Source organism: Mesorhizobium sp. M4B.F.Ca.ET.143.01.1.1 (genome assembly GCF_004792275.1).
Lineage (GTDB): Bacteria > Pseudomonadota > Alphaproteobacteria > Rhizobiales > Rhizobiaceae > Mesorhizobium > Mesorhizobium abyssinicae.
This window is the reverse complement of record NZ_SRSR01000003.1, coordinates 385218-497962: the sequence shown is the minus strand read 5'-3', so window position 1 is coordinate 497962 and position 112745 is coordinate 385218. Positions and strand designations below refer to the sequence as shown.

104 protein-coding genes, 2 other RNA genes and 1 pseudogene (1 of these 107 only partly in view) are annotated in these 112745 nt (G+C 65.2%); 35 read left to right on the top strand and 72 right to left on the bottom strand.

The window, feature by feature from the left end:
- Nucleotides 1–117: 117 nt before the first annotated feature.
- The 3 genes from ilvN to EN786_RS09715 form a co-directional block, all read right to left on the bottom strand.
- Entirely contained in the window at nt 118–690 is a 573-nt protein-coding gene (gene ilvN / locus EN786_RS09725) for an acetolactate synthase small subunit (RefSeq protein WP_006204962.1), read from the bottom strand.
- Between the two features lie 84 nt (nt 691–774).
- Nucleotides 775–2556, bottom strand: a complete 1782-nt coding sequence (locus EN786_RS09720; RefSeq protein ID WP_127309600.1) for an acetolactate synthase 3 large subunit — start codon at nt 2554–2556, stop codon at nt 775–777.
- A 258-nt stretch (nt 2557–2814) separates the two neighbouring features.
- Entirely contained in the window at nt 2815–3966 is a 1152-nt protein-coding gene (locus EN786_RS09715; protein ID WP_127309599.1) for a DUF6600 domain-containing protein, read from the bottom strand.
- On the opposite strand from EN786_RS09715, the gene EN786_RS37655 reads away from it, so the two are divergent.
- Both EN786_RS37655 and EN786_RS09710 read left to right on the top strand, forming a co-directional pair.
- Complete coding sequence (locus EN786_RS37655; RefSeq protein WP_189340355.1) at nt 3965–4138, top strand: hypothetical protein; 174 nt, start codon at nt 3965–3967, stop codon at nt 4136–4138. The genes EN786_RS09715 and EN786_RS37655 overlap by 2 nt on opposite strands.
- A gap of 96 nt (nt 4139–4234) precedes the next feature.
- Nucleotides 4235–6037 (top strand): NAD(P)/FAD-dependent oxidoreductase, encoded by a 1803-nt coding sequence (locus EN786_RS09710; protein ID WP_127309598.1) that lies wholly within the window; start codon nt 4235–4237, stop codon nt 6035–6037.
- 69 nt (nt 6038–6106) lie between these two features.
- Here EN786_RS09710 and EN786_RS09705 read toward each other — a convergent pair whose 3' ends face one another.
- From EN786_RS09705 to EN786_RS09695, 3 genes are all read right to left on the bottom strand, one after another.
- Nucleotides 6107–7252 (bottom strand): PcfJ domain-containing protein, encoded by a 1146-nt coding sequence (locus tag EN786_RS09705; protein WP_127309597.1) that lies wholly within the window; start codon nt 7250–7252, stop codon nt 6107–6109.
- Between the two features lie 294 nt (nt 7253–7546).
- The gene (locus tag EN786_RS09700; protein WP_127309596.1) at nt 7547–8137 is read right to left on the bottom strand and encodes an HD domain-containing protein; all 591 of its coding nucleotides are present in this window, start codon (nt 8135–8137) and stop codon (nt 7547–7549) included.
- A complete protein-coding gene (locus tag EN786_RS09695) occupies nt 8134–9300 on the bottom strand; it encodes a gamma-butyrobetaine dioxygenase (protein WP_245478194.1) in 1167 nt (388 codons plus the stop codon). The genes EN786_RS09700 and EN786_RS09695 overlap by 4 nt, the downstream gene beginning before the upstream one ends.
- Nucleotides 9301–9397: 97 nt before the next feature.
- On the opposite strand from EN786_RS09695, the gene EN786_RS09690 reads away from it, so the two are divergent.
- On the top strand, nt 9398–10285 hold the full coding sequence (locus EN786_RS09690; RefSeq protein WP_127309595.1) for a LysR family transcriptional regulator: 888 nt from the start codon (nt 9398–9400) through the stop codon (nt 10283–10285).
- Here EN786_RS09690 and EN786_RS09685 read toward each other — a convergent pair.
- From EN786_RS09685 to EN786_RS09675, 3 genes are read right to left on the bottom strand one after another with little or no spacing between them, the layout of a single operon-like run.
- Nucleotides 10256–10807: a GNAT family N-acetyltransferase gene (locus EN786_RS09685; protein ID WP_127309594.1), complete on the bottom strand. Its 552-nt coding sequence runs from the start codon at nt 10805–10807 to the stop codon at nt 10256–10258. The genes EN786_RS09690 and EN786_RS09685 overlap by 30 nt on opposite strands.
- 58 nt (nt 10808–10865) lie before the next feature.
- Nucleotides 10866–11174 (bottom strand): hypothetical protein, encoded by a 309-nt coding sequence (locus tag EN786_RS09680; protein WP_127285082.1) that lies wholly within the window; start codon nt 11172–11174, stop codon nt 10866–10868.
- A 4-nt stretch (nt 11175–11178) separates the two neighbouring features.
- Nucleotides 11179–11745, bottom strand: coding sequence for an XRE family transcriptional regulator (locus EN786_RS09675; protein ID WP_127285081.1), 567 nt, complete (start codon nt 11743–11745; stop codon nt 11179–11181).
- 152 nt (nt 11746–11897) lie between these two features.
- Between EN786_RS09675 and EN786_RS09670 the strand changes: the two genes are divergently transcribed.
- Entirely contained in the window at nt 11898–13727 is a 1830-nt protein-coding gene (locus EN786_RS09670; RefSeq protein WP_127392109.1) for an ATP-binding protein, read from the top strand.
- Nucleotides 13728–13892: 165 nt separating this feature from the next.
- Here EN786_RS09670 and EN786_RS09665 read toward each other — a convergent pair whose 3' ends face one another.
- Nucleotides 13893–14684 carry a GGDEF domain-containing protein gene (locus tag EN786_RS09665; protein WP_127283659.1) on the bottom strand — a complete coding sequence of 264 codons (792 nt, stop codon included), beginning with the start codon at nt 14682–14684 and terminating at the stop codon, nt 13893–13895.
- A gap of 127 nt (nt 14685–14811) precedes the next feature.
- On the bottom strand, nt 14812–15777 hold the full coding sequence (gene miaA / locus EN786_RS09660) for a tRNA (adenosine(37)-N6)-dimethylallyltransferase MiaA (RefSeq protein ID WP_127310998.1): 966 nt from the start codon (nt 15775–15777) through the stop codon (nt 14812–14814).
- Here miaA and serB point away from each other — a divergent pair.
- Together serB and EN786_RS09650 are read left to right on the top strand one after the other, a co-directional pair.
- Nucleotides 15767–16654, top strand: a complete 888-nt coding sequence (gene serB / locus EN786_RS09655; RefSeq protein WP_127310995.1) for a phosphoserine phosphatase SerB — start codon at nt 15767–15769, stop codon at nt 16652–16654. The genes miaA and serB overlap by 11 nt on opposite strands.
- Complete coding sequence (locus tag EN786_RS09650; RefSeq protein ID WP_127310996.1) at nt 16651–17223, top strand: GNAT family N-acetyltransferase; 573 nt, start codon at nt 16651–16653, stop codon at nt 17221–17223. The genes serB and EN786_RS09650 overlap by 4 nt, the downstream gene beginning before the upstream one ends.
- 45 nt (nt 17224–17268) lie before the next feature.
- Here EN786_RS09650 and EN786_RS09645 read toward each other — a convergent pair whose 3' ends face one another.
- The 6 genes from EN786_RS09645 to EN786_RS09620 all read right to left on the bottom strand — a co-directional run bounded on the left by EN786_RS09645 (nt 17269) and on the right by EN786_RS09620 (nt 22885).
- The gene (locus EN786_RS09645; protein WP_127283656.1) at nt 17269–18786 is read right to left on the bottom strand and encodes a DegQ family serine endoprotease; all 1518 of its coding nucleotides are present in this window, start codon (nt 18784–18786) and stop codon (nt 17269–17271) included.
- A 144-nt stretch (nt 18787–18930) separates the two neighbouring features.
- On the bottom strand, nt 18931–19116 hold the full coding sequence (locus EN786_RS09640; RefSeq protein ID WP_127283655.1) for a DUF2065 domain-containing protein: 186 nt from the start codon (nt 19114–19116) through the stop codon (nt 18931–18933).
- A 6-nt stretch (nt 19117–19122) separates the two neighbouring features.
- Nucleotides 19123–20076: a protease modulator HflC gene (locus EN786_RS09635; protein WP_127283654.1), complete on the bottom strand. Its 954-nt coding sequence runs from the start codon at nt 20074–20076 to the stop codon at nt 19123–19125.
- Nucleotides 20076–21191, bottom strand: a complete 1116-nt coding sequence (gene hflK, locus EN786_RS09630; protein WP_127283653.1) for an FtsH protease activity modulator HflK — start codon at nt 21189–21191, stop codon at nt 20076–20078. Before hflK ends, EN786_RS09635 begins: the two co-directional genes overlap by 1 nt.
- A gap of 147 nt (nt 21192–21338) precedes the next feature.
- A complete protein-coding gene (locus tag EN786_RS09625; protein ID WP_127311835.1) occupies nt 21339–21857 on the bottom strand; it encodes a dihydrofolate reductase in 519 nt (172 codons plus the stop codon).
- Nucleotides 21857–22885, bottom strand: a complete 1029-nt coding sequence (locus tag EN786_RS09620; protein WP_127311834.1) for a DUF4424 domain-containing protein — start codon at nt 22883–22885, stop codon at nt 21857–21859. The genes EN786_RS09625 and EN786_RS09620 overlap by 1 nt, the downstream gene beginning before the upstream one ends.
- Nucleotides 22886–23106: 221 nt before the next feature.
- On the opposite strand from EN786_RS09620, the gene cobF reads away from it, so the two are divergent.
- The gene (cobF, locus tag EN786_RS09615) at nt 23107–23880 is read left to right on the top strand and encodes a precorrin-6A synthase (deacetylating) (protein ID WP_127311833.1); all 774 of its coding nucleotides are present in this window, start codon (nt 23107–23109) and stop codon (nt 23878–23880) included.
- 24 nt (nt 23881–23904) lie between these two features.
- Here the strand turns inward: cobF and EN786_RS09610 are convergent, their stop codons facing one another.
- The 4 genes from EN786_RS09610 to modA form a co-directional block, all read right to left on the bottom strand.
- On the bottom strand, nt 23905–24246 hold the full coding sequence (locus tag EN786_RS09610; RefSeq protein WP_127311832.1) for a winged helix-turn-helix domain-containing protein: 342 nt from the start codon (nt 24244–24246) through the stop codon (nt 23905–23907).
- A gap of 79 nt (nt 24247–24325) precedes the next feature.
- Nucleotides 24326–25438 carry a molybdenum ABC transporter ATP-binding protein gene (gene modC, locus EN786_RS09605; RefSeq protein ID WP_135908268.1) on the bottom strand — a complete coding sequence of 371 codons (1113 nt, stop codon included), beginning with the start codon at nt 25436–25438 and terminating at the stop codon, nt 24326–24328.
- Nucleotides 25435–26139 carry a molybdate ABC transporter permease subunit gene (modB, locus tag EN786_RS09600; RefSeq protein ID WP_135908266.1) on the bottom strand — a complete coding sequence of 235 codons (705 nt, stop codon included), beginning with the start codon at nt 26137–26139 and terminating at the stop codon, nt 25435–25437. The genes modC and modB overlap by 4 nt, the downstream gene beginning before the upstream one ends.
- Nucleotides 26140–26154: 15 nt before the next feature.
- Nucleotides 26155–26949 (bottom strand): molybdate ABC transporter substrate-binding protein, encoded by a 795-nt coding sequence (gene modA, locus EN786_RS09595; RefSeq protein ID WP_127311558.1) that lies wholly within the window; start codon nt 26947–26949, stop codon nt 26155–26157.
- Nucleotides 26950–27115: 166 nt separating this feature from the next.
- On the opposite strand from modA, the gene EN786_RS09590 reads away from it, so the two are divergent.
- On the top strand, nt 27116–27322 hold the full coding sequence (locus EN786_RS09590) for a molybdopterin-binding protein (RefSeq protein ID WP_127311556.1): 207 nt from the start codon (nt 27116–27118) through the stop codon (nt 27320–27322).
- Nucleotides 27323–27508: 186 nt separating this feature from the next.
- Here EN786_RS09590 and EN786_RS09585 read toward each other — a convergent pair whose 3' ends face one another.
- Nucleotides 27509–28303, bottom strand: coding sequence for a thymidylate synthase (locus EN786_RS09585; protein ID WP_127311555.1), 795 nt, complete (start codon nt 28301–28303; stop codon nt 27509–27511).
- 365 nt (nt 28304–28668) lie between these two features.
- Nucleotides 28669–28980 (bottom strand): DUF2853 family protein, encoded by a 312-nt coding sequence (locus tag EN786_RS09575; RefSeq protein ID WP_127283645.1) that lies wholly within the window; start codon nt 28978–28980, stop codon nt 28669–28671.
- A gap of 157 nt (nt 28981–29137) precedes the next feature.
- On the opposite strand from EN786_RS09575, the gene ssrA reads away from it, so the two are divergent.
- Nucleotides 29138–29498: a transfer-messenger RNA gene (gene ssrA, locus EN786_RS09570) on the top strand.
- Between the two features lie 180 nt (nt 29499–29678).
- Here the strand turns inward: ssrA and EN786_RS09565 are convergent.
- Nucleotides 29679–30884 (bottom strand): multidrug effflux MFS transporter, encoded by a 1206-nt coding sequence (locus tag EN786_RS09565; protein WP_127283644.1) that lies wholly within the window; start codon nt 30882–30884, stop codon nt 29679–29681.
- Between the two features lie 207 nt (nt 30885–31091).
- Here EN786_RS09565 and EN786_RS09560 point away from each other — a divergent pair, with 207 nt between their 5' ends.
- From EN786_RS09560 to EN786_RS09545, 4 genes are all read left to right on the top strand, one after another.
- Nucleotides 31092–31781, top strand: a complete 690-nt coding sequence (locus EN786_RS09560; RefSeq protein WP_127392573.1) for a TetR/AcrR family transcriptional regulator — start codon at nt 31092–31094, stop codon at nt 31779–31781.
- A 118-nt stretch (nt 31782–31899) separates the two neighbouring features.
- Complete coding sequence (locus EN786_RS09555) at nt 31900–32433, top strand: SspB family protein (RefSeq protein ID WP_127283642.1); 534 nt, start codon at nt 31900–31902, stop codon at nt 32431–32433.
- Nucleotides 32434–32451: 18 nt separating this feature from the next.
- Nucleotides 32452–32649, top strand: a complete 198-nt coding sequence (locus EN786_RS09550; RefSeq protein WP_127312106.1) for a DUF4169 family protein — start codon at nt 32452–32454, stop codon at nt 32647–32649.
- Nucleotides 32650–32658: 9 nt separating this feature from the next.
- Nucleotides 32659–32886, top strand: a complete 228-nt coding sequence (locus EN786_RS09545; RefSeq protein WP_127283640.1) for a ribbon-helix-helix domain-containing protein — start codon at nt 32659–32661, stop codon at nt 32884–32886.
- Here the strand turns inward: EN786_RS09545 and EN786_RS09540 are convergent.
- Nucleotides 32883–34685 carry a chloride channel protein gene (locus EN786_RS09540; RefSeq protein WP_135908264.1) on the bottom strand — a complete coding sequence of 601 codons (1803 nt, stop codon included), beginning with the start codon at nt 34683–34685 and terminating at the stop codon, nt 32883–32885. The two genes, EN786_RS09545 and EN786_RS09540, sit on opposite strands and share 4 nt — an antisense overlap.
- A 123-nt stretch (nt 34686–34808) precedes the next feature.
- Between EN786_RS09540 and EN786_RS09535 the strand changes: the two genes are divergently transcribed.
- Nucleotides 34809–35234 carry a helix-turn-helix domain-containing protein gene (locus EN786_RS09535; protein ID WP_127311784.1) on the top strand — a complete coding sequence of 142 codons (426 nt, stop codon included), beginning with the start codon at nt 34809–34811 and terminating at the stop codon, nt 35232–35234.
- 52 nt (nt 35235–35286) lie between these two features.
- Here the strand turns inward: EN786_RS09535 and EN786_RS09530 are convergent, their stop codons facing one another.
- The 3 genes from EN786_RS09530 to EN786_RS09520 form a co-directional block, all read right to left on the bottom strand.
- Nucleotides 35287–39306, bottom strand: coding sequence for an AsmA-like C-terminal region-containing protein (locus tag EN786_RS09530; RefSeq protein ID WP_135908306.1), 4020 nt, complete (start codon nt 39304–39306; stop codon nt 35287–35289).
- 125 nt (nt 39307–39431) lie between these two features.
- A complete protein-coding gene (locus EN786_RS09525) occupies nt 39432–39929 on the bottom strand; it encodes a hypothetical protein (RefSeq protein ID WP_127286080.1) in 498 nt (165 codons plus the stop codon).
- A 2-nt stretch (nt 39930–39931) separates the two neighbouring features.
- A complete protein-coding gene (locus EN786_RS09520; RefSeq protein ID WP_127311319.1) occupies nt 39932–41350 on the bottom strand; it encodes an FAD-linked oxidase C-terminal domain-containing protein in 1419 nt (472 codons plus the stop codon).
- Nucleotides 41351–41452: 102 nt separating this feature from the next.
- On the opposite strand from EN786_RS09520, the gene EN786_RS09515 reads away from it, so the two are divergent.
- Nucleotides 41453–41938, top strand: a complete 486-nt coding sequence (locus tag EN786_RS09515) for a thioesterase family protein (protein ID WP_127286082.1) — start codon at nt 41453–41455, stop codon at nt 41936–41938.
- Between the two features lie 146 nt (nt 41939–42084).
- Nucleotides 42085–42282, top strand: coding sequence for a hypothetical protein (locus EN786_RS09510; protein ID WP_126053941.1), 198 nt, complete (start codon nt 42085–42087; stop codon nt 42280–42282).
- A gap of 100 nt (nt 42283–42382) precedes the next feature.
- Here EN786_RS09510 and EN786_RS09505 read toward each other — a convergent pair whose 3' ends face one another.
- The gene (locus tag EN786_RS09505; protein WP_127286083.1) at nt 42383–42868 is read right to left on the bottom strand and encodes an Lrp/AsnC family transcriptional regulator; all 486 of its coding nucleotides are present in this window, start codon (nt 42866–42868) and stop codon (nt 42383–42385) included.
- A 90-nt stretch (nt 42869–42958) separates the two neighbouring features.
- On the opposite strand from EN786_RS09505, the pseudogene EN786_RS09500 reads away from it, so the two are divergent.
- Nucleotides 42959–43898: pseudogene (locus EN786_RS09500) on the top strand (DMT family transporter).
- A 2-nt stretch (nt 43899–43900) separates the two neighbouring features.
- Here the strand turns inward: EN786_RS09500 and EN786_RS09495 are convergent.
- Complete coding sequence (locus EN786_RS09495) at nt 43901–44788, bottom strand: dienelactone hydrolase family protein (protein WP_127311318.1); 888 nt, start codon at nt 44786–44788, stop codon at nt 43901–43903.
- Between the two features lie 51 nt (nt 44789–44839).
- Here EN786_RS09495 and EN786_RS09490 point away from each other — a divergent pair, with 51 nt between their 5' ends.
- From EN786_RS09490 to EN786_RS09485, 3 genes are all read left to right on the top strand, one after another.
- Nucleotides 44840–45070: a hypothetical protein gene (locus EN786_RS09490; protein WP_187331273.1), complete on the top strand. Its 231-nt coding sequence runs from the start codon at nt 44840–44842 to the stop codon at nt 45068–45070.
- 135 nt (nt 45071–45205) lie between these two features.
- Nucleotides 45206–45352, top strand: coding sequence for a hypothetical protein (locus EN786_RS37650; RefSeq protein WP_189340627.1), 147 nt, complete (start codon nt 45206–45208; stop codon nt 45350–45352).
- Nucleotides 45353–45375: 23 nt separating this feature from the next.
- Nucleotides 45376–45813 carry a hypothetical protein gene (locus EN786_RS09485; RefSeq protein WP_135908262.1) on the top strand — a complete coding sequence of 146 codons (438 nt, stop codon included), beginning with the start codon at nt 45376–45378 and terminating at the stop codon, nt 45811–45813.
- An 8-nt stretch (nt 45814–45821) separates the two neighbouring features.
- On the opposite strand, the gene EN786_RS09480 is transcribed toward EN786_RS09485, so the two are convergent.
- Nucleotides 45822–48134: a glucose/quinate/shikimate family membrane-bound PQQ-dependent dehydrogenase gene (locus EN786_RS09480; RefSeq protein ID WP_135908260.1), complete on the bottom strand. Its 2313-nt coding sequence runs from the start codon at nt 48132–48134 to the stop codon at nt 45822–45824.
- Nucleotides 48135–48384: 250 nt separating this feature from the next.
- Between EN786_RS09480 and EN786_RS39265 the strand changes: the two genes are divergently transcribed.
- From EN786_RS39265 to EN786_RS09460, 3 genes are all read left to right on the top strand, one after another.
- Complete coding sequence (locus EN786_RS39265; RefSeq protein ID WP_127311892.1) at nt 48385–50025, top strand: helix-turn-helix transcriptional regulator; 1641 nt, start codon at nt 48385–48387, stop codon at nt 50023–50025.
- Nucleotides 50026–50263: 238 nt separating this feature from the next.
- Nucleotides 50264–51550 (top strand): FAD-dependent oxidoreductase, encoded by a 1287-nt coding sequence (locus EN786_RS09465; RefSeq protein WP_245478472.1) that lies wholly within the window; start codon nt 50264–50266, stop codon nt 51548–51550.
- 121 nt (nt 51551–51671) lie between these two features.
- Nucleotides 51672–54359: a UvrD-helicase domain-containing protein gene (locus EN786_RS09460; RefSeq protein WP_135908258.1), complete on the top strand. Its 2688-nt coding sequence runs from the start codon at nt 51672–51674 to the stop codon at nt 54357–54359.
- Nucleotides 54360–54368: 9 nt separating this feature from the next.
- Here the strand turns inward: EN786_RS09460 and EN786_RS09455 are convergent, their stop codons facing one another.
- From EN786_RS09455 to EN786_RS09435, 5 genes are all read right to left on the bottom strand, one after another.
- Entirely contained in the window at nt 54369–55415 is a 1047-nt protein-coding gene (locus EN786_RS09455) for an ABC transporter permease (RefSeq protein ID WP_127286430.1), read from the bottom strand.
- Nucleotides 55412–56209, bottom strand: coding sequence for an ATP-binding cassette domain-containing protein (locus tag EN786_RS09450; protein WP_127286431.1), 798 nt, complete (start codon nt 56207–56209; stop codon nt 55412–55414). Before EN786_RS09450 ends, EN786_RS09455 begins: the two co-directional genes overlap by 4 nt.
- 88 nt (nt 56210–56297) lie before the next feature.
- Nucleotides 56298–57311: a substrate-binding domain-containing protein gene (locus EN786_RS09445; protein WP_127286432.1), complete on the bottom strand. Its 1014-nt coding sequence runs from the start codon at nt 57309–57311 to the stop codon at nt 56298–56300.
- A gap of 119 nt (nt 57312–57430) precedes the next feature.
- Nucleotides 57431–58339 (bottom strand): sugar phosphate isomerase/epimerase, encoded by a 909-nt coding sequence (locus EN786_RS09440; protein ID WP_127286433.1) that lies wholly within the window; start codon nt 58337–58339, stop codon nt 57431–57433.
- Nucleotides 58336–59364, bottom strand: coding sequence for a Gfo/Idh/MocA family oxidoreductase (locus EN786_RS09435; protein WP_127310369.1), 1029 nt, complete (start codon nt 59362–59364; stop codon nt 58336–58338). Before EN786_RS09435 ends, EN786_RS09440 begins: the two co-directional genes overlap by 4 nt.
- 196 nt (nt 59365–59560) lie before the next feature.
- Here EN786_RS09435 and EN786_RS09430 point away from each other — a divergent pair, with 196 nt between their 5' ends.
- A complete protein-coding gene (locus EN786_RS09430; RefSeq protein WP_127286182.1) occupies nt 59561–60586 on the top strand; it encodes a LacI family DNA-binding transcriptional regulator in 1026 nt (341 codons plus the stop codon).
- A 27-nt stretch (nt 60587–60613) separates the two neighbouring features.
- Here EN786_RS09430 and EN786_RS09425 read toward each other — a convergent pair whose 3' ends face one another.
- Nucleotides 60614–60928, bottom strand: coding sequence for a hypothetical protein (locus tag EN786_RS09425; protein WP_127286181.1), 315 nt, complete (start codon nt 60926–60928; stop codon nt 60614–60616).
- 211 nt (nt 60929–61139) lie between these two features.
- Here EN786_RS09425 and EN786_RS09420 point away from each other — a divergent pair, with 211 nt between their 5' ends.
- Nucleotides 61140–62606 carry an esterase-like activity of phytase family protein gene (locus EN786_RS09420; RefSeq protein ID WP_127310370.1) on the top strand — a complete coding sequence of 489 codons (1467 nt, stop codon included), beginning with the start codon at nt 61140–61142 and terminating at the stop codon, nt 62604–62606.
- Between the two features lie 59 nt (nt 62607–62665).
- On the opposite strand, the gene EN786_RS09415 is transcribed toward EN786_RS09420, so the two are convergent.
- Entirely contained in the window at nt 62666–63457 is a 792-nt protein-coding gene (locus tag EN786_RS09415; RefSeq protein WP_135908256.1) for a L,D-transpeptidase, read from the bottom strand.
- A gap of 232 nt (nt 63458–63689) precedes the next feature.
- Between EN786_RS09415 and EN786_RS09410 the strand changes: the two genes are divergently transcribed.
- A complete protein-coding gene (locus EN786_RS09410) occupies nt 63690–65162 on the top strand; it encodes an MATE family efflux transporter (RefSeq protein ID WP_127286178.1) in 1473 nt (490 codons plus the stop codon).
- A 3-nt stretch (nt 65163–65165) separates the two neighbouring features.
- On the opposite strand, the gene EN786_RS09405 is transcribed toward EN786_RS09410, so the two are convergent.
- Entirely contained in the window at nt 65166–66374 is a 1209-nt protein-coding gene (locus EN786_RS09405) for an MFS transporter (RefSeq protein ID WP_135908253.1), read from the bottom strand.
- 146 nt (nt 66375–66520) lie between these two features.
- On the opposite strand from EN786_RS09405, the gene EN786_RS09400 reads away from it, so the two are divergent.
- Nucleotides 66521–67096: a TMEM175 family protein gene (locus EN786_RS09400; protein WP_127286176.1), complete on the top strand. Its 576-nt coding sequence runs from the start codon at nt 66521–66523 to the stop codon at nt 67094–67096.
- Nucleotides 67097–67102: 6 nt separating this feature from the next.
- Here the strand turns inward: EN786_RS09400 and EN786_RS09395 are convergent, their stop codons facing one another.
- Nucleotides 67103–67384 carry a hypothetical protein gene (locus EN786_RS09395; protein WP_126053918.1) on the bottom strand — a complete coding sequence of 94 codons (282 nt, stop codon included), beginning with the start codon at nt 67382–67384 and terminating at the stop codon, nt 67103–67105.
- A 132-nt stretch (nt 67385–67516) separates the two neighbouring features.
- Here EN786_RS09395 and EN786_RS09390 point away from each other — a divergent pair, with 132 nt between their 5' ends.
- Entirely contained in the window at nt 67517–68377 is an 861-nt protein-coding gene (locus EN786_RS09390) for an SDR family NAD(P)-dependent oxidoreductase (protein WP_135908251.1), read from the top strand.
- A gap of 9 nt (nt 68378–68386) precedes the next feature.
- On the opposite strand, the gene EN786_RS09385 is transcribed toward EN786_RS09390, so the two are convergent.
- From EN786_RS09385 to EN786_RS09370, 4 genes are all read right to left on the bottom strand, one after another.
- Nucleotides 68387–68818 (bottom strand): low affinity iron permease family protein, encoded by a 432-nt coding sequence (locus EN786_RS09385; RefSeq protein WP_187331272.1) that lies wholly within the window; start codon nt 68816–68818, stop codon nt 68387–68389.
- A 253-nt stretch (nt 68819–69071) separates the two neighbouring features.
- Complete coding sequence (locus EN786_RS09380; protein WP_127311564.1) at nt 69072–69713, bottom strand: DapH/DapD/GlmU-related protein; 642 nt, start codon at nt 69711–69713, stop codon at nt 69072–69074.
- Between the two features lie 84 nt (nt 69714–69797).
- Nucleotides 69798–70280 carry a CreA family protein gene (locus EN786_RS09375; protein WP_127311565.1) on the bottom strand — a complete coding sequence of 161 codons (483 nt, stop codon included), beginning with the start codon at nt 70278–70280 and terminating at the stop codon, nt 69798–69800.
- Nucleotides 70281–70340: 60 nt separating this feature from the next.
- Nucleotides 70341–70838 carry a cytochrome b/b6 domain-containing protein gene (locus EN786_RS09370; RefSeq protein WP_127311566.1) on the bottom strand — a complete coding sequence of 166 codons (498 nt, stop codon included), beginning with the start codon at nt 70836–70838 and terminating at the stop codon, nt 70341–70343.
- Between the two features lie 189 nt (nt 70839–71027).
- Between EN786_RS09370 and EN786_RS09365 the strand changes: the two genes are divergently transcribed.
- From EN786_RS09365 to EN786_RS09355, 3 genes are all read left to right on the top strand, one after another.
- Nucleotides 71028–71606 carry an SCO family protein gene (locus tag EN786_RS09365; RefSeq protein WP_127286920.1) on the top strand — a complete coding sequence of 193 codons (579 nt, stop codon included), beginning with the start codon at nt 71028–71030 and terminating at the stop codon, nt 71604–71606.
- A gap of 9 nt (nt 71607–71615) precedes the next feature.
- Nucleotides 71616–72488 carry a 50S ribosomal protein L11 methyltransferase gene (locus EN786_RS09360; RefSeq protein ID WP_127311567.1) on the top strand — a complete coding sequence of 291 codons (873 nt, stop codon included), beginning with the start codon at nt 71616–71618 and terminating at the stop codon, nt 72486–72488.
- 83 nt (nt 72489–72571) lie between these two features.
- Nucleotides 72572–74416 (top strand): aminopeptidase P family protein, encoded by a 1845-nt coding sequence (locus EN786_RS09355; RefSeq protein WP_135908249.1) that lies wholly within the window; start codon nt 72572–72574, stop codon nt 74414–74416.
- 246 nt (nt 74417–74662) lie between these two features.
- Here the strand turns inward: EN786_RS09355 and EN786_RS09345 are convergent, their stop codons facing one another.
- The 23 genes from EN786_RS09345 to mraZ all read right to left on the bottom strand — a co-directional run bounded on the left by EN786_RS09345 (nt 74663) and on the right by mraZ (nt 101987).
- Nucleotides 74663–74959 carry an AzlD family protein gene (locus EN786_RS09345; protein WP_127310966.1) on the bottom strand — a complete coding sequence of 99 codons (297 nt, stop codon included), beginning with the start codon at nt 74957–74959 and terminating at the stop codon, nt 74663–74665.
- Complete coding sequence (locus tag EN786_RS09340) at nt 74956–75684, bottom strand: AzlC family ABC transporter permease (protein WP_127310967.1); 729 nt, start codon at nt 75682–75684, stop codon at nt 74956–74958. Before EN786_RS09340 ends, EN786_RS09345 begins: the two co-directional genes overlap by 4 nt.
- Nucleotides 75685–75799: 115 nt before the next feature.
- The gene (locus EN786_RS09335) at nt 75800–76486 is read right to left on the bottom strand and encodes a TIGR02453 family protein (RefSeq protein WP_127310970.1); all 687 of its coding nucleotides are present in this window, start codon (nt 76484–76486) and stop codon (nt 75800–75802) included.
- Nucleotides 76486–78690 (bottom strand): NAD-dependent DNA ligase LigA, encoded by a 2205-nt coding sequence (gene ligA, locus EN786_RS09330; RefSeq protein ID WP_127310968.1) that lies wholly within the window; start codon nt 78688–78690, stop codon nt 76486–76488. The genes EN786_RS09335 and ligA overlap by 1 nt, the downstream gene beginning before the upstream one ends.
- Nucleotides 78691–78975: 285 nt before the next feature.
- A complete protein-coding gene (gene recN / locus EN786_RS09325; protein ID WP_127286450.1) occupies nt 78976–80649 on the bottom strand; it encodes a DNA repair protein RecN in 1674 nt (557 codons plus the stop codon).
- 8 nt (nt 80650–80657) lie between these two features.
- On the bottom strand, nt 80658–81527 hold the full coding sequence (locus EN786_RS09320) for an outer membrane protein assembly factor BamD (RefSeq protein WP_127286449.1): 870 nt from the start codon (nt 81525–81527) through the stop codon (nt 80658–80660).
- Nucleotides 81528–81743: 216 nt separating this feature from the next.
- Nucleotides 81744–82718, bottom strand: coding sequence for a UDP-3-O-acyl-N-acetylglucosamine deacetylase (gene lpxC / locus EN786_RS09315; protein WP_127310969.1), 975 nt, complete (start codon nt 82716–82718; stop codon nt 81744–81746).
- A 311-nt stretch (nt 82719–83029) separates the two neighbouring features.
- The gene (gene ftsZ / locus EN786_RS09310) at nt 83030–84691 is read right to left on the bottom strand and encodes a cell division protein FtsZ (RefSeq protein WP_127286447.1); all 1662 of its coding nucleotides are present in this window, start codon (nt 84689–84691) and stop codon (nt 83030–83032) included.
- Between the two features lie 68 nt (nt 84692–84759).
- Nucleotides 84760–86067, bottom strand: coding sequence for a cell division protein FtsA (ftsA, locus tag EN786_RS09305; protein WP_127312041.1), 1308 nt, complete (start codon nt 86065–86067; stop codon nt 84760–84762).
- A complete protein-coding gene (locus EN786_RS09300) occupies nt 86064–87005 on the bottom strand; it encodes a cell division protein FtsQ/DivIB (protein WP_135908247.1) in 942 nt (313 codons plus the stop codon). The genes ftsA and EN786_RS09300 overlap by 4 nt, the downstream gene beginning before the upstream one ends.
- Nucleotides 86993–87919: a D-alanine--D-alanine ligase gene (locus EN786_RS09295; protein WP_127287350.1), complete on the bottom strand. Its 927-nt coding sequence runs from the start codon at nt 87917–87919 to the stop codon at nt 86993–86995. Before EN786_RS09295 ends, EN786_RS09300 begins: the two co-directional genes overlap by 13 nt.
- 370 nt (nt 87920–88289) lie before the next feature.
- A complete protein-coding gene (gene murB, locus EN786_RS09290) occupies nt 88290–89255 on the bottom strand; it encodes a UDP-N-acetylmuramate dehydrogenase (protein WP_127309910.1) in 966 nt (321 codons plus the stop codon).
- Nucleotides 89252–90658, bottom strand: a complete 1407-nt coding sequence (gene murC / locus EN786_RS09285; protein ID WP_127286009.1) for a UDP-N-acetylmuramate--L-alanine ligase — start codon at nt 90656–90658, stop codon at nt 89252–89254. The genes murB and murC overlap by 4 nt, the downstream gene beginning before the upstream one ends.
- Nucleotides 90655–91782, bottom strand: a complete 1128-nt coding sequence (murG, locus tag EN786_RS09280; RefSeq protein ID WP_128275444.1) for an undecaprenyldiphospho-muramoylpentapeptide beta-N-acetylglucosaminyltransferase — start codon at nt 91780–91782, stop codon at nt 90655–90657. Before murG ends, murC begins: the two co-directional genes overlap by 4 nt.
- 1 nt (nt 91783) lies before the next feature.
- Nucleotides 91784–92935: a putative lipid II flippase FtsW gene (ftsW, locus tag EN786_RS09275; RefSeq protein ID WP_127286007.1), complete on the bottom strand. Its 1152-nt coding sequence runs from the start codon at nt 92933–92935 to the stop codon at nt 91784–91786.
- Nucleotides 92935–94335 carry a UDP-N-acetylmuramoyl-L-alanine--D-glutamate ligase gene (murD, locus tag EN786_RS09270; protein ID WP_127309912.1) on the bottom strand — a complete coding sequence of 467 codons (1401 nt, stop codon included), beginning with the start codon at nt 94333–94335 and terminating at the stop codon, nt 92935–92937. Before murD ends, ftsW begins: the two co-directional genes overlap by 1 nt.
- A gap of 8 nt (nt 94336–94343) precedes the next feature.
- Nucleotides 94344–95426: a phospho-N-acetylmuramoyl-pentapeptide-transferase gene (gene mraY / locus EN786_RS09265; RefSeq protein WP_127286005.1), complete on the bottom strand. Its 1083-nt coding sequence runs from the start codon at nt 95424–95426 to the stop codon at nt 94344–94346.
- Nucleotides 95427–95452: 26 nt separating this feature from the next.
- Nucleotides 95453–96886: a UDP-N-acetylmuramoylalanyl-D-glutamyl-2,6-diaminopimelate--D-alanyl-D-alanine ligase gene (locus EN786_RS09260; protein WP_127309913.1), complete on the bottom strand. Its 1434-nt coding sequence runs from the start codon at nt 96884–96886 to the stop codon at nt 95453–95455.
- Nucleotides 96883–98337, bottom strand: a complete 1455-nt coding sequence (locus tag EN786_RS09255) for a UDP-N-acetylmuramoyl-L-alanyl-D-glutamate--2,6-diaminopimelate ligase (RefSeq protein ID WP_127309914.1) — start codon at nt 98335–98337, stop codon at nt 96883–96885. The genes EN786_RS09260 and EN786_RS09255 overlap by 4 nt, the downstream gene beginning before the upstream one ends.
- Nucleotides 98338–98391: 54 nt before the next feature.
- Entirely contained in the window at nt 98392–100119 is a 1728-nt protein-coding gene (locus EN786_RS09250) for a penicillin-binding protein 2 (RefSeq protein ID WP_127309915.1), read from the bottom strand.
- Nucleotides 100116–100511 carry a hypothetical protein gene (locus EN786_RS09245; protein ID WP_127286716.1) on the bottom strand — a complete coding sequence of 132 codons (396 nt, stop codon included), beginning with the start codon at nt 100509–100511 and terminating at the stop codon, nt 100116–100118. The genes EN786_RS09250 and EN786_RS09245 overlap by 4 nt, the downstream gene beginning before the upstream one ends.
- 4 nt (nt 100512–100515) lie before the next feature.
- Nucleotides 100516–101532, bottom strand: a complete 1017-nt coding sequence (gene rsmH / locus EN786_RS09240) for a 16S rRNA (cytosine(1402)-N(4))-methyltransferase RsmH (RefSeq protein WP_127286717.1) — start codon at nt 101530–101532, stop codon at nt 100516–100518.
- Nucleotides 101529–101987 (bottom strand): division/cell wall cluster transcriptional repressor MraZ, encoded by a 459-nt coding sequence (mraZ, locus tag EN786_RS09235; protein ID WP_127309917.1) that lies wholly within the window; start codon nt 101985–101987, stop codon nt 101529–101531. The genes rsmH and mraZ overlap by 4 nt, the downstream gene beginning before the upstream one ends.
- Nucleotides 101988–102403: 416 nt before the next feature.
- On the opposite strand from mraZ, the gene EN786_RS09230 reads away from it, so the two are divergent.
- Complete coding sequence (locus EN786_RS09230; protein WP_127309916.1) at nt 102404–103519, top strand: cystathionine gamma-lyase; 1116 nt, start codon at nt 102404–102406, stop codon at nt 103517–103519.
- 68 nt (nt 103520–103587) lie between these two features.
- Here EN786_RS09230 and rnpB read toward each other — a convergent pair.
- From rnpB to EN786_RS09205, 5 genes are all read right to left on the bottom strand, one after another.
- Nucleotides 103588–103997: RNase P RNA component class A (gene rnpB, locus EN786_RS09225), an RNA gene on the bottom strand.
- 64 nt (nt 103998–104061) lie between these two features.
- The gene (locus tag EN786_RS09220) at nt 104062–104775 is read right to left on the bottom strand and encodes a transglycosylase SLT domain-containing protein (protein ID WP_127311416.1); all 714 of its coding nucleotides are present in this window, start codon (nt 104773–104775) and stop codon (nt 104062–104064) included.
- A 186-nt stretch (nt 104776–104961) separates the two neighbouring features.
- A complete protein-coding gene (locus tag EN786_RS09215; RefSeq protein ID WP_127311415.1) occupies nt 104962–105729 on the bottom strand; it encodes an N-acetylmuramoyl-L-alanine amidase in 768 nt (255 codons plus the stop codon).
- Nucleotides 105726–106445 (bottom strand): DnaJ family molecular chaperone, encoded by a 720-nt coding sequence (locus EN786_RS09210; protein ID WP_127311414.1) that lies wholly within the window; start codon nt 106443–106445, stop codon nt 105726–105728. Before EN786_RS09210 ends, EN786_RS09215 begins: the two co-directional genes overlap by 4 nt.
- 145 nt (nt 106446–106590) lie before the next feature.
- Nucleotides 106591–106791: a hypothetical protein gene (locus EN786_RS09205; RefSeq protein ID WP_127285031.1), complete on the bottom strand. Its 201-nt coding sequence runs from the start codon at nt 106789–106791 to the stop codon at nt 106591–106593.
- A gap of 189 nt (nt 106792–106980) precedes the next feature.
- On the opposite strand from EN786_RS09205, the gene EN786_RS09200 reads away from it, so the two are divergent.
- The 3 genes from EN786_RS09200 to EN786_RS09190 all read left to right on the top strand — a co-directional run.
- Complete coding sequence (locus EN786_RS09200; RefSeq protein ID WP_135908245.1) at nt 106981–110592, top strand: hydantoinase B/oxoprolinase family protein; 3612 nt, start codon at nt 106981–106983, stop codon at nt 110590–110592.
- A 308-nt stretch (nt 110593–110900) separates the two neighbouring features.
- A complete protein-coding gene (locus EN786_RS09195; RefSeq protein ID WP_245478198.1) occupies nt 110901–112142 on the top strand; it encodes a DUF3419 family protein in 1242 nt (413 codons plus the stop codon).
- On the top strand, nt 112142–112745 hold the 5' portion of the coding sequence (locus EN786_RS09190) for a class I SAM-dependent methyltransferase (protein ID WP_127309668.1). Its footprint extends 62 nt past the window's final position; the window shows 604 of its 666 coding nt (coding positions 1–604); the start codon lies at nt 112142–112144; its stop codon lies off the right edge, out of view. The genes EN786_RS09195 and EN786_RS09190 overlap by 1 nt, the downstream gene beginning before the upstream one ends.

Below are 112745 nucleotides of genomic sequence, written 5' to 3'. Positions count from 1 at the left end.
AATAGGTCAGTATAATTGTCCTTTTATACCGGGCGCGCAAAGGCCACCCTGGAGCATCAACCGGGCCAGACGGTCAGGACGGAAATGACGACCTGCCGGCGCTTCGGCGCCGGCCCTTTACATCCCCTGCGGGCCGCGGTTCATCGCCGCCACGCCGGTGCGGCAGATCTCTACCAGGCCGAGCGGCTTCATGATGGCGATGAACTGATCGAGCTTGGAGCCCTTGCCGGTGATCTCGAAGATGAAATGCTCGGTGTTGGCGTCGATGACGCTGGCGCGGAAGGCATCGGCAAGACGCAACGCCTCGACGCGGCTGTCGCCGGTGCCGGCGACCTTGACCAGCGCCAGCTCGCGCTCCAGCGGCCGCTCCTGGCCAAGCTCGTGCGAGCGCACGGTGAGGTCGACCACGCGGTGCACCGGCACGATGCGCTCGAGCTGGTGCTTGATCTGCTCCAGCACATGCGGCGTGCCGCGCGTCACGATTGTGATGCGCGACAGATGCTTCTCGTGCTCGGTCTCCGAGACGGTCAGGCTCTCGATGTTGTAGCCGCGGCCGGAGAACAGGCCGATGACCCGGGCAAGCACGCCCGGCTCGTTGTCGACCAGCACGGAGAGTGTGTGGTTCTCCGGCTTTTCCGTTTCCTTGGCGATGAAATAGGCAGAGCCGGTCGGTTGTAGCTGTGCGTTCATTGGGTGAATCTCGATTTCAACTCTTGGATCTAATTCTCTGTTTGCGCACGGCTTCCTTCGACCAGCCCTGCCTTGGCTCGTCGCCTACACCAGTTCCCTGCCCTTGGCGTCGATGGCATTGGCCACCGCCTCGTCGGTCGCCTCGTCGGGGAGCAGCATCTCGTTATGCGCCTTGCCCGACGGGATCATCGGGAAGCAGTTGGCCAAAGTCGCCACGCGGCAGTCGAACAGCACCGGCTTCTTCACCGCGATCATTTCCCTGATCGCGTCGTCGAGCTCGTCCGGCTTGTCGCAGCGAATGCCGTGGCCGCCATAGGCCTCGGCCAGCTTGACGAAGTCCGGCATCGCCTCGGTGTAGGAATGCGACAGCCGGTTGCCGTGTAACAGCTGCTGCCACTGCCTGACCATGCCCATATACTGGTTGTTGAGGATGAAGATCTTGATCGGCGCTTCGTACTGCACCGCCGTGCTCATCTCCTGCATCGTCATCTGCACCGAGGCATCACCGGCGATGTCGATGACCAGTGCATTGGGATGCGCGATCTGCACGCCGAGCGCCGCCGGCAGGCCGTAGCCCATCGTGCCCAGCCCGCCCGACGTCATCCAGCGGTTCGGCTTCTCGAAATGATAGTGCTGCGCCGCCCACATCTGGTGCTGGCCGACCTCGGTGGTGATGTAGGTGTCCATGTCCTTGGTCAGCGCATAGAGCCGCTGGATGGCGTATTGCGGCATGATCACGTCGGCGTTCGGCTTGTAGGCCAGCGAGTCGCGCGCCCGCCATTTGGCGATCTGCTCCCACCACGGGTAGAGCGCCTTCTTGTCGGCCTTGGCGGTCGCCCGCCACAGCCGCACCAGATCCTCCAGCACCCGGCCGACATCGCCGAGGATCGGCACGTCGGTATGGACGTTCTTGTTGATCGACGACGGATCGATGTCGATGTGGATCTTCTTCGAGTTCGGCGAGAACGCGTTGAGCCGCCCGGTGATGCGGTCGTCGAAACGGGCGCCGATGCAGATCATCACGTCGCAATCGTGCATCGCCATGTTGGCCTCGTAGGTGCCGTGCATGCCGAGCATGCCCACCCAGTTCTTGCCGGAAGCCGGATAGGCGCCGAGCCCCATCAGCGTCGAGGTGATCGGGAAGCCGGTGAGATCGACCAGTTCGCGCAGCAGATGGCTCGCCTCCGGACCGGAATTGATGACGCCGCCTCCCGAATAGATGATCGGCTTCTTTGCGCTGGCCATCAGCTCGACCGCTGCCTTGACCTTCTCCAGGTCGCCCTGGACCTTCGGCTGGTAGCTGGTGCGCGGCGCCGTCTGCGGCGGCACATAGGTGCCCTTGGCGAACTGCACGTCCTTCGGAATGTCGACCACCACCGGGCCGGGGCGCCCGGTGGTCGCGACATGGAAGGCTTCGTGGATCGTGGCCGCGAGCTCGTTGACGTCCTTCACCAGCCAGTTGTGCTTGGTGCAGGGGCGCGTGATACCGACCGTGTCGCATTCCTGGAAAGCGTCGGAACCGATCAGCGAGGTCGGCACCTGGCCGGTCAGGCAGACCAGCGGAATGGAATCCATCAGCGCGTCCTGCAGCGGCGTCACCGCGTTGGTGGCGCCGGGGCCGGACGTCACCAGCAGGACGCCGGCCTTGCCGGTCGAGCGCGCGTAGCCTTCCGCCGCATGGCCGGCGCCCTGCTCGTGCCTGACCAGAATGTGCTCGACCTCGTCCTGTTGGAAAATTTCATCGTAGATCGGGAGAACCGCGCCGCCCGGATAGCCGAAGACATGCTTGACGCCATTGTCCTTCAGCGCCTGCACCACCATTTCAGCGCCCGTCAGTTCGCGCCGCTCGTTCCGCTCGTTGCTCATCGGTCTGGTCCCGTACTGTCGCCATTTGGGCGTTGCTGGTCGTTTAGTCGTGTTTCGGGCAATAAAAAAGGCCCCCGAGGGAGCCTGTGTGATGCGCATGGGAGGTTTTCGCCCGGCGGTTACACCGCCTTGCCCACGCGCCTGCCTACGAGAATGAGTGCCGTTTTCATGGTGGCGGACAGTAGAGGCGGGAAAGCCGGCCTGTCAACCGGGAAAATGCTCCGCCTCGCCACCGTTCGCGTGCCATCCCAAATGGCTTCACCGCGGCGGCTTGCAGTGCGCGACAAGCGGATCGCATTTGGCTCCCTTCCTCGCCTGCACCAGGGAAGGGCAATGCGGCTCGGCCTTCGCCGGCCCATGATGCGGTGTGCGCATCGCCAGCATCTGCTGATGGTTGAGCCTCCTGCGCGGCGCATGTTTGCCATCGGATGTCTCGCCGATCTCCACCTGCCCGGCGCCGGCGATCACCCTCTTGTGCTTTCGGTCGGCGGCGTTCGGTTCCCCTTCGGCGATCGCCGCTGCGGGCCGGATCGTCCTGACGCCCGCGGGCTTCTTCGGCCCATGGCCGGCGGCCTCGGGCGTACCTGCGATAACCGGAGCAGCACCTTGCGCCGGCAGGGAAGCGTTGCCGGCCAGCATCTTCACCGCCTCGCCCTTCGACGGATCGAGCCGGGCTTCGGAGAAGTCGCCCTTGCGCGGCGGGACGATCTTCGCCGCTTTGATCGACGTCACGACCGCCCTGGGAAGCTCAGGCAGGCGCGGCCCGGCATCGATCGCGACGACCTGGTTGCCAAGCCGTACGCGCGGCGCGTTGTGGACGATCACAGTCTGGTTGATGATCGTCGTGTTGCGGATGATGGTCACGTTTTCACGCACCGGCCGCACGACGCTGACGACGTCGGCCACGCCGATCGCCGCCACCGGTGCGAAGCACCACCAGCCCTCGTCGAACGCGACATCGGCAATACGCGGCGGCGCCGGAGCCCAGCCGATGTTGTCGCCGCCTTGGCGCCACACCACCCAGGCCGGCGCCCATTCGTAGCCGGCGATCCAGACCCAGCCGAATTCGGGATCGTACGCCCAGCGCCCGTAGTGGAAGACGATGCCGCCGAACGGCTCGGCCGACTCCCAGTACCAGCCCTCGTCGGTCCAGACCCATCTGCCTTCCGTATAGGGCCGCCATTCAGGCCGGACGGAGGGAACCCACACCTCGCCGAACCGGCTGGAAGTCCGCCAGCCGCCGTAAGTCGCGAGCCGCTCGCGGACGGTCACGGAAACCACGGCCGCATGCGCCGCCTGATAGGACGGAACCGCCAATGGACCGGCCAAAGTCACGCCCAAAGCCAAGGTGACGGCTGCGGAAGCTGCCAGCCCGCGCCGGGCGAATGGATGGATGGAGGACAATTGCATGACGCTCTCCTGGTTCCTTGCATCGCCATTCGCGCCCGTTGCTCTTGTCTTGAGACGCCATGGCCGCAATGCGGCAAAAGCCGATCACGATTGCGCGACCAATGGAGCGTCGCGCCACCTCCTCCTCGCCGGGCAAACCATTGAAAACACGCCAAACTATTGGAGGGCATGACGCGAGAACAGTTTTGCCGAAATACTTGCGCATGCCGGACGGGGCGATCCGGCTCCAGCGCTCGATCAAGAAGCGATCCCAAGACCGGAGGAACTGATGCTCGACAAGACCCCGAACAAGAAGCTTTCCGACCTGCTCGACCAATTCGGCGCGGCACTTGCCGCCGGCGATATCGACAAGGCCGTCGCCTGCTTTCAGGACGACTGCTACTGGCGCGATCTCGTCGCCTTCACCTGGAACATCAAGACCATGGAAGGCCGCGACCAGGTGCGCGACATGCTTGTGAGCCAGTTGGCCAAGACGAAGCCTTCGAACTGGGCGATCGCCGACGGCGAGGATGCCAGCGAGAACGGCGGGGTGCTGGAAGGTTGGATCCGCTTCGAGACGGCGGTGGCGCGCGGCTTTGGCCACATCAGGCTGAAGGACGGCAAGATCTGGACGTTGCTTACCACCATGGCGGAGCTGAAGGGCCATGAAGAGCCGGCCGGCTTCGCCCGGCCGCTGGGCGCCAGGCACGGCCATGGCAAGAACCGGCCGACCTGGAAGGAGGAGCGCGAGAAGGAAGCGGCCGAACTCGGTTTCAAGACGCAGCCGCATACGCTCATCATCGGCGGCGGCCAGGGCGGCATCGCGCTGGGCGCCCGGCTGCGCCAGCTCGGCGTGCCCACCATCATCGTCGAGAAGAACGAACGTGCAGGCGACAGCTGGCGCAAGCGCTACAAGTCGCTCTGCCTGCACGATCCGGTCTGGTACGACCATCTGCCGTACATCGACTTCCCCAGGAACTGGCCGGTCTTCTCGCCCAAGGACAAGATCGGCGACTGGCTGGAAATGTACACCAAGGTGATGGAGCTGAATTACTGGTCCTCGACCGAGGCCAAGAGCGCCGCCTATGACGACAAGACGAAGGAATGGACCGTCGTCGTCCACCGCGACGGCAAGGACATCACGCTGAAGCCGAAGCAGTTGGTGCTGGCGACCGGCATGTCCAGCAAGGCCAACATGCCAAGCTTCAAGGGCATGGACAGCTTCAAGGGTGATCAGCATCATTCCTCGAAGCATCCCGGCCCCGACGCCTATGCCGGCAAGAAGGCCGTCGTCATCGGTTCGAACAATTCCGCCCACGATATCGCCGCCGCACTCTGGGAGGCCGGCGCCGACGTAACCATGGTGCAGCGCTCGACCACCCACATCTCCAGATCCGACACGCTGATGGAGATCGGGCTGGGTTCGCTCTACTCGGAAAAGGCCGTGCAAAGCGGCATGACGACGGCCAAGGCGGATCTCATCTTCGCCTCCTTGCCCTACAAGATCCTGCACGAATTCCAGATCCCCGCCTACGCCGAGATGAAGAAACGCGATGCCGCGTTCTACAAGGGCCTGGAAGAGGCCGGCTTCATGCTGGACTGGGGTGACGACGAGTCCGGCCTGTTCATGAAATATCTCAGGCGCGGCTCCGGTTATTATATCGACGTCGGCGCGTCCGACCTCATCATCGACGGCTCGATCAAGTTGAAGAGCGGCGTCGAGGTGAAGGAAATCAGGGAGCATTCGCTGCTTTTCTCCGACGGCTCGGAATTGCCGGCGGACCTGATCGTCTACGCCACCGGCTACGGCTCGATGAATGGCTGGGCGGCCGACCTGATCTCCCGCGAGGTGGCCGACAAGGTCGGCAAATGCTGGGGTCTCGGCTCCAATACCACCAAGGATCCCGGCCCCTGGGAAGGCGAGCTGCGCAACATGTGGAAGCCGACGCAACAGGAGGCGCTCTGGTTCCATGGCGGCAACCTGCATCAGTCACGCCACTACTCGCAATTCCTGTCGCTGCAGTTGAAGGCGCGGCACGAAGGCATCGCGACACCGGTCTACGGGCTGCAGCAGGTTCACCACAAGGGATAGGCCGCTCTGCCGCTTGTGCGAACAACAACGCGTAGCCCGCGCGGCCTCTCGGCCGCGCGGGCTTTTATTTCAGGCCCGGAGCACCACGCCCCTCGCCTTGGCCCAGCGCTCGACGATCTTGCGCTCCTCCAGCGTTGCGAGGCGGTTGCCGAAACCGCGCACCTGCACGGCGCGGTTTTGCGGGTCGAGCTCGATCGTCAGCAAGCGCTCGATCTTGCCAAACGCCTTGCGCCGCAGCACCCAGATCGAGGCGTTGCCGGCGATGCACTTGGCGGCATACAGCGAGACGCAGTGATGCATCGCGCGGCTTTCGGCAACCAGGTCCTCGGCCGTCTTCAGCTGGCGAACGAAGAACCGCTCGCCATGCGCCTTCGCCTCCTTGGCCGACGGCTCCCAGTCCCAGTCCTCGAGCCGCGAGCCATCCCAAGCAGGGCCTTGCGCCTGCTGCCCTTTCCCGGCGGCGCGGCGGCGCATCGCCTCGATGCGCTCGATCGCGGCAATGTCGCGGTGCCATTCCACCATCTGCCTGCGCAGCGAGACAAGCGTGCGCCCCTTCAGGCTGTAGGCTCGATCGCGCCGGTGCATGGCGCCGAGATAGTCGCACAGGTCGTCGATCTCCTCCCGCGAGGTGGGATGTCCGCAGAAGAACCGCGCCACCTCGCGCCAGAAGGCAATCTCGCCACGTGGCGTGCGCGCGATCTTCGTCCGGGCGAGCCGGGCCGCCAGGCCGGGATCGTCCGTGCAGGACCGGACGATCGCCAACCAGATCGCCTCCTCGAAGGTGAAATCGCCGACGACGTTCACGAAGCAATGCACTTCCTTGCGCGACAGCCAGGCATTGGCGCCCGCCTTGTAGAGGGAGTCGCCACGCGCGGCCGCGACGTACCAGGCCTTGCGAAGCGCGACCTCGTCGGCGTTCAGCCCCGAGCTATCCAGCCAGATCGCCTCGAGCGGCGTCGAAACCGGATAGCGCGCATAAAGAAAACGGGCAGCCGCCAGCCGCAGCCGCGCGGGGTCGCGCGTCTTCAGCTTCGGGCGCCACAAGGCGCCGTCGCGGATGGCCATGCGGGCAAAGCCCCGGCATGCTTCCTCGATCGCCCGCTCGAAATCCGGAGCGGGACGCTGAACGGCGGAAACCCGCCGCAGCGTTACCTGATATGCTTCAATGCGTTGGCGCTCGGCGTCCTGCCTGAGCTGGATCATGGATTTGGCCATGGCCGTTCTTCCTAATTGGACCCCTGTCAGCCGCACGCAATTCCAGCGTCGGCACGGAATGTGTCGATCTGGATTGCCGGGACATTGACAGGTCTCCTTCGGAAGACGGATTAGGAATGGGCGGCTTCTCTAGGCTCGCGGCAGATTTGACGCAAGAGGCGTTCTTTGAAGACTTGCAATCGCCGGCCAGAGTGTTGCACGGAAGCATTTCTAGTCTTTCAGGTAACCACTATTGTCGGCAAGGACTCTCAGCTTTGAAATGCATCGCGATTTAATGGCCTCTATCGCCAAGCATCACGCGGCCTTTTCCGCCGCGAACTTCCTCACCACCCGCTCCAGCAGCGGCGCGTAGTCGCGAAAGGCGCGCGTCTTCATGTTGGCGACCTTGCCGCCCTCGTCCCAGATGCGGACGCGCACCGCCTCCTCATGGAACGGGTTCCTGCGGAACTCGGCCACCTCCTCGGCGCTCATCGGCCCGCCCTGCAGCGACAGCGTGTGGACAGAGGCCGGCGAGAGCTTGCCGAAATAGGTCGGGTCGGTGGCGCAGAGATAGCGCTTGGCCGAGACATGCAGCCGCACGCATTCGACGATGACCGGCGGGAAGAACGGCGCCAGCACCTCGCCGCCCGCCTCGTCATGATGCTTGTCCTCGACATCGTCGGGCGAATAGGTGCCGAACTCGCTGGTGTAGTGTCCGATGTCGTGCAGCAGCGCCGCCGCCACCAGCTCGTCCGGCGCGCCGTCCTGCTCGGCCAGCCACGCGCCCTGCAGCATGTGCTCCGACATGGTGACGGGCTCGCCGAGATAGGATTCGGCACCACGTCGCACAAAAATGTCGGCGATGAATTCGACGATGTTGCCGCTGTTCAGCGCCTGCCCGTTCATTCCGCCGCCTCCCTGAAATCGTGCTCGATCGCCGCAAGCGTCGACAACAGCCCGTCCTTGTCGGCGTAGCAGCCCTGCAGCCAGCGTTTGCCCGAGCCGGAAAACGCCTTGCGCGCATGCATGACGCGGGTGTTGTCGACGATGAAGGCCTGCCCAGCCTCCAGCTTGAAGGTCACCTCGAAGCCGGGATCCTCGATCAGCTCGGCGAACCGGCGATAAGCGGCGTAGTATTTGTCCATCTCGGCGAACGGCACGTCGACCGTCGGCGCCAGCGAGCGGTTGTTGAAGCGGATGCAGAGCAGTTCGCCATCCGGGCCGAGCTCGATCATCGGGCGCTTGGCTTGCAGACGCACGCCCGACGAGCCGGCATATTCGAAGCGTGCCGGATAGGAGCTCAGCAGACGGAACCCGTGCGGATCTTCGGCCTGCAGCGCGGCCGCCACCGCGAAACCGTCGACTACGGTGGATTCGCCGCCCTCGACCGTGTTCTCGATGCAGGCAAGGATCTGCAGCGTCGGCACCGGATCGCGGTAGGGATTGTCGGTATGCGCCTGCAGGCCGAGATTGGTGTAGGCGAGATTGTTCGGATTGACCTCGGCGCGCACCTCGAACCAGCGCCCGTAATTGGTCTCCCTGATGTAACCGAACAGGTCGGACACCTTGCACAGCGCCCCCGACTCCGCCGGCAGGCCATCCATCACCGCAAAGCCGTAAGTCCTCACTGCCGAAAGCCATTCCCTGAGCACGCTGCGATCGTGGCTGGCGGCCGCATATGCCGCGCGCGGCACCGAATTCTGCATCGTCGCCCTTGTCCAGCATTGAACCACGTCGGCCGTCCAGCCTCCCTTGCGCAGTTCGACACGGTCATAGGCATGCGCGTACAACCAGCCTGCCGGGAAACTGACGGTCTTTTGCTCGGGGACGAAGCTGATCTCCAGTGCGCCGCCCTTGACCGAAGCCGCCGCGATCCGCGTCCCGGCCGGAATGTCGAGAATGGTGATCAGGCGCTGACCGTTGCCGGCGCTGCGCGTCTTGTCGTCCAACGCATTGTCGCGCAGCCACATGGCGTGAAAGCGGGTGCGCATCCCGTTGTCCCAGCTCAGTTCGACCGTTCGTCCGTCGTCGCCGATCAGCGCCTTGGTCAGCATGTCCAGCAGCTCCATCTTTCCCACGGCATCCGCAGGGTTTCGGGTTGCATGATGCTGGCTTCGTAGTCATAACTCAAATTATCATTTTGCAGACTATGGCTATAGAATTCTAATGGCTGGAAGAATTGCCGGCGCCTTACCTCCGCTCGACTGGTTGCGCAGCTTCGAGGCGGCGGCGCGGCTTTCGAACTTCACCGCCGCGGCGGCCGAACTCGGCCTGACGCAGGCGGCCGTCAGCCAGCACATTCGCTCCCTCGAGCAGCGGCTGAAGACCAGGCTGTTCGTGCGTCTTGCCCGCGGTGTGGCGCTGTCGCCGGAGGGCGCCGCCTATCTTCCCCACATCCAGTCGGCCTTCGCCACCATCGGCAACAGCACCACGGAATTGTTCGAGCCGCGCGCCGTCCAGACCGTGACGGTGCGGGTGCCGATCTCCTTTGCCTTGCTGGTGCTCGTGCCTGCGCTCCCCGACCTGGCGAGAGCCCTGCCGCGGATCCAGCTCGACGTGGTGACCATTCATCGTCCCGCCGACTACGACCAGCCGGGCTCGACGCTCGACATCCGCTTCGGCAACGGGAACTTCCCCGGGCGCGAGGCCAACAGGCTGACTGTCGAGCGGCTGGTGCCGGTCGCCTCGCCGGCCCTGGCCGGCAATGCGGACTGGACGTCCCTGCCCTTGCTTCTGGTCGCCGGCGCGCGCGAGATGTGGGCCGAATGGTTTAGCGCTGCCGGCGTGCCGGGACATACCGGACGTTCGCACCGCTTCGACAGTTTCGTTGCCGCCATGGAAGCGGCCAAGACCGGCGCCGGCGCGCTGCTGGGCTCCAGGCCGCTGATCGATACGGCGCTTGGCAGCAAGGCGCTTGTGGCGCTTTCCGGCTTCGAGCTTTCCAGCAGCTCGGGCCATTTCCTGACCCGCGCTTCGGCCACTGGGCTGACCCAGGCCGAGCAGGATTTTCGTCTGTGGCTGCTGTCACGCCTTGCCGGAATCGGCGCTCTGTAGGCTTGCGCCGATCCGTTTCCAGTAGATCAGCGTGCCGGTCAATCCGCCATGCGGCTTCAGCGCGAAGTCGGGGATTTCGCCGGTCAGCGTGAAGCCGAGCTTCTCGTAGAGACCGGAGGCTCCCTCCTCGCTTGCCGTGTCCAGAACCAGCAAGGTGCGGCCGCGCTCCCCGGCGATGTCTTCCGCGGCCCGCATCAGTCGGGTCGCCACGCCTTGGCGACGACGATCGACGCGGGTCATCAGCTTGGCGATCTCGGCCCGGTGCGGCTGGTTGGGAGGAAAGTCGAGCAGCAAGGTGACCGTGCCGGCAAGGACATCGCCATCCCATGCGCCCAGCACCACCCGTTCGCCTAGCGCGGCGGCGGCAAGCGACTTCCGCCAGAAGGCCTCCGCTGCATCCTGCGCCAGCGGGTGCATAAAGCTCACCGACCCGCCGGCAGCCACCGTCTCGACCAGAAGCGCGGCCAGCAGTTTTTCCGTCTCGGCGTCCTGACTGAGGACGGTGATTTCTGTGGAAGTCATGTTCGCGGAGTGTCCCTTCGGATAAACGTGGATGACGCGGGGCGACCTGTTTCCAGCGTCACGAGAGATGGCTGAACCGCCTTCGCTTCCTTGCGCGGCGGATTTCGGCGATCCGCTCGGTGTCGCCTTCGCCGAGATGGCGACCGCGCTCGAGGATCTCGAGCGTGTATTCCTCATAGGTCAGGCCAAGCCGCTCGGCCCTGTCCAGCCGCATCAGCATGACGTCGCGGCTCGGCGCCTTCCATGCCTTTGCATGGGCCGCCTGCCAGGCGAAGAAGATGTAGGCGCCGCCCTTGCCCCAGGGCGGACCGTCATAGTCGTCGAGCGGCGGCCCGCCATTGTGCGAGCGTCGGGAACGTCGAGCCATGCCGTCAGCCTCTGACCAGCGCGACGAGATAGTCGGCGGCGTCCGGTCCCGGCGCATGGAAGGTGCAGTCGGACGGCGCGCCGAGCGCCAGGCAGTCGCCGGGCCGCAGACTGTGCACGACTTCGCCTTCCGTGAAATCGAGCCTCCCGCCGATCAGCCAGATCTGCTGCTTGATGAAGGCGTAGGACGCCGCCGGAAAGCTGACGCTCTGCCCCGCCGGCAAGCGCACCTTGATCAGTTCGAGCGGCATGTCGGAAGCCGGCGAGAGGTGCCGCCTGAGATAGCCGGTGGCCGGATCGCGCCAGACCGGCTGCTCGCCTTCGCGCAGCAGGCCGCCGCCCTTGAGTTCCGCCCTGGCAATGAGCGTCGACAGCGTCATGCCGAAGGCCGCGGCGATGCGCACCAGCAGCGCCGCGGTCGGGCTGGTCTTGCCCTGCTCTATGGTGCTGAGCATCGCCTTCGACACATCGGAGCGTTCCGCGAGCTCCGCCAGCGACCAGCCCCGCAAGGCCCGTTCCGAGCGTATCCTGCTGCCAAGGCTGGATGAAATGTCGTTCGCTATATCATTCATTCGTTCAATATAGAGAACTCGACACGGAATGAAAGTCGGCGTTCGATCGAATTTTCGCGGTCGGCTTAACGGCGCCTACACCATCCGACCTCACCCCGGCTTAACCTCATCTGTGTAGGTTGCATCCCGAGGGAATGGGGATCATGCCATCTATGTTTGTCGAACGCGAAGTCTCCGTTGGAGAAGCGACCTCGCAGGAGCGTCGCAACAGGGAGCAGAGCGACAAGCGCATTCTCGGCAATGTCGTGCAATGCGATGGCGCGCGCGCCACCATTGGCGCCTATGCCGACGATATCGAAGGCGCGATCACCGGCCTGTGGACCGTCGGCAAGATGATCTCGATCAACCTCGGCTCGACCCGAACGGTCGGCCTCGTTTACGCGATCGGCAAGTCGGACCGCGCCTGGAGCAATGAGGGGCAGAACCCGATCGAGGTCAGCATCGAGTTGATCGGCGAGGTGCGCGACGGCGCCGAGCCAGGCGCCAAGCCCGTCTTCGACCGCGGCATCACCACCTATCCGCATATCGGCGCCATTGCGCACCGCATCCGCAGCCGCGACCTGCAGGCGGTCTACGATCTCGCCGGCCGGCATTCGATCACCATCGGCACGCTGTCGCAGGACGAGGCGATCGACGCCAACATCGCCATCGACGATGTCCTGGCGCGTCACTTCGCCATCGTCGGCACGACCGGCGTCGGCAAGTCCACAGCCGTGTCGCTACTGTTGCGCAAGTCGATCGAGGCCCGGCCGGACCTTCGCATCCTCATCCTCGACCCGCACAACGAGTTCGCTGCCTCGCTGCCCGAATATTGCGTCAGGGTCGATTCCAAGACGCTGGACCTGCCCTTCTGGATGTTCAGGCTGGAAGAGTTCGCCGAGGTGCTGTTTCGCGGGCGCGAGACGGAGCCCGAGGAAGTCGATGTGCTGCGCGATCTCATCCCCGCCGCCAAGAACCTCTATCGCAACCCGGGCTCCGGAACCTATCTGCGGCGCGGCAGCGACGCGCTGACCGCCGATACGCCGGTACCCTACCGCATCGCCGATCTCATCAAGCAGATCGACGAGCGCATGGGCATGCTTGAAAGCAAGAACGACCGCCCGACGCTGAAATCGCTCAAGACGCGCATCGAATCGGCGGCGTCCGATCCCCGCTATCGCTTCATGTTCAACTCGCGCCTGATCGAGGACACCATCCACGAGACGATCGGCAACATCTTCCGCGTGCCGAACCACGGCCGTCCGGTGACCTGCTTCGAGATGGCCGGCATGCCGTCCGAGGTGGTCAATTCCGTCTGCTCGGTGCTGGCGCGCCTGGCGTTCGACCTCGCTCTGTGGAGCGAGGGGCGGCTGCGGCTGCTGCTGCTGTGCGAGGAAGCGCATCGCTATATGCCGGCCGATCCCCGCCTCGGTTTCGCGCCGACAAGGCACGCGCTGTCGCGCATCGCCAAGGAGGGGCGCAAATACGGCTGCTATCTCGGCGTCGTCACCCAGCGTCCGGGCGAGCTCGACCCGACCATCCTGTCGCAGTGCTCGACCTTTTTCGCCATGCGGCTGGCCAACGAGCAGGACCAGGCGATCATCCGTTCGGCGATCGCCGATTCGTCCGCCTCGACGCTGGCCTTCCTGTCCTCGATGGGCCAGCGGGAAGCCATCGCCTTCGGCGAAGGCGTGGCGACGACGATGCGGCTGAAGTTCGAGAAACTGGCGCAGGAACTCATCCCCGGCACCGGCACGCGCGAGCAGGCGGTGCCCTCCGAAACCGGCGAAGACGTCGATCTCGCCGCGATCGTCGAACGGCTGCGCAACGTGCCGAAGCCGCAGCAGCAGATGGCCTTCGCCGAGGTCGTCGACACCGCTCGCCAGGCGGGCGACCCGGACTACCGCAAGCCCGCCGCCCCGCGCATGCAGCCGGACGAGGACTTCGACACCCGCTACGGCCTCAAGCCCGCAACCTTCGGCATGCGCCCGCAGAACGATTGATCTCTTCTTCTTCGGAAGTTCGGAGAAATCCCGAGAGAGAATTCATCAGGCCGGATTGAATGGCGCGGCTTTCGAGAACCCGGAGCGGAGCGGACATGAGTCCGTGAGCACCGGAAGTCGAGAAGGCCGAGTCAGTCGGCTGGCCTCATGAATTCGCTCCGGGATTTAGGCGCAGACGCGGTTGCGGCCTTGCCTCTTCGCCTCATAGAGCTGGCGGTCGGCGCGGCGATAAAAGTCCTCGGCCGTTTCCTTACGGTCCCAGACGGCGAGGCCGACGCTGGTGGTGATTTTGAGGCGAACGTTGCCGGACAGCACCGACATGTTGGCGATCGCCTTGCGGATGCGCTCGGCGAATTTGGCCAGCAATTCGGCGTCCATGTTCGGCGTCACCACGGCGAACTCCTCGCCGCCGAGCCGCGCCACCACGTCATGATAGCGCGTCATGCCCTTCAGGCAGCCGGCGACCGCCTTCAGCACCTCGTCGCCGACGTCATGGCCATGCGTGTCGTTGACCTGCTTGAAATGGTCGAGATCGAGGATCATCAGCCCGACCGGCTTTTCGATGCGACGGAACTCCTCGAGATATTCCTTCAGCGCGTCGTCGAAATAGCGCCGGTTCTGCATGCCGGTGAGCCCGTCGGTCAGCGCCGCGTGCTCCAGCGTTTCCGAACGCGCGCTGAGTGAGACCGTCATGGCGCGCAGCTTGCCCTCTTCGGTCGCCTGCCTGCGGATCAGCGGGTAGATGAAGAAGACGCCGAAGAACAGCGCGGTCGCCAGCAGCACGCCGGTCGCGAACAGCAGTCTGTTGAGATACTTGATCTTTTCGATGCGGGAGGCCGCGTCCAGGTCGGTGGCGATGGCCTGCAGGAAACCGTAGGCGTGCAGCGTCACCAGGCCGGCGGCCAGGATCACGAAAATAAAGACGAAAAATGCGGATTCCGCCTTGTGGAAACGCATCTGCTCCCCGTGGAACTACCCAAAGTTCCTTATGCCATGCAGGGCCTTACGGAGGGTTAATCAGGACAACCTGAGCGAGAATGTCCGGTTTTTGTCTTACTTTCGTGATTGCATTAGCGGCCAGAGATCAGATCGCAGGCATGGCGCCGCCGGCGACATGCAATCGCCGCCATTCCGGACCCAGTTGATGGCGGAACCAGGTCGCCTGGCGCTTGGCATATTGCCGCGTCGCGATCTTGGCGCGCTCGATCGCTTCGGCGAAGCCCAACTGCCCGGCCATCGCCGCCTGCAACTCGCGCACGCCGATTGCCTTCATCGCCGGCAGATCCGGATCGAGGTTGAGCGCCAACAGCTCTCTGACCTCGTCCAGGGCGCCGACGTCCAGCATGCGGTCGAACCGCGTCTCGATCCGCCCGACCAGCTCCGCGCGATCCGGTTCGATGACCAGGAACCGCGCGCTCTCGCGGTCGATAAGCGGCCGGCCCCGCGCCGCCTGCCATTCGGCTATGGAACGGCCCGAGGCGTCGAGCACCTCCAGCGCGCGCACGATGCGCTGGCCGTCGGTCGGCCTGAGCTGCATGCCGACCGCCGAATCCTCGCGCATAAGGATGCGGTGCAGCCTCTCGGCGCCCTGTTCCTTGAGTTCGTAGCGCCAGCGGTCGCGGATCGCCGTCGGAATCTCGGGCATGTCCGAAATCCCTTCGGCAAGCGCGCGAAAGTAGAGCCCGGTGCCGCCGACAAAAATCACCGGCCGTTCCACGAAGGCACCGACCGGCCGTTCGGCGAGCAGGCGGTCCTCGATCAGCTTCGTCACGTCGCGCAGCCAGGCGCCGGTGGAATAGGCGACCGACGGATGGACGTGGCCGTAAAGATGGTGCGGCGCGCGGGCGAGATCGGTGGAGCCCGGCCGCGCTGTCAACACGTCGAGCACCGAATAGCCCTGCATGGAATCGGTGTTGACGATGATGCCGCCCTGGCGCTCGGCGAGATCCAGCGCAAGCGCCGACTTGCCGCTGGCGGTCGGCCCGGCTATCAGGATCGCGTTCTTCACGCGGCCCTCGCCCGCCTGTCCGGAAGTCCCGATGCCGCTGATCGCCACGCTTGTGTCCCATCCCGAAGGCCGCGCCGTATCGGCCACGCTAGCGAATATGGCCTCACGGTCGGTCGGCGCAAGCGCTGTTCGCTGGCTGGCCGAGGACATCGCCTGCGATCTCGTCCTGCCGGAAACCGCGGACGCCTCTGAAACGGCCGCCACCCTGCGCGCCGCGCTCGCCTCGCACCCGGTCGACGTGATCGTCCAGCCGGCTGACGGCCGGCGCAAGAAGATCCTCATCGCCGACATGGATTCGACGATGATCGACCAGGAGTGCATCGACGAACTGGCCGACGAGATCGGCGTCAAGGACCGTGTCGCGGCGATCACCGCGCGCTCGATGAACGGCGAGATCGCCTTCGAACCGGCCCTGCGCGAGCGCGTCGCCCTGCTGAAGGGCCTCGACACCGCCGTGGTCGACCGCCTCGTCGAGACCCGGCTGACGCTGGCATCCGGTGGCCTCGTGCTGGTGCGCACCATGCGGGCCAACGGCGCCTGGGCGGCGCTCGTGTCCGGCGGCTTCAATGTCTTCACCAGCCGCATCGCGGCGATGCTCGGCTTCCAGGAAAACCGCGCCAACCGGCTGATCGAGGAGAATGGCCGTTTCACCGGCCTGGTCGCAGAGCCGATCCTCGGCCGCGCCGCCAAGGCGGAGGCCTTGCTCGAGATCGCCGCCCGGCTTGGTCTCACCCCTGCCGACGCGCTTGCCGTCGGCGACGGCGCCAACGACCTCGATATGATCCGCCTGGCCGGCACCGGCGTCGCCCTGCATGCCAAGCCCTCGGTGGCGGCGGAGGCCAAGGTCCGCATCGACCATGGCGACCTGACGGCGCTGCTCTATCTGCAAGGCTATCGCCAGGAGGAGTTTGCCGGATGAAACCGATGCGCACCAAGCGCCTGATCCTGCGCAACTGGGAGGATCGTGATCGCGAGCTCTTCCATCGCATCAATTCTGACGAGCAGGTGATGGAATTCTTTCCGTTCCGCCGCGACCGCGCCGAGACGGATGCCAAAATGGATGAATTTCGCGGCTGGATCGCCGAGGATGGCTTTGGCTTTGCCGCCGCCGAGATCGCCGCGACGGGCGAATGCATCGGCTTTGTCGGCCTCTTGGAGACCGATCACGTGCCGTCCATGCCTTCCGACACAATCGAGATCGGCTGGCGGCTGGCGCCCGAATTCTGGGGCAAGGGCTATGTCACGGAGGCGGCCGAGGCCTGGCTCGCCTTTGGCTTCGAGACGCTCGACCGCGACGAGATCGTCTCCTTCGCCGTGGCCGACAACCACCGCTCCACCGCCGTCATGAAGCGCCTCGGCATGAGCGCCGATCCGGCGCGCGACTTCGATCATCCCGACATCCCGGACAGTCATCCGGCGCTCAAGCGGCATGTCTTCTACAGGCTGGCGCGCGATGACTGGCAGGCACGAAAAAGGGCGGCTCGTTAGCCGCCCTTTTCATTGAAACTCAGTCGGTTGCGCGATTTTCCGGACTCAATCCATCCGGATCGTAACGAACCGCAACTCACCGGTCTTCGACGCCAGCATCAGGAGCGCGTTCTTGCGCCCTTGTTCCTTCAGCGCGCCGATGCGGTCCATGACGTCCTTCGGCGTCGCCACCGATTCCTGGGCGATCTCGGTGATCACCTCGCCAGGCTGGATGCCGCGCTCGGCCGCTGCCGAATCCTTGGTGACGTCGGTGATGACGACGCCCGAGACGTCGGCGGCGATGCCGAACTTGGTCCGCGTCTCGTCATTGAGTTCGCCGATGGTCATGCCGAGCACGGCCGCCGTCGAGACCGCGGGCGCCTTGTCGCCATTGTCCTGGTCGGTGTTGCTGCCGTCCTCGCCGCTGGCCAGCTTCTCGCCGTCCTCGAGCCGGCCGAGCGTCACCTTCACCGTCTGCTCGACGCCCTTGCGCACGATGACCACGTCCACCGCCTTGCCGACCGGGCTTTCGGCGACGACGCGCGGCAGGTCGCGCATCTCGTGAATGTCCTTGCCGTCGAACTTGATGATGACGTCGCCGGCCAGGATCGTGCCGTTGTCGACCGGCCCGCCCTTGATGACGCCGGCCACCAGCGCGCCCTTGGCGGTCGCCATGCCGAGGCTTTCGGCGATGTCGTCGGTCACCGGCTGGATGCGCACGCCGAGCCAGCCGCGCCGCGTTTCGCCGAACTGGCGAAGCTGGTCGACGACGCCCGAGGCAAGCTGCGAGGGAATGGAGAAGCCGATGCCGATCGAGCCGCCCGACGGCGAGATGATCGCCGTGTTGATGCCGATGACCTCGCCCAGGCTGTTGAACAGCGGACCGCCGGAATTGCCGCGGTTGATCGCGGCGTCGGTCTGGATGAAGTCGTCATAGGGGCCGGAATTGATGTCGCGGTTGCGTGCCGACACGATGCCGACCGTCACCGTGCCGCCGAGGCCGAACGGATTGCCGATCGCCATCACCCAGTCGCCGACCCGCATCTTGGTGGAATCGCCGAACTTCACCGCCGTCAGCTTGTGGCCCTTCGGGTCGACCTTCAGCACCGCGACGTCGGTCTTGGTGTCGGTGCCGACCAGCGTCGCCTTCAGCGTCACGCCGTCGGAGAAATTCACCTCGATGTCGTCGGCGTCGGCGATGACGTGGTTGTTGGTGACCACGATGCCTTGCTCGGCGTCGATGACGAAGCCGGAGCCCAGCGACTGCACTTTCTGGGCGCCGCCGCCCTTGTCGCCGCCGCGGTTCTTGAAAAAGTCGTCGAAGAAATCCTGGAACGGCGAGCCCTCGGGCAATTGCGGCATCGGCACCGCGCCGGGTCCTTCCGAGCCCTTCACCGTCTGCGAGGTCGAGATGTTGACGACGGCGCCCAGCAGGCCCTGGGCAAGATCGGCAACCGAAGCCGGTCCGTCGGCGGCGACGGTCGGCGTCACGGTGGACGGGACAAGGAAGGTGCCGACGAGCAGCGCCGCTGCGCCGGCGACGAGCGTCCGCCTGGCCACGCGCAGAAGGGTGTTGGGTGTCATCGAGGGCCTCCCGGTGTTTCTGAAAGAAAGCGCTTCCGCAAAAACGCCGCGTTGCGTCATGTTGGCAAGAAATACGGCACGTTTGCGGCTATGGCTATCGGCAGAGGATAAATCGTCCGTTACGCCGGCACCAAGAAATTTTCGTCAGCCGCGCACCAGCCAGACGATGCCGACGCCAATGGCGATCGCCGCCAGTCCAGCGATGCGCAGCGCGGTCTCCGGCATCGACAGCACCTCGGTGGCGAGCTTCTTGGCCAAGCCCGGAAACCCGCCATAGACCAGGCCCTCGACGACGAGGACCAGGCCCATTGCCGCGAGAAAATCCTGCACCGGCCGCTACTGGCCGGTGCCGGGTTGCGCCGGCGGCGTGGCCGGCGCGGGTTGCGGCGCCGTTGGCTTTACCGGTGCTTCCATGCTGTTCGGATCGCGGAAATAGCGGAAGAACTCGGACTCAGGCGACAGCACCATGGTCGTCCCGGTGTTGTCGAGCGCCGTGCCGTAGGCGTTCATCGAGCGGTAGAACTCGAAGAAGGCCGGGTCGCGCTGATAGGCGGCCGCGAAGGTCGCGCTGCGCTGGGCTTCGCCCTCGCCGCGCAGGATTTCCGATTCCTTCTGCGCCTCGGCGACGATCTCGACCACTTCGCGGTCGGCGCGGGCCTTGATGCGCTGCGCCGCCTCGTTGCCGCGTGCCCTCAGCCGCTCGGCCTCGGCGAGACGCTCGGCCTTCATGCGGTCGAAAGTCTGCTGCGAAACCTCGGCGGTCAGATCGGTCCGGCGAATGCGCACATCCTCGATTTCGAGGCCGAGCGAGGTGGCGTCGGGCCTGAGCTGGTCGCGCACCTCGCGCATCATGACGGCGCGTTCCTCGGACAGCGCGGCCTCGAAGTCGCGCAGACCGTAGACACGGCGAAGCGCCGCGTCGAGACGCGTCCTCAGCCGCTGCTCGGCAAGCTCGATGCTGCCGGACACCGCGGCGCGGAAGACGCGCGGGTTCGAGATACGGTAGGCAATGAAGGCATCGACCTCGTAGAACTTGCCGCCCGAGACCTGGACGCGGATGTTGTCGAGGTCGAAGCGCAGTACGCGGTTCTCGATCAGCTGCACGCTGTCGGCATCGAAGAAGGCGAAGGGCGCCTTGAAATAGATGCCGGGCTCGGTCTTGACGTCGACGATCTCGCCGAACCTCAGCACCAGCGCCTGCTGGCGCGCGTTGACCACGAACACCGATGAGTAGATCAGGAACAGGACGACCGCCGCGACGACGGCGATGATGGGGAGACGGTTGGCCATCACTGGGTTCCTCCCGTCGTGGCGCCCAGGGCGCCCGGCGCCGGCGCCTTCTGCTGCAATGCCGGAAGCGGCAGGTAGGGGACGACCCCTTGCCCGTTGCCCTGCTCGACGATGACCTTGCTCGAATCCTTCAGCACCCGCTCCATCGTTTCCAGGTAGAGGCGCTTGCGCGTCACGTCGGGCGCCTTGGCGTATTCGTCATAGACCGAGATGAAGCGCTGCGCCTCACCCTCGGCCTCCTGAACCACGCGGTTCTTGTAGGCCGCCGCGTCCTCGCGGATCTGGGCGGCCGCGCCGCGCGCCTGGCCGAGTTTCTGGTTGGAATACTGGTTGGCCTGCTCGACGAACTTGTCCTCGTCCTGCTCGGCCCGCTGCACCTCGTCGAAGGCGTCGGCCACCTCGCGCGGCGGCGCTGCATCCTCGATCGAGACGGCGTTGACGTTGAGACCGGCCTTGTAGCCGTCCAGTGTCGTCTGGATGATCTCGCGCACCGAGGCGGCTATGCCCTGGCGGTCATCGCGGAAGATATCCTGAGCCGGCCGACGGCCGACGGCTTCACGCATGGCGCTTTCGGCGACCTGCCGCAGCATGCCGTCGGGATCGGATACGTCGAACAGATAGGCCCTGGGATCGGAGACCTGATAGGCGACCGAGAACTGCACGTTGACGATGTTCTGGTCGCCCGAAAGCATCAGCCCGGAGCTGTTGCTGTTGGTCGCGCCGCCGCCGATATCGACGAGCTGTTCGGCGATGTTGGCCGTCTCGACGGTCTCGACCGGCCACCAATGGAAATGCAGGCCGGGCTCCGAAAGCTCGGCCTTCGGCTTGCCGAAGCGCAGTTCGACGGCAACCTCGTCAGGCTGCACGGTGTAGACCGCCTTGAATGCCCACAGTACGACGAGCGCCGCGGCGATCAACCCGAACACCGCGGGGCTGGCGCCGCCGCCGCCCGGCAGGGCGCGCCGCAATCTGTCCTGGCCGCGGCGGATGATGTCTTCCAGGTCGGGAGGCGAGCCTTGCGGACCGCTGGGGCCCTTCGGCCCCTGCCCCCAGGGACCCTGATTGCCGCCGCCGCCCCATGGGCCGCCGCCACCGCTCTTGTCGTTCCAGGGCATGAATGTCCTTTCGCTTGGGATTCCCTCAGCGCCGGCCTGACGGCGCAAAATCCGATGTCGTACTTCTATAGGGACGCCACGGCGCGCTTTCAACGCGATCTGCTGGCCGGCCGTCCGTTTTGGGCCGCTAGCGACCCTTTGTCGTCCTCAGTTTGCGCCGCGACGGCGTTCGTAGACCGTATAGCGGGTCGCGTGGCTGTCCTTCTCGCCGGCCGGCACGTCCTCGGCGCCGACGGTGCGCCACACTTGCGGGTCGATCGGCGGAAAATGCGCATCGCCCTCGACGCTGGCGAGCACGTGGGTGACATGCAGCCGATCGGCCAGCGGCAGCGCCTGGGCGTAGATTTCGCCGCCGCCGACCACGCAAATCTCGTCGGCGCCGGCCATGCAGCGCCCGCGCACATTGGCAAGCGCGATGGCATCGCTGAGCGAATGCGCGGTCTCGACGCCTTCGGCCCGCCAGGCCTTGTCGCGCGTCACCACGATGTTGAGCCGGCCCGGCAGCGGCCGGCCGATGCCTTCATAGGTCTTGCGCCCCATGATGATCGGCTTGCCCATCGTGTCGGCCTTGAAGCGCTTGAGATCGGTGGAAAGCCGCCATGGCAGGCCACCATCGCGCCCGATCACGCCGTTCTCGGCGATGGCGACGTAGATTGCGATATCCATCAGCCACCGTTCCCGTTGTCACCGCCGCTCGTGTCATCCGCCGGCTCGAGCAGCAAGATGTCGATGTCGTGCTCGGGATAGAAATCCTTCGCCGTCATCTCGAATGTCGTCGGTCCGACCTTGCGGACATTGTCGCCGCAGAAGGAGACCAGGTTCTTCGGGCTGCCCTTGTCGATGGTCAGCTTGAAGTCGCCGATATTGCCCGAGGCCCAGTTGCCGCCCGTGGTCAGGATATAGGCGATCCTGCTTTCGAAATATTGCGGGTAGCCGTCGGGATTGTCCTTGGCCGCCTTGCGCACCGCATTCTCGAAACCATCGTCCATGCAATAGCGGGTCTTGTAGGTCGCGTACTGGCCCTGGAACTGGCCGTCATAGAAGAAGCTGACCGACGAGGTTCCGCCGACGCTCGGCTTGTAGCGGTGCGAGACATGCACCGCCTTGTTGGCGGGGAAGGTCGAACGCCACCAATAGGTCGAGCGCAATTGCCAGAACGGCGCGTAGACGGTCTTCATCCCCGAGCCGTCATCGGCGGTATCCTCGATGATGATACCGCGGTTTTCCCAGTCCTCGGCGACCTCCTTGGGAAGCTTCGCCAGCGCCGCCTTGGCCGCGTCGCCGAACGGATAGAGCGGCACGTTCTGCGCCTTGAGATCGGCGCTGATGTCGATACCCAGCGCAAAGGCCTTCTGCTCGAGTTGCGGCTTTGCATCGGCGCCGTCGATCGTCACCTCGAAGCCGAGGAAATTATCGCTCTGCGCTTCGGGGATCGCCGGCATCTCGTTCGGGTCGCCTTCGATGTCGGGCATCGGGAAGGCAACGATGGCACTGACGTCCTTGTCGGTGTTGTTGCGGAAGACATAGTCGACCGTCACCTTTTCCTGCGAGATGAAGAGGTCCTCGCTCGCCATGGCGACGGCGTCGCTGCGCGACAGGATCAGTCCGCCGGTTCCGAGTTCTGCGATCGAATCGTTGGCCAATGCCGGCGTGGCCGACCATGCCAGCGCTGCGGTCAGGATAGTGCGGAACATGAACCCCCCTCTTGGCGGCAGAGCCGGCATTGGCCGGATGCGCGCCCACATCTAGAGCAAATCCAGGAAAAGTGGGTAGCGGTTTTCCGCCCGGACTTACGCAAGACAAATAGCTAGAGCAGTTCGGCGTTTCCACCAAACGATGGCCATTCGGCGGCCTTGCCGGTGCTTGCTTCACGCCTGTCTGGACACCGGCTTCCCGATCGGGCAGGAGTTCGCGCATGCGCAAGCTTCTGGTCATCGGCATCGGCGCCGGCAATCCCGAACATATGACGGTCCAGGCCATCAACGGCCTGAACCGGGCGGACGTCCTGTTTATTCCAGACAAGGGCGCGAAAAAGAACGATCTCGCCGAACTGCGCCGGCAGATCTGCGACCGCTTCGTGACCAACCCGAAATCGCGCCGGGTGGAATTCGACGTGCCGGTGCGGGCCGAGCCCTCTCCCTCCTACCGGGCGACGGTCGACGACTGGCATGAAGCGATCGCCGCAATCTACGAAGGCCTGATCCGCGATGAGCTTGCCGAAGATGGTTGCGGCGCTTTCCTGATCTGGGGCGACCCCTCCCTCTACGACAGCGCGCTGCGCATCCTCGAGCGGGTGCGGCTGCGTCGCAATGTCGAGTTCGAGCTCGAGGTCATTCCCGGCATCACCGCCGTCCAGGCGCTGGCTGCCGGCCACAAAATGGCGCTGAACCGCATCGGCGATCCCGTGTTGATCACCACCGGCCGCCGCCTGACGCAAGAGGGCATGCCCGGCAACGCCGGCAGCGCGGTCGTCATGCTCGACGGCAAATGCGCCTTCAACACGCTGGACGACGACAACCTCGTCATCCATTGGGGCGCCTATCTCGGCACGCCCGACGAGATCGTCATCTCCGGTCGCCTTGGCGACGTCGGCGCGGAGATCGAAAGGGTCCGCGAGGAAGCCCGGCAAAGCAAGGGCTGGATCATGGACACCTATCTGCTGCGCAAGCCCGGCGAGCCTGAGGAATAGAGACCACCCGGTACGGGGCGGCGCTCAGCCCGCATCGATCTCCGCTTGCAAGGCCTCCATATGCTGCGCTGCCGCGGACGCTGCCGCCCGTTCTATGGCCCGGAAGCGGCTGACGACCGCCAGGCCGACCGCGGTCAATTGCGCGCCGCCGCCCTTCTTGCCGCCCGTCTGCGCCGCGACCAGCGGCTTGCCGAACACCCGGTTCATGTCCTCGACCAGGTCCCAGGCATGCTTGTAGGACATCTCCATGCCGCGCGCCGCGGCCGAGATCGAGCCGAAGGCGGCGATCTGCTCCAGCAGCTCAATCTTGCCCGGCCCGATCCGCCCGTCGGGATCGAGATTTATCCGCAAGCTCAGCGATGGCATCCCTTGTCCTCCGCGATCAGATTAGCCGCTCGGTAGCGCAATCGCTATTCCAAACCAACATAGCGACATTGTCCTTTCGTCACCCATCGGCCTCGGTCGGCAGCCCTGGTCCCGTCGTCGCGCTGTCGAAGCTCACGGTCTTGATCACCGCGAAGACCTTGCGGCCGAGGGCAAGGCGCAGCGTGTGCTTCGACTGTTCGGTGATGCGCGCCAGCACGATGGCGCCATTGCAGTCGATGGCGATCTCCACCGTCGGGCCGACGCCCGGCCTGACCGCGGTGATCGTTCCCGCCAATATATTGAGCGCGCTGAGACCCACCGGCTCTTCGGTCGCGATCATGACGTCGCGGGCACGGATGCGCAGCCGCACCGGCGTCCCGGCCGGCCGTGACAGGCGCGGCACGCGGATTTCGCCGGCCGGCGAGCCGAGCACCGTCATGCCGAAGGTCTCGTCGTGGCGCAGCACCCTGGTGTCCAGCACCGCGCCGCCCTCGCCGCGCTCTTCCGCCGGCAACAGGTCGAGCCGCTGCATGATCGCCCCGGTCGGGCCGGCGGCCGCGACCTTGCCTTGCGCCAGCACAACCACGTCGCTCGCCAGCCGCGCCACTTCGGCGACGGAATGGCTGACATAGACGATCGGGATCTTCGTCTCGTCGCGCAATCGCTCGATATAGGGCAGGATCTCAGCCTTGCGCGCCTCGTCGAGCGAAGCCAGCGGCTCGTCCATCAGCAGCAGTTTCGGGCTGGCAAGCAGCGCCCGTCCGATCGCCACGCGCTGCTTCTCGCCACCCGACAGCTTGGCCGGCCGCCGGTCGAGCAGATGGCCGATGCCTAGCAGGCCGACCACCGCGTCGATGTCGGCATAGCGCTCGGAGGCCGGCGTGAACCACCGGCCATAGCGCAGATTGCCGGCGACGCTCATGTGCGGAAACAGCCGCGCGTCCTGGAACACCATGCCGATGCGGCGCTTGTGCATCGGCACGAACACGTCGGATTGCGTATCGACCAGCACGCGGCCGTCGATGGCGATCCGCCCCTTCTGGGGACGGATCAGCCCGGCGATCAGGTTGATCAGCGTCGACTTGCCGGAACCGGACGGCCCGAACAGCGCCGTCAGCCGACCGGCGCTTTCGAAACTGGCATCGATCTCGAAATCGCCAAGCCGGTGGCCGATGTCGACGAGCAGCGTCATTCGATGTCCATCCGCCGGCCGACGCGCCGCGCCAGCACTTCCGACGCCACCAGCGCGGCCATCGAGATGACGATCGAGATCAGCGTCAGCCTGAGCGCGCCGTCATCGCCGCCCGGCACCTGGGTGAAGGTGTAGATCGCCGAAGGCAGCGTCTGCGTCTCGTTGGGGATGTTGGAGACGAAGGTGATTGTCGCGCCGAATTCGCCCATCGCCTTGGCGAAGGCCAGGATGGACCCGGCGATCAGGCCAGGCAGGATCAGCGGCAGCGTGATGGTGGTGAACACCCAGAGCGGGTTGGCGCCGAGCGTGCCGGCCGCCGCCTCCATCCGGCGGTCCACCGCCTCGATCGACAGCCGGATCGCCCGCACCATCAGCGGAAAGCCCATGACGCCGCAGGCAAGTGCCGCACCCGTCCAGCGGAACGAAAAGACGATGCCGAAATGCTCGGCCAGAAAGGCGCCGGCCGGCCCCCGCTTGCCGAAGGTGAGCAGAAGCAGGTAACCGGTCACCACCGGCGGCAGGATCAGCGGCAGGTGCACCAGCCCGTTGAGCAGCGTCTTGCCCCAGAACTTTCCCCGGGCAAGAACCAGCGCAATCAAGATGCCCGGTGGCAGGCTGAAGAGCATCGCCACCGTGGCCACCTTGATCGACAGCCGGACCGCATTCCATTCGTCGGGAGTGAGGTCCAGCAGCCAGTTCATGCGTGGGACGCTGCCTTAGTTGGAAGGCGCCAGGATGGTGAACCCCTGCGCCTTGAAAAGGTCCGCCGCCTTGGCGGATTCGAGGCATTTCAGGAATGCCGGCGCATCCTTGTCCTTCGAATCGGCGGTCTGGGCAACCGGGTAGATGATCGGCGGATGCGAATCCTCCGGGAAGGTGCCGACCACCTTCACGCCCTTTTCGGCATGCGCGTCGGTGGCATAGACGATGCCGAGCCCCGCCTCGCCGGTCGACACCAGCTTCAGCGCCGCGCGCACATTCTCGGCCTGCGCCACCTTGCTCTCGACCGAGGACCACACGCCCAGCGATTCCAGCGCCGCCTTGCCGTATTTGCCTGCCGGCACCGCCTTGACATCGCCCATGGCGAGCTTGCTGTCGCCGATCAGCTTGGCGAGGTCGAAACCCTTGTCGATCTTGGCCTCGACCTTGGAATCCTTCGGCGCCACCAGCACGATCTGGTTGCCGAGCAGCTTCACCTCGGTGTCCGGCTTGGTCAGCTTCTTGTCCGAGAGATACTTCATCCAGTCGAGGTCGGCCGAGATGAAGATATCGGCCGGCGCGCCGCCCTCGATCTGCTTGGCCAGCGCCGAGCTTGCCGCGTAGGAAATGGTCGCCGCCTCGCCGACATCGGCCTCGCACGCCTTGTTGACGCCATCGAGCGCCTCCTTGAGGCTGGCCGCGGCAAAGACGACCACCTTGTCCTCGGCATGGGCGGCAGGTGCGGCGGCCATCAAAAGTGCGGTCAGCCCGCCAACAGCGAAGGCCTTAAGTCCGAAATCCGTGCGCGTCAGCAAGAAACTCTCCCCGGGGGTTTGAAAATCCATTCGGCTCAAAGCCTGCCGATCGATATATCCGCACGAATATAACAAGGAAAGAGCTTTCGCGGCCACTGTCGTTGTGCGACAGGATTTTCCCAGCCTACGATGGATTTCAGCCAACACAGCGAAAGAGCCCTCCATGAAGATCAGCGCCCGCAATATCCTCAAGGGAACGATCGTCGAGATCGTCAAGGGAGCCACCACTTCGCATGTCCGCATCAATACCGGCGGCGCCGTCGTCACCGCCTCGATCACCAACGAGGCTGTTGCCGACCTCAAGCTCGAAAAGGGCAAGCAGGCCTATGCGGTGATCAAGGCCTCGGATGTCATGGTCGGCATCGACTGACGGCGATTGTCGGACGAGTCTGACTCCAAATCCCGACATTGAGGCGAAGGTGCGTTTAGATTCAGGTCAGGCCGAGCCGCGAACGGCGGTTTCCGAGAACCGGAGCGGAGCGTACTTAACTTACGTCAGCACCGGAAGCGCAGGAAACCGCCGGTCGCGGGCCGGCATCGCCTGAATATCAACACCTTAGACGGCGATCGGCGCCTTGATGGTCGCGTCGGCGAAGTAGTTCTCGAGCCGGAAATCCTCGAACCGGAAGGCGAAAAGGTCCTTCACCTCCGGATTGATCCACATCGTCGGCAGCGGCTTCGGCGTGCGCCGCAACTGCTCGCGCGCCTGCTCGAAATGGTTCGAGTAGAGATGCGCGTCGCCGAGCGTGTGGACGAAATCGCCGGGCTTCAGCCCGGTCACCTGCGCCACCATCAGCGTCAGCAGCGCGTAGGAGGCGATGTTGAACGGCACGCCGAGGAAAATGTCGGCGGAGCGCTGGTAGAGCTGGCAGGACAGCCGGCCTTCCGAGACGTAGAACTGGAACAGGCAGTGGCAGGGCGGCAGCGCCATCGCCTCGACCTCGGCCGGATTCCACGCCGAGACGATCAACCGCCGCGAATTGGGATTGCGACGGATCTCCTTCAGAAGGTTCGCGATCTGGTCGATCTCGCCGCCACGGCCGTCCGGCCACGAGCGCCATTGCTTGCCGTAGACCGGGCCGAGGTCGCCGTTCTCGTCCGCCCATTCGTCCCAGATGGAGACGCCATTGTCCTTGAGGTATTTGATGTTGGTGTCACCGGCCAGGAACCAGAGCAGCTCGTGGATGATCGACTTCAGATGCAGCTTCTTGGTCGTCGTGACCGGGAAGCCGCGTGAGAGGTCGAAACGCATCTGGTAGCCGAACACCCCGCGGGTGCCGGTTCCGGTGCGGTCGCCGCGGTCGACGCCGTTCTCCAGCACATGCTTCAACAGGTCGAGATACTGGCGCATCGGCTTGGCCTCGATTCGGGAGTGCGGGCATTATAGCTACCAGACAGCTGGCCGAACACATCAATACGGCACAAGCATTGCTTTGCCACCATTCTTTCCGGGCGGTTGCGCCGCCCCTCATTGCCCTGCCGGGCATTTCTCCCCGTATAGTGACGGGGAGAAAGAGGCTGGCCGCACGCCGCTGCCCTTCTCGAAACGCCGGTGATTGGCGAAACCATCAATGACCGCGTCCCCTCTCCCCGTCACTATACGGGGAGAGGATGCCGGCAGGCAGGTGAGGGGCGGCACTGCCGCACAGTGGGTGCAAATTCAAATCTGGAGCGACCGCCCTTGCGGCGCCGGCCTCTGCAAGCCGACGCCCGATCTCAGAGGGAGCCGAGCTTGCCCAGGTCCTTCGCCACAAGGTAGTAGAACGTCACCCGGCTCTTGGTGTTGTCGGCGGCCATCGCCTTGCAGACCTTCTCGATCGCACCATCGGCCTTCTTGGCGTCGGCGACGCCGAGCTTCTTGGCGGCCCAGTTCTCCCGGACGCGTTCCAGTTCCTTCGGGTCCGTGCAGGACACCAGCGAGGAATCGCGGTTCCTCAGCGCGATGCCCAGGTGCTTGACGATCTTCTCGACCGCGTCGGCGCTGGCGCCGGCGTCGTACTTCTTCACATCCGCGAGATAGTCGGCCATCAGAAAAATCCCCTCGTCGGCGCCACGGATCCTGTCGATGAGGCTTGTGGCGCTCTACGCAATCTGTGCGCTAGGTAGCAACTCCTCACCGGTGCAAAGCTTCGGTTGAGCGCGCCGGCAAGTCAACCCATTTTGAGATAGGGACAAAGTCCCATTCGGCCTTTCAATTTCCATGATCGGCCCCTATATTCGTTTCGTCGGCTTGACCGACTATGGCGATAAACAGGCGATGCAATAAGCCGTTCGGACCCGGGGGCGGTACCCGGCGCCTCCACCAAAAACCGCTCTTGTCGAAAGAGCGGCTTTTGCTGGGGGCGAAATAGGATCGACGAAGGTGTAAAGATCGTACTTTTGCCCGGCATTGTACCACCGTCATCGGGCTAAACTTATAGTTGCCAACGACAACTATGCGGAAGCTCGTCTCGCTGCGTAATGCAGTGCGAACGCTTCAAATCAAGCCCTAGAGGTTCGCACTTCTAGGCGGGGTTCGGAGGTACCTGGCAACAGAAACCTCCACTTCTCCCCTCCTCCATTTTTCTGCAGCAGCATTTTTGCGCCTGGCACGAGGCTACGACCCGGTGCTGTTCGCTCGTTCCCATCGCGGAGCGATTGCGCTTCGTTGCCGATGCGGCCGGTTTATGCAAAACATGAAAAAGGCCGGGCGAGCCCGGCCTTTTTGTTACGATTTCGAGCGTTGCTTACTCGGCCGGCGCTTCCACTGTCTCCCGCACGCGGCCGAGCGTGAGCTTGGCCAGCGAGAAGGAAATCACCGCGCAGAGCGTGATGCCGGCCACCATCGGCAGCGGCGTGCCGTCGAAGAACAGCCCGGCGACACCCATGGCCAGCGCTCCGATGGCGAAATGCAGCGTGCCCATCAGCGCCGAGGCGGTGCCGGCGATCTCGCCATGCTCTTCCATGGCCAGCACCGAAGTGGTCGGGATGACCAGCCCGAGGAAGCCGTAGCCGACGAAGAGCAGCGCCGCCATCACATCGAGCCGGTCGACGCCGGAGGCCATGATCGCGAACAGCGCCACCATCGTCGTGGCATAACCGGTCACCGCCACCCAGACAACGCGCTTCAGCCCGAAGCGGTCCGCCAGCATCCCGGTCAGCTGCGACATGCCGATGAAGGCAACCGCGTTGATCGAGAAGAACACGCTGTAGACCGAAGGCGACAGGCCGTAGTGGTCGATCAGAATGAAGGACGAACTCGACAGATAGACGAAGAAGCTGGCGATGCCGAAGCCGGCGATCGCCACCAGCCCGAGGAAGTTGCGGTCGCCCATCAGGTAGCGGTAGCCGGACAACGCCGTGCCGAAGGAGGAGCCGGCGCGCTCCTCGACGGAGCGCGTCTCCTTGAGCGACGTGGCGAGCAGGATGGTGGCGAGCGCCGCCGCACCCGTCACGGTCCAGAACACGGCGCGCCAGCCGAAGCTCTCGATGATCTGGCTGCCGGTCAACGGCGCGAGAATCGGCGACACCGAAAACACCAGCATAAGCAATGACATCAGCTTGGCCGCCTCGTTGCCGGTGTGCAGGTCGCGCACGATGGCGCGCGGAATGGCCATGCCGGCGCTGGCGCCGAGGCCCTGCAGGAAGCGGAAGGCGATCAGCCATTCGATGGTCGGCGCCATCGCCGAGCCGATGCCGCCGATCATGAACAGCGCGAGGCCGCCATAGAGCGGCAGCTTGCGGCCGACCATATCGGAGATCGGACCGACGAGGATCTGGCCGAACCCCATCGACAGGAAGAAGATCAGCAGGCTCATCTGCACCGCCGAGGTGCCGGCGTGCAGATCCTCGCCGATCGACGGCAGGGCAGGAAGATACATGTCGATGGCGAACGGGCCGATGGCGGACAACAGGCCGAGCACGACCGCGATGCGGAGGAATTTGGGACTCATGGTAAGGCTTCTTTCGGATCTGGCTGCCGCCGCGAAGGCGGCGTCTAACCCAGGACGTTCCATCCCGTGACATTCCGACATCCCAGAGCGAACTTGTTCGTCTCTTGAGCGAACCTATTCGTCCATCCGAAGCGAAATGCCTTTGTTCTATGTCCACAAAATTAGACACTCTTGTCCAAATCGTCAATCACCGCTATATAGATTTTTATGAAGCCCGGCGCCTCTCCTGACACTTTCCCGCCACGCAGCCATGAGGCAAAGCGCATTTCGGTTGTCGAGGCCGCTGCTTCGGTTTTCTGCCGCGAAGGATTTGCCGGCGCCAATATCGACCTGATCGCCGCCGAGGCCGGCGTATCGCGCCAGACCGTCTACAACCACCATGGCGACAAGGAAAAGCTCTTCATCGCCGTCGTGCGCGACCTCACCGAGCGCTGCAACGCCGGCATCTTCGCCACCATCGCCACCTTCCCCGACCAGCCCGGCGACCTCGAAGCCGATCTTGTCGGCTTTGCCGTGCGCATGAACCGCAACTGCATCTGCAACCGTGACGGCAGGTTCCTGCGCAAGCTGATCCAGGCCGAGGGCGAACGTTATCCCGAGCTTTTCGCCGAATGGCGCGAACAGGGGCCGGGGCGAACCTGGTCGGCGCTTGCCGCCCGCTTTGCCCGCCTCGCCTATGCCGGACACCTGTCGATCGACGACCCGGACGTGGCGGCGCGCCAATTCCTTGCCCTCGTCAACGCCGAATTGCAGATAAGCTTCATGCTCGGCGGCACACCGACGGAGGAAGAGGTGCTGCAATCCGCCGGCAATGGCGTGCGCACCTTCCTGCGCGCCTTCGGCCGCCACAAGGCCGCCTCCCACGCGCCCAGAAAGAGCGCGCTCGTCGGCGCCTGAGCCATCAAATCGTCGGCAAAGAGCCTCGCTTCCGGGAGACCGCGATCTATATGCGGTTTACGCCGCGCTCAAGCTTGATTACAGCTATGCGGACGATTCAACGGAACCCGACCGTCACATGGCCGACGACCACATCCGCTACGACATTCTGGCCCAGGAGGCGTTGCGCGGCGTCATGCGCAAGGTCCTGGCCGAAGTCGCGCGCACTGGCCTTCCGGGCAACCATCATTTCTTCATCACGTTCCTGACCGGCGCGCCGGGAGTGCGCGTGTCGTCGCGGCTGCGCGAGCGCTATCCGGAGCAGATGACCATCGTCATCCAGTTCCAGTACTGGGACCTGAAAGTGTCCGACACCGGCTTCGAGGTCGGGCTCTCCTTCTCCGACGTGCCGGAAAAGCTCGAGATCCCCTTCTCCGCCGTTCGCGGCTTCTACGATCCCTCGGTCAATTTCGAGCTCGAATTCGACGTCAAGACGGACGGCGCAGCCGACGACGAACCGGCGCAGCCCGCGCCCGAGCCGCTGGCCGTCGTCACCGAGAAGAAACCGGAGACGAAGAAGAAGGCCGCCGCCGAGGCCGACAAGAAGCCCGCCGCCGCGGACGCCGGCAAGAGCGCCGACGTGGTGTCTCTCGACGCCTTCCGCAAGAAATAACACGCCGGACGGTGCGGCATGGGCGACGTCGTCAATCTCCGCCAGGTCCGCAAGCAAAAGGCGCGGACCGAGAAGGAGCGGCAGGCTGGCGAGAACCGTGCCCTGCATGGCCGCTCCAAGGCCGATCGGGACCGCGATCGCCTGGCCGCCGACAAGGCCGAGCACTTCATCGCCGGCCATCGCCGCGAAAAGCCTGGTGATCCAAACGAGAGCTGAGCGCCTCACGTGAGCCCGGTCGAAAAGCGTTCCGTGACGATCCGCGGCCATCGCACGAGCTATTCACTCGAAAAGCCCTTCTACGACGACCTCGTCACGATCGCGGCGGCGCGAAAGCTGACGCTTGCCGCTCTCGTCGCCGAGATCGACGAAACCCGTCCGCGCGACGCCAACCTCTCCTCCGCGCTCAGGCTTTATGTGCTGGATTGGGCCAAGCGCGGTGCTGGAGTGGCTTAGACAGGGCCCGTCGCGCTGCCCTGTTTCCGGCGCCGGGCGCCAAAGGAGAGCAAGGCCGAACGGTCACGTTCCTCCGCCTGCTTTTTCGACCGGACCCGCATCAGATCCTTCCAGCCGACATAGCCGACCAGGCGCGCATCCTCGCGCGTAACGACGGGAAGATGCGAGATGTTTGCCGTCAGCAGCTTGTCGGACAGGCCCTCCAGATATTCGTCGGGATAGGCAAGCGTCACCTTGCTGCCGGCCAGCAACTCGCCAAGCGTCGTCTTGCGGTGCTTGCCGGCGCGCCGCCAGCGCAGGATTGCCGGCGGATCGATGACGCCAAGCACGTGCCCTTCCCCGGTCACGACGGGAAAGCTCGGGTGCCGCGTCTCTGGCGCGGTCAGGAAGGCGGCGGCGCCATGCAAGGTCATCGTTGCCGGCACGCGTTCGACTTCTGTCGTCATCACCTCGCGCACCGTGGTCAGCGCGAACGGATCGACACGGTATTCGCGCACCAGATGGTGCCCTCGCCGCGCCACCTTTTCGGTCAGGATCGAGCGCTTCATCAACAGCACGGTGACCGCGTGCGCCGTGGCGCAGGCCGCGATCAGCGGCACCAGCATATGGGTGTTGCCGGTCAGCTCGACCGCGAAGAAGGTGGCGGTCAGCGGCGCGCGCATGGTGCCGCCCATGGTCGCGGCCATCGCCAGCAGCGGCCAGAAGCCGGGGGTCGCCTCGGGCAGGATGCCGGCAAGAGCAGCCCCCATCGCCCCGCCCATGATCAGCAGGGGCGCTAGCACGCCGCCGGACGTTCCCGAGCCCAGCGCCACCGACCAGATGATCGCCTTCACCACCAGCAGCGTGAACGCGGCGGCCGCCAGCGTTTTTCCGTCCAGCATGTTGGCGATGTTGTCATAGCCGACGCCGAGCGCCTGCGGCTCGATCAGCCCGCCAATACCGACCACCAGGCCGCCGAGCATCGGCCACCACATCCAGTGGATGGGCAGTTTCTGGAATGCATCCTCGCAGGCATAGACCATCTGCGTCAGCAATCCCGACAGGAGCCCGGCTGAGATGCCGATCAGCACCCAGCCGCCAAGCCCCTGGAATGACGCCGCCATACTGCCCTCGAACGGGAAGATCGGCTCCGGCAGATGCAGCAAAGTGCGCTCGACTTCGGCGACGATGGCGGCCACCGCGACGGGGATGAAACTGCGCGGCGTCCATTCGAACAGAAGCAGCTCGACCGCCAGCATGATGGCGGCGATCGGCGTTCCGAACACGGTGGTCATGCCGGCCGCCGCCCCCGCCACCAGCAGCGTCTTGCGCTCATTGTCGCTGACCGGCAGCATCTGCGCGATCAGCGAGCCGATGGCGCCGCCGGTCATGATGATCGGACCTTCGGCGCCGAACGGCCCGCCCGAGCCGATCGAGATCGCCGACGACAACGGCTTCAGGATCGCCACCTTGGCGTCGAGCCGCGAGCGCCCGAGCAGGATCGCCTCGATGGCCTCGGGAATGCCGTGACCGCGGATCTTCTCGCTGCCGAAGCGTGCCATCAAGCCGATGATCAGCGCGCCGATCACCGGCACGATCACAGCGGCAAGCCCAAGCGGCGTATCCTCGAGCCTGAGTTCGGCGAGCGAGAACTGGCCGAAATAGGCGATGTTGGTGGCGAGCCGGATGAGCTTCAGCAGCGCAATGCCGGCAAACAGCCCCGCCGTGGCGACCACGACGGCGATTGCCGCGATGAGAAGCACCCGCGCGTCGGTGGTGAAGTCGCGGAGATGGCCGTTTCCGGCATGAGCGGATTTCATTTGGGAGCCCAGCTTTCTGGTTGTCGGGCCGCTATCTATCGTAACACGATATAAATGCACAAGACCGATTTGCGACGAAAAACAGTTTGAGCTTTTGCCGGAAACGAACAAAGGTCGGCCACGATGCCTTCGCAAAACGCACGCCCCGCCATCAGCCAGGCCGACTATCAGCGGCTGTCCGAATTCCGCTACCTGATCCGGCGGTTCCTCGAATTCAGCCAGATCCAGGCCAATGAGGCGGGTCTCACCCCGCGCCAGCACCAGGCGCTGCTGGCGATCAAGGGGTTTCCGGGCGCGGGACCGGTGACGGTCGGCGACCTGGCCGAACGCTTGCGCATCCGCCATCACAGCGCCGTTGAACTGGTCGACCGCCTGTGCGAGGCCGGGCTTGTCACCAGGGACCAGGACAAGGACGACCACCGCCGTGTGCTTTTGCGGCTCACCGAGCGCGCCGATGACTGCCTCGCCGAACTGTCGGCGGCGCATCTCGACGAGCTCGGACGCATCGAGCCGATGCTAATGCGGCTGCTCAGTCGGCAGGATCGGTGATCGCAACTGACAAGGTCCGAGGATGGCCTGGCTGGCCGGCCTCGGTCCGCCGTCACCCTCCGTCCAGCGACTTCAGCAGATTGTCGATCGTGAACGGGTTGGACTTGGGCTTAGCCGGTGGTGGAGCCGAACCGTCATTGACGCCGGGAAGCGACCCGTCGAGCTTGGGGGCCTGCTGGGCGGCCTTGCGTTGGGCGTCCCGCTTGGCCTTTTCTTCCGAGGCGATGCGCAAAGCCTCTTCGGCCTTTCGCCGCTCTTCCGCGGCTTGCGCTTTGGCCGCATCGTCGGCCGCCTGCTGTTGTGCCCTGGCTTCGGCATCTGCTTTGGCCTTCGCGTCCGCCTCGGCCTGCGCCTTTTCCTCAGCCTCGGCTTTGGCCTTCTCATCAGCTTCGGCTTGTGCCTTTGCCTCGGCTTCGGCCTGGGCTTTCGCGTCCGCCTCGGCCTGTGCCTTTGCTTCTGCTTCAGCTTCGGCCTTGGCCTGCGCCTCCGCTTCAGCCAGGGCCTTCGCTTCGGCTTCGGCTTTCAGCCGCGCCTCTTCCTCCTGCCGGCGCAATTCCTCGGCTGCCCGCTCGCGTTCGGTTTGGAGTGCTGCGTAGTAGCGCACCTCGCGCCGCAGCCGCTGCTTCTCCAACAGCGCCGCCTGCATGGCCTCGACCCGTTGCTGTTCCTTCTCCAGCGCGCGCTGCGTCAGGAACTGCGCCAGCGGCTCGCTGTCGAACTGGCGTTCGGCGGCGCCGAGCGGCCCATCGACGCTGAAATTCACCGCCGGCTCGGAGCCGACCAGCGCCTCGTCGCCCGGCCTGTAGGTGATCGCGCCCCTGGCTGTGACGGTGCTGGTGTTGAGGTCTGCCGTGACGTCGGCAGACAGCGACGCTGACGGATTGTCGAGGCTGATCGGCGGCGCCCTGAGAATGCCGCCGGCAATGGTGAAGGCAATATCGGTGTCCTTGGCGGCAAAACTGCCGTTGCCGGCGATCTCGAGCGCGAAGCCGGCGGTCTTGCCCGCATCGATATCGCGCCCGATGGCATCGGCCTTGTCGATGAAGGCGGCGAAGGCATCGGGGTTCATGCCGGCCACGGTAAGTCCCTTCAGCGCCGCCGTGCCGGAACCCGACAAGGCCGCAACCATCGCATCGAGCGACTTGCCACTGGTCGACAGCGCCGTCGAGACGTCACCGCTGCCGCTCAGGCCGGCATTTGGCAGCAGGGCTGGAAGATCGGCGCCGGCAAGCTTCATCTGGCCGGAGAAGAGCCCGGTGCCGTCATTGTTCTTCAGCTCGAACAGGCCGGTCAAAGCGCCGCCAAAAAGCTTGGCCTTGAGATCGGAAACCCGGATGCCCTCCTGGTCGAGCTTCAGCGACAGCGCCGCGTCATAGGCGGTGGCGAAGGGACCGGCAGCAAGAGCCGCGGTGGTGAGGTCCAGGTCGGCGGTGAAAGGCAGGCTGGACTTCTGGCTGAACGGTGCCGTCGGCCAGTTGCCCTTGCCGGCCTGGAAGGACTGGTCGCCGAACAGCGCGACCGCCATCGGATCGAGGTCGAGCTCGTCGAGCGCCAGTGCTCCGGCCAGATGCGGCAGCCCGTCTTTGACGTCGACATTGACGTCGCCGGAAACCGACGCCTCGTTGACGGCGCCGCTGAGCCCGCTCAGCACCAGGAGGCCGTTGCCGAAATCGGCGTCGGCGGCGAGCGAGGCCGAGGTGCCGGTTCCCATGCCCGGCAGGCCAACGCCGGTCGTCATCAGCCAGGGCTCGATGTCGGAGGCTTCGAGGCTGACCTTGCCCTTGGCCGACGCGCCTTGCTGCGTATCGGCGACCGTTCCCTCGAAGCTCGCCCTGAAGTCGTCGGCGGTCAGGTTGAAGCTCGTCGCCAGGCCACCGTCGAGCGTGCCCTTGGCGGAGACATCGGTGGTCGCCTGGCCGAGCATGCCAAGCGGCAATGCCGGCAGGCCGTAGAGCGCCAACAGCGCGGTGGCGTCGGCATTCCTGGCGTTGAAGGTCAGCATCACCGGCGCCTGGGCAAGGCTGTCGGCCTTGCCCTTGCCGGAAAGCGATGCCGAAAAGGCCGAGCCGCCGGCCTTGCCTTGCGCGCTCACCGCCAGTCCCGTCGTGCCGTCGCCATTGTCGGCCGCACTCGTCACCACATCGATGCGAGCATCCTGGAGCAGTTCTGGATAGGCGACCGCGCGGGCCGCCAGTCCTTTCAGCAGCTCATTGTCGGGATAGTGCTGCGCCGCCACGTCGACCAGCGGCTTGAGGTCGACGGCGACCACCGAGGCGTCGAGCTTGCCGGTCGGGCTCTCCGGGAAATCCTTGATCCGCCCGGTGGCGCTGATCGAGGCGCCGGCCAGCCCGCTGAGCGACAGCCGGTCGATCTCGAGCAATCCCTTGCGCAGCCGCAGCGCCGTGTCGACGGTGTCGGCCGTCAGCCCGCCGGCGCTCACCGGCCCGGCCTTGATCTGGAAGTCGAGGTCGCGATCGGAAAACCGGTTGGCGCCCTTGTCGCTGACGAAGATCGAGGCGAATGCCGCCAGCCCGTCGACGTCGAGCTCGCCGCCCTCCAGCCGCATCAGCACCGAGGGCCTGGCATCGTCCGGCTGGCTGGAATCGATGCGGCCGGAAAACCTGGCCTTGCCGAGGATCAGTTCGAGATCGCTGAAGGCCTGGCGGTTCTCGCTGAGATCGACCCTGGCCTTGAACCCGGCGGCCGGCAATCGGCGGATCGCCTCGTCGACGTCCTTGGACAGCCAGGCGGCAAAACCCGAAGGCTGCGCCACGGCAAGCAGCAGCGAGCCGGTGAAGCCGAAATGATCCTCGACGCTGAGCATGCCGTTGGCTTCGAGCGTGGCGCGGCCGGGCAAGGTCGCGGCAATCGACTTCACCGACCAGCCGCCTTCGGCCGGTTCGGCCGAGAGATGCACGTCCCGCACCGTCGTGTCGCCGGCGACCACGGCCGGCAGTCTCACTTCGACCGTGCCGGGGATGGTCGGCTTCGGCATATGCAGAAGCGCCTGCTCCAGCGCATTGACGCGCTTGTCGAGCGTTACGCCGTCGACGGCAGCGGCGCCGACGGCTTCGTCGAACTGCACCTGCGCGCCGTTGGCCTCGATCGAGAAGTGCGGCTTCAGCCCGAGCTCGACCGAGGCTTTGCCGTCGGCGGTGTAGGGATTGTCGAGCGGTCCGGTTTCGAAGCGGAACTCGTCGAAGGCGAGCTTCTGGTGATCGAGCGAGAACTTGCCGTTGAGGCGGAAGCCCGGGTCCGGCTTGCCGGCCGAGACCTTCACCGTCTCGCCATCGGTGCCGCGCAGCTCGGCCGAATTCTTGTCGTTGCCATTCTTGTCGACGCTTGAGATCTTGAACTGGCCCGAATAGGCGACGGCGCCCTTGACGAGGCCGGCATTGCCGTCGGTCTCGATGACCAGCGGATAGGCGTCCGGATCGGCCTTCAGCCGCAGCCGCATCTGGCCATTGCCTTCGGCCCTGCCGGTCGAGGCAGTGACATTGGTGCCCAGGCCGTCGAGCTTGAGCGTTCCATCCATCCGCCATGGCCCGGCGAGCGACTTTGCCGAGACGGTCGAATTGATCTCGGAAATCAGGTGGCTGCGCCCGCCGGCGGCATGGCGCAAAGCGACCTCGCCTTCCGTCACCGTCAGCTTCTCGATCGCGATCTGGTTGAGGTCGAAGGGCGCGGTCGGCCGCATCGCCCAGTCGACCGTGCCGTCGGCGGCGATGTCGATCGTCGCCTTCGGACGCACCAGCCGCATGTCGAAGATCAGCACCTCGCCGCGCAGGAAGGGGGCCAGCTCCGCATCCATCGAGAAGGTCTCGACGGTCATTGCCGGCTGGCCTTCGGGGCCGCCGGCAACCGAAACATTGGAGAAGGTCACCGAAGGAAACGGCAGCAGCCTGGCCGTCGCATCGCCCTCGACGGTGACCTTGCGGCCGAGGATGGCGCTCGCCTCGCGCTCGAAATCGGCGCGGTAGCCCGCCCAGTCGATAAAATACGGCACCACCAGCGCCGCGCACAGCACCAGCACGAACAGGCCACCGAAGATCACGAACAGGCGTGCGAGCATCAGCACCAGCGATCGTTGAAAGTCAGCTGCACTGTACCCGCATCAGCGTGTCGATAAAGAGGCAATTCGGCTGCGTCCTCGGCAAGCAGGGACAACGGCGCAGGCTGTGGGGACAGTCCGCCGCGTCAATGTCGCGCCGCTTCCATCAGGGCGGACAAAACCGCACCCTTGCAAAGGCTGATCAGGAATTTCTGCGCAACGAACTCGATGGTCGAGTCGTGGAACGTCAGGATGAAATGCCGATAGTCCGAAAACAGCTCAGGCATGTGGGATGGATGAACCCGATTGGCCTTTTCCAGGGAGGCGATCCAGGACGAGTTGAAGACTTCGAACGCAGAATATGGTTGCAGGCCGAGACCGTAGAGCCGATGCCCGCTGATGGCTTCATCGTTCGGCGGACCGAATTGAAGCGCCAGGTATGGTTCCACCGTCAGGATTGCGACGGATTGATCGCCGGTTGCGGGCGAAACCGAGCGCGGGTTCGTACCATCGAACGAAGGATCCGGAACGTTGGCGAGATAGGCAATCAGCAATCGCTCTTGATCCGCGAAGACATGCGGCAATGGCGCGCCGGCCGATGACGGCGGCACCTCGATCGCCAGCAGGGCCTCGGCCGCCGACATGACTAGTGACCAACACGGGGCAAGATCTTGCCAGGGTTCATGATGTTCAGCGGATCGAGCGCCTGTTTGATCGTGCGCATGATGTTGACGCCATGGCCAAGCTCGTGGCGCAGGAAGCCGATCTTGCCCTGGCCGATGCCGTGCTCGCCGGTGCAGGTTCCTTCCATGGCGATGGCGCGCATGTTGAGCCGCGCGACGAATTTTTCCGCCAGCGCGATTTCCTGCGGGTTGTCGACATCCATCAACACCAGCACGTGGAAGTTGCCGTCGCCGGCATGGCCGACGATCGGCGCGATCAGCCCCATCTCGGCAATGTCGGCCTCGGTCTCGGTGACGCATTCGGCAAGCCGCGAGATCGGCACGCAGACATCGGTCGACAGCCCCTTGGCGCCGGGCCGCAAGGTCAGCGACGACCAATAGGCGTCGTGCCTGGCCTTCCACAGTTTCGTCCGCTCCTCGGCAACACTGGTCCACAGGAACGGTCCGCCGCCATTCTCCTCGGCGATCATGCCGAAGGTCTCGGCCTGCTCGGCGACACCGGCATCGCTGCCGTGGAATTCGACGAACAGGCACGGGCCTTCCGGGTAGTCGAGCTTGGAATAGTTCTTCATCGCCCGCATCTGCAGCGCATTGACCAGTTCGATGCGCGCCACCGGAATGCCCATCTGGATCGTGGCGATCACCGTCTTGCAGGCCGCCTCGAGGCTCGGAAACGGGCAGACGCCACCGGAAATCGCCTGCGGGATGCCATGCAGCCTCAAGGTCAGCGCGGTGATGACGCCGAGCGTGCCCTCCGAGCCGATCAGCAGCCGCGTCAGGTCGTAGCCGGCAGAGCTCTTCTTCGCCCGCTTGCCGGTGGTCACCGCCTCGCCATCGGCCATGACCGCCGTCAGCGACAAAACGTTCTCGCGCATCGTGCCATAGCGCACGGCATTGGTGCCGGAGGCCCGCGTCGCCGCCATGCCGCCGAGCGAGGCATTGGCGCCGGGGTCGATCGGGAAGAACAGGCCGGTGTCGCGCAGGTGCCGGTTGAGGTCCTCGCGCGTCACGCCTGGCTCGACGGTGCAGTCGAGATCCTCGGGATTGACCGCGAGAATCCGGTTCATGCGCGAGGTGTCAATCGAGATGCCGCCGCCCGGCGCGTTGGTGTGGCCTTCGAGGGAGGAGCCGACGCCGAACGCTATCACCGGTACCCGGTGCGCGGCACAGGCGCGCACGATCTCCTGCACCTCGGCCGTACTCTCCACGAAGGCGACGCCGTCCGGCGCCTGCGTCGGGATGTAAGTGGTGGTGTGCGCATGTTGGGAGCGGACGGCCTGGCCGGTCTGGAAGCGCTCGCCGAGCGTCTGCTTGAGGATGCCGAGAACCGCGGCAATGCCTTCCTCGTTGCGCTCGACGGGATTGAGGTCGCTCAAAGCCATGATTCACTCCGCGAATGGACCAGCCGCCGCCCTTGCTGTGCGGTTATGGATGCGTAGTCTCACGACCCACGCCCTGTCCAGCGATCAGGAAAGGAAAACAAGATGTCGATGCCCGCCCCCTTCATTTCCCGCGCCATGGATATCGAGAAGGACTGGATCGACTATAACGGCCATCTCAACATGGCCTATTACAACGTGCTGTTCGACCGGTGCTCGGACGGCGCCTTCGAGATGATGGGCATGGGGCCGAACTACGCCAAGGAGCGCCGCCTCACCATCTACACGGCGGAAGTCCATGTCTGCTACGTGCAGGAGCTGCATCTGGAGCACAAGGTCCAGGTCTCCTTCCAGCTCATCGACCATGACGAAAAGCGCCTGAGAGCCTATCAGGAGATCCGCCATGTCGACGGCTGGCTGGCCGCCACCTCCGAGACGCTTTCGCTGCATGTCGACATGTCCGGGCCGAAAGTGGCGCCCTTCCCCGCCGACGTTCTTGCCAGGGTCGAGGAGATGCGCGCTGCCCACGCCGCGCTGCCGATGCCGGAGCGCGCCGGCCGCTCGATCGGCATCAAACGCAAGAGCGCTTGAAGCGCCCCAGCGCGCACGTTAACCTTACCAAGGTTTTAACGTGAACAAGCCGATTGAGTCGTTGAACGACTCAGCGGAGCGTTTGAAAACCACCGTATCGGGTTGGCGATGCGGGGCGGCGGGCAGAGGCGGTTCGAGGAACGTGCATGAAAACCGACATCAAGGTCGAGGTGGAACGGCTGGCGGCCGATCCGCGCATCACCGACTATGATTTCTGGCGCTCGCTCAAGAACGTCAACAACGAGATCTTCCACATCGCCAACAACAACGAGCCGATCCCCTTCGACATGATCCGCTGGCGCGCCATCCTCAAGCAGGCGCGGCTGAAGCGCGGGCATTTCTGACCTACTGCCGATCCCTGGTTGCGGCCTCTGGAGCAATTCCAGGAAAAGTGCGTAGCGGTTTTCCGTCCGGAATTGCGTCAAAACAAATAGTTGGAGCGGGTCAGCGATTCTGAGAGGCGCCGAACCGCTCCAGCGGCGAGCGCGGCGCCACCGGCGACGACTGGATGATCGCCGTGTTGGTCATCGCGTAAGGGATGATCCTGTCGATCACCCGTTCGAGCTCTGCCACCGAGCCGACATGCGCCAGCGCGATGAAGCAGTCCTCGCCGGTCACCCGGTCGCACTGCGCGATTTCCGGCAGCTCGCGAATGATGTCGGCGACGACGGCAAGCTGACCCGGCACCGGCCTGATGCGCAGCCATGCCGACAGTTTCATGCCGAGCGCGACCGGATTGATCCTGACCGTGTAGGCCTCGATCACGCCGTTCGCCTGCAGCTTTCTGATCCGCTCCGCCACGCTCGGCGCCGACAGGCCGACGGCGCGCGCCAGCTCGGCCGTGCTGGTGCGCGCGTCCTTTTCCAGCAGGCGCAGGAGCTTCAGGTCGGCGGCATCGAGGTCCGCGTTTTCGTTTCGAAGGCGTTTCAAAGTAGTCTGCCTTGCTTTCATGAGTAACTTGGCTGGAAGAGCCAACGGACAGCCATATAAATCGCGCGATCCGCCTGCGATAATGATCGCATGAGAGATCAAGCGCAAGCCTCGGCGGCAAGCCCCGCCCTCTACAAGCCAAACAGCGCCAGCCAGGGCCTTGCCGGCCCTGCCTTTTCCACCTTGGCGACGGAGCTGCCGCCACATCTGTGGTTCGGCGTCAGCGCCGTGTTCCACTATCTTGGGCCGGCCTTCGCGGTGCTGCTATTCGCTAAGGTCGGCGTGCTCGGCATGGCCTGGCTGCGCATCGCCACCGCCGCCCTCGTCTTCGCGCCGCTGACCCGGCCATGGAGAGCCTTCGCCCGCGCCGACCACGCGGCTGTTGCTCGTCGCCTTCGGCGCCTGTCTGGCGGTGATGAACTGTTCCTTCTATCTCGCGCTCGACCGCCTGCCGATCTCGCTGGTCGCGGCGATCGAGTTCGTCGGCACCATCGCCGTCGCGCTCGTTGGCCTGCGCAGTCCGCGCAATCTCGCGGCGCTGGCCATTGCCGTCACCGGCACCTTGCTGTTGATCGATGTCAAATGGTCGAGCGACCCGGTCGGCCTGTTCTGGGCCTTCCTCAACGGCGCGCTGTTCGTCGGCTACATCGTCCTCGGCCACCGCGTCGCGGCGTCCGGCGCGGGCGCCGGCATTGCCGGCTTGGGCGCGGCAATGACGATCGCCTTCCTCGTCGTGCTGCCCGTCGGCTTCACCCAGGCGATGCCGGCCTTCTCGGCGCCGTCGCTGCTTGTCGCCGCCATCGGCGTCGGCATCTGCTCCTCGGTCATCCCCTATATCTGCGACCAGCTCGCCATGGCGCGGCTGCCGCGCGCCAGCTTCGCGCTGATGCTGTCGCTGCTGCCGCTGAGCGCGACACTGATCGGTATCATCGTGCTGAGGCAGGTTCCGAGCCTCGGCGATTGCCTGGGCATCGCGCTGGTGGTGGCCGGCGTCGCCTTGCACAAGCCGGCCCCGGAACGAGTGCCATAAGGCTAGGCAAGCTTCTCCTTCAGGAAAGCGACCGTCCGGCCCCAGGCGAGGTCGGCCGCCTTCTTGTCGTAGCGAGCCGCCGAGGTGTCGTTGTTGAAGGCATGGTTGCCGCCCTCATAGACATAGACCGCGTACTCGACATGCGCCGCGTCGAGCGCCTTCTTGAAGGCATCGATGCCGGCATTGGTGCGCGCATCCAGGCCGGCATAGTGGAGCAGCAGCGCGGCCTTGATCTTCGGCACGTCGTCGGGCTTCGGCTGCATGCCGTAATAGGCGACCCCTGCGCTCAGATCCGGCGAATTGACGGCAAGCGTGTTGACTGCGCCGCCGCCCCAGCAGAAACCGACGGCGCCGACCTTGCCGTTGCCGTCCTTGTAGCCCTTGAGGAACGTGACCGTCGCCACGGCGTTGGCGGCGACCTGCGCGGGATCGAGCGTCGCGAACAGTTCGCGCACCTTGTCCTCATTCTCAGGCGTGCCGCCGAGCGGCGACATGAAGTCCGGCGCCAGCGCGACGAACCCTTCCAGCGCCACCCGCCGCGCAACATCCCTAATGTGCGGGTTGAGCCCCCTGTTCTCGTGGATGACGATGACGGCGCCGAGCTTGCCGGACCGGTCGGCCGGTTCGACCAGATAGCCCTTCATCTCGCCTCCGCTGCCGGGATAGGTGATGTCCTCACCCTTCACGCGCGGATCGTCCTCGGCGACGATCGCCGCCCGGGCGGGATTCGCCGCCAGCAACGGCACGATGGCGGCGGCTGCCGCGCCAGATCCGGCAAGCCTCGTCAGCTGTTCCATGAAACGGCGCCGGTCGAGCGTCAGATGCGTGTATTCATCATAGGCATCGATCATCGCCTGGGTGATGACGGGCTCGGCGGCGGCTGTGGTCATGGCTCATTCCTCGACTGTCCCCCCACCGGGCAAGATAGGGTTGGAAGGCGCTTGGTCCATTTCGAAGCCGTCGGCTTTGAGGACGTCGAGGTGGAAGACAGGACTGACGACTGCCTCGGCGGCTTCCGCCGCAGCCTCATCGCATGGCCGGCCTCGGAACGGCGCAAGGGCGCCATGAGCCTGAAGTCCAGCCTCGGCACCGCCCTCGTCTGCCGATTGATCGCCGGTTATTTCGGCGCTGTCTCCAAGGCCTACCTGCTGGTCTCGGCACCAAAGCCCTGAGGCGGGGCGGCCCGTCCAGGGCCCCATCACATTTTGGTCATTTCGGCAAATCTTGATGGCGTTGCCACAATATAAGGGGAAGCTGAGATCGGCTTCGCCTGCCACGGCGATGCCTGAAGAGAAGGAACAACGCTCATGACCTTGTCCGCTCCGATCGTCGCAAGCGCGCTCATGCTGGCCAGCGCGGCCCTCCTGGCGCTGCGATCCGCGGCCCTCAGCCGGGAGGCGGTCAAAGTCAGAAGCGAGCAACGCCGGCCCGGCCGCGCGAAATCCGGCAACTAAGCGCCAACACCGAGGGGAAGACCATGGACGTTCAGGACATCGTGAACACCGTCTCCGCCAAGGCCGGCCTCGACCAGGCGGTGACGGAAAAGGTCGTCGGCACCATCTTCTCGGTGCTCGAGCACGAGGCGGACGGCACCAGCGCCTCGAGCTTCTTTGCCAGGATCCCCGGCGCGGATGCGCTGGCCCGGAAATATGATGTCATGGCCGCAGGTGCTTCCAGCGGCTCGGGCGGCGGCCTGCTGTCGTCGCTGCAGGGGGCGCTTGGCGGCGTGCTCGGCGAGAAGACCGGCGCGCTGATCAACGGCATCGCCGCGCTCAAGGCCTCCGGCCTCGACATGGCGCAGATTCAGAAGGCCGGCGCCACGCTGGTCCAGCAAGCGGAAGCCGCCGCGGGCCCGGATCTCACCAATCAGGTGCTTGGCTCGGTGCCGGGCCTCAAAGGCCACCTCGGGCTCTGAACAGGCCTTCACTTCGGCAAAACGTAAGCCATCACATAATCACCCGGCTTGGTGCCGACCGAGCCGTGGCCGCCGGCGACGATGACCACGAACTGGCGGCCGTCGGCGACCGTATAGGTCATCGGCGTCGACTGGCCGCCGGCCGGCAGCCTGGCCTTCCAAAGCTGCCTGCCGGTCGTCAGATCATAGGCGCGCAGATAGTCGTCGACAGCCGCCCCCAGGAACGCGACGCCACCGGCGGTGATCATCGGCCCGCCAATGCCAGGCACGCCGACCTTGAACGGCAGCGGCAGCGGTGTCATGTCGCGCACGGTGCCGTTGCGGTGCTTGTAGGCGATCTTGCCGGTCCTGAGATCGGCGCCGGCGACATAGCCCCAGGGCGGCGCCTGGCAAGGGATGCCGAGCGGCGACAGGAACGGCCCCATCACCACCGCGTAAGGCGCGCCCTCGTTGCGGTTGAGCCCTTGTTCGCTGCCGCGTCCTTCGTCCGGTGGCGGCACCTGGTCGCGCGGGATGAGCTGCGACTTGAACGCCAGATAGGTCGGCATGCCGAACATCACCTGCCGGACCGGATCGACTGCCACGCCGCCCCAGTTGAAGACGCCGAAATTGCCGGGATAGACCAGCGAGCCCTGCACGGATGGCGGCGTGTAGCGACCCTCGTAGCGCAGGCCCTTGAGCTCGATCCGGCAGGCCAGCTGGTCGAACATGGTGATGCCCCACATGTCGGCGCCGGTCAGCGGCTTCGGATTGAAGGAGAGGTCCGATTCCGGCTGCGTCGGCGAAGTGTGGTCGCCCTCGATCGCGCCGCCCGGCGCCGGCACCTCCTTGACGGGAATGATCGGCTCGCCGCTGCGCCGGTCGAGCACGTAAAGATCGCCCTGCTTGGTCGGCCCGACCAGCCCCGGCACGACGCCGCTCGACGTGGTGATGTCGACCAGCGATGGCTGCGCCGGCACGTCCATGTCCCAAAGGTCATGATGCACGGTCTGCCGCACCCAGCGCACCTGCCCGCTGTTGAGGTCGAGCGCGGTGATCGAGGACGAGAATTTCTCGACATTGGCGCTGCGCCCGGCGCCGAGCTGGTCCGGCGTCTGGTTGCCGAGCGGCACGTAGAGCAGGCCGAGCTTCTCGTCGGCGCTCGGCGTCGACCACATGTTGGGCGAGTTGTTGGTGTAGTTTTGGCCGGCCGGCAGCGGCGTCGTCTGGTCCGGATTGCCGGAATCCCAGTTCCACAGCAGCGCGCCGCTGTCGACGTCGAAGGCGCGGATGACGCCCGACGGTTCCTGCGTGGAATAATTGTCGTTGACCGCGCCGCCGACGATGATCTTGCCGCCGACGATGAGCGGCGCCGAGGTCGAATAGTAGTAGCCCGACTTCGGATACGGCATGTTGGCGAGCAGGTTCAGCGTGCCGCCCTCCGCAAAGGAGGCACACACCTGCCCGTTCGCGGCGTCGAGCGCGATCAGCCGCGCGTCGGAGGTCGGCAGATAGACGCGCGCGGCGCATGGCTCGCCGGCGGCGATCTTGCCGTCGGCATAATAGGACACGCCGCGGCAGGTCTGGTGTTGCCGGTTGGGATCGAGCTTGATCTTCGGGTCGAAGCGCCATTTCTCCTTGCCGGTCGTGGCATCGATGGCGATGGCGAAATTGTGCGGCGTGCAGATGTAGAGCGCATCGCCAATCTTCAGCGGCGTCACCTGATAGGTCGTCTCGCCGATATCGTCCGGACCCTTCACGTCGCCAGTACGATAGGTCCAGGCCGGCTGCAGCGAAGCCACGTTGTCGACGGTGATCTGGTTGAGCGGCGAATAGCGCTGGCCGAAGGGCGTGCGCCCGTAGAAGTGCCATTCGCCTTCCGGCACGTTGCCGCCGAGATCGGCCGTCGGCGTCACCTTGTCGGCGCTGAGCTCGCCGGCAATGTCCTTTGGGTCGGCGGTCATCGAATAGCCGGCCACGGCCAGCGAGGCCAGCACCGCCAGGATCAGCGGCGCGCGTCCATCGGGACCGGTGAGCCCTCGCCTCGCCCATGGCGTCAGCAGCCACAGCGCCAAAAGCACGATGACGCCGCCGCGCGGACCCAGATCCCACCAGTCGAAGCCGGCTTCCCACACCGCCCAGCACAGCGTGCCGATCACGATCGCCGCATAGAGCCAAAGTCCTGTCGACCTGCGCCGGAACAGGAGCCAGGCGGTGATGAGGAAAGCAAGGCCGACAATGACGTAGTACCAGCTGCCGCCGAGCATCGCCAACCGGATGCCGCCGCCGCCAAGAACCAGACCGATGAGAGCAAGGATTACGGCGGTGAGGATGGTTGCCATGACGACACTCCTTCAGGCGCAGCAGGCGAGCGTCCGGAAACCGCCGTCGCCAAATGCAACCGTAACGCGCTTTCGAGTCTGTTTCACCTCGCCGCCGTAGTTTTCTGCCCGCTCGCGCGAGGTGTCAAATTAGCAGGACAATATCCAACGATGTCGCGGGCATTGCTCGGTCCTGCCGTTCACGTCGAAATGACGAAGCCTGGCGGTCGCCATTCTTCTGCCGGCAATCGGGCGATGCTATGCTTTGCCGATGAAGGCCGACGCCGCCTCGTTGCTTGAAAAGGCCCGCCACGCCTACGCGCAGCGGGCATGGGCGGATGCGTTCGCGCTTCTGCAGGCCATGGACGCGATCGCGCCGCTGGGTCCGGACGATCTCGAACGGCAGCTCTGGTCGGCCGCCATGCTCGACCGCGATCAGGACAGCCAGGTCGCCGGTGACCGCCTGTTCGAGGCCTATGTCGAAGCGGGCCGTTACGACCGGGCGGCGTATTGGGCGTTCTTTCGCGGCTTCCGCCTTCTCGCCCTCGGCGAGGAAGGCCACGCGACGGCCTGCATCCAGCAGGCCCAGCGCCTGGCCGACGGCTTCGGTCGCGAATGCGCGGCGCATGGCTATCTGATCTTGCTGGCGGCCCAGAAGGAACTCATGACGGGTAACGATCCGGCCGCCGCGCCGCTGGCGAGCCAGGCCCTGGCGATCGGCGAGCGCTGTTGCGATATCGACCTCGTCGCCTTCGCCAGATGCTATCTCGGCCGTGCGCTGGTGCGGCAGGGCCGGATCGACGAAGGCATCGCCTCGCTCGACGAGGCCATGCTGCCGGCCGTCGACGGAAAGCTCTCGCCCATCGTCACCGGCCTCATCTATTGCAACCTCATCGCCGCATGCCGGCAGGTCTATGCGCTCGACCGCTCGCGCGAATGGACCGAGGCGCTGTCGAACTGGTGCGGAACGCAGCCGCAGCTTGTCCAGTTCAACGGCGTCTGCCTTTTGCACCGCGCCGAGATCATGGAATTGAACGGCGCCTGGCAGGACGCGATCGCCGAGGCACGCCGCGCGACGACGTCGTTGGCCCATACCACCGCCAGCGAGGCGGCGGCGGGCGCGGCCTACCAGGAGGCCGAAATCCATCGCTTGCGCGGCGAGTTCGCCGCCGCCGAGGACCTCTACCGCACTGCCAGCAGGCTCGGGCTCGAACCGCAGCCCGGCATGGCGCTGCTGCGGCTGGCGCAGGGCCGGGCCGAACAGGCTGCGGCAACCCTTCGCCGCGTGCTCGCCACGACCAAGGCTCCACTCGGCCGCGCCCGCCTGCTGCCGGCGCTGGTCGAGATCATGATCGCCGCCGGCGCAATCGAGGAGGCACGCGACGCCTGCCAGGAGCTGGAAGCGATCGCCAGCCGTTTCGCGACCGACATCCTGGCGGCGATGGCCTCGCAGGCGAGAGGCGAGATCGACTTGCACGAAGGCAGCGCCGCGACCGCGCTCGGCCATATCCGCGCCGCGCTGACGACCTGGCAGCGTGCCGGCGCTCCCTATCTCGAGGCGCGGCTGCGCGTGCTTGCAGGGCAGGCCTGCCGCATGCTTGGCGACGAAGACGGCACCGAGCTCGAATTCGATGCCGCCCGTACGGTTTTTGCCGGCCTCGGCGCCGCCCCCGACCTCGCCCGGGTCGCCGCGCTGACCCGGCCGACGAGCTTGCCTTCGCATGGGCTGACCCGGCGCGAGATCGAAGTTCTTGGCCTTGTCGCCACCGGCAAGACCAACAGGACGATAGCAACCGACCTTGGCCTCAGCGAAAAGACCGTCGACCGTCATCTCAGCAACATATTCGACAAGCTGGCGGTCAACTCGCGCGCGGCTGCCACAGCCTACGGCTTTCAGAACGGCCTGCTCTAACGCAACGATTTTCTGACCTCGAGCAATTCCAGGAAAAGTGTGAAACGGTTTTCCGTCCGGAATTGCGTCAAAGCAAAGAGATTGAGCGGTTCGGCGTTTCCGTGAAACGATGAAACGCTCTGGCGGCATGGGGAAAAATCCCCATCGCATTTTTCTGACTCGTGAGGTGTCTCCCCGAAGCGCCGCGGCGCCGTTCCCTTATTTTTGGTCCGCCAGTGACGAACCAAATGGAGCGATCATGAACCCGACTTCGATATCCGGAACGGCCGCGATGCAGGCGATGACCCTGCGCAGCCGTCTCAATATCCGCATCGCCGAGACCAGGGCACGCGCCGGCGCCCTGCTGGAACAGGGCGCGGCCTTCATGCATCTGGAGGCCGATGCGCTGCAGGCAACCGGCAGCGATCCATCATCAGGCGACGAAACGCAGCCCGCGCTCAGGGAAGAACATGTCGACGTCGTGGTCATCGGCGCCGGCCAGAACGGTCTTTCCGTCGGCTATCACCTGGCCCGCAAGGGGGTGAAGTTCGTCATCCTGGAGGGCCGCGAACGCGTCGGCGATATCTGGCGCTCGCGCTGGGATTCGCTGCGCCTGTTTACCCCGGCGCGCTTCGACGGTCTGGTCGGCATGCCGTTCCCCGCCGCCCGCTATTCGTTCCCGACCAAGGACGAAATGGCCGACTATCTCGAGGCCTATGCGCGGAGGTTTGCCTTGCCGGTGCGCACTGGCGTCAAGGTCGACGAGGTGACCCGTTCCGGCGAGCGCTACGTCGTCACATCAGGCCGGACCCGCTACATCGCCAAGCACGTCGTCGCCGCCGCCTCGAGCTACCAGAAGCCGAAGATCCCGGATTTCGCGGCGTCGTTCGATCCGTCGATCCGGCAATTGCATTCGGTTGCCTACAAGAATCCGGAACAGCTCAAGGCAGGTGGCGTGCTTTTGGTCGGCGCCAGCAATTCCGGTGCGGAAATCGCCATGGATGTCGCGCGAACGCATCAAGTGTGGCTGTCGGGCCGCCATCCAGGCCACATCCCGGTCGCCTACAATGGCTACTTCGCGATGCGTTTGGTCCTGCCGGTCGTCCTGCGCATCGTTTTCCACCGTTTGCTCACCGTCGATACGCCGATGGGCCGCAGGGCCAAGCCGGAGCAGTTGTCGCATGGCCTGCCGCTGATCCGGGTCAAGCCGCAGGATCTGGACGCCGCCGGCGTCCGCCGGGTCGCCCGCGTCGCCGGTGCCCGCGACGGCAAGCCGCTGCTCGACGACGGCCAGCTTCTCGACGTTGCGAACATTATCTGGTGCACCGGGTTCCAGGCCGGGCTCGACTGGATCAAGCTGCCGATTTTCGACGGCACCGGCCGGGTGAAGCAGTATCGTGGTGCCGTCGAAGGCGAGCCGGGACTGTATGTCTGCGGCCTGCATTTCCAGCAATCGACCTCCTCCACCATGATCCACGGCGCGGCGCGCGATGCCGGCTACGTGGCCGACAAGATAGGCGAGCGCATGCGGGCAGCCGCCGGATAAGCGCTTCGAGGCGCTTGCCGGGCGCTGGAAAAGCCACCACGCCCGGCAATCGTGTCGCCAAACCAGAACAAAACGTAGACACTTCTGGCCTTTCGCTGCCGAATCACTACATTCGGGGGCAATGTCCGGCTTTGCGGAAGACATGCCCTTCTTTGACGAACCGAATGCGCGGCCCGCGGCCCCGTCCGGCATAGCCGCGCGCGCCATGGCCGCCCGCAGCGGTCAGAACAGCGCGCCCGACTATCTGAAGGGCCTGAATCCCGAGCAGCGGCTGGCGGTCGAGACCACCGAAGGCCCGGTACTGGTGCTGGCCGGCGCCGGCACCGGCAAGACGCGCGTGCTCACCACCCGCATCGCCCACATCCTCGCCACCGGCAAGGCCTTCTCCTCGCAGATCCTCGCCGTCACCTTCACCAACAAGGCGGCGCGCGAGATGAAGCAGCGCATCGGCCATCTGATCGGCGAAGGCAATGTCGAGGGCATGCCGTGGCTCGGCACCTTCCACTCGATCGGCGTCAAGCTGCTGCGCCGTCACGCCGAGCTCGCCGGGCTGAAATCCGATTTCACCATCCTCGACACCGACGATGTCGTGCGTCTGATCAAGCAGCTCATCCAGGCCGAGGGGCTGGACGACAAGCGCTGGCCGGCCAAGCAGTTCGCGCAGATGATCGACGGCTGGAAGAACAAGGGCCTCGGCCCCGCCGACATCCCCGAGGGCGACGCCCGCAGCTTCGCCAACGGCAAGGGGCGCGAGCTCTACAAGGCCTATCAGGAGCGGCTGCAGACCCTGAACGCCTGCGATTTCGGCGACCTGCTCTGCCATCCGATCCGCATCTTCCGCGCCTACCCGGATGTGCTGAAGGACTACCACAGGCGCTTCAAATACATCCTCGTCGACGAGTACCAGGACACCAACACCGCGCAGTATATGTGGCTGCGCCTGCTGGCGCAGCGGCCGCAATCCTCCCCCCTTGAGGGGGAGGTGCCTGCGAAGCGGGCGGAGGGGGTCGCCACAGAAGGCACCGCCCGGTCATCGAGCACAGGGGCGTCGAGCACTGCCGCGAGGACCCCACCCGACCGGGCTTCGCCCGGCCACCCTCCCCTCAAGGGGGAGGGGAATTCCCGCCCGGCCACCGTCAACATCTGCTGTGTCGGCGACGACGACCAATCGATCTATGGCTGGCGCGGTGCCGAAGTCGACAACATCCTTCGCTTCGACAAGGATTTCCCCGGCGCCACCATCATAAGGCTCGAACGCAACTATCGCTCGACCGCGCATATCCTCGGTGCGGCCTCGCATCTCATCGCCTTCAACGAAGGCCGCTTCGGCAAGACGCTGTTCACCGACCGCAACGATCCCGAGGATGACAAGGTGCATGTCCATGCCGCCTGGGATTCGGAGGAAGAGGCGCGCGCCGTCGGCGAGACCATCGAGGCCTATCAGCGGCAGAAGCACAATCTAAACGACATGGCGATCCTGGTGCGCGCATCCTTCCAGATGCGCGCTTTCGAAGAACGCTTCATCACGCTCGGCCTGAGTTACCGCGTCATCGGCGGCCCGCGTTTCTACGAGCGCATGGAAATCCGCGACGCGCTTGCCTTCTTCCGGGTCGTCGCCAATGGCGGCGACGACCTCGCCTTCGAGCGCATCGTCAATGTGCCGAAGCGTGGGCTCGGCGAAGCCACGATCCGCCAGATCCACGACACGGCGCGGGCGCTGCGCATCCCGATGCTGGAAGCCGCCGGCAACCTCGCCGAAAGCGACGAGATGAAGCCGAAGCCGCGCGCCGCCCTGCGCGAGGTCGCGGCGAATTTCGAGCGCTGGCAAAAGGCGCTGGAGACCACGCCGCACACCGAGCTCGCCGAGACCATCCTGGAGGAGAGCGGCTACACCGACATGTGGAAGAACGACCGCTCGGCCGAATCGCCCGGGCGGCTGGAAAACCTCAAGGAGCTGATCCGCTCCATGGAGGAGTACGAATCGCTGCGCGCCTTCCTCGAGCATGTCGCGCTGGTCATGGAGGCCGAGCAGAGCGAGTCGCTCGATGCAGTCTCGATCATGACGCTGCATTCGGCCAAGGGTCTCGAGTTCGAGACCGTCTTCCTCCCCGGCTGGGAAGAAGGCCTGTTCCCGCACCAGCGCGCGCTCGACGAAGGCGGCCGTTCCGGCCTCGAGGAGGAGCGCCGCCTCGCCTATGTCGGCCTGACACGCGCCAAGAAGAACCTGCACATCTGGTTCGTCTCCAACCGCCTCATCCACGGCCTGTGGCAATCGACCATCCCGTCGCGCTTCCTCGACGAATTGCCGGAAACCCATGTCGAGGTCGCCGAGAGCGGCAACTCCTATGGCGGCTACGGCAACAGCTACGGCGGCGGCTCGTTCGCCTCCGGACGCGGCGGCCGGCAGAACCCCTACGGCGCCTCGCGCTTCGACAATATCGGCGAGGAAAAATCCTTCTCCAACACCTATTCGACGCCGGGCTGGCAGCGCGCGCAGGCCAACCGCACCGAGGCCACCGATCGCAACTGGGGCACGCGCTCCGGCCACCAGGTCGAGCGCATCGGCTATGGCGAGACCGACAGCGGCTACGGCGCCGGCCGCACCAGCGTCAAGGGTCGCACCATCGACGGCGAACTGGTCGCCAAGTCCGTCGCCGACAAGCCGTCGGCCTTCAGCGTCGGCGACCGCGTCTTCCACCAGAAATTCGGCAACGGCAACATTGCGGCAATCGAAGGCAACAAGCTCACCATCGACTTCGACAAGGCCGGCCAGAAACGCGTGCTGGACGGCTTTGTCACCGGCGTGTGAGCAATTCCCTCACCGATACCTCGCCTGGTTCCACTTATGGCCGAGCAGCGACAAGATGATGATCAGCCCGTTGAAGAACTGCACGTAGAAGCCGCTCAGCCCCGCCGCCACCACGCCGGTCTGGATGAACGACACGGTCACCGCGCCGATCGCGCCGCCGACCACCGTGCCGATGCCGCCCCAGGTCGGCGTGCCGCCGACGAACACCGAGGCCAGCACCGGCAGCAGATAGCCGTCGCCGGCCGTCGGCCACCAGGTGAAGTTGATCATCACCGAGAAGGTGCCGGCGATCGCCGCCCCGATGCCGGTGAAGACGAACACCTTGACTTTGACGCGCTTGACGTCGATGCCCATCTGCTTGGCGCTGTCCGGATTGTCGCCGACTGCCCTCACCTGCGCGCCGAAGCGGTGGCGGTTGTAGAGCAGCGCCGAGAAAACGACGAAGGCGATGGCCCAGAAGACCTGCACCGGGATGCCCCAGAGCTGGCTCGAGAAGATCTTGTAGGCTGAGCTGTCGGCAAGGCCGGTCAGCGCCATCGACCTGCCCTCGTTGATGATCTGGATCAGGCCGCGCAACAGGAAATTCATGCCGAGCGTGGCGATCAGCGACGACAGTCCGCCATAGACGACCAGCGATCCGACCAGGAAGCCGAGCAGCGTGCCGGTGACCAGCGCGGCGGCGATGCCGAGGAACGGATCATAGCCGGCCTGCACGACCAGTGCGAAGACCCATGAGGCAAAACCCATCGTTGCCGGGAACGACAGGTCGATCTCGTCGCAGGTGACGACGAAGACCAGCGGCACCACCACGAACAGCGCAACGGGAAGCGTCGTCAGTACCGAGCTGTAGAGATACCAGGTGGTGAACACCGTCGGATTGGCGATGATGAACACCGCCATCATGAAGATGAACACGCCGAGCGTGCCGAGCGCGGCGCGGTTGTCGATGACGAAGCCGCGCAGCCAGTGGTCGGATGGATGGCTCCATTCCTTGCCTGCCTGGCCGCTTGTTCTTCCCAGGGGAGATTGCAGATCGGGTTCCATGGCCTTGCTCATCGCGCTCCCTGCTCCGCTTCGCCCGCCTCGTGCAGTCCGGGCAGGCCGCCCGGATGCGCCACGTCTTCCATGAAGTTGATGAGATCTTCCGCCGACTTGATCTGGCTGCGGTCGGCGGTCAGCGCCACCTTGCCGCGGTCGAGCACCACGAAGCGGTCGGCAATGTCGAAGACGTGGTGGATGTTGTGGCCGATGAACAGGATCGACCGGCCGCTCGCCCGCACCTGGCGCACGAAGTGGAAGACCTTGGCGGTCTCGGTCAGCGACAGCGCCGTCGTCGGCTCGTCGAGGATGATCAGCTCCGCCTGCTTGTAGATGGCGCGCGCGATCGCCACGCCCTGGCGTTCGCCGCCCGAAAGCTGGCCGACGATCGAGTGCGGCGTGAACACTTTCGAGGTGAAGCCGATCTCCCGCATCAGCCGGCTCGCCTCCTCGATCTCCTTGTTGACCTTCAGCCAGCCCATCCAGCTGGTCAGTTCGCGACCCATGAAGATGTTGCGCACGATCGTCTGCTGCACCGCCAGCGCCCGGTCCTGGAACACCGTCTCGATGCCGGCATCGCGCGAGCGCGCCGCGCTCCATCCGCTGACCGGCTTGCCGCGCACCAGGATCTCGCCGCTGGTCGGCTTGACCACGCCTGACAGGATCTTGATCAGCGTCGACTTGCCGGCGCCATTGTCGCCGATCAGGCCGACCACCTCGCCGCGGTCGACGCTGAGGTTGACGCCGCCAAGCGCATAGACCTGGCCATACGACTTCTTGATGTCGCGCAGTTCGATGATGCGTTCGCCCATGCGATCCTCGCTCGGATTGTCTGTCTTGCCGGTCTCCTCGCCGGCGGCCCCGCCGGCCGGGCGAAATCCCGGCCGACGGCTTGGGAGGTCAGCGCAGCGCCTGCTTGGCCAGCTCGGCGACGATCTCGTAATTCTGCGGCGTCACGAAGCCGGCGCCGGTATCGACATTCATCGGCGCCAGACCCAGCACTACCTGCTGGCAGAGGCTGAGGATCGGCAGGTAGCCCTGCAGGAAGGGCTGCTGGTCGGCCGTCAGCTGCACCCAGCCGCCCTTGAAGCCCTCGACGATCTGCGGGCTGGTGTCGAAGCCGAAATTGAAGATCTCGCCGGGCTTTCTTCCCGCCGCCTGCATGTAGGTGGCGACATTGCCCAGCATCTGGCCGCCGGGATAGCCGACCGCCTTGATATCAGGGTTGTTGAGCAGGGCCGCGGTGATCACCGGAATCGCCAGATTGGGGTCGGATGCCCATTCGCCGCTCGGCGGTGACGGCAGCTGGATGACACTGATGCCGGCCTCCTTGAGTACGGCCACCGTGCCGCGCTCTCGCGCGCCGCGGGCCTCGTTCTCGAACGGGCCGATCATGATCGCCTTGTCGCCGGACTTGAGCTTGCCGAGCTTGATGGCCTCGGCGCCGAGTGCACGGCCCTGCTGCTCCTGCTGGGCGCCGACATAGCCGCCGCCGAACGCTTCCACCACCTTCGGCACCGGAACGTTCTGGTACATCATCTTGATGCCGTCCTTGTGCGCCTGCTCGGCCAGAGGCATGATCGCGGCGTCGCCCGGATGGCCCATCATGGCGATGCCGTTGGGTTTCACGGCGACGGCCTCGCGTAACTGCTGCACCATCTTCTCGGAATCCCACTGCGAGAAGATGTAGTCGACCTTAGGCCCGAGATCGGCGGCCGCCTGCTTGGCGCCATTGTAGACGATGGTGCCGAAGGCGTCGCCCTCCGCGCCGCCGACGAAGAAGCGGATGTGGACGTCCTTGCACCATTGGGCATCCAGCGCCTGCGCCGGCAAGGTGGAGATGGCGGCGGCAAGCGCCGTGGCTGCGGCCACGACGGTCGTGCGCAGAAGTGTCGTTCTAAACGCGATGCTCATGCACGTTCCTCCCTTTGTTTCCTCGCCAAGCGAGGGTTTTCGACATTCGCTTCGGCAGTGCGCCGCAAAACTGGCCGGCCGGCTCCTCCCGCCGGCCAATCCTCACATCAACTTTGGCCTCACATCGGATTTGGCAGGTAGCTGGCACCTCCCCTGCATTGTTTGAGATAATCCAGCGCGCGCACTTGCCCGGTGATCTCCAGGTCGTCGCGATAGACAGGGTCGTGCCAGCCCTCGATGTCGATGGCGCCCTTGTAGCCGGCCAGCCGCAATTCGCTGATCACCCGCGTCCAGTCGCTGTCGCCGAAGCCCGGCGTGCGCATCTGCACGAAGGGCAGCCGGCCGAACACGCCGTGCTCGCGGATGACGTCCCAGCGCACGGTGGCGTCCTTGCCGTGGACATGGAAGATGCGCGGCGCCCATTTGCGGATCTGCGGCATCGGGTCGATCAGGTAGACGAGCTGATGGCAGGGCTCCCATTCGAGGCCGAGATTGTCATCCGGCAATTCGTTGAACATCAGCTCCCAGGCATCCGGATTGTGGGCGATGTTCCAGTCGCCGCTGGCCCAGTTGCCATCCATCGCGCAATTCTCGAAGGCGATGCGCACGCCCCTGTCGGCGGCCCGCTTCGCCAGCGGCCCCCAGACCTCGCGGAAGCGCGGCAGGCTGTCGGTCAGCGGCTTGCCGCGAATTCGGCCGGTGAAGCCGCTGACCGTGGAAGCGCCGAACAGATGCGCATGATCGATCACCGTCTCCCAGGCCGCGAGCACGCCGCGGTCGACCTCGCCGCTCTCCAGCGGATTGCCGAACACGCCGATCGACGAGACGGTGACGTCGGCATCGCCGATCGCCTCGCGGATCTGGCCGGCGAGCCGCGGCAGGTCCTTGCCGCCCAGCGTCTGCCAGAAGAAAGGCTGGATGCTTTCGAAGCCGAGCGGCAGGATCTGTTTGATGTAGGCGGCCGGGTCGTCGAGATTGGCCCTGACCATGGTGCCGATCCTGATGTCGAGGAGCGGGTTTGGCATCATTGCGCATCCCTGGCGATCGCAACCCGGCGTCCGGTCTCGGCGCTTTCGATCGCGCCGAAGACCATGGCCAGGCTGTTGATGTTGTCGGTGCCGCGCGTTTCCGGCTCGGTGCCGGTTTCGATCGCGTGCATGAAATCCCTGATGATGCCGAGATGGCCGTCGACGCGGTCGGATGCGTCGAGTGGCGGCACCTCGATTGGCTGGGTCTTGTCGAACAGGCCGTCGCGGCCCGGAATGACAACCTCCGCCTTCAGCCCATCAAAGCCGTCCCAGAGCAGGCTGCCGCGCTCGGCGACGATGCGCCAGCTCCCTTCCCAGCTGGTCCGGAAGCCGTCGGCGCACCAGCTGCCCGCATAGGTGAAGACCTTGCCGCCGCCGAAATCGAAGACGGCGCTCGCCGACGATCCCTGCCGGTACCAGGAACTGGCCGGCTCCCACTCCTGGCAGTAGACGCTGGCCGGCTCGCCGGCGGCCATGTAGCGGGCTGCGTCGAAGGTGTGGATCGCCATGTCGAGCAGCAGCACGTGGGACATCTCCTCGCGAAAGCCGCCGAAATGCGGCGCGACGAAGAAGTCGGCATGGATGCTGGTCGGCTTGCCGATGGCGCCCGAGTCGAGAAGGCGGCGGATGCGCCGGACATTGGCGACATAGCGGCGGTTCTGCACGACGGCATGGACGCGCGCCGCCCGGCGCGCGGCCTCGATGATGGCGCGCGCATTTTCCGGACTGTCGGCGAGCGGCTTTTCGGTCAGCAGATGGCAATTGTGGGCAAAGGCCGAGAGCGCGACGTCACGGCGGGCGGCGGGAACGACGACGTCGAACACTGCGTCAGGCTTGGTTTGGTCGAGAACGGCATCGAGGCTGGTGCCGATGTCGGCCCCGGCAAGCCCGTATTCGCGCGCTCTCGCCTGCGCCCGTTCGGCGTCGAGGTCGACCAGGCCGGCAATCGTCAGCCCGTCGATCTGCCTCGCGGCATCGAGCCACTGCTTGCTCATGGCTCCGCAGCCGGCCAGGACGACCTTCATCCAGCGCTCCTCCTCCGCTCGACCCCTCCAGGCCGATCGTCACGGCATCCACGGCGTCACCGTAAACGTTTTTCCGTAAACGTTTACGAGAACACACCCGATAGCGTAGAATGTCAATCGGCTGTTTGCGAAAATCATCCCAAAGCCTTGGCCTGAGCGGCAGCCAGTGCTAGCCAAGGCAGGGGGAGAACCGTCCTTGGCGTCCAGCATCCACGACCTTGCGCGTCACCTGAACATTTCGATCGGCACCGTGTCGCGGGCGCTGAACGGCCGCGCCGATGTCAATGCCGACACACGCCAGCGCGTGCTGGAAGCCGCCAAGCAGCTCAACTACGCACCCAACCAGTCCGGCCGCAGCCTCCGGCAAGGCGCCACCCACTCGATCGCCTTCATGCTGCAGCCGCATCCGGGCGACCAGCAATATGGCGAGCCCTTCTTCATTCCCTTCCTCACCGGCCTGCAGGGCAGGCTCGCCGAAAGCGGCCTCGACCTGATCGTGGTCATGGGCGCGCCGGGCGACTACCAGCAGGAGCGCCTGCGCCGCGTCGTCGAGACGCGCCGCGCCGACGCCGTGGTGCTGGCCTGGACGCGGCGCGAGGACGAACGCATCGACTATCTGACCGAGAGAGGCTTCCCCTTCGCCACGCTCGGCCGCAGCCGTTCCGGCGGCAAGTCCTACCCTTCCCTCGACCTCGATTTCGAGAAGGCCGGCAGCGACGCCGTCGACCGGCTGGTGGCGCGCGGCCACCGCCGCATCGCCGCGGTCCGCCCTGCCCTCAATCTCAATTTCGGCTACCTGTTCCTCGACGGCTACCGCAAGGCCTTGAGGCGGCACGGCATCGAGGTCGATCCCGGCCTGATCGCCGACGGCTTCATCAACGAGGGCGGCGGCTACCAGGTGACACCGCGCGTGATGCTCTCCAAGGACCGGCCTACGGCGATCATCTACAACAACGACGCTATGGCGCTCGGCGGCTGCAAGGCGCTGGCCGAGATGGGCATCCGGCCCGGCCACGACATCGCCGTGACGGTCATCGTCGACACGCCGCTCTGCCGCTATTTCTCGCCGGCGCTGACCGCCTTCCGCCCGGCGCTGCAGCCCATGGGCCGGCGGTTGGCCGAGATGCTGCTTGCATCGCTCCCCGCCTTCGCCGGTCCGGAAGGCACGCGCATCATGCGCGAGGTCTGGCCGCTGGAACTGATCGCGCGAGAGAGCGACTGATAGTCGCCGAGGGTAGCCGCATCGACCTCAGTCCACTTTCTCCTCGCCCTTCTCGCCAGCCTTTACGATGTCGCCGGTCGTGAACAGGATTTCCTTCAGCTCTGCCCGCCAGTCCTTCTTCTGACGCAGCAGGAATTCGAGATTCATGCCGAAATGCTTGAACTCCTCGCCTTGCGCATTTTTCATGATGGCGCGCGCCTGCGCGTCCTTTTCCACCGACATGCGCTGCTCGTACCAGCTGATCGCCTCCGCCTCCTCGATCAGCGAAGTGATCATGCGGGCAAATGTCCGCACCTTCTGCGTCAATTCCTCCGCCGGCTCGTGATACTGATCGAAACCCATATGTCCTCCTGAGCCCATGGCTCGACCGACCATCGCAGGCGATGCCTGGGCTCGCCTGCAACGGTTGCGATTGGAAAATGGTTCCGGGGCACGCGCCGGCGCGGCCTGTCACGCAGGTATCATGTTCGAGTCCTAGACCGCTTGGCGGAAGGTGCCGGCGGCATGTCGATGCGACACCCGCTCCGGCATGCTCTGTCACAAGGGGATATCCATGAAACATCTCAACCGGACCGTTGCACTTGGCGCGGCACTTGCGCTGTTCACAGCCCTCACCCCGGCGCTCGCCGATGGCGTCGCCTATGTCAACAAGGGCCTGGTCGGCGTCGGCCGCATCCCCGCCAACCAGAAGGACAAGTTCGGCGAGACCTTCGGCTCCGGTTCCGGCATGGCGATCGACACCAAGGGCTGGGCGCGTGACGGCAACGCCTACAAGGGCTCGCTCTGGCTGCTGCCGGATCGTGGCTACAACGTCGTCGGCACCACCGACTATCGGGCCCGCCTCAACACCGTTTCGATCGAGCTTGCCCCGACCCCTCCGGGCGCCGCGCCCGCAGCCGGCCAGGAACAGTCGGGCGTCAATGCGACGCTCGCCGACACCCTGCTGCTCACCGACGACAAGGGCGTTGACGCCACCGGCCTCGACCCGCTGAACGGCGTCCGCCCCGCCGCCGGCGACATGCCGATCCTGCCGCAGGCCGACAATGGCAAGCTGGCGCTGGATGACGAAGCCATCGTGCGCCTGCCGGACGGCAGCATGTTCATCTCCGACGAGTACGGCCCTAACATCTATCGCTTCTCGGCCGAGGGCCGCCTGATGTCGGCCACCCAGCCGCCGGCGGCCCTGGTGCCAATGCGCCACGGCAAGCCGAACTTCGCCTCCGACAATCCGGGCCCGGGCGCCGCCGAGCCCGATCCGAAGGATCCCGAGACCGGCCGCCAGAACAACCAGGGCCTGGAAGGCATGTCGCTGACGCCGGACGGCAAGTTCCTGATCGCCGTGCTGCAGTCGGCGCCGCGCCAGGATGGCGGCGATTCCGGCTCGACGCGCCAGAACACCAGGGCGCTGGTCTATGACGCATCCGACCTCGCCCATCTCAAGCTGGCGCATGAATATGTCGTGCCGTTGCCGGTGTTCAAGGACGCCAAGGGCAAGACCAAGGTGGCGGCGCAGAGTGAGATCGTCGCGCTCTCCAACACGAGCTTCCTGATGCTGACGCGCGACAGCGGCAACGGCCAGGGTGTGAAGGGCGAAGAGTCGCTCTATCGCAAGATCAACATCGTCGACCTGTCCGGCGCGACCGACATCGCCGGCGGCCCGTTCGACGCCGCCGACAAGCCGCTGGCGCCGAAGGGCGTGCTCGATGCGTCGGTTGCCCCGGCCAAGGTCACGCCGTTCATCGACATCAACGACAGGGCCCAGCTTGGCCGCTTCGGTCTGCACAATGGTAAGCCGAACGACAAGGACAATCTCTCGGAGAAGTGGGAAGCGATGTCGCTGGTCAGCGTGCTCGATCCCAAGCTGCCCGACGACTACTTCCTGTTCGTCGCCAACGACAACGATTTCCTGACCCAGGACGGCTTCCAGGTCGGCGCGCCCTACAAGGCCGAGGACGGCGCCGATGTCGACACCATGTTCCTGGTCTATCAGGTGACGCTGCCGAACCTCGCCACGAACTAGCTAACGACAGAAAGGCGGACGCGCCGGGCGCGTCCGCCTTCAGGCCATTTGTCGACGATCTACTTCAAGATCTCCGCGTCCCTCGGCACGCCGGCATCGATCGGCTCGGCCGTCCTGTTCGACACGGCCGTGAGCTTGCCGGCGGGCGACAGGTTCGGGCGCACGAAGACCTGCGCGACGCCATTGACGCGGCCGTAGAGGTCGATGATGTCCTGGTTCATGAAGCGCACGCAGCCGGACGAAGCGTTCTTGCCGATGGAATCCCACTCCGGCGTGCCGTGCAGCCGGTACATCGTGTCCTTACCGTCGCGGAAGAGATAGAGCGCGCGGGCGCCGAGCGGGCTCTGCGGACCGGGCGGCATGCCGTCCTTGTATTTCGCCAGTTCAGGCCGGCGCTGGATCATTTCCGGCGGCGGCGTCCAGACCGGCCACTTCTTACGCGCCTGAACGACGGCGCTGCCGGTCCATCCGAAACCGGCCTTGCCGAGGCTGACGCCATAGCGGATGGCCTCGCCGCCGTCGCGCACCAGATAGAGGAAATGCTCGGAGGTATCGACGACGATCGTGCCGGGTTTTTCCCCTGTCGGGTCGGGCACGATCTGGCGCACGAACTTCGGATCGAGCTTGTCCACCGGGATTGCCGGCAGCTGATAGCCCTCGTCGACGCGTGCCGCATACATGCTCTCGGCAGCGCCGAAAGCCGAATCGCTTGGCGGCGGCGGCGCTGCCGCCGGTGGCGCCACGTCGGTAGTGGTGCAGGCCGAAAGAGCCACGGAGGCTGCTCCCACAGCGGACGCACCGAGAAACGCGCGCCGGTTCAGGCGCTCAAAAAACAGCGAACTATCGGACATCATCCCCCCGGCTATCAATAAGATCTAAGGAGTGCGGCCCCACGCACCCGGGATCAATAGCCCATTCCGCACGCTTTGAGAACATGACTGGATCAAGGCACGCCAGAGCATGATGCCGAAAGTGTGAATCGATTTTCGCTCAGGCGGAATTTTCCGGCTTCGCATCGACCTGTCCCCTCAAATCGGCGATCATCGCCGACCGCACCCAAAGACCAGCGCTGAGCAGCCCACCATGGACGACAAGACGCCTGCCCGCCGGCGCACCGGCGACCTCACCAGCGGCCCGATCCCGCGCACGCTGCTGCTGTTCGCTTTGCCGGTGCTCGGCTCCAACGTGCTGCAGTCGCTCAACGGCTCGATCAATGCGGTATGGGTCGGCCGCTTCCTCGGCGAGGCGGCGCTGACCGCGACCTCCAACGCCAATCTGGTGCTGTTCCTGATCCTCGGCACGGTGTTCGGCATCGGCATGGCCGCCACCATCCTGGTCGCGCAGTCGGTCGGCGCCCGCGACCTGCCGGAGGCGCGGCGCATCGTCGGCACCAGCGCCACCTTCTTCTTCCTCGTCTCGGTGGTGTTCGCCGTCTGCGGCTGGATCTGGGTCGACGCCATCCTCAACACGCTGGGCACGCCGGCCGACGCGCTGCCGCTGGCGCGCTCCTACTTGCGCATCATCTTCGCCGCCGTGCCGATGATGAACCTGTTGTCCTTCGTCATGACGGTGCTGCGCGGCGCCGGCGATTCGCGCACGCCGTTCGTCTTCATGGCGCTGGCGGTCGTCCTCGACATCGTGCTCAACCCGCTGCTGATCCGCGGCCTCGGGCCGCTCCCGGAGCTCGGCATCGCCGGATCCGCAACCGCCACGCTGATCGGCCAGACGGTGAGCGTGATCGCCATCCTGATCGTGCTCTATGCCCGCAAGCATCCGCTGAGGCTCGCCGGCGCCAACCTCGCCCTGCTGCGGCCCGATCCGGCGCTGCTCAGGATCGTCGTCTTCAAGGGCGTGCCGATGGGCCTGCAGATGATCGTGATTTCCGCCGCGGCGTTGACGGTCATGGGCATCGTCAATTCCTACGGGTCGCAGGTCGCCGCCGCCTACGGCATCGCCGCGCAGCTCTGGACCTATATCCAGATGCCGGCGCTCGCCATCGGCGCGGCCGTCTCCTCGATGGCCGCGCAGAATGTCGGCGCCGGGCGCTGGGACCGCATCGGCAAGGTCGCGGCTTCGGGCGTCGGCTTCAACCTGGTGCTGACCGGCGCGCTGGTCTTCCTGCTGTTTTTCTTCGACCGTTCGATCCTCAGCCTGTTCCTCAGCACCGACAGCGCGGCCATCGACATCGCCGCCCACATCAACAATGTCGCGTCCTGGTCGTTCATCCTGTTCGGCGTCACCATCGTGCTGTTTGCCACCGTGCGCGCAACCGGCGCGGTGATGCCGCCGCTGATCATCCTGGTGATCTCGGTGCTGATCGTGCGCACCGGCTTTGCCTATTTCTTCCGGAGCGTGATCGGCGAGGAGGCGCTCTGGTGGAGCTTTCCGGCCGGCTCGATCACTTCACTGGCGCTGGCCGCCGGCTACTACCGTTTCGGCGGCTGGCGCACCCTGCACATGATCGAGGGCAGGCCGGCCGCCGGCGAACCGCCGGACACCGGTCTCGGCGTGCCGCGCCAGCGCGCGAACATGGCGCCCGAGACGCCGGACGGCTGAACCCTAGCGCGCGTATCTCGCGCCGAACCCCAGCGCCACCAGCGCAAAGACCGTGATCATCCCGGCAAAGGCCAAGGTTGCTGCCGTCGCGCTCGTCCAGTTCGACAGGATGCCGATGCCGATGACCGGCAGCGCGTTGCCGCAGAAGCAGCAGATGAAGAAGGCCGACACAACTTCGGCGCGCCGGTCGTCCGGCGCGATCTGGTTCACCACCTGCAGGCCGCCGCGATAGCCGAGCGCCGCCGCCACGCCACACAAGCCGGTTGCGGCGATCATGATTGCCATGGACGCATAGACTTGCGCGGCAACGACCAGCGCCACGGTCGGGATCATCAGCGCCAGCGCCGCCAGCATGGTGATGCGGCTGGACAGCCGCAGCGTCAGCAGGATGGTCGCGGCCGCCACCATCGACAGCTCGAAGAACAGCGCGCCGGCCTCGGCGTGGTTCGTGACATGCAGCTGCTGGGCCAGGATGCTCGGCGCCAGCGCAGCATAGAAGCCGACAAGCGCCATGGCCCCGAAGCCGGTCACCGCCGGCGCCACGAAGGCCGCGCGGATGTCGGCGGGCACCGACAGCCGTGGCCGCATCGAGACATCCGAGAGCCGCCCTGGCCGCATCACGGTTTCCCGCGTGCGCCAGATCAAGAGCGTGACCAGGGCAAGCAGCGCCAGATAGAGGGCGAATGTCAGCCTGAGCGGCCAGGGCGCGTATTCGGCAAGCACCCCCGACACCAGCGCGCCGAGGCCGAGGCCGACGAAATTGGTGCTGGTGGCGATGGTTGCGGCGCGCGATTTGTCCTCGCTGTCGATCAGCTCGGCGAGCCAGGCGGTGCCTGTTCCCGCGCCGACGCCGATGCCAAGACCGCTCAGGATGCGGGCGATATCGAGCCAGGCGACATTCTCGGCGAACAGGAAGACTAGCGCGCTGACAAGAGCGGTCGCCATCGCCGCCAGGGCGGCCGGACGGCGGCCGATGGCATCCGACAGCCGTCCGAACACCAGCAGTGCCGCCAGATTGCCGACGACATAGACGGCATAGACCAGCGTCAACGTCAGCTGGGAGAAGCCGAAGGCCTGTTTGTAGATGATGTAGAGCGGCGTCAGCACCGTGCTGCCGGCAAACAGCGCCGCGATCATGGCGGCGACGGCGGTGGTCGCGGCGCCGCCGCCGAGTTCATTGTCGCGCGTGATGGCTTGAGCGTAGGTCGTCATGTCGACGTCCTTCTTTTAGGGGGATGCCCGCCTAACGAGCAGATGGTGACGGCCGTTCCGCTCGCCCAATACGCTCCTGACAGGATGGTCAGTATGGCGCCGCGCGAAATCCTCTCGTACCCTTCGCCTGTTCAAGGGGAGAATCGATGGGCAAAGGACGGGTCGAAGCATTCACCGATGGCGTCGTCGCCATCATCATCACCATCATGGTGCTGGAGCTGAAGGTGCCGCATGGCGAGGATTTTTCCGCCCTTGCGCCGTTGTGGCCGGTCTTCTTCAGCTACGTCCTGTCCTTCATCAATGTCGGCATCTACTGGAACAATCTGCACAACATGTTCCACACCGTGCAGCGCGTCGACGGATATGTCCTGTGGGCGAACCTCAACCTTCTGTTCTGGCTGTCGCTGATGCCGGTGACGACCGCTTTCATGGGCGAGAACCATTTCGCGCCGGTCCCGGTCGCCGTCTACGGCGCCGACCTGGCGCTCTGCGCCGTCGCCTACACGATCCTGGTCACCAAGCTGCGCCATCTGCACGGCGCGGACACGACCTTCGCCAAGGCGGTGGGCCAAGACAGAAAGGGCAAGATCTCGCTGGCGATCTACATAGCTGGCGTGCTGCTCACCTTCGTCAACCAATGGATCGGCGTCGCCCTCTATGTGGCGGTGGCGATAACCTGGTTCGTGCCGGACCGGCGATTCGAGAAGCTTATCGAAAAATAGACGACGCTACGTCCGCATCGCCTTCAGCTTTTCAGCCACCGACGCCGCGAGGTCGGCATAGCGCTCCTCCAGCCGCTCGGCCGCCTTGATGACGGGGAAGTCATGGTCGAATTTCTCCAGCGCCATGCGCAGCTTCTCGACGAAGTCGGCCTGCTTCTCCAAAGCCGAGAACAGTGTCTTAACCTGCGCCTCGCTGATGTCGGGATTGGCCAGCATCTTCGGCACCTCGCGGCCCATCTGGTCGCCGGTGGCGGTCTGCTCCTTCAGGATTTCGGCCCAGTCGGTCAATCGGCAGTCTCCTTCGATGGCGGGCAGCATGCGCGGCGGCCGCCCATGCGGTCAACCCGCCGACATCGAAGCGGACTTGCCTGAGCCTGATCCGGCGTTAAGTTCGGCGCAACCTCGAACAAGGACCCTGCCATGACCACCGACGCCGAATTCCAGTCCGCCCTCCCCGCCCTCGCCTCCGGCAACGTGGCCGTCATCACCGGCGCCGCCAGCGGCATCGGCCTTGCCGCCGCGAAGCGGTTTGCGGCCATGGGCATGAAGATCGTGCTGGCCGATATCGGCGGGGCGCGCCTCGACGAGGCAAGCCGGGCGGTCGCCGCGATCGGCGGCGACGTGCTTGCCGTCGCCACGGATGTTTCCGCGGCCGACGAAGTCGATCGACTGGCGGAAACGGCGCAAGGCGCCTTCGGCGACGTGTCGCTGCTGATGAACAATGCCGGTGTCGGCAACAATCCCGGCAAACCGTGGGAAAACCGCGATGCCTGGAAGCGGCTTCTCGCCATCAATTTCTGGGGCGTCGTGCATGGCGTCGAGGCCTTCGCGCCGGCCATGCTGGCCTCGGGCAAACCCGGCCTGATCATCAACACCGGCTCCAAGCAGGGCATCACCACGCCGCCCCGCAATCTCGCCTACAACGTCTCCAAGGCCGGCGTGAAGACCTTCACTGAAGGCCTGGCGCACGCTCTGCGCAACGAGCCCGGCGCCAGGATCTCCGCCCACCTGCTCATCCCGGGCTTCACCTATACCGGCCTGACCGAAGGCGCGACCGAGAAGCCGGCCGGCGCCTGGACGGGAGAGCAGGTCATCGACTTCATGCTCGCCTCGCTCAAGCGCGGCGATTTCTACATCCTTTGCCCCGACAATGAGGTGGCGCGGCCGACGGACGAAAAGCGCATGGCCTGGGCGATTGGCGACATCATCGAGAACCGCCCTGCCCTTTCACGCTGGCACCCTGACCACAAGGACGCCTTCGCGACCTTCATGAACGGCTGACGGTCGGGCTCAAGCGGCAGCCTGCTTCTTCGAGCCGGGCTTCGGCGTTACCGCCTTCTTGGCGGCGGCGTCGGCGATCTTTCGATCGTGGCGCTTCGCCGCCTGCTCGCATTTGGCGCGGATCTCCTCGACTTCCGATTCCGTCAGGTGCTCGATGCCGATGAAGTGGTTGTGGGCGCGGCTGACCCGGATCAGCTCGTCGAGCTTGGCCTGGATCGCCGCGCCGTCGCGGTTCTGCGTGTTCTGGATAAGGAACACCATCAGAAAGGTGACGATCGTGGTGCCGGTGTTGATGACGAGCTGCCAGGTATCGGAAAAGCCGAAGAATGGCCCGCTCGCGGCCCAGATGACGACGATCAGAATGCAGGCGGCGAAGGTGGGCGGCAGGCCGGCCACATGAGCCACCCAATTGGCAATCCTGGTGAAAAGTCTCTCGATCATCGGAATCTCTCGACCGTCGTGCGAACTCCGAGAGAAACAGACAACGCACGCTCCCGGTTCCCGCTGAACCGATCCGCACGTGCAATCCGGCACACGCGGAAAGCGCACGCTCAAGAAAAAACACCTTATGGCTTTGTTGTCATAGTGCGGGAGCAGGCAAGAAAAGCCTGCTCCGTCCGCTTCACGGCGGTTTACCTCCAGCCCCTTCCGCTGCGCCACCCCCGCATGGCGGAAGGGGTTTTGTTCCCCAGGATCAGGTCGCGTCGTTTTCCCAGCGGTCGAGGAAGGCCTCGATCGGCATGGCCTGCATGTCGGGAACGGCCTTGGCCAGTTTCTCGGGCGGCCAGTCCCACCAGCCGAGGCGTTCGATGCGGGCCGCGATGCCGGCGTTGAAACGCTGGCGCAGCGACCTGGCCGGCACGCCGGCGACGATCGTGTAGGCCGGCACGTCATGCGTCACCACCGCGTTGGCGCCGACAATGGCGCCATTGCCGATGGTGATGCCCGGCATGATCACCGCGCCATGGCCGATCCAGACGTCGTGGCCGATACTGACGGACCTTGCCTGCCGCCGCTCCCGGAAGGCCGCGTCGACGCCCAGCCAGCGGAAATACTCGTTCGGCCGGTAGCTGACCTTGTGCTGCGTCAGCCGCTCGATCGGATGTTCGAGCGCATTGATGCGGCTGTTGGCGGCGATCGAGCAAAATTTGCCGATCGTCGTGTAGATCGCTTCGGCGTGGCGTTCGAAATAGGAGAAGTCGCCGACCGTCACCTCGCGCAGGACCACCCGTTCGCCGATCGAGGCGTAGCGGCCGAGCTTGCATGCCTTCAGTTCCGCGGTCGGATGGATGCGCGGTTCCGGATCTTTCAGGACGAGGTCTTCGGCACGGTCCATGCGGCGGCTTTACCCCCGCGCAGTTGCTGCTGCAAGGCGGGAGCAATGTCGCGCCGTCAAACAGCCCGAGAGGGTCTGCCCCGCTTATTGCGGCTTGCCCTTGGTCCAAACCACGTTCTGGCCGTAGAGCGGGATCGACGTGACCGACATCTTGGCCGAACCGTTCTGCACCTGGCGTGAATGCGAGAGATAGATCAGCGTCTCGTTCTTCTTGTCGTAGATGCGGTTCACCACCTGCTTCTTCCAGATCAGGCTGATGCCCTGCTTGAACACCTCCTCGCCGCTTTCGCCCATGTCGATGTCACCGATGGTGATCGGTCCGGTCTGGCGGCAGGAGATCGACGAATCGGACGGATCCTCGAACCAGTTGCCCTTGTGCAGCCGATCGATGACGCTGCGATCGAAATACGCGACGTGGCAGGTGACGCCCTCGACTTTCGGATCCTTGATCGCCTCGACCATGATGTCGTTGCCGACCCAGTCGACGCCGACCTTGCCGACCTCCTCGGCCGCCGCCGCGCCGACGACAAGGCATGCGGCAAGCGCGCCGCCGATCAGTTTTCGCAAGGGAGCCTCCTCGGTTCGAGTTGCCGGTCTCAGGTGGGACTGAGGTGGCTTGTTTACAAGCTAGGCCTGGCGGAACCTCAACATCTGCCGCAGCACGTCGCTCCTGAGGACAAAGTGCTGGACCAGCGCGCCGGCGATATGCAGCAGCACGACATAGAGCAGGATGTTCTTGCCCACCACATGCACCAGCCCGGCTCCCGGCAGCTGCAGGAACCAGGCGGCGGCGCCCGAAAGCGGCACGATGAAGATGAGCGCATAGATCAAGAGATGCGCTGCCTTGGCCAGCAGCCGCAGCGCCGGATGCTCCATGCCCGAGACCGGCGGCACGCCGCGCGTCGCCCTCAGCCAAAGCCGCCACGTCGCAAGAACGAGTACCGCAAGGCCGAGCACGACATGCATGTAGGCCAGCGGTATGTCCCCTGCGGCAGCCTGCTGCCCTCTGCGAAAGGCACGCCAGACATGCTCCATGCCGTCATGGGCAAGGAACTGGATCAGAATCAGCGCGGCGATGCCCCAATGCAGCCAGATCTGGGTCTTCGAATAGGAGGCTGCTTGCATGTCCGGTCCATCGCTGGCGTGTCTGTCGCGAAGATAGGTCGGCGGAAAACCCGGTCAAATTAAGGATTGGCAATATGCATCGGTTGCGGCAACGCGGCATCTTTGCCTCCGCCGCCTCTACCCGCTAAGACTGCTCGAACAAGGCGTCCGATTGGGCGCCCAATGAAAGATCACGACGGACATTTCCCGATGATGCGTTCAATTCTGGTCGGCATTCTCGTCCTGATGGCGGCCGGCATCGGCTGGCTCACTTTCGATTTCTACCGCGGCCACTATAGCGGCGAGCCTTACGGCGCGCCCTTCGCGCTGGTCGACCAGAAGGGCGCGCCGATCACCGAAGCCGCCTTCAGGGGCCATCCCAGCGTCGTCTTCTTCGGCTTCACCCATTGCCCCGAAGTGTGCCCGACCACGCTCTTCGAACTGTCCGGCTGGCTGAAGACGCTTGGCGACGGCGGCAAGAACCTGAACGCCTATTTCGTCACCGTCGACCCCGAGCGTGACACGCCCGAGATCATCAAGGCCTATGTCGGTAATTTCTCCGACCGCATCGTCGGCATCAGCGGCGACCCCGACAAGGTCCATGCCATGGCCAAATCCTTCGGCATCTACTGGAAGAAGGTCGACACCGGCGATGGCGACTACACGATGGACCACACCGCCTCGGTGCTGCTGCTCAATGGCAAGGGCGAGTTCTCCGGTACGATCGCCTATGGCGAAAGTGCTGACGCGGCCGTTGCCAAGCTGAAGCGCCTGGCGAACGAAGGCTGACACCGTCCGATGGCGCAAACGCGGCTCCATTTCACCGCCGGCAAGATCGAGGCCGATCGCATCTTCGCCGCGCTCGATGCGGCCTTCGAGGATGAGGGCCTGCCGCTTGCCGTGCTGGAGGTCGACGAGGACCGCGACATCCACGAAGTCTCGCTCTATGCCGATGGCGACGTCGATGCGGTCGAGGCGCGACTGAAGGACATCCTTGCCGGCCTCGCGCTGACGAAGCCTATCGAACGCGAAACGCTGCCCGAAATCGACTGGATGGCGCGCTCGCTGGAGGGCTTGAAGCCGGTGCGCGCCGGCCGCTTCTTCGTCCATGGCGCGCATGACCGCGACAGGCGCCACAGCGGCGACCTCGCCATCGAGATCGAGGCCGGCCTTGCCTTCGGCACCGGCCATCACGGCACCACCGCCGGCTGCCTCGAAATGCTGGAGAAGGTCGTGCGGCGCGAGCGGCCGCGCAACGCCCTCGACCTCGGAACCGGCAGCGCCGTGCTGGCGATCGCGCTGGCGAGGCTGGCGCATATCCCGGTGCTGGCGACCGACATCGACCCGGTCGCCGTCAAGGTCGCCGCCGCCAATGCCCGCCTCAACCATGTCAAGGCGCTGGTCGAAACCGTGACCGCGCCGGGCTTCCACCACCCGATCTTCGGCAGGCGCGCGCCCTTCGATCTCATCGTCGCCAACATATTGGCGCGGCCTTTGATGCGGCTGGCGCCGGAGATGGCGAAGCACATCAGGCTCGGCGGCTCGCTCGTGCTGTCCGGCATTCTCGATCGCCAGCGCGATGCCGTGGTCTCGGCCTATGTCGGCCAGAGCTTCCGCCACGTTCGCACCCTGCACCGCGAGGGCTGGGTGACGATCCATCTCAAGCGCTGAAACTGGACCAATCCGTCCCTCCGGAAATCGATTCCGGTTTTCGGGGCCATACGCTACGGTCGCGTCGACAGAGGAGGCCCATCATGTTCCAGACCTTCGACTCGGCGGGCGATCCGTCTGTCGGCAAGCCGCGCGTGGCGCTGCTGCGGCAATGGCTGGCTGAGAACGGCCTCGACGGGTTCATCGTGCCGCGCGCCGACGAGCACCAGGGCGAGTATGTCGCCGACCGGTCGGCGCGGCTGAAATGGCTGACCGGCTTCAGCGGCTCGGCCGGCGTCGCCATCGTCCTTAGCGACCGCGCCTTCGTCTTCGTCGACGGGCGCTACACGCTGCAGGTGCGCAGCGAAGTCGATCTCGACATCTTCGCCATCGAGAGCCTCATCGACAACCCGCCTGCCACCTGGATCAAGGACAATCTCGGCAAGGGTGCACGCTTGGGCTTCGACCCATGGCTGCACACGCTGAGCGAAGTCAAGGCCCTGAAGGCCTCGGCCGAGCAGTCCGGCGCGACCCTGGTGCCGCTCGACCAGAATCCCATCGACATCATCTGGAAAGACCAGCCCGAGCCGCCCGTGGCGCCGGTCGAAATCCATCCGATCGGTTTCGCCGGCGAACTGGCCAAGGATAAGCTGGCGCGGCTGGCGGCAGCGATCGACAAGGACGGCGCGACCCATGCGGTGCTCACCGACCCGTCCTCGATAGCCTGGGTCTTCAACATCCGCGGCGGCGACGTACCGCACACGCCGCTGGCGCTGGGCTTCGCGATCCTTGCCGCCGACGGCAAGCACCAGCTCTTCATGGATCAGCGCAAATTCCCGCGCATGGTCGCCGCCTATCTCACCCAGCTTGCCAACCTGCACGAGCCCGGCGAATTCGAAGCCGCCGTTGTCGCGCTGGCCAAGGGCGGCGCCAGGATCGCACTCGACCCTGTTCTGGCGGCCGAAAGGCTGAGAATGCTGGTCGAGGACAATGGCGGTTCGGTGGTTTCAGCGCCCGATCCGGCCCGCATCCCCCGCGCCACCAAGAACCAGGCCGAGATCAACGGCAGCCGCGCCGCGCACCGTCGCGACGGCGCGGCGGTGGCCAAGCTATTGTGCTGGCTCGACCGGCAACAGCCGGGCACGCTCGACGAGATCGCCGTCGTCACCAGGCTCGAGGAAACCCGCCGGCAGACCGGCGAGGAAACCCAGATGCCGCTGCGCGACGTCTCCTTCGACACCATTTCCGGCGCCGGCCCGAACGGCGCCATCATGCACTACCGTGTCTCCCGCGCCACCAGTCGCAAGCTCGCCGACGGCGAACTGTTCCTGCTCGATTCCGGCGGCCAGTATCAGGACGGCACCACCGACATCACCCGCACCGTGCCGGTCGGCCAACCCACCGAGGAGATGCGCGAGCGCTTCACCCTGGTGCTGAAGGGCATGATCGGCATTTCCATGCTGCGCTTTCCCGCCGGCACGCGCGGCTCGGAGATCGACGCCGTGGCGCGCGTGGCGCTGTGGAGGCACGGCTGCGACTTCGCCCACGGCACCGGCCATGGCGTCGGCTCCTACCTTGCCGTCCATGAAGGCCCGCAACGCATCGCCCGCACCGGCACCGAGAAGCTGCTCGCCGGCATGATGCTCTCCAACGAGCCTGGCTACTACAAGGAAGGCGCCTACGGCATCCGCATTGAGAACCTCGTGCTGGTCACGGCCGCCGAGCAAATAGAAGGCGGCGACATCGCCATGCACGGTTTCGAGACGCTGACGCTGGCGCCGATCGACAAGCGTCTTGTTCGCACCGATCTGCTGACACGCGACGAGTTGCATTGGCTCGACACCTATCACGCCCGGGTGCTGGCCGAGATCGGCCCTATGCTGGACGGCGAGACGCTGGCCTGGCTGGAGAAGGCGACCGCGCCGCTGCCACACGATGCCAAGATCTGAATCCAACAACTTGGAAGGTCAGCGCTGCCCCTCATCCGCCTGCCGGCACCTTCTCCCGTATAGGGACGGGGAGAAGGGGCTGACCGTGACGTCGGCGCTATCTTGCAACGACAGCGATTGGCGAAACCGTCGATGAGGGCGTCTTTCTCCCCGTCACTATACGGGGAGAAATACCCGGCAGGGCAATGAGGGGCGGCACCGACGCGCACAACGAAATTGAACCGGTAGTCAGCTCGGACCAGAAACTTACCCTACGAACTGCCTGGCCAGTATCAGCACGGCGGCACCGGCCAAAAACATCGACATCAACCCGCCGCGCAGCGACACGGCCGCGGCGACGATCAGCGCCGCCCATTCCGCGGGACCGGCGCCAAGCGCCGCCGGCGCCACCAGCGTCGTCAGCACCGCCGCCGGCACGGCGTTCAAGCCAGCCTCGACGCGCGGATGGACGTTGTCGAAGCGCGAGATGACCAGGTGCCCGCCGACGCGGGTGAGATAGGTGGCGACAGCACCAGCGATGATGATCCAGAAGGTGGTGCTCATGGCCGTTCCCCCACGCCGCTGTGATGCGGCGGCAATATGACGGCGAGCAGCACGCCGGCGACGGCGCCGATGGAAACGTGCCAGGGCGAGCCTACCGTCTTGTAGGCGATGGTGGAGGCAACGGCGCTCGCAACGACCACAGGCAGCCACAGCGGCCGCTTGCGGAAGCCCATGACGAGGCCGAGGAAATAGATCGGCAGCAGGAAGTCGATGCCCAGCGCATGCGTTTCGGGAATGAGCTTGCCGAACACCGCGCCAAGCGCGCTTTCGATCACCCAGAACACATAGACCGGCAGGCCAAGGCCGAGATACCAGGCAAAGCCGACGGTCTCGCCGGATTGCGCCCTCGCCTCCGACACGGCGTATTGGGGATCGGTCATGATGAAGAAGCCGAACGCCTGCTGCACCACCGGCCAGTGCGCGATGCGCCGGCCAAGGCCGGCGGAATAAAGCACGTGGCGGAAATTCACGGCGAAGATCGACAGCACGATCAGCCACGGCGCGACATGCTGGCCGAACAGTTCGATGCCGACCATCTGGCTGGCGCCGCCGAAGATCAGGGCGCTCATCAGGAAGGCTTCAAGGACCGAGAAACCATTGTCGACGGCGATTGCCCCGAACAGCAGCGCGAATGGCGCCGAAGCGACCACGACCGGCATCGAGAGCCGAACGCCGTCCCAGAAATCGCTCTTCGCACTGTTTTCGGAAATCGCTTCCGCCGACATGGGTCGCTCCCTTTGACGGCCTGATGTAGGGAGCGTCGCCTTCCTTGTCACACCAATTCGCTTGAGCCGAACGATCAGCGGAAATGATCGCCGGCGCGAGCAAGCATGGCTCGCGCTATTGCGCCTTGCCCTGGATGGCCCTGCCCCAGTCGAGCAGCGGCTTGGCCCGCAAGGTGAAATCGACGAGCTCGCCGACCAGCGCCGGCGAGTGGATGCCGGCCGGGTCAATTGCCTGCTGGACGTAAAAGTGCCGGTTGCGGATGGCTTCGGCCAAGTCGCTGTCAGTGACATGCTCGAAGCCGCGCGGCGTGCGCTTCATGCGATCCTCGGTCTCGAATTCGAGACGGGTCTTCTTCAAGGCCGCCACCAGCGCGCGATACTTCTCCGGCTTCGTCGCGATGGCGTTGCGCATGGCGAGCAGCAGTTCGGGACTGGGCTGCCACCAGGCGACGCCCGAGAAGCACCGCTCGAGCCCGATATGCACGTAGAACACGCCCTGCTCCATCTTGGTGCCGTCGGGCGACAGGATGGCCGACAGATGCCGGTTGTAGGGCCGCTTGTCCTTGGAGAAACGCACGTCGCGATTGATGCGGAACAGCGACTTCTTGCGGTCGCCGCGCAGGCCAAGTCCGGCCGCGGCAAAACGCTCGGTCAGCGTCTCGACGAGATCGCAGAACGGCTCGTGCAGTTCGCTCTCGTAGAGGTCGCGATTCTCCTGGAACCACTCGCGGTTCTGGTGGAAGTCGAGCGCCTTGAGGAACGGAATGGCCTTTTGGCCAAACCCCTTGAATGGGCCGGCCATCACGCCTTGCCAACCCGTTGCAACCATGTGTCCTCGTCGATGACTTCGACGCCGAGTTCACTGGCAAGCTTCAGCTTGGAGCCCGCGCCCGGACCAGCCACCAACAGATCGGTTTTCGCCGACACCGAGCCCGCCACCTTGGCGCCAAGCCGTTCGGCCATCGCCTTGGCTTCGGAGCGCGTCATCTTTTCCAATGAACCGGTAAAGACGATCGTCTTGCCGGCGACCTCGCTGTCGGCCGAGACCGTGACGATATACGGCTTTGGCTTGACTTGCTCGAGCAGCTTCTCAAGCACGTCGTCGTTGCGTTCATTGCCGAAGAAATCGCGCAGCGCGCCGATCACCGTGTCGCCGATGCCGTTGATCGAGGGGAAAACACTGTGCGGATCGTCGGCCTTTGCCGTCTCCTTGCCGACGCGGATCAGCTCCTCCATGGTCGAGAAGGTCCGGGCAAGGACGGCGGCAGTCGTCTCGCCGATATGGCGGATGCCGAGGGCGAAGATGAAGCGGTCGAGCTCCGGCTCACGGCGCGCGTCGATGGCCGCGAACAGCTTGTCGAGGCCTTCATAGTTGCGATCCTCGGCGCTGCGCACATTCTTGCGCGTCTTGCCCGATGCGGCCTCACGCAGCTTCGCCTGCTCCTCGCGCCGCCCGGCCAGCGCCCTGGTGACGTCGGGGCGACGATCCTTGAGCGTGAAGATATCGGCGGCCGTCTTGATCAATCCGGCGTTGAAGAAGAGATCGATGTTTTCCGCGCCCAGCCCCTCGATATCCATGGCGCCGCGCGAGACGAAGTGGCGCAATCCCTCCACGGCCTGCGCCGCGCAGATCAGCTCGCCGGTGCAGCGGCGGCGGGAATCTTCCTTGCCGGTCTTCTCGTTGATCTCGCGCGTCGCCGGCGAACCGCAGATCGGGCAGGTATGCGGGAATTCATAAGGCACGGCATCCGACGGGCGCTTGTCGATGACCACGCTGACGATCTGCGGAATGACATCCCCTGCCCGCTGGATGACCACAGTGTCGCCGATGCGGACGTCGATGCCGTCGCGGATCGGCAGGCCGTTGCTGTCGAGACCCTTGATATAGTCCTCATTGTGCAGCGTGACGTTCTCGACCACGACGCCGCCGACGGTGACGGGCGCCAGCCGCGCCACCGGCGCCAGCGTGCCGGTGCGACCGACCTGGATGTCGATCTTCTGCACGGTCGTCATCGCCTGCTCGGCCGGAAATTTGTGCGCGACGGCCCAGCGCGGCTCGCCTGTGACGAACCCCCACCGGCGCTGCAATTCCAGCTGGTCGACCTTGTAGACGACCCCGTCGATGTCGTAGCCCAGCGACGAGCGCTGCTCCTCGATCCGATGATAGTGCGCGATCAGTTCCTCGATCGATTTCGCCCGCACCATCAACGGGCTGACCTTGAACCCCCACTCGGCGAATTTCTGCACCGAATCATATTGGGTGGGAGCCGGATCCGCCGTCGTGTAGCCCCAGGCATAGGCGAAGAACTTCAGGTTGCGGCTGGCGGTGACTGATGGATCCTTCTGGCGCAGCGACCCGGCAGCGGTGTTGCGCGGATTGACGTAGTCCTGACCGCCGGCGGCCGCCGAACGTTGCTTCAGCGCCTCGAACTCGGCATAGGTCATGTAGACCTCGCCGCGTATCTCGATCGAATCGGGCCAGCCCGAGCCCTTCAGGGTTTTCGGGATATCCGCGATCGTCTTGAGGTTGGCGGTGATGTCTTCGCCGACGGCGCCGTCGCCGCGCGTTGCGCCCTGCACGAACACGCCCCGCTCGTAGCGCAGCGAGGCCGACAGCCCGTCGATCTTCGGCTCGGCCGTGAAGGCGATGTCCAGATCCTTGTCGCGGTCGAAGAAGCGCCGGCCGCGCTCGATGAAGTCGGCGACGTCCTGGTCGGTATAGGCCTTGGAGAGGCTGAGCATCGGCACGGCATGGCGAACCTTGGCAAAGCCCTCCGCCGGCGGCGCGCCGACCCGCTGTGACGGCGAATCCTCGCGCACCAGGTCCGGGAAGCGATCCTCGATGGCGAGGTTGCGGCGCGTCAGCGCGTCGTACTCCGCGTCGGAGATTATTGGCGCGTCCTCGGTATGGTAGCGCCGGTCGTGCTCGGCGATCTCCGCCGCCAGCCGCTTCAGTTCGTCCGCGGCCTCGCTTTCGCTCAGCGAATCGACTGGTTTTTCCGACATGCTTGGCAAGTCCCTGAGTTATGGCGCGCCACTATAAATCAGGATTCGCCGACCGGGAGTCGGCTTGCGCAAAAATCATTCCCGAACAGCAAGATGCAGCCATATCCTGACTCAGATTCCAGGCACAGAGAATCAAGCACCCAGGATGTGTTGAGATTCAGGTCAGGCCGAGTCGAGAATGGTGGCTTCCGAGAACCGGAGCGGAGCGTACTTTTGGGTACGTGAGCACCGGAAGCGCAGGAAGCCGCCGTTCGCAGGCCGGCCTCACCTGAATATCGACGCAGCCTAGGCTGCGGCCGTGTTCTCGCGCAGCAAACGCTCTGCCGCCGCGCGCGCCTCGTCGGTGATCGTGGCGCCGGCCAGCATGCGCGCGATCTCCTCCTGGCGCGCCGTCCGGTCCATCTCGGCGATGCCGGTGGCGACCCTGTCGGTGCCGCCGGATTTGGAGATCAGGAAATGCGTTGCCGCGCGCGCCGCCACTTGCGGCGCGTGGGTGACGGACAGCACCTGCACCCGCTTCGACAGCCTGGCCAGCCGCTGGCCGATGGCATCGGCCACGGCGCCGCCGACGCCGGTGTCGATCTCGTCGAAGACCAGCGTCGGCGCCGAGCCGCGATCGGCCAGCGCAACTTTCAGCGCCAGGAGGAAGCGCGACAGCTCGCCGCCGGAGGCGACCTTCATCATCGGGCCGGGCCTGGTGCCCGGATTGGTGCGCACCCAGAACTCGACCTGGTCGATGCCCTCTTCCATCCGGCTTTCGGCATCGCTCGTTATCTCGACGATGAACTCGGCGCGTTCGAGCTTGAGCGCCGGCAATTCGGCCATCACCGCCCTGGTCAGGCCGACGGCGGCGGCATGGCGAAGCGAGGACAGCTGCGCGGCCGAGATGTCGTAGGCCTCGCGCGCCGCGGCCGCCTGCTTCTCCAACCCGTGCAGGCGTTCCTCGCCGGCGTCGAGGTCGGCGAGGTCGGCGGCCATCGTGTCGCGCAACTGCGCCAGATCGTCGACCGCGACGCTGTGCTTGCGCGAGGCGGCGCGTAGCGCGAAAAGCCGCTCTTCCGCTTTCTCCAGCCGTTGCGGATCATATTCGGTGGCGCGCAATGCCGCTTCGACGCCCGACTGCGCGGCATCGAGCGACAGCATCGCCTCGTCGAGCGACTTCACCACATCGTCGAGCAGGCCCGGCGCCTCTCCCGCCTTGCGTTGCAGGCGCCTGAGCAGGCTGGCCAGCTGCGGCAGCGGCGAGGACGGTCCCGAAAGCACATCCTGTGCGTCATGGATTTCCGAGGCGATCTTTTCCGCCCGCATCATCATGGCGCGCAGTTCGGCAAGCTCGCTCTCCTCGCCCGGCTGCGGATCGAGCTTCGCCAGTTCGGCGACGGAGGCGCGCAGATAGTCGGCTTCGCGCGCCGCGGCCTCGACCTTGGCGCGATGCTTGGCAAGGTCCTGCTCGCAGCCGCGCCAGTAGCGCCAGGCTTCGCCCGTCGCGCGCGCGGCGCCGAGATGGCCGCCGAAACTGTCCAGCAATTCGCGGTGCGCGCCCGGATCGACCAGCGCCCGCTCGTCGTGCTGGCCGTGGATCTCGACCAGCGCATGGCCGATATCGCGCATCAGCGTGACGCTGGACGGCTGGTCGTTGACGAAAACGCGCGTGCGGCCGTCGGCCGTCTGCACGCGGCGCAGGATGATGTCGCCGTCATCCTCGATTGCGTTGTCGGCGAGCAGCGCGCGGGCCGGATGGTTGCGCGGCACGTCGAACACGGCGATGACCTGGCCTTGCGTGGCGCCATGGCGCACGAGTGCCGCGTCGCCGCGCGCGCCCAGCGCCAGCGACAACGCGTCGAGCAGGATGGATTTGCCGGCGCCGGTTTCGCCGGTCAGCACCGAGAGGCCGGGCAAGAAGTCGATGTCCAGCTTCTCGATCAGGACGATATCGCGGATCGACAGCCTGGACAGCATCGCGGATGTCAGGCGCCGGTGATCAGCTTCCCGGCCTTGGAGATCCACGACCCCGCATTTTCGCGCGGCTCAAGCCCGTTGCTCTGCAGGAGCTTGTAGGAATCCTTGTACCACTGGCTGTCGGGATAATTGGTGCCAAGCACCGCGGCGGCGGTCTGCGCTTCCGATGTCAGGCCCATCGCGTAGTAGCTTTCGGTCAGGCGCGCCAGCGCCTCCTCGACATGGCGGGTGTTGGAATAGTTCTCGACCACGGTGCGGAAGCGCTTGACCGCGGCGATATACTCGCGGCGCTCGAGATAGTAGCGGCCGATCTGCATCTCCTTGCCGGCGAGCTGGTCGTTGGCGAAGCGGACCTTCTCCTTGGCGTCGTCGACATATTCGGAGGTCGGCCAGCGCGTCACCAGATCCTGCATCGTCTGCACGGTCAGGCGCGCTTCCTTCTGGTCCTGCGTGACGTCCTTGATCTGGCGGTAGTAGCTCAGCCCGATGATGTACTGGGCATAGGCGGCGTCATCCGTCGACGGGTAGAGCGTCAGGTAGCGCTTGGCCGAGCCGATCGCCTCGTCGTAGTGGCCGGCGCGATAGTCGGCGAAAGCGCCCATCACCATCGATTTGCGGGCGAATTCCGAATACGGGTGCTGGCGGTCGACCGCGTCGAACTTCTTGCTCGCCTCGTCCAGCCGGCCGGCATTCAGATTGGCGAGGCCCTGATTGTAGAGGACGTCCGCGGGCTCGGTCTGGTCGACATAGGTCGACAGGTCGACATCCTTCTCGGAGGACATGCAGGCCGACAGGACGAGCGATGGAACAACCACCGAAAGCGCCAGGAAAACGACCCGGTGCGGCGCTTTCGATTGACCAACTCGCTTGAAGAACATGATTGGATTCCGCCCTTTCGGCGTCATTTCAGTCGTCATTTCGCTCTGGGGCAGCAGCCATAAACCATAACCGCCTTGCCCGGCAACGCTATCTCCGGCCAATCGCACATTTTTGTGGCGGTTCGGCACAGACCTAAGAATGGCACGATTTCACCAACCGGTGATGCATCCATGCAACACCGGCCGGACGCTACAAAGCCAGAAAATCGTTAAGAATCAAATCATCCAGGGCGCGTAGAGGGGCGCGCTGACGGCAATCATCTCTGCGCTGCGGCCGCGGTCGCGGCGCGTCGTTTCGACGATCTCGAAGGCGGACCGGTCGGACAAAAGCCGACGCAAAGCCGCCGCATTCATCCGGTGGCCGCCACGATAGGAGCGGAAGCAGCCGATGAAGCGGGCGCCGGCGAGCGCCAGGTCGCCCATCGCGTCCAGCGTCTTGTGGCGCGCGAACTCATTGGCGTAGCGAAGGCCGCCGATGTTGATGACGCGGTTGTCGTCGCCGATCACCAGCGAGTTCTCCAGCGACGAGCCCAGCGCATAGCCGGCCGCCCACAGCCGCTCGACGTCCTTCATGAAACCGAAGGTGCGGGCGCGCGCGATGTCGCGGCGGAAAATGTCGGGATTGATGTCGGAAGCGAACAGCTGGCGGCCGATTGCCGGGCTTTCGAAATCGATCTCGATCTCGAAGCGCGTGCCGTCATAGGGCCTGAACTCGGCCCATGAGGCGCCGTTCTCAATGCGGACAGGCTTGACCACCCTGATATAGCGGCGCTTGACCGGCAGCATCTCGATGCCCGCCTGGTCGAAGGCCTCGACGAAGGGCACGGCGCTGCCGTCGAGGATCGGAACCTCACGGCCGTCGATCTCGATGACGAGATTGTCGACGCCGAGCCCGAAAACCGCGGCCATGAGATGTTCGACGGTGCCGATGTGCTCGCCGGCCGGATCGCCGAGCATGGTGCAGAGGTCGGTCGCGCCGACTTCGGAGACCAGTGCGCGGAATTCGCGGCTCTCGTCGCCGTTGGAAAGCTGGAAGGCGATGCCGGTATCGGCATCCGCTGGCAGGAAATTGACGGTGACCGGCTTGCCGCTGTGAACGCCGGTGCCGGTCAGCGTCGCGCGCGATTTAAGTGTCGTCTGATAGTCGTGCAAGACAAACCCCTTGGCCCATACTGCCTGCGTCCGCTTCATCAGTTCCTGGCGTATTCTGCTGCCGGATGGATCACCCGGCGTGCGCATGGATGCGGCAAAATAAACAAGGCGGTGCGGCTCTTGATATGATCGGCAGGCTGGGCCAACTCCCCGAATCCCGGCAAGCCGATAGTGCTCCGGGCGAAGATAGTGGTCCGGCTGGGAGAGTCCAAATCACGGTTTCTTACCCACTGTAACCGCGATCCGGTGCGAAGCGGTGCTTGCAACACCTTGTTTTTACATCTCTTTATACGTTAACAGGCAAACAATCGCTTGTCTGCCTGTTAACAACTGTTACGAACCGTTAACGGTCAGTTGGCCTGGCGCCGCAGGAATGCCGGAATCTCCAGCTGGTCGTCTTCCTGCACGGCCCGGCTCTGCGGCGTCAGCCGGCCCTGGTCGTCAAGCTGGCCGCGGCGCGGCGCGTAGAGCTGCGGGTCCTGGCTGGCGAGACGGCGCACTTCCGGTGCCGCCTGGCGCAGTTTCGGCTCGCGCGGCTGCGCCGGCTGCAGCCGCGCAGGCTCTTCCTCGCGGCGGGTCAGTCCGTTGGTCAGGCGCTTCAGCAGTCCCATCGGTCCACCATTCTCATGGTCGGCAGGACGGCTCTTGGCTTCCACCTCGGCCTTCACGACCGGCGGAAAGTCCTCGACGCGCGGCATGCGCTGCGGCGCGGCGGCAACCGGCTGCGGCATTTCCCGCAGCGGCGCGGGCTGCTGCACCACTTGCTGGACGACCGGCTGCGGCTGGGCGGGCGGCGCCTGGAAGATCTTGCTCTGTGGACGGAACTCTTCCGCATGCGCCATCGGCGCCGGGCGGGCCTGCGCCATCGCCGCCGCATTGGCCTCGGCGAGTTGGATCGCCTCGGCGACCGGATCGGCAGCGCGCGGCTCATAGACCTGCTGCTGCACCGGCGCCGGACGGCTTTCCGCGACCGGAGCGGCCGGACGGCTGACCGGCTTCTGCGGTGCCGCGCGGATCGAGATCGGCGCCGCGGCGATTTCGGCCGCCGACTTGTCGATGCCGGTGGCGACCACCGAGACGCGGATCACGCCTTCCAGCTCTTCGTCGAAAGTCGCGCCGAGGATGATGTTGGCATCCTGGTCGACCTCCTCGCGGATGCGGGTCGCGGCTTCGTCGACTTCGAACAGGGTGAGGTCGCGGCCGCCGGTGATCGAGATCAGCAGGCCCTTGGCGCCCTTCATCGAGGTCTCGTCGAGCAGCGGGTTGGCGATGGCGGCTTCCGCCGCGGCCATCGCGCGGCCCTCGCCCGAAGCCTCGCCGGTGCCCATCATCGCCTTGCCCATCTCGCGCATGACCGAGCGGACGTCGGCGAAGTCGAGGTTGATCAGGCCTTCCTTGACCATCAGGTCGGTGATGCAGGCGACGCCGGAGTAGAGCACCTGGTCGGCCATGGCGAAGGCATCGGCGAAGGTGGTCTTGTCATTGGCCAGCCGGAACAGGTTCTGGTTGGGGATGACGATGAGCGTGTCGACGCATTTCTGCAGTTCCTCGATGCCGAGGTCCGCCGTCTTCATGCGGCGCTGGCCTTCGAAATGGAACGGCTTGGTGACGACGCCGACCGTCAGGATGCCCTTCTCGCGCGCGGCGCGGGCGACGACCGGAGCAGCACCGGTGCCGGTGCCGCCGCCCATGCCGGCGGTGACGAAGCACATATGGGTGTTGGACAGGTGATCGATGATCTCGTCGATGCATTCCTCAGCCGCCGCGCGGCCGACCTCCGGCTGCGAGCCGGCGCCGAGCCCCTCGGTCACATGCGCGCCGAGCTGGATCAGCCGCTCCGCCTTCGACATGGTCAGCGCCTGCGCGTCGGTGTTCGCCACCACGAACTCGACACCGCGCAAGCCGGCGGTGATCATGTTGTTGACGGCATTGCCGCCGCCGCCGCCGACACCGAACACGGTGATGCGTGGCTTCAGCTCGGTGATGTCCGGCTTTTGCAGATTGATGGTCATTGTCTCCGTCCTTTGCCTTTCCCGCCGCTTCGCCGCTGCGGCCGCCTATGGGGCTGTCCCCGTCAATTTTAGAAACTGTCTCTCAACCACTGACTCATGCGATGCAGTTTTCCGCCCGTCCCGGTCATCCTGAGACCGGAAATTCCTTTCACAGAATGGCTCTCGAAGCTCGCCATCTGCGGATAGATCAAGAGCCCGACCGGGGTCGAGAACGCCGGCCCCTTCGCCGCCTCGGGCAGCCCGGCCACGCCGAGCGGCCGGCCGATGCGCACATTGCGGCCGAGGATGCGGCGTGCCGCTTCCGGCAGGCCGGCAAGCTGGCTGGCGCCGCCGGTGAGCACGACACGCTTGCCGACGGCGTTGCCGTAGCCCGACTTGTTCAACCGGTCGCGCAGCAATTCCAGCGTCTCGTCGATGCGGGCACGGATGATGCGTGTCATCATCGAGCGCGGTACCTGCACAGGCAGCTCGCCTTCCTCGCCGATCGGCTGGATCGAGACGAGGTCACGGTCGTCCGCGCTGCCCGGCAGCGCCGAACCGTGCATGACCTTCAGGCGCTCCGCGGCGTCGAGCGAGGTCGACAGGCCCTTGGCCATGTCGAGCGTCACATGGTTGCCGCCGATGGCGATGGCGTCGGCGTGAACGAACTTGCCTTCCGAGAACACCGAGATCGTCGTCGTGCCGCCGCCCATGTCGATGCAGGCCGCGCCCATTTCGAGCTCGTCGTCGACCAGTGCCGCGAGCCCGCTGGCGTAGGGCGTCGCCACCATGCGCTCGACCGACAGATGCGAGCGGTTGATGCAGAGCTCCAGGTTGCGCAACGGCGCCGCATCGCCCGTCAGCACGTGCATGTCGACGCCAAGCGCATCGCCGACCATGCCACGCGGATCGCGCACGCCGCGCTCGGCGTCGAGCGAGAAACCGACCGGCAGCGAGTGGATAACTTCGCGCTCGGCCTTCAGCGCCTGCTTGGCGCCGGCCGCCAGCACGCGCTTGATGTCGGCCTCGTCGGCCTGATGGCCGCCGAGATTGATGGTGGCCGAGAAGGCCTCGCTCTTCAGCCGCCCGGCGGTCATGTTGACGATCAGCGAATCCACTGTCAGCCCGGCCATGCGCTCGGCGGCGTCGACGGCCAGACGGATGGCGTGTTCGGCGCGGTCGAGATCGACGACCACGCCCGACTTCACGCCTTGCGATTTCTGGTGGCCGATGCCGATCACCTGGATGCGATGCGAGCGCCCGCGCAAGAGCTTGCCGTCGTCGCGCGGCTTCAGCTTCGCCACCACGCAGCAAACCTTGCTCGAACCGACATCGAGCACCGTCAGGGTGCCCGACCGGCGCGAGGAGGCATCGCTGTTGCCGCCAAGCCAGCTCATATCTTCGTCTCCGGCTTGCGCTTCGTCAGGCTCCTCGGCTTTTCGTTGAGCGCCGCTTCGCGCTGCGTCGCCGCCTCCGGCGTCAGCTGCACGACGAGGCGATCGGACAGGCGCATGTCGACGGCGGCGATGTCGCGGCTCAAGAGCCCGTTGTCGTGGTCCATCCTGACCAGATCGGCGATCGCCTGGTCTTCGCCGTCCTCAGGCAGCTTGACCGTGATGCCGTTCTCCAGCCGCAGGTCCCAGCGCCGCTCGCCGATGCGGATATAGCCTTTGACCCGCGCCGCGAGTTCGGGATAGCGCTTCACCTCGGCAAGGAAATCCGGCGCCTTGGCCGGCGCGCCGGTGCCGATGATCAGCGGCAGCAGCGCCTGCTTACCGCCCGAGAACGGCGCGATGACCTGGCCGTCACGCTCGATGACCGAAAGCGAATCGCCCTGCTGCCAAAGCGCGAAAGGCTCACGCTCCTCGACGCGCACCTCCAGCGTATGCGGATAGACCTTGCGCACCGCCGCGACCTCGACCCAGGGCAGCGTCCTGATCCGCTCGCGCGCGGCCTCGGCATCAAAGCCTATCAGCGAGGTCCAGCCGTCGAGCTCCAGCCGGTCCAGTATATCGATCTCGGAGGTTTCGTGGTTGCCGACCACCTTGATCTGATCGACCGCGAAACCGGTGCGCGCGGTGATGCCCTGGACGACGCCGTCGACCCGTCCGCCAAGATAGGCGCCATAGGCGCTGCTCGACGCGATCAGCACAGCCGAAAGGATTGCCGCGGAAAAAGGCGGCGCGGTGAATTCACCCCCGCCAAGACGCGTCAGAAGGCGCGCCGGCCGGCGAAGCATGCGCGGCAGCACGAAATGGTCGAACGACAGCGAAAGGCCGAACGGCGCCGGCCCGACACCCGCCCCCTTGCCCTGTCCCCACCTCAACGCAGACACGAAGCGTCCTCCACCATCCAACTCAACAGTTCGCCGAACGAATGCCCCGCATGAGCGGCGATTTCAGGCACCAGAGACGTCGGCGTCATGCCCGGCTGGGTATTGATCTCGAGCCAGACAACCTCGCCGTTCTCGGAGTGACGGTCGTCGTAACGGAAGTCCGACCGGGAGACGCCCCGGCAACCGATAGCTTGGTGAGCCTTAAGCGCCAGTGTCTGTATTTTTTGGTAAATATTCGGTGAAATTTTAGCAGGGGTTTCGTGTTTTGATCCGCCCGCCACGTATTTCGAATCGTAGTCGTAGAAGGAATGGCCGGTCGGGATGATCTCGCAGACGCCGAGCGCGACGTCGCCCATCACGGCGCAGGTCAGTTCACGCCCATGGATGTAGCGCTCGACCATGACGGTGTCGCCATATTTCCACTCGGACGAGCCGATGACCTGCGGCGGATGCGACTGCCCTTCATGGACGATGACGACGCCGAAGCTCGATCCTTCGTTGACCGGCTTAACCACGTAGGGCGGCTTCATCGGATGCTTGTTCTGGATGGCGAAGCGGTTGGCCACTTTCGATTCCGCCACCAGGATGCCGGCTGCCTTGGCGACTTTCTTGGCCTGTTCCTTGTTCATGGCCAGCGCCGAGGCAAGCACGCCGGAATGCGTGTAGGGGATTTCGAGATATTCGAGGACACCCTGAATGGTGCCGTCCTCACCGAACGGACCGTGCAGCGCATTGAAGGCAACGTCAGGCTTGAGCGCGGCAAGCACGGAGCCGACATCGCGCGCAACGTCGACCCGGGTGACGCGATAACCTTCATTCTCGAGCGCATCCGCACATGCCTTCCCCGAGGACAGGGACACGGGCCGCTCCGACGAAAAACCACCGAGCAGGACGGCCACATGCTTGTTCTTCATCTCCCGTCATCCCCTCTCACGGCGGGCCGCGACTGACATTTCCACACCAGCATTCCCGCACAGTGAGTCCGAGTCTTCCGGCAGGTTGCCCCCCAGACGGAAAACGCGACCGACGCGTCGAACGACTCAAATCAGGAAACGCTTGAGGCCAGAGAATCAGAGAGTTGATTCGCTGGCAAGTCCTTAAGATTCCGAGAGATTCACTTTCCGTGAAAACGGCCGCGAAAAGTGTGCCGTAGAGTCTTTGCGGCAACGGTTCGGAGGCCGTTGCGGACGCCGAAGTTAAAGTATTACTTGAGCTTCGGCACGCGGCAGAGATCCGCTGGTATCGAGCTTCGGCCGGCTCGCCTGAGTGCCGGCGAGGCTTAGACTAGAGCAGTTGTCCCAGGAATTCCTGCACGGCGTGGCCCGGCCGGAAATCGCCGAGGCGCTTGATTTCCCAATGCAGCCGGACGCCCGAATTCTCGAGCACCCGCGCGCGCACGGTCTCGCCGAGATATTCGAGGTCGTAGCCGGTCGCGGTACCCGTGTTGATCATGAAATTGCAATGCATCGGCGACATCTGCGCGCCGCCGATCATCAAGCCACGGCAGCCGGCCTTGTCGATCTCCTTCCAGGCCGAGGTGCCCTCCGGATTCTTGAAGGTCGAGCCGCCGGTCTTCTCGCGGATCGGCTGCACCGTCTCGCGATGGTTCTGCACCGCATCCATCGCCGCCTTGATCGTCGCCTGGTCTTCCGGATGCCCCTCGAACAGCGCCGAGGTGAAGATCAGCCCCGAAGGCGCCGCCGAATGCCGATAGGCATAGCCCATGTCGGCATTGCTGAGCGTGTGAAGATTGCCCTTGCGGTCGAGCGCCCGCACTTCGACGACGCGTTCGCGCGTCTCGACGCCATTGGCGCCGGCGTTCATCCTCAGCGCACCGCCGACGGCGCCGGGAATGCCGTGGTAGAAATGGAAGCCGCCGATCCCCGCCTCATAGGCGACGGCCGCGAGGCGCTTGTCGGGCGTTGCGGCGCCGGCCCTGATCGTGGTCGGCGAAACGACTTCCGCCTCGCCGAAGCCTTTGGCCGAGAGCCGGATGACGAAACCGGGAATGCCGCCGTCGCGCACCAGGAGGTTCGAGCCGACGCCGACGATGGTCAGCGGGATTTCCTCCGGCACGGCGCGCAGGAAGGCGGCGAGGTCCTCCTCGTCGGCCGGCTGGAACAGCGCGTCCGCCAGGCCGCCGGCGCGGAACCAGGTGATCTTGTCCATCTCGGCGTTGGGCGTGACGCGGCCGCGCAGGCCGGCCAGCCGGTCGCCAAGCTTGTCGATCAGGGGCTGGCCGCGCATCATGAGACGCTTCCACCGAGTTCCTTGGGCAGCGCATAGGCCCACTGCGTGATGTTGCCGGCGCCGAGGAAGACGACGAAGTCGCCGGGCTTTGCCAGATCGCGTATGGCCGGCGCGATCGCCGCCGGGCCTTCGACATAGCGCGCATCGCGATGGCCGCCGGCGCGGATGCGCGACACCAGCGCGTCCGACGTCACCCCTTCGATCGGCTCCTCGCCTGCCGCATAGACCGGCGCCACCATCACCGTGTCGGCGTCGTTGAAGCAGACGGAGAACTCATTGAACAGGTCGTGCAGGCGGGTGTAGCGGTGCGGTTGCGCAATGGCGATGACGCGGCCCTTGGTGGCGCTGCGCGCCGCCTTCAGCACTGCCGTGATCTCGACCGGATGGTGGCCGTAATCGTCGAAGATGTCGACGCCATTCCAGGTGCCGGTATGGGTGAAGCGCCGCTTGACGCCGGCGAAGGACGATAGGCCCTTCTTGATCGCCTCGGCGGACAGGCCGAGCTCATGCGCGACCGCGATCGCCGCCGTCGCGTTGGAGACATTGTGGCGGCCGGGCATCGGCAGGCGCAGATCGGCGATCGTCGTCTGGCCACGCCCCTTGCGGTCGCGGATCACCACGTCGAACTCGGAAGTCGCGCCCGCCATGCGATGATTGGTGAAGCGCACGTCGGCCTGCGCGTTCTCGCCATAGGTGATGACGCGCCGGTCCTCGATGCGGCCGACCAGCGCCTGCACCTCCGGATGGTCGGTGCACATCACGCCGAAGCCGTAGAACGGCACATTCTCGACGAACTGGCGAAACGCCTCGCGGACATTGTCGAAACTGCCGTAGTGGTCGAGGTGCTCGGGATCGATGTTGGTGACGACGGCGATATCGGCCGGCAGCTTCAGGAAGGTGCCGTCGCTCTCGTCGGCCTCGACCACCATCCATTCGCCGTCGCCCATGCGGGCATTGGTGCCATAGGCGTTGATGATGCCGCCATTGATGACCGTCGGGTCGAGCCCGCCGGCCTCGAGCAGCGTCGCCACCATCGACGTCGTGGTGGTCTTGCCATGCGTGCCGCCGATCGCCACCGCCTGGCGAAAGCGCATCAGTTCGGCCAGCATCTCGGCGCGGCGCACCACCGGCAGCAGCTTCTCGCGCGCGGCCTTGAGCTCGGGGTTGGATTTCTTGATCGCGGTCGAGACGACAACCACCTCCGCATCGCCAAGGTTTTCCGCCTTGTGGCCGACGAAACATTCGATGCCCTTGTCGCGTAGCCGCTGCACATTGGCGCCGTCGGCCTGGTCGGAACCCTGCACCTTGTAGCCCAGATTGTGCAGCACCTCGGCAATGCCGCTCATGCCGATGCCGCCAATGCCGATGAAATGCACAAGGCCGATGGTCTGCGGCATCTTCATGCTTGCGTCCCCTTCCTGAAGTCCGAAACGGTTTTTTTGGACGCAATAGCCTCTGTCAGATCGGCGAGCAACCGCGCCGCGTTCGGTTTTCCGGCCGACCGGGCGGCCGCGGCCATGGCCGAAAGCCTGTCGGGATCGCCCATCAGCCCGCCGACGAGCGCCGCGATGCGCTCGGCGGACAGTGTGGATTGCGGATGCACCTCGGCCCCACCGGCGGCGGCCAGCGCCGCGGCATTCGCCGCCTGGTCGTGGTCGAGCGCGTGCGGATAGGGCACCAGCAGCGCCGGCCGGCCGATGACAGCGATTTCCGACACGGTCGAGGCGCCGGAGCGCGACATCACCAGATGCGCCGCCGCGATCCGCGCCGCCATGTCGGTGAAGAAGGGCGACACCTGCGCGTCGACGCCCAGCGCGGCGTAGGCCGCCTTGACTCGCGCCACGTCCTCGGCCCGCGCCTGCTGGGTGATCGCCAGCCGCCTGCGCTGAGCCTCCGGCAAGAGTCCGACAGCCGTCGGCACCGCGTCGGAAAAGAACTGCGCGCCCTGGCTGCCGCCGAACACCAGGAAGCGGAACGGCTCCTCGCCGGTCGCAGCCACGTAAGGCGTCTTCGCCGCCTCCAGGATCTGCGGCCTGACCGGATTGCCGGTGGTCACCGTCTTGGCGCCGGCAGCACTTTCGTCCTCCGGCAGGAAGCCGCCGGCGATGGCGTCGACGCGGCCGGCCAGCGCCCTGTTGGCGCGGCCCATCACCGCGTTCTGCTCATGGATCAATGACGGCACCTTGCGCCGTGTCGCTGCGTAAAGCGGCGGCAATGTCGGATAGCCGCCAAAGCCGACGACGGCTTCCGGCTTGATCCTGGTGATGACGGCGGAGGCCTGCCGCACGCCGCGCCAGATCGCCCACAAGGCCGACAGCACCGCCAGCGGGTTCTTCGAGCCGAGGGTCGCCGATTGGATCGGATGGATGTTGACGGCCGGGAACTGGCCGGAATAGCGCTCGGCGCGATGATCGGTGGCCAGATGCACCTTCCAGCCGCGCTCGTTGAGCTCATGCGCCAGCGCTTCGGCCGGGAAGAGATGTCCGCCCGTGCCGCCCGCCGCCAGAAGAATCACACCCCGCGACATTTCACTCCGCCGGCATGGCGCGCTGCGGGAAGGAAAAACCCATCTGCTTGCGCTTCTCGGGCCGTCTGCGCGTCAAGGCCAGCACCATGCCCATCGAGATGGCGATGGCGATCTGCGAGGAGCCGCCATAGGAGATGAACGGCAGCGTCATGCCCTTGGCCGGCATCAGCTGCAGGTTGACGCACATGTTGATGGCCGACTGCAGGCCGAAGACCGTGACCAGACCGCCAACGGCATAGCGCGTGAAGTCGTCATGCTCCTTGAGCGCGGTGTTGAGGCCGCGCAGCACGATGAAGGCGAAGATCGACATGATGAAGAAGCACATCACCAGCCCGAACTCCTCGCCGGCGACCGAAAAGACGAAGTCGGCGTGGCTGTCGGGAATGACCCGCTTGACCGTGCCTTCGCCCGGACCGACGCCGAACCAATGGCCGTTGATCAGCGCCTCGCGCCCCATGTCGACCTGGAAGGTGTCGCCCTCGCCGGTCAGGAACTTGTCGATGCGGGCAGCGACGTGCGGAAACACGGTGTAGGCGGCGAACAGGCCGCTGACGCCGGTGACGCCGAGCGCGATGATCCACAGCCACGGCAGGCCCGCCATGAAGAACATGACCCCCCAGGTGCCGGTCACCAGCATGGTCTGGCCGAGGTCGGGCTGGGCGACCAGCAGCGAGACGACCAGCACCAGGAGCAGCAGGGCAAACAGATTGCCGGGAATGTCGGGCTGGCGCTTGTGCTCGGCGAACAGCCAGGCGCAGACGATGACGAAGGCCGGCTTCAGGAATTCCGACGGCTGGATGGAGAGGCCGGCGAGCGAGACCCAGCGCCGCGCGCCTTTGACCTCGACGCCGACATAGAGCACCGCCACCATCAGCACCAGCATGATGCACAGGATCACCAGCGCCATGCGCCGGATCTGCCGCGATTCCAGGAACGAGACCGCGAGCATCACGCCGAGCGCAGGCACGGTGAAAATGATCTGCCTGGTGGCGAAGTGGAAGCTGTCGAGGCCGATGCGTTCGGCCACCGCCGGGCTCGCCGCGAAGGAGAGCACGATGCCCAGACCCATCAGCGACAGGAACGCCGCCAGGAACCAGCGATCGATCGTCCACCACCAGGTGGCTACCGGACTTTTGTCGAGACGGCTTTGCATTAACGTGGCCCTCCGATGGGTTTCACGCCATCTATAGCGCTCGCAGCTTGCCTGAAGGCTTCGCCGCGCACTTCGAAATTCTTGAACTGGTCGAAACTGGCGCAGGCGGGCGACAGCAGCACCACCGCCTCGCCGCCATCGTCAAGGGCGGCATCGTGGGCGGCATGCTCGACCGCCGCCGCCAGCGTGCCGGAGATCTCGTAGGGCACCGCCTCGCCCAGCGTCGCCGAGAAGGCGGGCGCCGCCTCGCCGATCAGATAGGCCTTGGCGATGCGCGGGAAGAAGCCGCGCAGCGGCTCGATGCCGCCCTCCTTGGGCAGGCCGCCGGCTATCCAGTAGATACGGCTGAAACTCGACAGGGCTGGAGCCGCCGCATCGGCATTGGTCGCCTTGGAATCGTTGATGAACAGCACATGGTCCTTGCGGCCGACCTGCTCCATGCGATGCGCCAGCCCCGGAAAGCTTTCCAACCCCGCCTGGATCTCGCCGAGGTCCAGCCCGACCTTGAGGCAGGCGGCGACCGCGGCCAGCGCGTTCTGCGCATTGTGCTGGCCGCGCAGCGAGCCGATGCCTTCCAGAAAGGCGACGCGGCTGTAGCGGCCATGCACGGCTTCCATAAGGTTGCTGCCATCGGCGAAATAGCCGTCGGTCAGCGGCAGCCGCTTGGAAATGCGGATGACCTCCCTGCCCGCCCGCTCCAGCCGGTCGGCGATCTGCGCGCACCAGGAGTCGTCGACGCCGACTATTGCCGTCTCGCTGCCGGCCACCAGCCGCTCCTTGATCGAGGCGTAGTGCGCCATGGTGCCGTGACGGTCGAGGTGATCGGGCGTCAGGTTGAGCAGGATGCCGGCCGTCGGATTGATCGAGGGCGCGAGGTCGATCTGATAGGAGGAGCATTCGACGACATAGTGCCGCCCCTCTGCCGGCGGATCGAGCGTCATGATGGCGCGACCGATATTGCCGCCCATCTGCGTGTCGCGACCTGCCGATTTCAGGATGTGGGCGGTCAGCGCCGTGGTCGTCGATTTGCCGTTGGTGCCGGTAATCGCGACGAAAGGCGCCGCCGGCGCCCGCAGGACGCGCTCGCGGCAGAACAGCTCGATGTCGCCGATGACCTCGACGCCGGCGCCGCGCGCCAGCTCCACTGTCCAGTGTGGCTTCGGATGCGTCAGCGGCACGCCGGGCGACAGCACGAAGGCGGAGAAGCGCGACCAGTCGGCGCCGCGCAGGTCGCCGGTCGCGATCCCGGCGGCCGAGGCCTTGGCGACGCTGTCCGGATTGTCGTCCCAGGCAAGGATGTCGGCCCCGCCGGCGATCAGCGCGTGCGCGGTGGCGATCCCCGAACCGCCGAGCCCGAAGAGCGAAACGCGCTTGCCTGAAAAGGATGAGGCGGGGATCAAGCGGCGGCCTATCGGAGCTTGAGGGTGGAGAGGCCGACCAGCGCCAGGATCACCGCGATGATCCAGAAGCGGATCACCACCTGGCTTTCGGTCCAGCCGAGTTTTTCGAAGTGATGGTGGATCGGCGCCATCAGGAACACCCGCTTGCCGGTCATCTTGAAGTAGCCGACCTGGATGATGACCGAGAGGATCTCGACCACGAACAGGCCGCCGACGATGACCAGCACGATCTCGTGCTTGGTGGCGACCGCGACCGTGCCAATCAGGCCGCCCATCGCCAGTGAGCCGGTGTCGCCCATGAAGATGGCGGCCGGCGGCGCGTTGAACCACAGGAAGCCGAGGCCGGCGCCGATCACCGCGCCAAGCACCACCGCCAGTTCGCCGGTGCCGGGAACGAAATGGATCTGCAGATATTCGGCGAACACCGCGTTGCCGGAGAGATAGGCGATGACCCCGAAGGAGGCCGCCGCGATCATGATCGGCACGATCGCCAGCCCGTCGAGGCCGTCGGTCAGGTTGACCGCGTTGCCGGCGCCGACGATGACGAAGCAGGAGAACGGCACGAAGAACCAGCCGAGGTTGATGATAAATTCCTTGGCGAAGGGAAAGGTGAGCGACGAGGAGAACGGCGCCTGGCCGTTGTGCATGATCACCCAGGCAGCGATTCCGGCGATGACGAATTCGATCGCCAGCCGCGCCTTGCCGGAAAAGCCGAGATGCGACTGCTTGGTGACCTTCAGATAGTCGTCATAGAAGCCGATCGAGCCGAAGCCGATGGTCACCAGAAGCACCACCCAGACATAGATCGAGGAGAGGTTCGCCCACAAAAGCGACGATCCGATGATGCCCGACAGGATCATCAGCCCGCCCATGGTCGGCGTGCCGGCCTTCTTGAAATGCGTCTGCGGACCGTCGGCGCGGATCGGCTGGCCCTTGCCCTGCCGGAGCCGCAGCGAATTGATGATGGTCGGTCCGAAGATGAAGACGATCAGCGCCGAGGTGATCAGCGCCCCGCCGGTGCGGAAGGTGATGTAGCGGAAGACGTTGAAGACAGAAATCTTGTCCGCAAAATCGACGAGCAATGTGAACATGAAATTCTGTCCCCCGGACCCGACCCCTAGGTCTGTTCAATGGTTGTGGCTTGCGCCGGAAATTTGCCGAGCAACGCTTCGACCAGCTTTGAAAACCCGATGCCTTTCGACGACTTGACCATCACCACGTCGCCAGGCCGCAGCGCCGACAGCAACAGCGGCTTCAGTTCCTCGGCGCCGGCGCGGTATTCGGCCTTCACGTCGCTCGGCAGTATGTCGGCGAGCGCCCGCATTTCGGGACCGCCGAGAAAGACGGTTTGCGTGCCGGTGCCGATGATCAGCTCGGCAAGCGCGGCATGCAGCTTCGCCGAATGGCTGCCGAGCTCGAGCATGTCGCCGAGCACGGCGATGCGCCTGCCCTCGCCCGATACCGGCGTCGCGTTGAGCAGCGCCATGGCGGCGGCCATCGACGCCGGATTGGCGTTGTAGCTCTCGTCGATCAGCGTGATCGGTCCTTTCGGATGGCGCAATATATGGCGCTTGCCGCGACCGCGCTCGGCCGACAGATCGGCCAGCGCCGCGGCCGCCTTGTCGAGATCGGCCCCGACCAGCTGCGCGGCGCCCAGCACGGCCAGCACATTCTGCGCCATATGGCGGCCGGGCGCGCCGACGCGGGCGACGATCTCCCGCCCGCCGATCTTGGCGGCAATGACGGAATGGTCGGCATTGAGCTCGCATTTGACCAGCCGAAAGGTCGAGCGGGCATTCTCGCCGAAGCCAAAGACATGCTCGACCCCTGCCGCCTTCGCCATCTTGTCGAGCAGTTTCCAGCGGGAATCGTCGCGGTTGAGCAGGGCCGCGCCATCCGGCTCCAGCCCCTCGAAGATCTCGGCCTTGGCCTCGGCGATCTCGTCGAGGTTGCGGAAGAACCCGAGATGCGCGGCGGCGATCAGCGTGACGATCGCGACATGCGGGCGGACCATGTTGACCAGCGGCCGGATTTCGCCCGGATGGTTCATGCCGATCTCGAACACGGCGTAGTCACAATCCTCGGGCATCCGCGCCAAGGTCAGCGGCACACCCCAGTGGTTGTTGAAGGATTGCGCCGAGGCATGCACCTTGCCGACCGCCGACAGCACATGACGCAGCGCTTCCTTGGTGGTGGTCTTGCCGGCCGAGCCGGTCACGGCGATGACCCTGGCCTTGGAGCGGGCGCGCGCGGCGACGCCCAGTCTTTCCAGCGCCACCAGCACGTCCTCAACGACGATCATCGGCGCCGTCAGCCGTCCGAGCGACGGCAGCTTGCCTTCGGCGACCACCAGCACGCCGGCGCCTGCCTTGACGGCGGCGGTCGCGAAATCATGGCCGTCCATCGTCTCGCCCTTGATGGCGAAGAAGGCGTCCCCCGACTCAAGGCTGCGGCTGTCGATCGAAATGCCCGATATGCCTTGCGGCATGACACCGATCGGCCGTCCGCCCATTGCATCGACCAGCGCATCGGAGGTCCAGAGCAGGCTCATGCGGCGCTCTCCCTGAGCGCCGCGCGAACTTCCTCGTGATCCGAGAAATGCAGTGTCTCGGTGCCGATGGTCTGGCCTTCCTCATGCCCCTTGCCGGCCACGATCAACGTGTCGCCGGCGTGGAGCATGGCCACCGCCTCGTGAATCGCCTTGCGCCGGTCGCCGATCTCGATGGCGCCGGGCGCGGCGGCAAGGATCGCGGCGCGGATCGTTTCGGGCACTTCCGAGCGCGGATTGTCATCGGTGACGATGACGACGTCGGCGAGCCGCGTGGCGATCTCGCCCATGATCGGCCGCTTGCCGCGATCGCGGTCGCCGCCGCAGCCGAACACGACGATGACCCGGCCGGTGGTGAACGGCCTCACCGAGGCCAGCACGTTTTCCAGCGCATCCGGTTTGTGGGCATAGTCGACATAGACCGGTGCGCCGTTCGCAGTCGTGCCGACGAGGTCGAGCCGACCCGGCGCGCCCTTCAATTTCTCCAATGCCATCAGGGCTTTGGCGACAAGCGTTCCAGTGGAAATGGCAAGTCCCGCCGAAACCAGCGCGTTGGCGATCTGGAAGTCGCCGGCCAGCGGCAGGTCGATTTCGTGGAGCACGCTGTCGACCTCGACCTCGGCCCGCTGCCGGTGGCGTTCGTGCTCGACCCGCTTCAGTCTGAGGAAATCGCCATGGCGGCCGACGGTCAGCACGTCGAGCCCTGCGGCCTTTGCCGCACGGACCGTCGGTTCCGACCATGGATCGTCGGCGAAAATGACGGCCGGCGCGCCTTTGGGCAGCAGCGTGTCGAACAGGCGCAATTTGGCGCGGTGATAGTCCTCGACCGTCGGATGGTAGTCCATATGGTCGCGGCCGAGATTGGTGAAACCGCCGGCGGCAAGCCTGACACCGTCGAGCCGGCGCTGGTCGAGGCCGTGGCTGGAAGCCTCCATCGACGCATGGGTGACGCCGGCATCGGCCAATTCCTTGAGCAGGAGGTGCAGCGCCACCGGATCCGGCGTCGTCAGCGAACCATACTCATTGCGCCCTGGCGCCACGACGCCGGTGGTGCCGATCGAGGCGGCGGCGAGGCCGGCCTGCTCCCAGATCTGCCGGGTGAAGGCGGCGACCGAGGTCTTGCCGCTGGTGCCGGTCACCGCCACCATCGTTTGAGGTTGCTTGCCGTAGAAGCGGGCGGCGCTCAGCGCCAATGCCAACCGCGGGTCGTCGACGGAAAAGACCGGAACGGATAGGCCGGAAATGGCGCTTCCCTTGCCCGCCACGATGGCCAGAGCACCGCGCTTTGCGGCATCAGCGGCGTAGGCAGCGCCGTCGGCCTTGCTGCCGGCGAGCGCGAAAAAGACGACGCCGGTCTTGGCCGTGCGGGAATCCGAGGAAATCCCGGTGACCTCCAGGTCGGGGGAAGCTGTTCCCTCGACAGGCAGGATACCGGCTAGTTCTTTCAGCTGCATCGGGTCCCGTTCATAGCAACAAAATAGCGCGCAGTTGCCGGCGCGCCCCAAGAATCACTGATAGGAAACCAGCGTTGCACCATTTTCATGGCTGAAATCTGGCTTCACGCCAAGCATGGCAGCCGAACGGCGGATAATGTTTCCCGCCATGACGCCCGCATTCGAGGCCGCGGTCGCTCCCATGCCGGGCTTTTCCGGCTTCGGCTCGTCAGCGATCGTCAGCACGATGTATTGCGGATCGTCCATCGGGAAGGCGGCCACGAAGGCGTTGAAATTCTTCTCCTTGGAGTAGCGGCCGTTGACGACCTTCTCTGCCGTGCCGGTCTTGCCGCCGACGCGGTAGCCCGGCACCCTGGCGCTCTTGCCCGAGCCCTTCTCGGCATTGAGCGCATAGAGATAGCGCATGCCTTCGACGGTCTTTTCGCTGACCACCTTCTTTGCAACTTCCATCGCCTGCTGCGCCGTGCGCGGCAGGAAGGTCGGTTCGATCAGGAAGCCGCCATTCATCAGCGCGGCGCAGCCCACCGCCGTCTGCAGCGGCGTCGTCGACACGCCGTGACCGAAGGCGATGGTGATCGAATTGACCTGCTTCCACACTTTGGGCTCGGTCGGCCGCGCCACTTCCGGCAATTCCGTCTGCATCTTCTCGAGCACGCCCAGGCGATGCAGGAATTCGCGGTGTCCCTCGATGCCGACCGCCTCGGCCTCCTTGGCCGAGCCGATGTTGGAGGAATAGATGAACACCTCCGGCACCGACAGCACGCGGCCCTTGCTGTGGAAGTCGTGGATCGTCTGGCGGCCGATCCTGATCGGGCGCGTAGCGTCGAACCGGCTTTCCAGCGTCACCTTGCCGGAATCCAGCGCCATGGCGGTGGTGAAGCTCTTGAAGGTCGAGCCCATCTCATAGAGGCCGGCCGACATGCGGTTCAGCCGGTCCTTGTCCTGGGCATTGTAGGGATTGTTGGGATCGAAATCCGGCACCGAGGCCATCGCCATCACTTCGCCGGTCTTGACGTTGAGGACGACGGCGCCCGCCGCAATCGCATGGAACCGCTCCATGCCGTTGGCCACCTCGTCGCGCACGACGTTCTGGACGCGTAGGTCGATCGACAGTTGCACCGGCTTCAGGTCCCTGGCCACGGCCAGGCCCGACGCCTGCAGGTCGGTCAAACCCTGGTCGTCGATATATTTCTCCATGCCGGAGATGCCCTGATTGTCGATGTTGGTGAGACCGACGATGTAGGACGAGGTTTCGCCGCTCGGGTAGAAGCGGCGCTTCTCGGTGCGGAAACCGAAGCCGGGGATGCCGAGCTGCATGATGTCGGACTGCTGCTTCGGCGTCAGCTGCCGCTGCAGCCAGACGAAGCCGGCGCCGCTCTTCAGCTTGTGGTAGGTCTGCTCATAGTCGATCTCAGGCAGCACGGTCGACAGCTTCTCGATCGCCTCATCCGCGTCGACGATGCGGCGCGGTTCGGCAAACAGCGAGGCCGTCTTGATGTCGGTCGCCAGCACCTCGCCATTGCGGTCGACGATGTCGGGCCGCGAGGCCGTGACACGGTTCTGCGGCCCGCCCGACATGTCAGGGCTCTGGAAGCCGAGATAGACCAACCTGCCGGCGATGGCCGAATAGATGCCGAAGAACACCGCCATCGTCATCACGATGCGCGTCCTGGCCCTGCCGCCGGTCGCCTTGCGGGCGCCCTCGACGACGATCGAGCCGTCGTCGCCCTGCTTCTTGCGGCGCTTCAGCAGACTTCCGAGCGTCGAGAATTTGGCGATCATTGCACGATGCCTCCGGTCACCACCGGGTCCTTGGCCCCCTTGGGCCCATTGTCGGAATTGTCGGCCATGCCGCCCAGCCGCTGCGACGAGAGGTCCTCGATGGTGACCGGCTTTGCCGGCAGATCGTCGAGATTGACGATCTGGCGCGCATTGACCGGCTCCAGCCCGAGCTGCGACTTGTAGATTTCGGCGAGCTTCTGCAGGCGCGAAGGCTGCGTGAGCAGGCTCCAGTCGGCCTTGAGCAGGTCGATCGTGTCCTCCTCGTAGCGGATCTGCGCCTCGATCTTCTGCACCGAAGCCAATTGCTCCTCAGCCTCGCGCTTGGTCTTGTAGGTCAAGGCCGCCGCCGAAACCATGACGGCGATCAGGACTATGTCGCTGGTACGAAACACGTGCTTACCTCTCCCCCGGCCGCTCGACGGCGGGAAGCTTTGGAAGGCCGAAAATCGAAAAATCGCCAGCGCGCGCCGGCGCCTCGCTGCGGATCGCCGCGCGCAGCCTGGCCGAACGCGCCCTCGGATTGGCGGCGATTTCAGCCTCGCCCGGCGTCACACCGCCTCCCGCCTTCCTGAACGTCGCCGGGCGCACCTGCGCCTCGGGCATATGGCGCGAGCCGCTCGCGGCCTCGGCCCGATCGGCGATGAAACGCTTGACGATGCGGTCCTCCAGGGAATGGAAGGTCACCACGGCGAGCCGGCCGCCCGGCTTCAGCGCGCGCTCGGCCGCGAACAGCGCCTTGGCCAGTTCGCCTAGCTCGTCATTGACGAAGATGCGCAACGCCTGGAAGACGCGGGTCGCCGGATGGATCTTGTCCTTCGGCGCGCGGCCGATATGCGTCTCGATCGCGTCGGCGAGATCGAGCGTGCGCTCGAATGGCCGCTTCTCGCGGCGGCTCTCGATCATGCGGGCGATGCGGCCGGCATGGCGCTCCTCGCCGAGGAAGCCGAAGATGCGGGCGAGGTCGCCCGCCTTGAAGCTGTTGACGACATCGGCGGCGCTGAGGCCCGCCTGCGCCATGCGCATGTCCAGCGGTCCGTCGGCGCGAAACGAGAAGCCGCGCTCGGCCTGGTCGAGCTGCATGGAGGAGACGCCGATGTCGAGCACCACGCCGTCGGCGCTTTCGACATGCTCGTCGAGCATCGAAAACGGCGCCTGGACAAGAGTCAGGCTGCCGCCTGATTGCTGTTCCAGAGAGCGCCCAGCGGCGATGGCATCGGGATCGCGGTCGATGGCCACGACCGAGGCACCGCTTGCCAGGATGGCCCTGGTATAGCCGCCGGCGCCGAAGGTGCCGTCGACGATCAGATCGCCGGCCTTGGGCGACAGCGCCTCCAGCACTTCGGCAAGGAGGACCGGAATGTGGCGGGCCGGTCCGCCAACGGCGTTGATATCCTCGCCGTGGCCAGCCATCATTCCGGTCGCTCCCCAGGCTTCGTCCCCTGCCGAAGCTGCAACAGCCGGGCGCGCGCCTGCGCCCCATAGGCGGCAAGCCGTCCCGGCTCCCAGATCTGGAAGAAATTGCCGCGGCCGACAAAGGCCGCTTCCGCCGAAATGCCGGTGTGCTCGCGAATGAAATCGGTCATCGTGATGCGCCCGTCCTGATCGAGCTTCAGGAACGTACCATCGCCATGGCAGAAGAACGACATGTCGTCCGCCGCCTGCAGGAAGGGATCCTCCTGGGCGATGCGCTGCTCGTAGCGGTCGAGCAGATCGAGACCGCCGACATCCATCGCCGGGAGATCCAGGCAGCGCAGCGCATAGAGCTCCGAATAGCTCCGCTTCTGAACGACGGCGCGGAAATGCGCCGGAACGGAGACCCGTCCCTTCGCATCGATCCTGCTCACCGTGTTCGACAGAAACCGGTCCATCACGCGCCACAGCCGCTTCCGCCGCCGCACCCCTTTCCATCATCCCGTCCGCGCCGCCGCCGCGCGTCCCTTCCCGAAATTCCGCTTCGTTCAACGAGGCGAAAGCTCGCAAACGCGCAGCCCCAGCGGCTGCCCGATTGGCGTACGCTTCACCCTGACACGGAACGAAGGCTTTGGTATCGGAATGGGATATCATGGGGCACTATGGGCGTCAACGGGAACGAGCTTCACAAACGCGCTCGCCACAACCAGAAAGAGCAGCCTGACGGCACGTCTGATCTTTATCGTCTATTAAGCCTAACGAAGCGTTTAGAGGGCTGTGGCCCAAGGGACGCGGCTTGCTGCGGGCCGCGCCCACGCATAGCGTCGCGCCAATGCTCCGCTGCCTTTGGCAGCCAACAGGAGGTGAATGGTCGATGTCCGAAACGGCGAAGTCACGTGCCGCCGCACTTGCCCACTTGCGCAGCCGCGATTTCGCCAAGGGCGATCCGATCCCCTTGCCGCTGACCATGGCCTCGATCTTCCACACACCTGGCGAAGAAGCGGGCTTCGACCAGTATGGCCGCTACGACAATCCGACCTGGCGCGCCGTCGAACATGCGCTCGGTCATCTGGAAGACGCGCAATGCCTCGCCTTCCCGTCGGGGATGGGCGCGATCTCGTCGGTGTTCTTCGCGCTGCTGAAATCGGGCGATCGCGTCCTTCTGCCTGCCGACGGCTATCACGCCACGCGCGCGCTGGCGGAACGCTTCCTGAAGCCGTTCGGCGTCGCCTGCGACACCAGGCCGACCCCAACCTTCCTCGACGGCGGGTTCGACGGCTACCGATTGGTCTTCGCCGAAAGCCCGTCGAACCCGCGGCTCGACATTTGCGACATCGCCGCCGTCGCCAACGCTGTCCACGCGCGAGGCGCCCTCCTCGTCGTCGACAACACGACGATGACGCCCTACGGCCAGCGCCCGCTCGACCTCGGTGCCGATATCGTCGTCTCCGCCGACACCAAGGCGGTGAACGGCCACTCCGACGTGCTGTTCGGCCACATCGCGAGCCGCAATCCGGACATCGTCGCCAAAGTGAGGGACTGGCGCGAGATGGCCGGCGGCATTCCCGGACCGTTCGAAGCATGGCTCGTGCATCGCGGGCTCGAAACGCTGGAGGTGCGCTTCGACCGCATGTGCTCTTCAGCGGAAACGATCGCGAAGCGACTCAAAAATCACCATGCGGTGGGCGCCCTGCGCTTTCCAGGCCTGGACGGCGATCCCTCGCACAATCTGGCGCGGGCGCAGATGGAGCGCTTCGGCTTCCTCATCTCCTTTGAACTCGCTTCAGAGCAGCAGGCCGAGGATTTCATCGACAACTGCGCGCTGATGCAGTCGGCAACCTCTTTCGGCGGCGTTCACACCTCGGCCGAACGGCGCTCCAAAAGAGGCGACGCCGTGCCGTCCGGCTTCGTGCGCCTGTCCATTGGCTGCGAGCCGGTGGAAGAGCTTTGGCAAGCGATCGAGGCATCGCTCGACAGACTTGATGGTTGAATCAGGGCGTGCGCCGGAAGGCGCAACCCACTGATCGCAAGGGATTTCACGGCGATATCGCGGAGAAAATTGCCAGCTGGCCTGTAAGCCGGGTTCTGTATGGCCCCCGCGCCTTGCGGCACGGGAACGTGGCGGCCATTCATCTTGGGCGCATGTTGCCATGCGCCTCACGCAACCTACCCGGGCGGTGGGCCGGAAACAGCCCTCGAGGTTTCCCTCGCACCGCCCCTATTCGGTCTTGCTCCCGGTGGGGTTTACCGTGCCGCTCCTGTTGCCAGTCGCGCGGTGGGCTCTTACCCCACCCTTTCACCCTTGCCCCGGATCCGGCAGAGCCGAACGCCGTGGCGGTTTGCTTTCTGTGGCACTTTCCCTGGGGTCGCCCCCGCCGGCCATTAACCGGCACCGTGTCTCCATGGAGCCCGGACTTTCCTCACCCGCAGCCTTTCGGCTTCGCGGGTGCGGCCGCCCGGCCAGCTGGCACGGCGTATAAAGGGGTTCGCGCCTGAAAACGCAAACGAAAAAGCAGACTTATGCCAGCTTCGTCAGACCGGAGAGCCGAGCGCGGCCATCTGCACCTTGACCTTGCTGCAGTAAGCGGCCGACACCGGGTTCATCCGCGTCGCGGCGTGGCCGGCATTGTATTTCAGGATCGTGCCGCAGGTGGTGCCTCCACCAAGGCCTCGCGCCATGGCAAGGTATTTCATGCCGTACTTGATGTTGGTGTCGGGATTGAACAGGCCCTTGACCGAGCCGCTGTAACCCATCATCCGTGCCGTCGCCGGCTTGATCTGCATCAGGCCGATCTCGCCGGCGCTGCCGACGATGTTGGGCCGGTAATTGCTCTCGATCTTGATGACCGCCTTGGCCAGTGACACCGGCACGCCTTCCGCCGCCGCATAGCGGGCGATGATCGCCGAGTACTGGCCGCCGTCGGCGCTCGCCGCCGCCGCGGTGGACTCTGCTGCGGTGCTCGGGCGGATCGACGCCGTGGTGGTCAGGTCGATCGTCTTCCTGTTTCGCTGCACACGCCGCTTGGCCGTCGCTTTCCTGGCTTTCACCGGGGCGACCTTCTGCACCTTCGCGGTGGTCGTCTTTTTTGCTTTCGGGGCCTCTGCGGCTTTCGGCGCGGTTTTGCTGGCTGCGGCGACAAAGCCGTTGTCGGCCCGCAGGCTCTGGGGTGCGGCATTCGCGGCGCCGATGGCAAAAGTCATTACACCGGCAGCAACGGCTGCCGTCAAGACGGTCAAATTTTGCATGTGGTCCTGTTCTGTTAGAACCGCGCGAAGAACTTCACGCGGCGACACCAAATCAATATCGGAACATCTCGGGAGGTTAGACGTCCGATAAATTGCACAGATCGCCTTTGACGACCGATTTGGCGGCAAACAAGGCGGCGCAAGTCACTTTAAGTGACAGATTGTAATTTAGCGATGCGAGATGGACTATGCGGCCGGGATTGCCTTTACGGAAGCAAGCAGCCTTTGCAGCGTCCGGATTGTCGAGCCGTCGGCCACGCCATCGACCAGCCGCGGCCGGAAATGCCGCTGGAAAGCCTCGACGACGATTTCGGTCTGGCGGTCGAAAGCAGCCGATATCTCCACGCCATAGCCATAGAGCGACAGCATCGACTGCAACGCCTCGACATCGCCCCCGATGTCGCCGGCCTTGAGCACCGCGCCCCGCCGAATCGGCGCCGCCGGAACCAGATGGCCGATGCCGGCCGCAAACAGGGTCTTCCAGGGGAATTTTTCGCCCGGATCGACCTTGCGACCCGGCGCCACGTCGGAATGGGCGAGCACGCGCTGTGCCGCGATGGAATGGCGTTGCACGATGCCCGCGCACAGGTCGGTCACCGCATCGATCTGCCGCCTGGGAAAGCCGGGATAGCCGAGCGAATGACCGGGATTGACGATCTCGATGCCGACCGAGCAGGAGTTGATGTCCGTTCGCCCGAACCACGAGCTCTTGCCGGCATGCCAGGCGCGGTCGCTTTCGCGCACCATCTGCACGACGCGGCCATCCTCATGGACGAGATAGTGGGAAGAGACCTCGCTGGCCGGATCACACAGCCACGCCTCGGCGCCCGCGCCGGTGGCCATGCCGGTGTAATGCAGCACGATCATATTGGGTCTGGGCGTATCGCGCCGCGGGCCGAAATTCGGCGATACCCTGACCTCGGCTCCCGGCTGGTCGGGCAGGAAACCGCTCATACGTGCCTGAGGCCCCGTTCGATCATCTCATAGGCGGCGTTGATCGCCGCGAGCCTGGTCGTGGCGATCTTGATGAACTCCTGCGGCAGGCCGCGCGCGATCAGCCGGTCGGGATGATTGTCCGAAACCAGCTTGCGGTAGCGCTTCCTGACCTCATCGAAGGGCTTTCCCCGTTCGATGCCGAGCACGACATAGGGGTCGCCGGCGCCGAGATTGACGTGCCTGGCCAGGATGCTCTGGTAATGCGCCTCGTCGATACGGAAAATCTCGGCGATGCGGTGCAGGAACTGGCCTTCGCGCTCATGGATCAATCCATCGGCCTTGGCGATGTGGAACAGGCCGTCGAGTATGTCCTCCAGCATCATGCAGTTCGTATGGCCGGAACCGCAAAGCTGCGCCATGCGCTGCGCGTAGATCTCGAAACCGGCCACGTCGCGCTTGGCCAGGTCATAGAGCCGCGCCACGTTCCGCGTCTCTTTCGGCGGCACCTCGAATATTTCCTGGAAGGCGCGCACCTCATCCTGGGTGACCACGCCGTCGGCCTTGGCCATCTTGGCCGAGAGCGCGATCATCGCCACCGAAAAGGCGACGCGGCGGCGCAGATCGGCATCTCCGGAGAAAACCGTCCGCACGGCTTCGACGACATCGGCGACACCCGATGACGTTGAAGCGGTGACACGAGCTATGAAGTCGCCAAGGCGGTCCCAAATCGACATGAGGCTTCTTAGTGCGAACCGGCCGCCGCTATCAAGCGACGACAGTGCCGCAGGCCCAACCGATTTGACGACGGCGCCCAACAAGGCGCCCGATTCGAAAAGAGAAGGCCGGCATGAAGCCGGCCTTCTTCGTCAACGCATCAGATTACTGCGCAGGGGGTGTTGCCGGAGCCGGCTCGGCAGGCTTCGTTGCGTCAGGAGCGGCCGGAGCCGCCGGCTTCATCGGTTCCTCGGCGGCCGGCGGATTGGTGCTCTGGGTGGTGGTGTTGTCGGTGCCGCTGTCGCTGCACGCCGCAACCCCAAGCAACGCTAGCGCCGAAAGGGACGCCAGAATGAGCTTGTTCATGATATCTCTCCTTCACCTGACGCTCACATTGTGGTGAGCAGTCGAAGGGGAAATGCATCAGCCGGCCTGGAGTTTCGTAACGTTGCATTTCCGCATGTAACATCATCCGGGCGGTTGCCGGCCGCAGCATTGCACACTAACAGGACAGGCCAAGCACCAGATTGCGCAGGGAAAATGCCGGGAGCCGCGATGACTGAAAAGTGGGATTTCTGGATCGACCGCGGCGGCACTTTCACCGACGTCATCGGCCGCGACCCGCAAGGCGGGCTGCACCCCCGCAAGCTGCTGTCGGAAAATCCCGAAGCCTATGCGGACGCCGCCATCCAGGGCATTCGCGACCTGCTTGGGCTGAAATCCGGCGCCGCCATTCCGTCAGGCCTGATCGGCGACATCAAGATGGGCACCACTGTCGCCACCAATGCGCTGCTGGAGCGCAAGGGCGACCGTGTGCTCCTGCTCATCAGCAAGGGTTTTCGCGACGCGCTTCGCATCGCCTATCAGGCGCGTCCGGATATCTTCGCCAAGGAGATCATGCTGCCCGAGCAACTCTATGAGCGCGTCATCGAGATCGACGAGCGCGTGCGCGCCGACGGCCGCGTCGAACGCCTGCTCGACATTGCCGCCTGCCGCCCGGCGATCGAACAGGCCAAAGCCGACGGCATCGATGCGGTCGCCATCGTCTTCATGCATGCCTGGAAATATCCGGATCACGAGAAGGCCGTCGCGAAAGTCTGTCGCAAGCTCGGCTTCGGCCAGGTCTCGGTCAGCCACGAAGTGTCGCCGCTGATCAAGCTGGTCGGCCGCGGCGATACCACCGTGGTCGATGCCTATCTGTCGCCGATCCTGTCGCGCTATGTGCAAAGGGTGGCAGGCGAATTGGGCGCCGGCCCCCGCCTGATGTTCATGATGTCGTCAGGCGGCCTCACCGCCGCCGATATGTTCCAAGGCAAGGACGCGCTGTTGTCCGGCCCGGCTGGCGGCGTCGTCGGCATGGTCGAGACGGCGATGCTCGCCGGCTTCGGCAAGGTCATCGGCTTCGACATGGGCGGCACCTCGACCGACGTCGCCCACTATGACGGCGAATATGAGCGAGCCTTCGACACCGAGGTCGCCGGCGTGCGCATCCGCGCGCCGATGATGCGCATCCATACCGTTGCCGCCGGCGGTGGCTCGATCTTGCACTATGAGGCCGGCCGCTTCCGCGCCGGTCCGGATTCCGCAGGCGCCAATCCCGGCCCTGCCGCTTACCGGCGCGGCGGCCCGCTCGCCGTGACCGACGCCAATGTGATGCTGGGCAAGCTGCAGCCCGATTTCTTCCCGGCGATCTTCGGTCCCGGCCAGGACCAGCCGCTCGACGTCGACACCGTGCGCAAAAAATTCACCGCGCTTGCCACTGAGATCGGCGACGGCCGCACGCCGGAAGCTGTCGCCGAAGGCTTCGTCACCATCGCCGTCGAGAACATGGCCAACGCCATCAAGAAAATCTCGGTGCAGCGCGGCTATGACGTCACCGAATATCTCTTGAACTGCTTTGGCGGCGCCGGCGGCCAGCATGCTTGCCTGGTCGCCGATGCGCTCGGCATGGAAGCGGTGCTGATCCATCCCTTCTCCGGCCTGCTTTCGGCCTATGGCATCGGCCTGTCGTCTGTCTTCGCCTCGCGCCAGCAGGCGCTGCTCAAGCCTCTCGCCGACGAATCCAGGACGGAGATCGACGCGCTCATCGCGACCTTGAGGAAAGCCGTCATCGCCGAGCTCGCGGCACAAGGCATTGCCGAGGAAGCCGTCGCCTCCCGGCCGGTGCTGCAGATCCGCTATGACGGCACCGACACCGCGCTGCCGGTGAATTTCGCCGATGGTTCGATCTTCCAGGCCAGACGCGATTTCGAAGCTGCCCACAAGGCGCAGTTCGGATTCGTCTATGACGACAAGCCAATGATCGTCGAGACCGTCGGCGTCGAAGGCACCGATACCGGCGGGGGTGGCCGTGATGAAACTGAATCGACAACAGAGGATCTGGCCGCAAGTCCTTCCAGGACTCGCAAAATCTTCACCGAAGGCGAATGGCGAGAGGCGGGCATCTTTCACCGCGAGGCGCTCGCCCCCGGAAACTGGGTCGCTGGCCCTGCGCTGATCATCGAGCCCAACCAGACGATCGTCGTGGAGCCGGGCTGGCGGGCCGAGATCACCGCCAGGAACCATGTGCTGTTGCGACGGACCGAGAAGAAACGCCGCCAGGCGGCGCTCGGCACCGAAGCCGATCCGGTCATGCTGGAGGTCTTCAACAACCTCTTCATGTCGATCGCCGAGCAGATGGGCGTGACGCTGCAGAACACCGCCTATTCGGTCAACATCAAGGAGCGGCTGGATTTCTCCTGCGCCGTGTTCGACCGCCATGGCGCGCTGGTCGCCAATGCGCCGCACATGCCGGTGCATCTCGGCTCCATGGACCGCTCGGTCGAGACCATCATTCGCCTCAATTCCGGCGACATCCATCCGGGCGACGTCTTCGCCCTCAACGCGCCCTACAATGGCGGCACGCACCTGCCCGACATCACCGTGGTGACGCCGGTGTTCGATGACGCGCGCAAGGAGATCCTGTTCTGGGCGGCCTCACGCGGCCACCACGCCGATGTTGGCGGCACCGCACCCGGATCGATGACGCCTTTGGCCACCACGGTCGACGAGGAAGGCGTGCTGTTCGACAATTTCCGCATCGTCGATCGCGGCCGCTTCCGCGAGAAGGAGCTGGAGACGCTGCTCACCGACCACCCCTACCCGGCGCGCAATCCGCACCAGAACATCGCCGACCTCAAGGCGCAGATCGCCGCCAACGAGAAGGGCGTGGCCGAATTGCGCAAGATGGTCGCGCATTTCGGTCTCGATGTCGTCGAGGCCTATATGGGCCACGTCCAGGACAACGCCGCCGAAAGTGTGCGTCGCGTGCTGGAACGGCTGCCCGACACCTCCGAGTATGAATATCCGACCGACACCGGTCAGGTGATCAAGGTCAGGATCTCGGTCGACCGGGAAAAGCGCGAGGCGATCGTCGACTTCACCGGAACCTCGCCGGTCGAGAAGAACAATTTCAACGCGCCGGAACCCGTCGCCCGCGCCGCCGTGCTCTATGCCTTCCGCGTCATGGTCGAGGACATGATCCCGATGAATGCGGGGTGCCTCAGGCCGATCAACATCGTCATTCCCGACGGCTGCATGCTGAAGCCCGCCTATCCGGCGGCCGTCGTCGCCGGCAATGTCGAGACCTCGCAGCATGTGACCAATGCGCTGTTCGGCGCCATGGGCGCGATGGCCAATGCGCAGGGGACGATGAACAACCTCACCTTCGGCAACAAGCAGTACCAGTATTACGAGACGATCTGCTCGGGCTCGCCCGCCGGCCGGATGAACTCCGGCCGCGGCTTTGCCGGCACCTCCGGCGTCCATACCCATATGACGAACTCCCGCCTCACCGACCCGGAAGTGCTGGAATTGCGCTTCCCCGTGCTGCTCGAAGATTTCCACATCCGCGAAGGCTCCGGCGGCAAGGGCAAGTGGGATGCCGGCGACGGCACGAAGCGCACCATCCGCTTCCTTGAAAAGATGGAATGCGCGATCCTGTCCTCACACCGCAACCGGCCGCCGCAGGGCCTGGACGGCGGCGGCGATGGCGAGGCGGGCTCGACCAAGATCCGCCGCAAGGACGGGGCGGTCGAGACGCTGAAGGCCTGTGACCAGACCGTGCTCGACGCCGGCGAGGCCGTCATCGTCACCACGCCGACGCCTGGAGGGTTCGGCAAGGCATAAGGAGGCTTCGAGAATTCGCTGCGGCGAGTCAGGTGGCGTGGCTTTCGAGAACCGGAGCGGAGCGGACATAAGTCCGTGAGCTTCGCGCATGACCCCGAAATCGAAATCGATTTCGGAAAGGATCATGCGCAAACAAAGATGCTACAGCGTCCTTTGCGCGGCCTTGTGGACGCGCGGCGCTGTAGTAAGCGCAGAAAGTCGCGTCAGATGACCGCCGCAGTAGAATTATCGAGGCCTCCGGCTGTCACCGGCCTGTCATAACGCTGCGCTACCCGCTTGCGCCAAAGCAAACGGGGAATCACCTTGCCATGACGGACGTTTCCGGAGATCTGGTTTTTCGTCGCGGCAAGGAAGTTGGAAAAGCCGTCTACCAGAATCGCCCGCTGTCGAAGGCCGGCATGTCGGAGCGGCTCTTCGCCTTCCTGTTTTCCGGCCTCGTCTATCCGCAGATCTGGGAAGACCCCGATGTCGACATGGAGGCCATGCAGCTCGGCGCCGGCCATCGCATCGTCACCATCGCCTCGGGCGGCTGCAACATCCTCGCCTATCTCACCCGCTCGCCCGAACGGATCGACGCCGTCGACCTCAACGCCGCCCATATCGCGCTGAACCGCATGAAGCTCGAGGCGGTGCGCCGCCTGCCCTCGCAGGGCGACCTGTTCCGCTTCTTCGGCGCCACCGACACCAGCCACAATTCGGAAGCCTACGACCGCTTCATCGCCCCGCATCTCGATCCGGTCAGCCGCCACTACTGGGAGCGCCGCAACTGGCGCGGCCGCCGGCGCATCGAGGTCTTCGACCGCAATTTCTACCAGACCGGCCTGCTCGGCCTGTTCATCGCCATGGGCCATCGCGTCGGCAAGTTCTTTGGCGTCGACCCCGCGGGCATCATGCAGGCCAGCAACATCGGCGAGCAGCGCCGCTTCTTCAACGAGGAACTGGCGCCGGTTTTCGAAAAGCCGCTGCTGAAATGGGCGACATCGCGCAAGGCTTCGCTGTTCGGTCTCGGCATTCCGCCGGCGCAGTACGATTCGCTGATCACCTCGGGCGACGGCACGATGGCGAGCGTGCTCAAGGCCAGGCTGGAAAAGCTCGCCTGCGATTTCCCGCTGAACACCAACTATTTCGCCTGGCAGGCCTTTGCCCGCCGCTATCCCGAGCCCGGCGAGGCAGCACTCCCCGCCTATCTGGAGAAGCGCAATTACAAGGTGATCCGCGACAACATCGACCGCGTCGCCATCAACCACACCAACCTGATCGAGTTCCTCGCCGGCAAGGATGCGGGCGCGGTCGACCGCTTCATCCTGCTCGACGCGCAGGACTGGATGACCGACGACCAGCTCAACGCGCTGTGGGCGGAGATCACCCGCACGGCATCGGCCGGCGCCCGTGTCATCTTCCGTACGGCGGCCGAGCCCAGCCTGCTGCCCGGTCGCGTCTCCAACTCGCTGCTTGACCAGTGGAGCTACGAGGCCGAGGCCTCGCGCGACTTCTCGGCGCGCGACCGTTCGGCCATCTATGGCGGCTTCCACCTTTATGTGAAGCGCTGATGAGCACCACCGAACTGCCCGCCAGCCATGCCGAGCTGATGGACGGCGTCTATCGCTGGCAGCGCCATATCTATGACCTGACCCGCAAATACTATCTGCTCGGCCGCGACCGGCTGATATCAGGGCTGGACGTGCCGCCCGGAGGCACGGTGCTCGAGCTCGGTTGCGGCACCGGCCGCAACATCATCCTTGCCGCCTGCCGCTATCCCGAGGCGCGCTTCTTCGGCCTCGATATTTCGGCGGAAATGCTGGAGACCGCGAGCGCGGCCATCGCTCGCGAAAACCTGTCCGGCCGCGTCGCGCTGGCGCGCGGCGACGCTACCGATTTCGACGCCGGCGCACTGTTTGGCGTCGCGCGTTTCGACCGCGTGTTCGTGTCCTATTCTCTGTCGATGATCCCCGGCTGGGAAAAGACGGTTTCCGAGGCGCTCGCCGCGCTTGCGCCCGGCGGTTCGCTGCATGTCGTCGATTTCGGCCAGCAGGAAGGCCTGCCGCGCTGGTTCCGCGCGCTGCTGCGCGGCTGGCTCAAGAAATTCCACGTCACGCCGCGTGAGACGCTGCGCGAAGTCCTGGAATCGGAATCTCGGCGAACCGGCGCAAGCT

What these genes read in the sequence shown, in the direction of transcription:
- ilvN (WP_006204962.1), bottom strand. Translation starts at nt 690, where the DNA reads ATGAACGCACAGCTACAACCGACCGGCTCTGCCTATTTCATCGCCAAG.
- EN786_RS09720 (WP_127309600.1), bottom strand. Translation starts at nt 2,556, where the DNA reads ATGAGCAACGAGCGGAACGAGCGGCGCGAACTGACGGGCGCTGAAATG.
- EN786_RS37655 (WP_189340355.1), top strand. Translation starts at nt 3,965, where the DNA reads ATGACGCTCTCCTGGTTCCTTGCATCGCCATTCGCGCCCGTTGCTCTT.
- EN786_RS09715 (WP_127309599.1), bottom strand. Translation starts at nt 3,966, where the DNA reads ATGCAATTGTCCTCCATCCATCCATTCGCCCGGCGCGGGCTGGCAGCT.
- EN786_RS09710 (WP_127309598.1), top strand. Translation starts at nt 4,235, where the DNA reads ATGCTCGACAAGACCCCGAACAAGAAGCTTTCCGACCTGCTCGACCAA.
- EN786_RS09705 (WP_127309597.1), bottom strand. Translation starts at nt 7,252, where the DNA reads ATGGCCAAATCCATGATCCAGCTCAGGCAGGACGCCGAGCGCCAACGC.
- EN786_RS09700 (WP_127309596.1), bottom strand. Translation starts at nt 8,137, where the DNA reads ATGAACGGGCAGGCGCTGAACAGCGGCAACATCGTCGAATTCATCGCC.
- EN786_RS09695 (WP_245478194.1), bottom strand. Translation starts at nt 9,300, where the DNA reads ATGGAGCTGCTGGACATGCTGACCAAGGCGCTGATCGGCGACGACGGA.
- EN786_RS09690 (WP_127309595.1), top strand. Translation starts at nt 9,398, where the DNA reads ATGGCTGGAAGAATTGCCGGCGCCTTACCTCCGCTCGACTGGTTGCGC.
- EN786_RS09685 (WP_127309594.1), bottom strand. Translation starts at nt 10,807, where the DNA reads ATGACTTCCACAGAAATCACCGTCCTCAGTCAGGACGCCGAGACGGAA.
- EN786_RS09680 (WP_127285082.1), bottom strand. Translation starts at nt 11,174, where the DNA reads ATGGCTCGACGTTCCCGACGCTCGCACAATGGCGGGCCGCCGCTCGAC.
- EN786_RS09675 (WP_127285081.1), bottom strand. Translation starts at nt 11,745, where the DNA reads ATGAATGATATAGCGAACGACATTTCATCCAGCCTTGGCAGCAGGATA.
- EN786_RS09670 (WP_127392109.1), top strand. Translation starts at nt 11,898, where the DNA reads ATGTTTGTCGAACGCGAAGTCTCCGTTGGAGAAGCGACCTCGCAGGAG.
- EN786_RS09665 (WP_127283659.1), bottom strand. Translation starts at nt 14,684, where the DNA reads ATGCGTTTCCACAAGGCGGAATCCGCATTTTTCGTCTTTATTTTCGTG.
- serB (WP_127310995.1), top strand. Translation starts at nt 15,767, where the DNA reads ATGCCGCTGATCGCCACGCTTGTGTCCCATCCCGAAGGCCGCGCCGTA.
- EN786_RS09650 (WP_127310996.1), top strand. Translation starts at nt 16,651, where the DNA reads ATGAAACCGATGCGCACCAAGCGCCTGATCCTGCGCAACTGGGAGGAT.
- EN786_RS09645 (WP_127283656.1), bottom strand. Translation starts at nt 18,786, where the DNA reads ATGACACCCAACACCCTTCTGCGCGTGGCCAGGCGGACGCTCGTCGCC.
- EN786_RS09635 (WP_127283654.1), bottom strand. Translation starts at nt 20,076, where the DNA reads ATGGCCAACCGTCTCCCCATCATCGCCGTCGTCGCGGCGGTCGTCCTG.
- hflK (WP_127283653.1), bottom strand. Translation starts at nt 21,191, where the DNA reads ATGCCCTGGAACGACAAGAGCGGTGGCGGCGGCCCATGGGGCGGCGGC.
- EN786_RS09625 (WP_127311835.1), bottom strand. Translation starts at nt 21,857, where the DNA reads ATGGATATCGCAATCTACGTCGCCATCGCCGAGAACGGCGTGATCGGG.
- EN786_RS09620 (WP_127311834.1), bottom strand. Translation starts at nt 22,885, where the DNA reads ATGTTCCGCACTATCCTGACCGCAGCGCTGGCATGGTCGGCCACGCCG.
- cobF (WP_127311833.1), top strand. Translation starts at nt 23,107, where the DNA reads ATGCGCAAGCTTCTGGTCATCGGCATCGGCGCCGGCAATCCCGAACAT.
- EN786_RS09610 (WP_127311832.1), bottom strand. Translation starts at nt 24,246, where the DNA reads ATGCCATCGCTGAGCTTGCGGATAAATCTCGATCCCGACGGGCGGATC.
- modC (WP_135908268.1), bottom strand. Translation starts at nt 25,438, where the DNA reads ATGACGCTGCTCGTCGACATCGGCCACCGGCTTGGCGATTTCGAGATC.
- modB (WP_135908266.1), bottom strand. Translation starts at nt 26,139, where the DNA reads ATGAACTGGCTGCTGGACCTCACTCCCGACGAATGGAATGCGGTCCGG.
- EN786_RS09590 (WP_127311556.1), top strand. Translation starts at nt 27,116, where the DNA reads ATGAAGATCAGCGCCCGCAATATCCTCAAGGGAACGATCGTCGAGATC.
- EN786_RS09585 (WP_127311555.1), bottom strand. Translation starts at nt 28,303, where the DNA reads ATGCGCCAGTATCTCGACCTGTTGAAGCATGTGCTGGAGAACGGCGTC.
- EN786_RS09575 (WP_127283645.1), bottom strand. Translation starts at nt 28,980, where the DNA reads ATGGCCGACTATCTCGCGGATGTGAAGAAGTACGACGCCGGCGCCAGC.
- EN786_RS09565 (WP_127283644.1), bottom strand. Translation starts at nt 30,884, where the DNA reads ATGAGTCCCAAATTCCTCCGCATCGCGGTCGTGCTCGGCCTGTTGTCC.
- EN786_RS09560 (WP_127392573.1), top strand. Translation starts at nt 31,092, where the DNA reads ATGAAGCCCGGCGCCTCTCCTGACACTTTCCCGCCACGCAGCCATGAG.
- EN786_RS09555 (WP_127283642.1), top strand. Translation starts at nt 31,900, where the DNA reads ATGGCCGACGACCACATCCGCTACGACATTCTGGCCCAGGAGGCGTTG.
- EN786_RS09550 (WP_127312106.1), top strand. Translation starts at nt 32,452, where the DNA reads ATGGGCGACGTCGTCAATCTCCGCCAGGTCCGCAAGCAAAAGGCGCGG.
- EN786_RS09540 (WP_135908264.1), bottom strand. Translation starts at nt 34,685, where the DNA reads ATGAAATCCGCTCATGCCGGAAACGGCCATCTCCGCGACTTCACCACC.
- EN786_RS09535 (WP_127311784.1), top strand. Translation starts at nt 34,809, where the DNA reads ATGCCTTCGCAAAACGCACGCCCCGCCATCAGCCAGGCCGACTATCAG.
- EN786_RS09530 (WP_135908306.1), bottom strand. Translation starts at nt 39,306, where the DNA reads ATGCTCGCACGCCTGTTCGTGATCTTCGGTGGCCTGTTCGTGCTGGTG.
- EN786_RS09525 (WP_127286080.1), bottom strand. Translation starts at nt 39,929, where the DNA reads ATGTCGGCGGCCGAGGCCCTGCTGGCGATCGAGGTGCCGCCGTCATCG.
- EN786_RS09520 (WP_127311319.1), bottom strand. Translation starts at nt 41,350, where the DNA reads ATGGCTTTGAGCGACCTCAATCCCGTCGAGCGCAACGAGGAAGGCATT.
- EN786_RS09515 (WP_127286082.1), top strand. Translation starts at nt 41,453, where the DNA reads ATGTCGATGCCCGCCCCCTTCATTTCCCGCGCCATGGATATCGAGAAG.
- EN786_RS09510 (WP_126053941.1), top strand. Translation starts at nt 42,085, where the DNA reads ATGAAAACCGACATCAAGGTCGAGGTGGAACGGCTGGCGGCCGATCCG.
- EN786_RS09495 (WP_127311318.1), bottom strand. Translation starts at nt 44,788, where the DNA reads ATGACCACAGCCGCCGCCGAGCCCGTCATCACCCAGGCGATGATCGAT.
- EN786_RS37650 (WP_189340627.1), top strand. Translation starts at nt 45,206, where the DNA reads ATGACCTTGTCCGCTCCGATCGTCGCAAGCGCGCTCATGCTGGCCAGC.
- EN786_RS09485 (WP_135908262.1), top strand. Translation starts at nt 45,376, where the DNA reads ATGGACGTTCAGGACATCGTGAACACCGTCTCCGCCAAGGCCGGCCTC.
- EN786_RS09480 (WP_135908260.1), bottom strand. Translation starts at nt 48,134, where the DNA reads ATGGCAACCATCCTCACCGCCGTAATCCTTGCTCTCATCGGTCTGGTT.
- EN786_RS39265 (WP_127311892.1), top strand. Translation starts at nt 48,385, where the DNA reads ATGAAGGCCGACGCCGCCTCGTTGCTTGAAAAGGCCCGCCACGCCTAC.
- EN786_RS09465 (WP_245478472.1), top strand. Translation starts at nt 50,264, where the DNA reads ATGAACCCGACTTCGATATCCGGAACGGCCGCGATGCAGGCGATGACC.
- EN786_RS09460 (WP_135908258.1), top strand. Translation starts at nt 51,672, where the DNA reads ATGTCCGGCTTTGCGGAAGACATGCCCTTCTTTGACGAACCGAATGCG.
- EN786_RS09455 (WP_127286430.1), bottom strand. Translation starts at nt 55,415, where the DNA reads ATGAGCAAGGCCATGGAACCCGATCTGCAATCTCCCCTGGGAAGAACA.
- EN786_RS09450 (WP_127286431.1), bottom strand. Translation starts at nt 56,209, where the DNA reads ATGGGCGAACGCATCATCGAACTGCGCGACATCAAGAAGTCGTATGGC.
- EN786_RS09445 (WP_127286432.1), bottom strand. Translation starts at nt 57,311, where the DNA reads ATGAGCATCGCGTTTAGAACGACACTTCTGCGCACGACCGTCGTGGCC.
- EN786_RS09440 (WP_127286433.1), bottom strand. Translation starts at nt 58,339, where the DNA reads ATGATGCCAAACCCGCTCCTCGACATCAGGATCGGCACCATGGTCAGG.
- EN786_RS09435 (WP_127310369.1), bottom strand. Translation starts at nt 59,364, where the DNA reads ATGAAGGTCGTCCTGGCCGGCTGCGGAGCCATGAGCAAGCAGTGGCTC.
- EN786_RS09425 (WP_127286181.1), bottom strand. Translation starts at nt 60,928, where the DNA reads ATGGGTTTCGATCAGTATCACGAGCCGGCGGAGGAATTGACGCAGAAG.
- EN786_RS09420 (WP_127310370.1), top strand. Translation starts at nt 61,140, where the DNA reads ATGAAACATCTCAACCGGACCGTTGCACTTGGCGCGGCACTTGCGCTG.
- EN786_RS09415 (WP_135908256.1), bottom strand. Translation starts at nt 63,457, where the DNA reads ATGTCCGATAGTTCGCTGTTTTTTGAGCGCCTGAACCGGCGCGCGTTT.
- EN786_RS09410 (WP_127286178.1), top strand. Translation starts at nt 63,690, where the DNA reads ATGGACGACAAGACGCCTGCCCGCCGGCGCACCGGCGACCTCACCAGC.
- EN786_RS09405 (WP_135908253.1), bottom strand. Translation starts at nt 66,374, where the DNA reads ATGACGACCTACGCTCAAGCCATCACGCGCGACAATGAACTCGGCGGC.
- EN786_RS09400 (WP_127286176.1), top strand. Translation starts at nt 66,521, where the DNA reads ATGGGCAAAGGACGGGTCGAAGCATTCACCGATGGCGTCGTCGCCATC.
- EN786_RS09390 (WP_135908251.1), top strand. Translation starts at nt 67,517, where the DNA reads ATGACCACCGACGCCGAATTCCAGTCCGCCCTCCCCGCCCTCGCCTCC.
- EN786_RS09385 (WP_187331272.1), bottom strand. Translation starts at nt 68,818, where the DNA reads ATGATCGAGAGACTTTTCACCAGGATTGCCAATTGGGTGGCTCATGTG.
- EN786_RS09380 (WP_127311564.1), bottom strand. Translation starts at nt 69,713, where the DNA reads ATGGACCGTGCCGAAGACCTCGTCCTGAAAGATCCGGAACCGCGCATC.
- EN786_RS09370 (WP_127311566.1), bottom strand. Translation starts at nt 70,838, where the DNA reads ATGCAAGCAGCCTCCTATTCGAAGACCCAGATCTGGCTGCATTGGGGC.
- EN786_RS09365 (WP_127286920.1), top strand. Translation starts at nt 71,028, where the DNA reads ATGATGCGTTCAATTCTGGTCGGCATTCTCGTCCTGATGGCGGCCGGC.
- EN786_RS09360 (WP_127311567.1), top strand. Translation starts at nt 71,616, where the DNA reads ATGGCGCAAACGCGGCTCCATTTCACCGCCGGCAAGATCGAGGCCGAT.
- EN786_RS09355 (WP_135908249.1), top strand. Translation starts at nt 72,572, where the DNA reads ATGTTCCAGACCTTCGACTCGGCGGGCGATCCGTCTGTCGGCAAGCCG.
- EN786_RS09345 (WP_127310966.1), bottom strand. Translation starts at nt 74,959, where the DNA reads ATGAGCACCACCTTCTGGATCATCATCGCTGGTGCTGTCGCCACCTAT.
- EN786_RS09340 (WP_127310967.1), bottom strand. Translation starts at nt 75,684, where the DNA reads ATGTCGGCGGAAGCGATTTCCGAAAACAGTGCGAAGAGCGATTTCTGG.
- EN786_RS09335 (WP_127310970.1), bottom strand. Translation starts at nt 76,486, where the DNA reads ATGGCCGGCCCATTCAAGGGGTTTGGCCAAAAGGCCATTCCGTTCCTC.
- ligA (WP_127310968.1), bottom strand. Translation starts at nt 78,690, where the DNA reads ATGTCGGAAAAACCAGTCGATTCGCTGAGCGAAAGCGAGGCCGCGGAC.
- recN (WP_127286450.1), bottom strand. Translation starts at nt 80,649, where the DNA reads ATGCTGTCCAGGCTGTCGATCCGCGATATCGTCCTGATCGAGAAGCTG.
- EN786_RS09320 (WP_127286449.1), bottom strand. Translation starts at nt 81,527, where the DNA reads ATGTTCTTCAAGCGAGTTGGTCAATCGAAAGCGCCGCACCGGGTCGTT.
- lpxC (WP_127310969.1), bottom strand. Translation starts at nt 82,718, where the DNA reads ATGAAGCGGACGCAGGCAGTATGGGCCAAGGGGTTTGTCTTGCACGAC.
- ftsZ (WP_127286447.1), bottom strand. Translation starts at nt 84,691, where the DNA reads ATGACCATCAATCTGCAAAAGCCGGACATCACCGAGCTGAAGCCACGC.
- ftsA (WP_127312041.1), bottom strand. Translation starts at nt 86,067, where the DNA reads ATGAGCTGGCTTGGCGGCAACAGCGATGCCTCCTCGCGCCGGTCGGGC.
- EN786_RS09295 (WP_127287350.1), bottom strand. Translation starts at nt 87,919, where the DNA reads ATGAAGAACAAGCATGTGGCCGTCCTGCTCGGTGGTTTTTCGTCGGAG.
- murB (WP_127309910.1), bottom strand. Translation starts at nt 89,255, where the DNA reads ATGATGCGCGGCCAGCCCCTGATCGACAAGCTTGGCGACCGGCTGGCC.
- murC (WP_127286009.1), bottom strand. Translation starts at nt 90,658, where the DNA reads ATGAAGATGCCGCAGACCATCGGCCTTGTGCATTTCATCGGCATTGGC.
- murG (WP_128275444.1), bottom strand. Translation starts at nt 91,782, where the DNA reads ATGTCGCGGGGTGTGATTCTTCTGGCGGCGGGCGGCACGGGCGGACAT.
- ftsW (WP_127286007.1), bottom strand. Translation starts at nt 92,935, where the DNA reads ATGCAAAGCCGTCTCGACAAAAGTCCGGTAGCCACCTGGTGGTGGACG.
- mraY (WP_127286005.1), bottom strand. Translation starts at nt 95,426, where the DNA reads ATGTTCACATTGCTCGTCGATTTTGCGGACAAGATTTCTGTCTTCAAC.
- EN786_RS09260 (WP_127309913.1), bottom strand. Translation starts at nt 96,886, where the DNA reads ATGAGCCTGCTCTGGACCTCCGATGCGCTGGTCGATGCAATGGGCGGA.
- EN786_RS09255 (WP_127309914.1), bottom strand. Translation starts at nt 98,337, where the DNA reads ATGCAGCTGAAAGAACTAGCCGGTATCCTGCCTGTCGAGGGAACAGCT.
- EN786_RS09250 (WP_127309915.1), bottom strand. Translation starts at nt 100,119, where the DNA reads ATGATCGCCAAATTCTCGACGCTCGGAAGTCTGCTGAAGCGCCGCAAG.
- rsmH (WP_127286717.1), bottom strand. Translation starts at nt 101,532, where the DNA reads ATGATGGCTGGCCACGGCGAGGATATCAACGCCGTTGGCGGACCGGCC.
- mraZ (WP_127309917.1), bottom strand. Translation starts at nt 101,987, where the DNA reads ATGGACCGGTTTCTGTCGAACACGGTGAGCAGGATCGATGCGAAGGGA.
- EN786_RS09230 (WP_127309916.1), top strand. Translation starts at nt 102,404, where the DNA reads ATGTCCGAAACGGCGAAGTCACGTGCCGCCGCACTTGCCCACTTGCGC.
- EN786_RS09220 (WP_127311416.1), bottom strand. Translation starts at nt 104,775, where the DNA reads ATGCAAAATTTGACCGTCTTGACGGCAGCCGTTGCTGCCGGTGTAATG.
- EN786_RS09215 (WP_127311415.1), bottom strand. Translation starts at nt 105,729, where the DNA reads ATGAGCGGTTTCCTGCCCGACCAGCCGGGAGCCGAGGTCAGGGTATCG.
- EN786_RS09210 (WP_127311414.1), bottom strand. Translation starts at nt 106,445, where the DNA reads ATGTCGATTTGGGACCGCCTTGGCGACTTCATAGCTCGTGTCACCGCT.
- EN786_RS09205 (WP_127285031.1), bottom strand. Translation starts at nt 106,791, where the DNA reads ATGAACAAGCTCATTCTGGCGTCCCTTTCGGCGCTAGCGTTGCTTGGG.
- EN786_RS09200 (WP_135908245.1), top strand. Translation starts at nt 106,981, where the DNA reads ATGACTGAAAAGTGGGATTTCTGGATCGACCGCGGCGGCACTTTCACC.
- EN786_RS09195 (WP_245478198.1), top strand. Translation starts at nt 110,901, where the DNA reads ATGACGGACGTTTCCGGAGATCTGGTTTTTCGTCGCGGCAAGGAAGTT.